The organism is Chryseobacterium sp. StRB126, assembly GCF_000829375.1.
Taxonomy (GTDB): domain Bacteria; phylum Bacteroidota; class Bacteroidia; order Flavobacteriales; family Weeksellaceae; genus Chryseobacterium.
Genome location: NZ_AP014624.1, coordinates 1900434 through 2015776, shown reverse-complemented (window position 1 = coordinate 2015776; position 115343 = coordinate 1900434). Strand labels below are relative to the sequence as shown.

Sequence of the window (115343 nt, the reverse complement as noted above, 5' to 3'; positions counted from 1 at the left end):
ATGGAAAAGATCATTCAGCCAGCTATTGATCTTGCAGAACAAGGGTTTGCCATCACTGAACAGGAAGCTGAGATGCTTAACAATAATACTGAACATTTTAAGAAACACAATAAATCAGCAATCGTTTTTGTAAAGGATACTCCATGGAAAGCAGGCGACCTTTTAGTACAGAAAGACCTGGCAGAAACTTTAAAACTGATCCAAAAACTGGGTGCAAAAGGGTTCTACGAAGGTAAAACAGCGGATCTTCTGATCGCTGAAATGAAAAGAGGAAACGGAATCATTACTTTGGAAGACCTTAAAAACTATAAGGTTGCAGAAAGAAAAGCTCTGGAATTTGAATACAAGGGAAACAACGTCGTTTCAATGCCTTTACCTTCAAGCGGCGGGTTGCTTCTTGCTCAAATGTTGAGAATGGCTAGCTTTGAAAACCTTGAAAAGTACCAACAGAATTCAACACAAGCTGTTCAGATCATGACTGAAGCAGAAAGAAGAGCTTTTGCAGACAGAGCTGAATATATGGGAGATCCGGATTTTATTCAGGATAAAACCACTTATCTGATTTCTGACGAATACTTAAAAGGAAGATGGAAAAGTTTCAGCTTTGATAAGGCAACTCCAAGTGCAGAAGTCGGAAAAATCATAGAACAGCCTAAAGAATCAACTCAAACCACTCATATTTCTGTGCTTGATAAGGATGGAAATGCTGCATCTGTAACCACTACCCTGAATGGATATTATGGAAGTAAAGTACTCGTTTCCGGAGCAGGTTTCTTTTTAAACAATGAAATGGATGATTTCTCAATTAAGCCGGGAGTTCCGAACATGTTTGGAGCAGTAGGCGGAGAAGCAAACTCTATTCAACCCAATAAAAGAATGCTTTCTTCCATGACCCCTACCATTCTGCTTAAAAACGGCAAACCTTATATGGTAGTGGGGACTCCGGGAGGAACTACTATTCCGACTTCTGTATATCAATCTATTGTCAACGTGGTTGATTTTAAACAAAACGCAAATATTGCGGTAAATGCTCCTAAATTCCACCATCAATGGCTTCCGGAAACAATAAAAGTGGAAAACAACTTCCCGGAAAGTACTATTGCTGAACTGAAAAAGAAAAATTACACTTTTGAAAAGGTAAAACAGATCGGAAAAACAGAAGTGATTGTTCTTGATGAAAACGGAAACATCCACGCCGTTGCAGACGGGCGTGGTGATGACTCCGTAGCAGTAGAATAAATATTTCTTTATAAATAATATAGCTTCGGCTTCATTCTATAGGCAATTTGCCTGCAAAGAATGAAGCCGAAGTCTTTTCCCTCTACAAATCCAGAAGAAAAGATTAATTTTCATGACTTTTGTCAGTTTTTCAAAGGAAATTTATTAATTTCCGCCCTTAAAAAAACAAAACGACTGTTCATTGAAAGCAAAAAAAATATACAATCAGCTTTATTTTCAGGTTATCATCGCAATTAGCGCAGGTATTTTACTTGGAAATTTTTATCCTGAACTGGGAGAAAAAATGAAACCTTTAGGGGATGGATTTATCAAATTGGTAAAAATGATTATTGCCCCGGTCATCTTCATTACACTTACCTTGGGAATTGCTCATATGACCGACCTCAAAAAAGTAGGAAGGATTGCCATAAAAGCCATGATCTATTTCTTTACCTTCTCTACCCTAGCCCTTATCATTGGTCTCGTGGTTGGAAATCTTTTACAGCCCGGTCACGGGTTAAATATTGATCCGGCAACCCTTTCGGGAAATGTATCTGAATATCAGGAGAAAGCCCATGAATCAACCCTAACGGGATTCATTATGAATATTATTCCTGAAACGCTTTTTAGCCCTTTGGTAGGCGATAATATCCTTCAGGTTCTTCTTGTTGCTATTTTAATGGGTGTCGCATTGGTTTTAACAAAGGAAAAAAGCCAAAAAGTAACTGATTTTCTTCAGGATATGTCTGCTCCTATATTCAAAATTGTTCATATTCTGATGAAACTAGCGCCCATCGGTGCTTTTGGAGCTATGGCATTTACCATAGGAAAATATGGGCTTCATTCGGTTTTGAATCTTATCTTTTTGGTAGCTACATTCTATATCACATCTATCCTTTTTGTTGTTTTAGTCTTAGGAGCTGTGGCATGGTATAACGGATTCAACATTTTTAAGCTGTTATTTTACCTTAAAGAAGAGCTTCTTTTGGTGTTAGGAACAAGTTCATCAGAATCTGCCCTTCCGGGAATCATGGAAAAAATGGAAAAAGCAGGCTGCTCCCGAACGATTGTAGGTCTTGTGGTTCCTACAGGTTATTCTTTCAATCTTGATGGAACCAATATTTATATGACACTTGCCTCTTTGTTTATAGCCCAGGCACTCAACATCCACCTTCCCATTGAGAAACAACTGATGCTTCTTCTGGTTGCCATGTTAAGTTCAAAAGGTGCAGCAGGTGTTACCGGTGCAGGTTTTGTAACATTGGCAGCAACATTAGCGGTTGTCCCGGAAATTCCAATAGCCGGAATGACACTTATCTTAGGGATTGATAAATTTATGAGTGAATGTCGTGCCCTAACGAATGTTATCGGAAATTCAGTAGCAACTGTAGTGGTGGCAAATTGGGAAAATCAGCTGGATAAAAAACAGTTACAGTATTGTCTGGATAATCCCCACGAAATTGAAAAGCACCTAGAGGGTTGATCTTTATGAAAAGGATATATAGAATTCAGATTTTATTTGCTTTACTTACATTAGTTCCTTCTTTTGGAAAATCTCAGATTAATGATGGTAATATTCGATTAAAAGTTTTGCAAAAAAAATTAATTGGGAAAGAATTAGTTTTTGGAAAATGGAATGAAAAAGGAGGAATGGAAACCCGCTTAACCTATTTGGGAGCTGTAAAAACAAATCAAGGGAAAATCTTTAAAATCATGAATTCTGTATGGGTTTGGGGCTTATCTCAAAGAGCGACAAACAGAATTTTAATTTTTAATGAAAAGAATCAGTATGTCGGAAATTATTATTTGACTTTAACCACCTATTTACCCACCAAATTAAAAAATGGAGTTCTGATCTTTCAAAATACAGATGTCAGTTGCAATAAAAATACAATTACAAGAGTTAACCTAAAAAATGGGTTACCTCAAGAATTCTTTAGAAAGTGTAAAAATGATTTTGGTGATATTTACGGCTTTGATGGAACAAACTAAATAACACTTTACACTAAAATATTCAAGCTTGCAGGCTGTACTTTCACATGAACCGGTGATTCTATCTTATTGAACTCGCCATCAAGGTGCCAGTTTTTGGTATTTACTTTAAATGAAATCTCTGAAACAGGAAGATAAGTCACATATTCATCATCCTTTAACCTTTTGGTGAACATTCTGAAAGCAAACAACGCAGAATAAGTCAGAGGGAATTTTTTAACCAACACCATATCTACCAATCCATCGCTTTTGCTTGCTTTGGGTGCTATATAGGCATTATTTCCAAACTGTCGGGTATTGGCAACATTAAGCATCAGGTATCTGCCATTGTACTGCTTATATTCTTCATCAAAAAAGGTAACCTTAATCGGCCTATAGTTAAAGAATGTTTTTAGTGAAACTTTAATATAATTTTTGAAGCCACGACTGGTTTTTTCGAATTCTTTTACTACTTTCCCATCAAATCCTGTTCCTGAAACGTTGATGGAAAGTCTGTCGTTTACCGTAAAAGTATCAATCTTCCTGAATTGTTTAGCTTTTATTTTCTCTAAAAGTTCATCCAGATTCTTACTGAAACGGGTTTCATTGGAAAATCCATTTCCTGATCCTGCCGGAAAGATAGCCAGTATTTTATCTGTAGAGATCAGATTTTTGGCTACGGTAGAAATTGTTCCGTCACCTCCAATGGCTACAAAAATATCTACTTCATCAAAATGGGTTCTGATAAATTCGTCTGTTCCCGGAATCGATTCAGAAACATAATATAAAGGATTACCGACCTTATTTTTAAGCTCATTCAAAAACGGCTGATAATTCTTTTTGGCCGAAAAAGGATTGATGATAAAAGCTACTTTTTCCATTACCGCAAAAATAGAAAATGCTTCCTGAACCCGGAAGCATTAAGTTATTTAATTTTCATTCTTTCTTTAAATTCTGCATTTAATGTACCCTTTAGCTCTTCCCATGAAATAGGAATCGTGATATCTCCTGCTGCAAATGCAGCAATTTCATATGGACTGTAGTGAAAATACAGGTTTTTATCATCAAAATAGAAGTTGTTTGAAGCCGGAATTTTTTCTACCAATAGCATTTCTGAGTTTTTTACATTTCCATCTCCGTCCATCGTTCCGCTGTTGATATTATTGATGTTTTTCATCAGCATCTCTTCAAGTTTACTTTTTGGGGTGGAAGTAATATCTTTTAATTCTAACTTTTTATTGTTCTTAAGATCAAAGATCCTTTCCGAAAACCCATAATTATCATGTGCACCGCCTTCATAACCACTTCCTGTATACTGAATATGCATATAACCGTTACTATTGGATACTAGGTTCATATGTGAACTTGAATACCAATCCTGCGCAAAAGTGATGTCTGAAGCCCAATCCTTACTGTCTTTTTTTACAGAGTTGAAATAATTATTTTTTTCAGTCTCCAGATAAGTTTGCAGGCCAGTCTTGGAAAAATCTTTTATTTTATCATTTTGGAAGTAGATGCTGTCTAACAGCTTTTTATCTTTTATAGTAGGAAACACCAACAGTTTGGAGGTATAAGTAAGTTTTAAGGAATCCGTAATTTTTGTGGAATCTTTTATTATTACTGAATCTATTACAAATTCTTCAGACTTTTTATTTTCCGTTTTCTCTGTTGATGTTTCTGCTGTTTCATTTTTCTTACAGGCAGTAAACACAAAGAATGAAGAAAGTGCAAGAACGGCAATCGTATTTTTCATAATTTTAATTTTTATTATTTAATACAAAAACCATTCAAAAGATGAATGGTTTTTAAAAAATTATTCAAAAAAAATAAATAGACGCTATAAACTGCCTCCAATTACTTCTTTACCAAGCTGATCACCTGATTTTCATGTTTGGAAGCCACTCCCCAAATTTGTTTGAATGCAGGGTAATATTCTTTGGGATAATCGGCGCTGGAAATCTTTGTGGTAGAAGTTACTTCCAGCTTATTTCCTTTTTGCTCAATCATATAACTGTATTCTATCTGTTTATCGTCAGTCACAATTCTTTTATTCTTAGGTAATTCTTCAATGGTATATCCTTCAGGGATTTCAAGTGTCACCTTTTTAACTTTTGTAGTGGGTGCTCCAAAATCAATAGGATATTTTCTAGACTCCGTTTGATCGAATTCATTAGATGTTTTGCTTAAAAATAACATTGGATTGATGATTATTTTTTTTCCTACTCTGTCTATTAAATTGGATGAAGAAAATTTCATTGTACTTTCAAATGCTCCATTATCCAATACTTTTGAATCAATTCCTGTAAAATCTATAGAATAATTTTCTTTATACTGCTTTTTATATTTTTCAGGATTTTCATCATAGCTATCTTTTACATACATGGCAAAGGTTCCTGTATCTCTGTCTGTATAAGAGCCGGAAATACTCCCATCATCATTAATCTTTGCATCTACAGTAAGTAAAGTACTACTTGGCTTTATATTTTTCATTTGAATCTGTTCAGCTTTATTTTTTGCTAATAGAATTCCATATTGATTCCAGTCTCTTAAAGGAAGTTCATCCATAGCAGATTGCTTGGAAGTAGCATCATAAATGTGATATACCCCGCCTAAGCTTATTGATGCTAGTATAAAATTCATATTAGAAACATTAGGTGATGTCAAATTTATCATCCCATTCTCTACTGTAGATATAAGCAATGGATCTGCTTTAATACCAGCTTCACGAAGAAGCATCACAAGAAAAAGATTAATTTCAGCAGCATTACCTGTCTTAGTATCCAGCATCTTTCTGATTCCACCATCAGTATAAATACCTTTATCTTTGTTCCAAGTAAATGTTTTTTGGACATAAGAAAATATGGCATTGGCCTTTTCAAGATCAGTTTCCATTTCCAAAATACCAGCAGGCATATTATCCCTAACCAATCTTGTTTTGTTCAATTCTTCACCAAAATCCTCATTTTCATAAAGTCTTTTGCCAATTTGGTTCCATGAAGATGAATAAAGTTTAAGTTCTCTAAAGTTAGTAGAGTTAAGCTCTGCACTTATTTTCGTCCTATAATTCCTATCATTTCTCACAAATTTTTCTGTTTTGAAACCTTCTATATTTTCATAACCGAATCTATATGTTTTGTATTGAGATCCATAAATATTTCGTTCCTCTATCATTCTATGTTTAGGTGCAAGAACTCCAGTGTAGTTAATATTATATGAGATATTAAGTGGAGAATCTAAAACATACTCTGTGTAAAGAGAGGGTGTATCTGTTTCTATTAAAAACTCTGGAATTATGTACAGGAATGGGGATGTAACTTCATATTGATACTCCAGTACTGAGCCATTCTTCACATTGGAAAATGCAAATTTAGTCACATTTACATATTTACTTTCCTTACTTTTATACTGTGAGCTTTTCTCTACTTTTGTAGGGACTACATTGCCACCTTCGAGATTATAGGTAAAAGCTTTGAACTTACCCAATGTCTCCTTATCTGCACCCGATTGATAAAGAGGAACTTCTAGATTCAACCAGTCTTCAGCCTTATCTTTATCATAAACCTTCACTCTGTAAAAATACTTCTTGTTCAAATATCCTGTAGCTCCATCAACCTTGTAATGGACAGACTTATATAAAATCTCCGCCGGCGCATTTTCATCTAATAATGATTTCGGTTTGGAAAGATCCGCATCAGAAAATTTAGGAGGATTTAAAAACTCATGCTTCTGGGCTTTAATCATCATTACATTTGCTGAACATACTAGCAATAATATTATTTTTTTCATCTTTATATTTTTGTGATTAAAATTTTTGAGTTATCCATGTTGAGTATTTTTTTTCTGAAACCTACATAATCATTATATTTCTCCTTTGGATAGGTTCCTTTATTGATCTGAAGTTTTCTTGTCACTTTTATTTCTTCTTCATTTTTAACAAAACTCAAATTGTAATTCCCAAATTCTGAGCTAATACTAGTATCATTAGGTATCTCATCGGTCTTGTACCCTTTAGGAATAGTAAAACTGATCTCGTATTCATCTTCAAAAGACTGTCTGGTCTCAAAAGGAAGCTCACGGTTTTCATCTATTTTGTAAACACTATCTGAAAAAATAGGGACAGCTCTGAATATGAGACTACTTCCCGCATTTTTACAATAATTATTGGTTTTAAAATCTAGATCAAAGGTAATGACAGCATTGTCTTTGTTATTAACAAAGTTTTTCATTTCAACTTTCTCAAAGTTTAAGACATCAAATCTTTTTTTCAATGCTTCGCTTTGTTCTTTTGGATTAAGATTTACAAACCGAAGGTTATCATCATACTGATTTCCTGTGTAAAAAAAACTTCCTTTCCCTGCAATACTGTTATCCTCCTCTATCTTTATTTTCAGTTTTTGTTTTTCCTTATTTTGATCTGCTGAATATACCGGAGTATTAATCAATTCTATTCCATTTTTCTTTATGGAAAGGACATTTCTATCTGTAGTACTGGATCCTAAATGATTAAATGCTGTTTGTTGTGAAGTATTTTCAAGCCAAATATTTCCATTTTCTGTAGGGACCATTAGAATAGCATGGTTTCCACCCATTTTAGGAAAGTCTGGATCAAAAGAAACCTGAGAAAGCCCCGAATTGATAACACAATAATAAGAAGGGATTCCAGCTTCATTTAATAAGGTTTTCATATAATTGGTGAGACCTTTACAGTCTCCATATCCTTTTTTATACACTTCATCAGGCATCATGGGAAGCCAGCCTCCAATTCCTAGCCCTACATATATATATCGGGTTTTGGTTTGCATATACTGATAGATTTTCTTTACTTTTTCTTCTACAGAGCCCTGAAGTTGCAAAGCTGCAACCTCAGCCTTGATTTCAGGAGTAGATACGGCCACAGGTTCGACTAAATTGTTATAATACCAGATGCCAAAATCCCCCCAATTATTTAAAGTTCCTTGTTTTCCAGCCAAATTGAACTTAGTAAGAGCAAAACTTACTTTAGGTAATATTTTAATAGGTTCCGGAATCATTGAAATATCATCTATTGCCGGAACATTTTTATAAGAATATGTTTTTTCGCTTCCATTTCCGCCTTCAATTACTGAAGCGTAGTTATATTTTGATGGATAAACTTTGGTTCTAAGGTCAATTCCTGAAGTATTGACAATTTTCATCTGTGCATCTTCCAGAGATGTATTGGTAGAATAAAATGGAACAAAATCAGGAATAAAAATGGTATTCTTATCCTGAGACTGATATGAAAAATCAATAGTATAAGGATATTGAACAGGAGTATATGAAAATATCATTATCCTGTTATCAGAATAAAAAATACCCTGTCTATTATTAGCAAAATCACTAAAATCAGATTTAGAATAACTCTTTATTTTCTTTCCGGATTCATCATAGATGGTAACTTTTATATCCGAAATATTTCTTGCTTTATCATAAGGAATATAAGCGATAGCTTTTTCATTACCGTCTTTATTTAAAACTGTTGTTACCGTATTGTATTGGTATTTTATATCATCAATTTTATTGATCTGAACTATTGTAAGATCTTTTCTGATTACAACATTAGCATTTTTCTTTAAGTTTTCTGGAATTGAAGATGCCGGATAGATTTGGGCGAAATACATTGAAGCTGTAGACAAAGCTCCAAGAAATAATATTTTCATCATGGTCATTATAATTGGACAAAAATAATAAAATCTTAATAATTGTTAAAAAAATAATATTAAAAAATTAACCACACAAAGAAACAAACAAATAATATGTTAATTACCAATATGTTATAAAATTTAATTTTCTCAACTTAATGAAATAAAGAAGAGGCTGTCTCAAAAGACAGTCTCTTTTTTATTGCAATTTTTTGTGAGGGACTTAGTTTTGTATTTTAATTATTTAGGATTTAGTTTTTTGATGAGTTGTGGATGTATTTTTTTTTAAAAAAGAGCAGATTTTTACCCTGCAAGCGCTAATTTTCTTAGATTGTGAGCAATAGCAACCAGGCCGATTTCTATTTCGACTTTATTTTGTCCTCTAAGCATAAATCTTTTAAATCCTTTGTTATGTTTGATCTGAGCAAAAACAGGTTCTACATCGTGGCATCTTTGTTTTCTAAGCTTTACTCCACGTTTGGTATTAAGAAGCTTATGAGCCTTATGCCGGAGCTTTGAAAGTTTTGGATTAGAAGGTGAAGAAGTTATGGTTTTAGTTTTCTGGTCTTTATCAAAGTAATTATACTTGATATAGGCTTTGACTTTTCTCTTTTGAAGAAAAATATAATTCTCTTCTGATCCATATCCTGCATCAGTCACTATCTCCTTGGGAGTTTTACGATAAAGATGTTCAAAATTATCAATATGAGGGAGCAGTGTTTTAGTGTCCCCAGGATTAGGATGCAGCGTATAGTTAAGGATAAACTGATTCTCGGTACTGAGCTGAAGATTGTAAGCGGCTTTAAGCTGTCCGTTACCCATATGATCCTCTTTCATACGCATGAAAGAAGCATCAGAATCTGTTTTTGAATAGCTGTTCCTGCCCCGGAGAATTTCCTGCTGTTTCTCATATTTTTCAAGGTTATCCGGCCAGTTTTTTTTTGCATAATTAATCTTCTGACGGACTTTAGGACAGATTTTCTTCTTTCTCAAAGTAGAGTCTATCGTTTCTATAGCAGATTTTATTTTTTCTTTATCCATAGACTTAAAGGTTACCTCAGAAGTATCTTTCATTTCTTCCCCAGCTATTTCCTGAGTGTAATTCCACAAATCTTCAAGCTGGGACTCTATACGTTCTTTATTCTTTTTGATCGCCTTTCCCCATACAAATGTATAACGATTGGCATTGGCTTCTATTTTGGTACCATCGGTAAAAATAGTCTGAAGGCTTACCAGCCCTTCTTTCTCTAAATACACTACAATTTGTGCGAAGATCTCTTTGAGTTCTCCTTTTAATCTTTCACTTCTAAAACGGTTCAAAGTATTATGATCAGGACGATTCATGGCACTGAGCCACATAAAATGAACATTTTCTTTGAGAGCCTGTTCCAGCTTTCTGCTAGAATAAATATTACACAAATAGCCATACACCAATACTTTCAAAAGCATTTTCGGGTGATACACCGATGTGCCCCCTGGTTTATAATTACGGATTAAATTACTGATATCCAGACCGTCTATAACTTCTGAAACAATTCGTACAGGATGATTAGCTTCTATTAACTCCGATAAATTCGGAGGAAATAGAAAATTTTGCTTGGGATTGTAATCTTTAAAGACTACCTTTGAATTACTTAACACACAGCAAATTAATCAATTTGCAAATATTAGGAAAGCAAAAGCTTTCCTTTTTTTATGCTTGCAAAAAAAGACTGCCTCACTTTTGAGACAGCCTCCTCAACTAATACTTAAAAAAGCACTATCCTAAATCTACCTTAATATAAGGCTGTAAATAATCAAAAGTTAGCTTTATATAAACAGAAATGACGTTTTGAATGTATATTATATTCCTCTTTGATCATTTAAGACTAATTTTTAAATATGATTGGTAAACTTCATATTGTCTGCATTTCCAAATTTAGGATAAATAGCAATCAATATAATTCAATATTTGTAGAATTAATATTACAAAAGATTACAAATAATACTATATAGTAATATCTATCAAATAATAAAGACTTCATTTCTGAAGTCTCTATTTTTCTTTTGTTATTTAATTAATCATTCGGTATTCTTTTACTCTCGTAAGTATCACTTCCAAGCCCAAGCACTGGAATAAAAATAAATCCTAAGAAAAATAGCAAAATTGTATAGAGTGGTGTTTCTTTTCCAAAACCTTTAGCCAATCTGTCGTTGACTACCCATGCAGCATAAAGATTTACAAATGGAATTAAGAATAAGATGATCCACCATATTGGTTTTTTAACAATATCCAGCATAACAATAGCATTGTAGATAGGGACGAAAGCTGCCCATGCATCTTCTCTGCCTGCCTTTTTAAAGATTTTGAACATACAATACCCATAAAACAGATATACCAGTAAGCTCATGAACATCGTTCCAATCCCTAATCCTGCAGCGGCTGCGCCAGAAACTGCATCTACCCCATTATAAGGGTCTGTTTGTAAAAGAGTTAACATATTATTATTTTTTTTGGTTTGCTCAAATATAAAAAAAGCTTCTAAATAATTAGAAGCTTTTCTTTGATATTTTAAAAACGTTTATGCATCAATTTTTGCATATTTCGCATTTTTCTCGATAAATTCTCTTCTTGGCGGAACTTCATCTCCCATCAACATTGAGAAAACACTGTCTGCCTCTACTGCATTATCAATAGTCACCTGCTTCAGAATTCTGTGTTCTGGGTTAAGAGTTGTTTCCCAAAGCTGCTCTGGGTTCATTTCCCCAAGACCTTTGTAACGTTGTACTTCAACTCCTTTTCCGTCCGGAGACATTTCCAGAGTAAACTCTTCGCGCTCTTTCTCGTTATAAGCATATATCTTTTTGTTCCCTCTCTTCAATAAATATAAAGGTGGTTGAGCAATATAAATATATCCGTTCTCAATAAGTTCCTTCATATATCTGAAGAAGAAAGTAAGAATCAATGTAGAGATGTGAGATCCATCAATATCGGCATCGGTCATGATAACGATCTTATGGTATCTCAATTTAGCCATGTTCAATGCTTTGCTATCTTCTTCTGTTCCTACAGAAACTCCAAGAGCAGTATAAATATTCCTGATCTCTTCATTATCATATACTTTATGAAGCATAGATTTCTCTACGTTCAAAATTTTACCTCTTAATGGAAGAATAGCTTGGAAGTGTCTGTCACGTCCCTGTTTAGCTGTTCCACCTGCGGAATCTCCCTCTACAAGGAATATTTCTGATTCTGCCGGATCTTTAGATGAACAATCAGATAATTTTCCGGGAAGTCCAGAACCTCCCATCGGAGATTTTCGCTGAACCATTTCACGGGCTTTCTTAGCAGCCTGTCTTGCTTTTGCAGCTAGAACAACTTTTTGAACAATAATCTTAGCTTCATTAGGATTCTCTTCCAAAAAGTTAGTAAGCATCTCCCCTACAATTTTATCTACAGCACCAGAAACTTCAGAATTTCCTAATTTCGTTTTAGTCTGTCCTTCAAACTGAGGTTCCATTACTTTTACAGAAATTACAGCGGTTAATCCTTCACGGAAGTCATCTCCTGTAATTTCTACTTTTTCTTTTGCCGGAAGCCCCAATTCGTCTGCATATTTCTTTAAAGTTCTTGTTAAAGCTCTTCTAAAACCAGCCAAGTGAGTTCCTCCTTCATGAGTGTTGATGTTATTTACATAAGAGTGAAGATTCTCATTGAAAGAAGTGTTGTAACGCATTGCTACTTCTACAGGGATATTATCTCTTTCTCCTTCCATGAAAATCACATGCTCCATAATAGATTCACGATTTCCATCGATATAAGCAACAAACTCTTTTAACCCTCCTTCAGAATGAAAAATTTCTGATTTAAAAGACCCATCTTCTCCCTTCTCTCTTTCGTCTGTAAGGGTAATGGTAATTCCTTTATTAAGGTAAGAAAGCTCTCTTAAACGGGTTGCCAACGTATCATAATTGTAAACTAATTCTGTAAAAATAGTATCATCCGGCTGGAAGAACTGTTTTGTACCTCTCTTATCACTGTTTCCAATCTCTTCTACTCCTGTCTGAGCTTTTCCTTTTGAATATATTTGCTGGTAGACGTTCCCGTCTCTGTAAACAGTAGTGATCATTTCGTTGGAAAGTGCATTCACACACGATACCCCTACTCCGTGAAGCCCTCCTGAAACCTTGTAAGAATCTTTATCAAACTTACCACCGGCTCCAATTTTCGTCATTACAACTTCAAGAGCAGATTTTTGTTCTTTTTCGTGGAAGTCAACCGGAATACCTCTACCGTTATCGCTAACCTCGATTCCGTTTCCTTCTTTAATGGCAACGAATATCGTGTCACAGAATCCTGCCAATGCTTCGTCGATAGAGTTATCTACTACTTCATAAACCAAATGGTGAAGACCTCTTAATCCTACATCACCAATGTACATTGAAGGACGCATACGTACGTGCTCCATTCCTTCCAATGCCTGAATACTACTAGCTGTATATTGTTTTTGACTCATATTAAATATTAAAAATCTTGCTATATGCAAAGACTTACAAATATCGTGATTTTTTTCGAGTTATGAAAGTTAAAAAGTGTCAAAAAAATGTAGAGTTTTCTTAGGGAAAACATAAGAAATAACTAACCAATAAAACATTCAAAGTTAAAATGTATTTGTTATATCTCTACTGTTTTAAATCATACTCAACATCAATAATTTATGCGTAAATTTATTTACTGAAAAGTTGATATTATGGATGATTTTATAGCTGCCCGCGCCCAGATGGCGCTTTCTCTGGGCTTCCATATCATATTCTCCTGTGTGGGAATGGTGATGCCTTTTCTAATGGCTTTTGCCCATTGGAAGTATCTAAAAACAAATAACGAAGTATATAAAGGACTTACAAAGGCCTGGAGTAAAGGGGTTGCTATCTTATTTGCTACCGGAGCTGTTTCAGGAACTATGCTTTCCTTTGAACTGGGGCTTCTATGGCCCGGGTTTATGAAACATGCAGGCCCTATCTTTGGGATGCCATTCTCATTAGAGGGGACGGCTTTCTTTATTGAAGCTATCGCCATCGGATTCTTTTTATATGGATGGGATAAATTCAATAAATGGTTTCACTGGTTCTGTGGTTTTCTTGTAGGGGTAAGTGGACTGGCTTCTGGTATTCTGGTGGTAGCTGCCAATGCGTGGATGAACTCTCCTACCGGTTTCGATTATATCAACGGGCAATACCTTAATATAGATCCTATTAAAGCCATGTTCAATGATGCATGGTTTCCACAGGCACTTCACATGACCGTTGCAGCTTTTTGTGCTACAGGATTTGCAGTTGCCGGAGTACACGCCTTTCTAATTATGCGAAAAAAGAATGTAGAGTTTCATACCAAAGCATTCAGAATTGCAGTAGGTTTTGCCTTAATTGGAGCATTTGGAGCCCCTTTGAGTGGTGATGTGGCTGCAAAATCTGTGGCAGAGAGACAGCCTATTAAACTGGCAGCTATGGAAGCTCATTTTGAAACCGAAAAAGGAGCTGCTTTTGTGATTGGTGGAATTCCCGATGAAGAAAAAGAGGAAATAAAATATGCTATTAAAATTCCAAAGGTATTAAGCTTTTTGGTAAGCAACGATTTCAATGCTGAAGTAAAAGGACTTAAGGATTTCCCGAGAGATGAATGGCCTCCGATTGCAGTTGTTCATTATACTTTTCAGATCATGATCTTCTTTGGAGTGGTGATGATAGGTATAGGAGCTATTTATTTGTATGCTTTCTTTTTCAAAAAAGAATGGCTTACAAAAAACTGGTTATTAAAAACATTCCTTATTGCTACTCCTTTTGGATATATTGCTCTGGAAGCAGGATGGACTGTTACTGAAGTAGGAAGACAACCATGGATCATTTACGGAGTCATGAGAACGATTGATGCCGTAACCCCAATGCCGGGAATACAGTATTCATTCTACTTCTTCACTGCGATCTTTATCTCATTATCATTAATTCTGGTATTCCTTTTAAGAAGACAGGTACAGATGGTACCAAAACTTTATGACCCAACAGACCCACAGTTTAACGATAAAAACAAAAAATCATGATCTACATTGTTATAGGTTTTCTCTGGCTTTCCATCTGTCTTTATATTATTCTGGGAGGTGCTGACTTTGGAGCGGGTATCGTAGAAATGTTCACCAATAAAAAAGCCCGTCATAAAACACATGAGATTATGTATGAATCTATTGCTCCCGTTTGGGAAGCCAATCACATGTGGCTGATTATTGCGATTGTGATCCTGTTTGTAGGATTTCCTGAGATTTATACCACCATGTCTACTTATCTTCACATTCCTTTAGTTTTGATGCTTGTAGGGATTATTGCAAGAGGTACAGCGTTTACATTCAGACATTATGACGCGGTAAAGGACAATTGGCAGGTTTTATATACACAGATATTTTATTACGCAAGTCTTTTAACTCCTTTTTTCCTTGGATTAATAGCAGCGGCAACAGTATCATATTCTATCAATCCTGATGCTACCACCTTCCTTGATCTGTATATTTTCAGCTGGCTAAATTGGTTTGGAGTTTCTGTAGGGTTATTTACAGTAGCGCTTTGTGCTTATCTGGCTTCTATTTTTTCACTAAGAGAAACCCGTGGTAAGGACGAGTTACTATTAATGATTAGAAAATCAAAGCAGACGATGATCTTTGTGGTGATTACCGGTATTCTTGTATTTGCTACAGCTTACCTTTCAGATATTCCACTTTTGATGTGGGTATTTTCAAAGCCATTAGGAATTATGGCCATTGCTTTTGCTACGGTTGCTTTACTGCTTATTTTAAGAGCTTTAAATAATCAGAAATTACTTCCGGTACGGGCTCTTGCAGGCTTTCAAATGGTAATGATCCTCGTGGCAGCTACTTACCAACATAATCCGGATATTATTTTATTAGGTAATGGACAGCATCTTTCATTGTTAGAGCATATGGCACCGCCTAAAACAATTGCAGCTTTAGGCTGGGCTTTAATGCTGGGATCATTATTTATTCTTCCTTTTTTATTTTACCTGATGGCTTCTTTCAGTAAGCTGAGAAAATAATAATACATGCAAAATTATAAGGATAAAACAGAGCTTATTGAAGAGATAAGAAAAAGGTATCTCCTCTATGATCAGGAATTTGATGATATTAAAGAAAAGGAAAAAAATCTTTTAAAATCAGGGATTGATAAAACTCCATCCCAAAATATATCGTATCAGATTGGCTGGACTCACCTTCTTCTTCAATGGGAAGCTGATGAAAAGAAAGGAATTGAGGTAAAAACACCTACTCCAGACTACAAATGGAATAATCTAAAGGGATTATATCAGTCTTTCTATAATGAATATGCTTCTTATAGTTTAGCAGAACAAAGAGTGCTCTTACAAAAACAGGTTGATGAAATTATAGAATGGATTGAAAAGCTTGATGACAAAATCCTGTTTGAAGCTGAACAAAGAAAATGGGCAACAACACCCGCCAAATGGCCCGTTTGGAAATGGATACACATCAATACGGTTGCTCCTTTTAAAAATTTTAGAACGCAGCTCCGAAAATGGAAAAAATAAAAAGAGGCTGTCTCAAAAGTAAGGCAGCCTCTCTACTATTTTTATTTCTTTATCAATTTCGTGTGATAACTGTTTCTATCTGTTTTTGTTTTTAAAAAATAAGCTCCCGTATTGAGGTCCGAAATATCTATTTTTACTGAAGAAATTTTCTTTAATAATTTACCACTAATATCAAATAACTCCGCATATTCAAGTTTCTCATTAGAATCTAATCTAATATTAAATACGTCTTTAACTGGATTTGGATGAACCAAATAGCTATTTTCCTTTCTGAATTCATGGGTTGATAAAGCACCTAATTGCCTTACATATTGGGTAGTTCCCGTAACGTAGTTCATAGCCCCCTGACGTAAAGTATTAAAACATAAATATTTGTTATCATCCAAAATACTCATACTTACAATAGATGGCGCAGATTGTCTGTAAAAAAGACTATTTCCATTGTTAAAACTGTTATCCAAAATTCCGTTTGGTGTAAATCTTAAGATATAAGCAGTTTTTTGATAATCAATTCCAGCCTCACTCCCTCCAAACACATAAATATTATTATTAGAATCCATTTGTATTCCAACCGTTGTTGAGTTAGCAGGAGGATAATATACGTTAGGATTTGCCGGAAAGCTATACGTAGCTACACCAGCAGTTCCAAATGAAGTATCCAGAAAACCATTAGCAGTATATTTTTTAATCTCTACAGGAAAATGATATGAATATAAGAACATCTCACCTGTATGCCTGTTTGTTTTTATAATTCCAGGTATATTAGCTATACCACTAGTACCAAACGTCATATCTTGTATACCAGTTAAATCATATTTTTTATATTCATCATTTACTCCTGAAGTTTTAACAATTATACCGGAATCAGTTAGGTAATATACATACACCGGAATAGTAGAAAAATTACTATCTAACTGGCCGTTCAAAGTTAATTTCTTTAGCATTCCATTTATCTGTATCATTAGAGTTGAATCGCCATTGAGAGATAAGCGACCTATATTTTCTGTGAATGTAACATATCCCCCAACTCCAAAAGAAGTATCTAAGTTACCATTCACATCATACTTAGCAATAACATTTTTATTGTATAAAAAGATTGCCTGATCATTTGTAAGTATTGATCCTTCCGGATATTTGGTTGTGGAATTCCAAACAAGAGGTAATACTGAAGTAGAAATACCGTTATTTCCAAAACTTGTATCATTATATCCCGTTGGCAATATTTTTCTTAAATAGAAACCCGCTCCATATTTACTGGTTGCATAAAAATACACATATCCTTGTGAAGTAGAACTGCTTTGTATAGCATAGTAGGTAAGATTTTCATCTAAAACTTTTTTATAGTTTGGATCCTGAATCACCCCATAATCTGATTGTGCATGAACACCTATAAAAAATAGCGTAAAAAAAGTAATTATTAGTTTCATAGTATATTTTTAACAAAAATATAAATATATTTCAAAAAAAGACTACTCAAAAGAGCAGTCTTCCATATTTATATTATGATAAATCTTAAGCTAGTTTCATCAAGAGCAGTCTTCCATATTTATATTATGATAAATCTTAAGCTAGTTTCATCAAAAGATTCTCATCAATCTTCTCTACTTTCACAATATTGTTCTTTGTTAAAGTTTTAGAAGCTTTATCCCATTTCTTACCAGATAACTTACTTTTTTCCTTTACTTCAGCTAAAGACATAGCCTCTTCCTGAGCATTAAGGATTTCAAGGATTACTTTTTCATCTTCACCTAATTCAATTTGAGGAACCGCTTTTTCAGGTCTCATTTGAGGGAAGAATAATACTTCCTGGATAGAAGCATTGTTCGTTAAGAACATAATTAATCTGTCCATACCAATTCCTAATCCTGATGTTGGTGGCATACCGTATTCAAGCGCTCTTAAGAAGTCCTGATCGATAAACATTGCTTCGTCATCTCCTCTTTCAGATAAAGCCATCTGAGCTTCAAAACGCTCTCTCTGATCGATTGGATCATTAAGCTCCGAATAAGCATTTGCGATTTCTTTACCACAAACCATTAATTCAAAACGCTCAGTTAAACCTTCTTTGCTTCTGTGTTTCTTAGTTAATGGAGACATTTCAACAGGATAATCTGTAATGAAAGTCGGTTGGATGAAGTTTCCTTCACACTTCTCACCGAAGATCTCATCAATTAATTTTCCTTTACCCATAGTCTCGTTCACTTCAATTCCGATAGATTTAGCGAAATCGAATAATTCCTTCTCAGTTTTTCCAGTGATATCGAAACCTGTAAATTTCTGGATAGCTTCCGTCATAGAAACTCTTGGATAAGGCGCTTTGAAATCTACTTCATGCTCTCCGAAAGTAGCTGTTGTAGTTCCGTTTACCTGAATCGCACAGAATTCCAGTAGTTTTTCTGTGAAATCCATCATCCAGTTGTAGTCTTTATAAGCTACATAGATCTCCATTGCAGTAAATTCCGGGTTGTGAGTTCTGTCCATCCCTTCATTTCTGAAATTTTTAGAGAACTCATATACTCCGTCAAAACCACCTACGATCAATCTTTTCAGATATAATTCGTTAGCAATTCTTAAATATAACGGAATATCTAAAGCATTGTGGTGCGTAATGAAAGGTTTAGCTGCTGCTCCGCCAGGAATTGACTGTAGGATTGGAGTTTCCACTTCAAAATATCCTGCATCGTTAAAGAAAGTTCTCATCGCGTTGAACAGTTTTGTTCTCTTCACGAAAATTTCTTTTACCTGTGGGTTTACCGTTAAATCTACATAACGCTGTCTGTATCTTAATTCAGGATCTGTAAATCCGTCGTGTACCACACCGTTTTCATCTGTTTTAGCTTGCGGAAGAGGACGTAAAGCCTTAGTAAGAAGTGTAAAGTTCTTTACTAAAACCGTCATTTCTCCTACCTGAGTGGTAAACAATTCCCCTTCAATACCGATAATATCACCAATATCTAAAAGGTGCTTGTACACTTCATTATATAATTCTTTGTCTTCTCCCGGACAGATCTCGTCTCTGTTGAAGTAAACCTGGATTTTTCCTTTAGAATCCTGCAATTCTGCAAAAGAAGCCTTTCCTTGAATTCTGCGGGACATTAATCTACCAGCGATCTTCACCTGTTTACTTTCAGAAAAGTCCTGTTTTATAGATTCTGTAGTATCTGTAATGGTATACTCATCCGCAGGGAACGCATTAATCCCCATTTCAGTAAGCTTATTCAGCTTTTCTCTTCTAATGATTTCTTGTTCTGATAATTGCATTTCTTATTTTTCTAAAAGCGTACAAATTTAGGCATTTTTGAGTTGACCATCAATTGATTTTTTCAGAAATTTTAAAATGAAGAGTATGAACAGAGAAAACTTGGGATATAGAAGCTAAAATAAAGAGAATAGACCAAGAGATATGACGTGGTAGAGTAGAATTTAAAACCAAAAATTAAAGCAACACTGTAAAAATCTATATTTTTACAAATATGGAGTTGAAAGGCTTTTATCATTTCCCTCTTCTGGAGGGGTAACCAAAATTCAAAGAATTTTTGACGGGGTGGTTTATTCAAACATTTATAAACTCAACCAAATCCTAAATCACAACTTTTAATTTTCTTTATTTCTCGCTAAACCATCTTTCCCGTTTCTGTTTAGGAACAAATGTCCAGACTAATATTCTGCTTACTTTCTGCCCTTGTGCTATATCAATTGTTTTGAAATCTATCGCTTTTACTTTCTTTAAAAGTGTGGTCAGTTTATACAGATTGTCTTTTTTAGAAACCAGACAGGTAAACCAAAGAATCTGAGATGAATATTGCACACTTTCATGAATCATATTGGTAATGAATGCCAGTTCACCGCCTTCACACCATAATTCTGACTGTTGTCCACCAAAATTAAGTAATGATTTCTGAGATTTTGATCTGTTCAGGTTTTTTGTTTTCCTGATATTTCCTTTTATCATCGACTCTTGTGAGTCATGAAAAGGTGGATTACACATAGAAAATGTAAACCTATCCTCAAGAGCTATAATCCCTTTGAATATCTGATTTGAATCAGGTTGATGCTGTAATTGAATGGCTAATGATAAGTCCGGATTTTGGTCCAGAATATGCTTGGCATTTTTTAAAGAATCTTCATTAATGTCCGTCCCAAGCATCTTCCAACCATAGGATTTATGGGCAATCAAAGGGTAAACAAGATTAGCGCCTACTCCAACATCCAGTCCTTTTATAAAATTCCCTGTGGGAATTTCACCTTTCTCTTCTGCCAGCAGATCAGCAATATAATGCACATAATCTGCACGTCCCGGAATGGGTGGACACAAATTGGAATCAGGAATATCCCAATTCATAACATTATAAAAATGTAGAATTAAAGCCTTGTTGAGTAGTTTTACAGCCTTAGGAATGCTGAAATTAATAGTTGTTGTCCCATGAACATTCACAAAGACATACTGCTTCAGTTCTGGCACACAAGAAATAAGCAGATCAAAATCATAGGGATTACGATGCAGATTTCTTGTGTGCAGACTGGATTTTTCTGTGGACATCTTTTATTTTTTCTGGCTTAGAATATACTCCACCATTTTTTTAGCATCTTCTTTAGATACCTGTGGATGAGCAGCCATAGGGACTCCGCCCCAAACTCCACTACCGCCTTCTATGATCTTGGAAGCCAGCAATTCAATATCCTTATCAGAATATTTAGCTGCTATTTCCTGATAAGAAGGTCCTATCATTCTCTCATTAACAGAGTGACACCCCGAACAGTCTAAGGTTTCCATGATCTGATCACCGGAAAGATTGGACTGAGCTGGAGCGGACACCGATGCAGCATCAGAAGACGCTACTTCTGTTGTATTTTCTTTTTTAGAACAGGAAAAGATCACAAGACCTAAAGTTCCTGCCAAAAATAAATTTTTCATTATTTCTTAGCTGTAGAATCTGTTTTAGCAGCTTCAGGAGCAGGAGTTGCAGCAGCCGGGGCAGCAGGCTTAGCTGTAGAATCTACCACTGTAGTTGCTTCTGGCTCTTCAAGCATAGTGTTACTGTCCTGTAATGAGTGATCTGCTTTTTTAGAGCAACTTGCTAATAATAAACCTCCAATAAATGCGATAGCTAATACTTTTTTCATTTTTTTCTAATTTGAAAGCAAAAATATAAAAAATAAACGTTTCAGCTTATGACAAATGTTTTCTTTGAAGAATATTTTTACAGTTCGGATGTTCCATCTTTTTAATAAAAATAATTCAATAAACAGGGAAAATTTAAATTAGGTTACTATTTTTGTATAATCAATTACATTAAAATACAAACTATTAATCTAAAATATATGACTCAAAGAAATTTATTCAGAACAGCTATTTTGTCATCTCTCCTTTTCTTCCCTCTATCCTGCCATGACTCAGATAATGAACAACCCAAATCAGAATATTCAGACAAAATAGAATCTGTAACATTATTGAAAACCACAAAATCATGGGACGGAACACTGTATGCAAGCTATCCGACCGGACAACCGGAAATCTCAGTTCTTAAAATCTCTGTGCCGCCAAACAAAGCACTGGACTGGCATAAACATCCTGTTATCAATGCTGCTTATGTGGAAAAAGGAGAAATCCAGATAGAAAGAAAAGAAGATGGTAAAACCCAATGGGTAAAAAAAGGAGAGGTACTTCCTGAAATGGTTAATATTGCTCACAGAGGCAAAACCGGAGATAAAGGAGCTACTTTAATTGTCTTTTACAGCGGAGCCACTGACATTCCTCTGTCTGAACCCGTGCATTAAAAGATACAACACAGGGTTTTGCAACGGTATTGAACCAAAGTTTTGCTCAGCCCTGATGTGTAATTCTCACAAAAACCTTTATATGACTACTTATTCGGAATAAGTAAATAAACATTGCACCTTTCCTATTTTTTTGATAAGTTTAAACTAGTTTTATATCAAAGAAATCAATGTAAAATTTAGGATATGGTTTTAATCTCGAAAATACTGTTTTTTGCCAGCCATCATGGTTTTTATACTGTGATTCTTCTTTTCCTGATTTTGGGATCATTATCTTATCTCACTAAAAAAATCTGGTTTTTGGTTCTTGCTCTTCCTCTCTCCATTTTAAACGGGTTTTGCGGGCAGTTTCTGAATGCATGGTTTCTTAATAAATATGGTGTAGAAAGCACGGCAATCATCACTTCTGATGTAGAAACCAATTCTACATTGAATGAAATGTACATACACGATTATGAAGCAGTGGTTAAAAAACAAGATGGAAAATACATTTCAACCTTCTTTTCTACGACCTCAGCATCAATTTATCCTATTGAAAATGCCATCAGAATTCCACGAATAGAAATTCCTTTCCCGGTAAAATACATTCCGGGATATGAAAAAAACATTGTGATTCTTTACAATGAATCAGAAGAAGGAAAAGCAGTAATTAAATACTCTAAATTAGCTCCGGTAAACTCCGCAAGAATCAAATATGAAGCAGACAGAACCAATAAAGTTTTTATTGCAGAATACATCAAAGCTCTGGAAGAGTATACGGCATCTTATGACGAAGAAAGTTATAAAATAAAGCTTGAAGAACTCAAAGAAGAACTTAAACAATTGAAATAAAACAGTTTCAATAGTAAGTTTTTTATTTTTTTTGAATTTTTTATTTTTTGTATTAAAAAAATTTCTACATTTGTCACATGTTTACAATGAGCAACAATATTTGGTGGTGGCTTTCAAACTCTTCGTCGGGTCTGAAGGTATTGTCATGTTGCTAACCCAGCATCAGATTTAAACAAAACAATATACAAGGCTTTGACGGATTCCGTTAAAGCCTTTTTTTTATTCCTAAAATCTAAAAAATAAAACAGCAGATGCTTACACAGAAAATCAAAATAAAAACCGTTTCGAAAAAAACTCTTGGAGATCTTCATACTCCAATGAATATTTATCTTAAAATCAGAGATAAGTTCAGGGATACTATTCTTTTGGAAAGCTCTGATTCAAAAAGTATTGATAACAATTTCTCCTTTATAGCCATTAATGCTGTCGCTGGAATTGAAGTAAAAAACTTAAATGAATTTGAGATTAAATTCCCTGATTCCGCTCCTGCAAAGCAATTCATTATGGAACGCAATATCACAGACATATTTGAAGATTTCCGTACTGTTTTTGACTGTGAAAAAACCAATGATCCTATTGAACAGACTGCCCAAAGCCTTTTTGGATATACAAGCTTTGAAGCGGTCCAGTTTTTTGAAAACATCAATTTAAAAGCCCAAAGCCCGGAAGTAGAAATTCCGATCCTCAGATACAGATTGTATCAATATGTAATTGCCATTAACCACTTCAATGATGAAATGCATATTATTGAAAACCAAATGGAAGGGGTAAAATCTGAAATTCATCTTTTGGAAAACCTCATTAAAAACCAAAATACTCCGGTATATCCATTTGAAAAAAATGGCCAGGAGACTTCCAATCTTACTGATGAAGATTATATCGAACTGGTAAAAACAGCACAGAGACATTGTATGAGAGGTGATGTATTCCAATTGGTACTGAGCAGAAGATTTGAACAGAAGTTCAAAGGAGATGAGTTTAATGTGTACCGTGCTTTGAGAAATATTAACCCTTCTCCATACCTGTTTTATTTTGATTATGGAAACTACAAACTGTTTGGATCAAGCCCTGAAAGCCAGTTAATCATCAAAGATAACAAAGCGATCATCCACCCTATTGCAGGAACTTCTAAAAGAACAGGGAATCTTGAAGCTGACCTTAAGGCAATTGAAGTATTAAAAAATGATCCTAAAGAAAATGCAGAGCATACCATGCTGGTAGACCTTGCCCGTAATGATCTTGGGAAATTAGGTAAAAATGTAACGGTTACCAAACTAAAAGAAATTCAGCTTTTCTCTCATGTAATTCATATGGTAAGCGAGGTAACGGCTGATCTTCCGGAACAGATCAATCCTCTAGACATGATCTCTGCTACTTTCCCTCAGGGAACTTTAAGCGGAGCCCCTAAACATAAAGCCCTTCAACTTATCAATCAATATGAAAAAGATTCCCGTGGATATTATGGAGGATGTATTGGTATAGTAGGTTTAAACGGAACCTGTAATCAGGCCATTATGATCAGAACCTTTTTAAGCAAAAACAATACATTGTATTATCAGGCAGGAGCTGGCCTTGTTGCAAAATCTGTCCCTGAAAATGAGCTACAGGAAGTGAATAACAAATTAAATGCTCTGAAAAAAGCAGTGGAGAAAGCAGAAAAAATAGTAGAAAATTAAAAACTTCATCCATTCTTCACCCATTAACCCTACAACAAAAAAGAAATGAACAACAATATAAACGCTCAACAATCACCGGTAAAAGTTCTCGTTTTTGATAACTATGACAGCTTCACTTACAACCTTGTACAGATCATCGAAAGAATTCTGAATCAGAAAGTGGATGTGGTAAGAAACGATCAGATTACCTTGGAAGAAGTTGGACAATACGATAAGATCATCCTTTCTCCAGGTCCGGGAATTCCGGAAGAAGCTGGAATTTTATTAGAGTTGATTAAAGAATATGCGCCTACTAAAAGTATTTTGGGAGTTTGTTTAGGACAGCAAGCTATTGCAGAAGCTTTTGGCGGAAGCCTCATCAATCTTTCTGAAATCTTCCATGGAGTGGCTACTACTACAGAATTGGTAAAGGAAGATACTAAACTTTTCAAAGATTTAGCATCAGGACTTGAAGTAGGAAGATACCACAGCTGGGCTGTTAATCCTGACAATTTCCCTGACGAGTTAGAGGTTACAGCAGTTGATAAAGATGGGATGATTATGGCCCTTCAGCACAAAATCTATGATGTTCACGGAGTACAGTTTCATCCTGAAAGTATTTTAACTCCTGATGGAGAAGTCATTATCCGAAACTTTTTAAATCAATAAAAATCAATTTAAAAACAGGTGATTATCATTTAATGAAGTAAGCCCAATATGAAAATGAAAACAACAACACAACATCCCACAACTATAAAAACTCCTCAAATGAAAGAAATTTTGCAATATATGTTCAATCACAATACTTTGTCAAAGTCTGAGGCAAAGGCTATGATGATTGAAATTGCACAGAATAAGTTTAATGCAGCAGAAGTAACAGCTTTCATCAGTGTTTTCCTAATGCGAAATATCACCTTGAAAGAGCTGGAAGGTTTTAGAGAAGCACTCTTGCAGATGGCTGTTCCTGTAAATATGAATGCCAGTGATGCTATTGATATTGTAGGAACAGGAGGTGACGGAAAAAACACAATCAATATATCAACATTGGCCAGCTTTGTGGTGGCCGGAGCCGGGCAGAAGGTAACAAAACATGGAAATTATGGGGCTTCAACCACTACAGGTTCATCCAATGTATTGGAAGAATTGGGGTATCAGTTCAAGAACAATTCAGAACAACTGAATGAAGATCTTGAAAGAGCTAATATTTGCTTTTTACACGCCCCTTATTTCCACCCTGCTCTTCAATCTGTTGGTTTATTGAGAAAATCGCTGGGATTAAGAACCTTCTTTAATCTTCTTGGACCTTTGGTTAATCCTGCAAAACCTCAATATTCCATGATTGGAGTATATAATTTAGAAATTGCAAGAATCTATCAATATCTTTTGCAGAAAGAGGAACAGGAGTTTATTTTAGTACACGGATTGGATGGTTATGATGAGATCAGTCTCACCCATGACAGCAAAATTATTACTAAAAAAGGAGAGGAAATTTATTCTGCAGAAGATTTAGGCTTCAACCCTGTAACCTTAGAAGACATTAAAGCAGGAAATACAACCAAAGAAACTGCAAAAATCTTTATGAATATTCTGGAAGGAAAAGGAACCGAACAGCAAAACTCAGTAGTATTGGCCAATGCATCTGTAGCCCTTTACCATACTCACAAATTCGGAACATATGATGATTGCTTATTATTGGCGCAGGAAAGCTTAGAAAGCGGGAAAGCATTAAAAACATTTGACCTTTTAATTAATTAAGAATTGAAAGTTATCTCACAAAATTCTAATTGCTAATCTTAACGCATGACCATACTAGATAAAATTATTGAAAGAAAAAAAGAAGAAGTTGCCCTTTCAAAAGCATCCATTTCCATCGATCAGTTAAAAAGCTCAGACTTTTTCGAAAGAAAAAGTTCTTCATTGAAAGAGTCTATTAAAAACAAAAGTGGAATTATTGCTGAGTTTAAAAGGCAATCTCCATCTAAGGGAATCATTAATAATAGTGTTCAGCCTTTGAATGTTACTTCTGCTTATGAAAGTTTTGGAGCCAGTGGAATTTCCATTCTTACAGATAAAGATTTTTTCGGCGGAAGTTTCGAGGATATTCTGAATGTAAGAAAACACATCAACATTCCTATTCTGCGAAAAGACTTTATGATTGATGAATATCAGTTTTATGAAGCGAAAAGCATGGGAGCCGATGTTATCCTACTGATTGCTTCGTGTCTTTCACCCCATCAGGTTCAGGAGTTTACAGAACTGGCTCACGAACTGGATCTGGAAGTTTTATTGGAAATTCATACCGAAGAAGAACTAAAGCATTTTAATTCTAATATTGACTTGGTGGGAATTAATAACAGAAACCTGAAGGATTTTAAGGTTGATTTACAGCATTCCGTACAGTTGAAAGATCAGTTGCCAAAAGATACTCTATCTGTTGCAGAAAGCGGGATTTATAGTCTTGAAGATTTTAAATTTTTAAAGGAAAAAGGATTTGATGGCTTCCTGATGGGAGAATATTTCATGAGGAATACAGATCCTGCAAAAGCATTTAAAGAGTTTTCTTTGTTAATTTGAAAAGAAATATTTCTCAATATTATTAAAAATCTATATTGTTACTTCTCAATCAACTCCTATGAATCAGCAAGCAACCACTAATATCTCATCTGTGCTCAAAGTCTGTGGCCTGACAAAGCCAGATCAGATTCAGGAATTAATCGCCATGAATATAGATTTTTTAGGATTCATTTTCTATAAAAAATCACCGAGATATGTTCTGAACCATTTGGATCTGAAAGATATTGCACAGATTAATCATCAGGGAAAAGTTGGGGTTTTTGTCAATGAAAAAATTGAAACCATTGTTGAAATTGCTGAAGAAGCAAAACTTAACCTGATCCAGCTACATGGCGATGAAGATGATAATCTAATTATTGAATTAAAGAAACAACTAAGCCCTGATATCAAAATAATCAAGGTGATAAGAATCGGAAATATCCACTCTGAGAATCAAAGGAAAATAACACAGACTTTCAGCAACAACCTTGAAGTTCAGAACCTACAACCCATTTCCTACTACCTGTTTGATACAGACAGCAAGGCATTTGGAGGAACAGGTCAGCAGTTTGAATGGAATCTATTAAATGAGTTTGAAATCCCGTTACCCTATTTTTTAAGTGGCGGCATTTCAGAAGAAAACATCAAAAATATTGAAGGATTGAAGCAGAAACCTTTCGCCTTTGATATTAATTCAAAATTTGAAACAGCTCCGGGTGATAAAAATATAGATAAAATTAAAAAATTTAAAATTCATATTCCAATGAGTCCCAACGGGACGATTTAACCCAGAATTGGAAGAAGCATTCCAATTAATATTAATAACAAACACAATTATGACAACATATTAATATCAACCACCAAAAAAAACACACAAATGCCACAATCATTAGTCAAAAATTACGTCCATATTGTATTCAGTACAAAATACAGGAACGATTTTATAGATGAAAACATAGAAAAAGAATTGTATGCCTACATCGCCATATTATGTAAAGATTTTGAAAGTTATGCATTACAGATTGGAGGAACAGATAATCATATCCATATTCTTTGTAGATTGTCCAGGAAGATTGCATTAATGAAGTTGGTTCAGGAGATAAAGGCGCATTCTTCAAAATGGATCAAAACAAAAGGCAAGAAATACAAGAATTTCTTTTGGCAGGATGGTTACGGTGCATTTTCGGTGGGTGAAAAAAATGTTCCTATTGTGGCAAAATATATTAAAAATCAACGCCGACATCATCAAAAACAGGATTTTAAAAATGAATTTATTGAAATACTGGAAAAACATAAAATGGAATATGATGAAAATTTTTTGTGGGATTAGATACAATGATTATAGCTAAGGATTTCATCCTTTGCTATGGTTAAATCGTCCCGTTGGGACTCTTTATTAATTTGATTATTATTAAAAACTCATGAAATACCAGATTAAACAAATTAATGAATTAACAGACAACGATATTGAACATATCCTAAAACTCTGGGATGTTTCTGTATGGAACACCATGAAACCGTCTTATTTCCGCACCTTTTTTAAAGATTCGGAGTTTCATTTTCTGTTGGATTCGCAATCAGAGATTCTGGCAGTGCTCCGTCTCAATTTTGATTTTGTACTGGAGATTTCCGGAAATCAATATGCCTTTGCAGAAACTGTAGGACTGGTTGCTGCTCATAAGAAAAAAGGATATGGAGCAATATTAGTGCAGAAGTTTAAAGAAAATGTGACCCAAAGAAATTTGGAAACGATTGGTTTCTGCCACGCCGATCTTCGTCCGTTTTATGAAAAGTGCAATATTGAAATTCTGTATAACAAAGCAAAGGCTATTAAGGAACATACAGATTCTGAATGGATCAATTCGGAAGATGATGATATTTTAATTTTTAATATTTCCCAAAAAGAAAAAGAAGAGCTCAGTAGATTGAGTACACAACATAACGCTTATTTAATTACTAAAGAATAAAGAAATGAATTATAAAAACCCTGATGAACACGGATATTATGGAGAATTTGGAGGAGCTTTTATCCCAGAAATGCTTTATCCGAATGTAGAAGAACTGCAAAAGAACTATCTTGAAATCATTGAATCCGAAGACTTTCAGAATGAATATCAGGATCTGCTTACAAATTATGTAGGCAGAGCAACACCCCTATATTTTGCTAAAAATTTAAGTAAAAAATACAATACCCGGATCTACTTAAAACGAGAAGATCTTAACCATACCGGGGCTCATAAAATCAATAATGCATTAGGGCAGGTTCTTTTGGCAAAACGTCTTGGAAAAACAAGAATTATTGCAGAAACCGGAGCAGGACAGCATGGTGTAGCAACTGCAACCGCATGTGCATTGCTTGGTCTTGAATGTATTGTTTATATGGGTGAAATTGATATTCAGAGGCAAGCCCCGAATGTGGCCCGAATGAAAATGTTAGGTGCAGAAGTTATCGCTGCCACTTCAGGATCAAAAACCCTGAAGGATGCTGTAAATGAAGCCTTAAGAGATTGGATCAACAACCCTGTCACTACTCATTATGTGATTGGTAGTGTGGTTGGGCCCCACCCTTTCCCAGATCTTGTGGCAAGATTTCAAAGTATCATTTCAAAAGAAATCAAGGAACAGCTTAAAGAGAAAATCGGAAGAGAAAATCCTGATTATGTGATTGCCTGTGTAGGGGGCGGAAGTAATGCTGCCGGAACATTTTACCATTTTGTAGACGAAAAAGAAGTAAAAATCATTGCTGCTGAAGCCGGAGGCCTTGGAGTTGACTCAGGGAAATCTGCTGCTACCACATTCTTAGGAACCCTTGGAGTACTTCATGGAAGCAAAAGCCTTGTCATGCAAACTGAAGATGGGCAGGTTATTGAACCTCATTCCATCTCTGCAGGCCTTGATTATCCAGGAATAGGACCTTTCCATGCCAACTTATTTAAAGAAAAAAGAGCTGATTTTTTCAGCATCAATGATGATGAAGCTCTGAAATGTGCTTTTGAACTAACCCAACTTGAAGGAATTATCCCTGCTTTAGAAAGTTCTCACGCTCTTGCTGTTTTAGACAAGAAGAAATTCAAAGAAGATGATATCGTTGTCATCTGCCTGAGTGGCCGTGGAGATAAGGATATGGAAACATATCTTAAAAATTTATAACCGATCTAATTTATTATTCTATTTGTACAACATTGTACATTATATATTATACTATAAAGAAATGAAGAAACTAAATATATACTTCACCGCAGGGATTCCGCAACTGGAAGATACTGCAGATATTATACAACTGATTCAGGATTCCGGAGCAGACATGATTGAAATTGGAATGCCTTATTCTGATCCCGTAGCAGACGGACCTGTGATTCAAAAAGCCCATGAACTGGCCCTTCAAAATGGAATGACTATCGAAAAACTTTTTTCCCAGTTAAAAACCATAAAAAATGAAATAAAAGTCCCAGTAATTTTAATGGGATACATCAATCCCGTATTGAGCTTTGGTTTTGAAAAATTCTGTAAAGAATGTTCGGAAAGTGGAGTTTCAGGGCTTATTCTTCCCGATCTTCCACCCATCGAATTTGAGAAAAATTATCAGCACATTCTGAAAAAGTACAACCTTAATTTCACATTTCTGGTGACTCCGGAAACATCAGATGAAAGAATACAGTATTTAGATTCATTAAGTTCAGGATTCCTGTATGCAGTAAGCTCATCTTCCACTACCGGAAACGAAAATACTGTTTTAAAGAATGAAAACTACCTGACGCGATTAGCTGATCTTCCTCTTAAAAATCCTGTAATGATCGGTTTCGGAATAAAATCAAAGGCAGATTTTGAAAATGTAACGGAGAAAGCAGATGGAGGAATTATCGGAACAGCCTTTGTGAATGTTTTGCTTCAGGATAAAGATTGGAAGAAAAATGCCATAGATTTTATCCATTCCATAAAAGCTTAAAATTCACTAAATTTGTATATCAAAAATTGAAATGAATACAAATCAAAATAAAGCAGTAGAATTTGAAGATTTAGGAGTTAAAGAATATCAGCCCGCTTGGGATTATCAGGAAAAACTGATGAAAGATATTATTGAAACTAAAATAAAGAACCGTGACCTGCCCGCAGAACAGCATATCACTACTCCGAACCACCTTCTTTTTGTAGAGCATCCTCATGTATATACCTTAGGAAAAAGTGGACACGAAGAAAATATGCTGGCCGGAATTGATAAACTGAAGGAAATAGAAGCTACGTACGTAAAAACCAACCGTGGCGGAGACATCACCTATCATGGTTATGGCCAGATTGTAGGGTATCCAGTTCTGGATCTTGAAAATTTCTTTACAGATATTCATTTATATATGAGAAATCTTGAAGAAGTTATCATCAGAACTATTGGTGAATATGGGCTTAAAGGCGAACGCTCCCAGGGAGAAACCGGTGTATGGCTGGATGTTGGGAAACCTTATGCCAGAAAGATCTGTGCAATGGGAGTAAAAGCTTCCCGATGGGTAACGTTACATGGTTTTGCACTGAATGTGAATACAGACATGCGTTACTTTGAATACATTGTGCCGTGTGGAATTAAGGATAAGCAGGTTACTTCTTTAAAAAGAGAACTTGAAAGAGAGTTAACACCGGAAGAAATGGAAGATATAAAAGCAAAAATCAGAAAGCATTTCGCAGATGTATTCCAGGCAGAATTGATTTACAAATAAAATTAAATTTTAAATATCATAATCCCTATGCAGTCGATGCATAGGGATTTTTTTGTGAATCATTCTTTAATATTAATTATTTTTTGAAAATATTACTTGCATATATTTGAATTTTTCATAATTTTATTATCACTAAATAGTGAATAAATGAAATGCTATTTAGAAAAATCTTAACCACCAAAATATGAGAACTATGAAAAAAATTTTGCTATCGTTGATGGTATTTGTATCAGTACTTTCCATCAACTCCTGTTCAGATTCCAATGCGAATCAGGAAACTGTAAATCCGCAATCTAAAGAAATTGCAATGAAAGAGTTCGGAAGAACTGTTCCTGTAGGACTCGATAAAGAAGACGGAAAATATAAAGTTTCCTTTATCCTTTCAGCACAGCCTTATGAAATTAAAGACACTAAGGAAAACGAAGCTTATATTTCCATGATTAGCGAGGCTGTAAAAAATGAATCTCCGGTTCATATCTTCCTTAAAGCCAATTCCAATGAAATTGCAAAAGTAGAAAGCCCTACATTGGAAGATATCCGCTTCTTTAAATCGGCTTTAACTAAAGAGGTAAAAGCAGAAGGCAGCGCAGACAGAAAATTAGCCAGTGTTATTCCTGACTTGGCGACTTTAAACAGTTTATTTACTCAGATCAAAAATCAATCTTGCGGCACTTCTACTGCTTCTTCTCCTTGTATCACTTTCAGATATCCTGTAGACGGATGTTATGCAAGAGCTCACAAGATGAGACAAATCCTAAACAATGCCGGATATGAGTGCGAAAAACAATTCGTATATGGTAATTTAAGAGCTTCTACAGGTACTTGCTGCGTATCATGGGTATATCACGTTGCTGTATTGGTAAGCTTTAAAAATGCATCTGGAGTGGTGGAAAAAAGAATTATTGACCCTTCTCTAAACTCAACAGGCCCTATCACTGATACTGCATGGAGAACGGCATGTACCAACTCTACTTGTGGCTCTACTTCTGTTTCTTCTTATGCTAACACGGCAGGGAACGTTTATTACAGAAGTCCATCAGGATCTTTATTGTATGATAACAATCTGGTTAATACCAATTGCACATTAACAGCATTCTCAGCTCTTTCAGGCTGTTCTGCTCCGGTACCTAGTACTGCACATTGCGGATTCTAACTAACTTTTTTATAGAGCTCCTGCATTTATTTCTATATTGCAGGAGCTTTTTACTCAATAACTTATTATTATGAAAGTCTGGACTTATTTATTATTACTGTTTACCATGATTACATCCTGTTCTTCTAACTCTGAATCCCAGAAATTAACCTGGTATAATAATGCTACGATCAACAATATCCTTGAAGATCCGGATAAACCGGAAGAAGTTGTGCGTGTAGCCATAGGAATAAGTGCTCAGGTCTTTTATCTGTCAAAAAAATCTTCTGATTATAAAGCATTAATGGAAAAGGTTAATTTGAGTTTTAAAAATGGTAAAACCTATAATATTGGTATTGAAAGTAAAACCAATATCATCAAACAAATCAATGAGGTGAAGTAAGCTTTGCATGGTCTCAATCTATGATCTTATTACCGAAATTCCTGCATCTACTTTGATTTCCGCACCATGAATATAAGAAGCCTCTTCTGATGCAAGGAACAGAACTACACTGGCAATTTCCTCAGGATTGCCCTGTCTTTTAAAAGGGATGCTAGGAATAATATCCTGAACCGCAGTTTCAATTTGCTCAGGTCCCAAACCCGTATTATGAAAAATATTGGTTTTGATATGACCCGGGCTCACTCCATTCACCCGAATTCCGCGTTCTGTAAATTCTATCGCAAAGGTTTTAATGAAAGACTGCACTGCTGATTTCGCTGCAGAATATACTGAAAAACTGTTCATGGCAATCTCTGTAGCAACAGAAGTATTAAAAATAACTGAACTTCCTGTTTTCATCAATGGTAACAACTGTTGAACAGTGAAAAAAGGTCCTTTTACCAATACATTAAAGAGTTCATCAAAAAGACTTTCATCCACCCTTTCAACAGGAGCAAATTTTCCATAGCCAGCATTGGCAAAAATAACATCAATGTGTTCTGCATATTTTCTCACCTCTTGCTGTAAATTCAGTAAATCCTTCATATTCCCTGCATCAGAAATAATTCCAAAAGCATGTTCTCCTAGTTTATCCAAAGCTTTATTAACCGTCTCTTCGCTTCGTCCGGTGATAATAACACTTCCACCCTCTTCTATAAATTTTTGAGCAGTAGCCAAGCCCATTCCGTTTGTTCCGCCTGTAATAATTGCTGTTTTGTTTTTAAATCTCTGCATTGTTTTTGGTTTAAAATTCTATTGCAAAGATTGAAATACCTCTCATGGGAAAAAATCCGAATCATGCTGAAAAAACAAAATATACTTAACCTGATTCCGGAATAAGAAAATTAAGAATAATAGGCTGGAAGTTACTATCAGAGCTACCATTTCTGACGTTGTCGTAAAATTTGATGAGGCAGTCTTTAAAAGAATAATAAATTACAGGATTGTAAGTGGTTTTTTCAACCTTAACTCACTTCCCTCTCCAGGCTTCCTTACTTACTAAAAACAGAAATGTCTTATCCAGAACTCAGGTTATTTATACCATTTTTTATAAAATAAATAATAGTTATCAATAAAATCTTTCAAAATTAAATTGCACACAATTTAATTGCTTGTATATTTGCATAGTTAAATGATCACAAAATAAATAATCATTAAATAGTTTAATTTAAAAATAAAAGAAAATGTCATTAATAGAAGACCTTAATTGGAGACACGCTGTAAAAGCTTATGACCCATCTAAAAAAGTATCAGCTGAAGATTTAAATACCATTCTGGAAGCAGCAAGACTGGCTCCTACTTCATCAGGTTTACAGCCTTTCCGTATTATTGTAGTAGAGAATCAGGAATTAAAAGATAAAATGGTTGCCGGAGCTTTAAACCCGGAAGTAATGAGAGATTCTTCTCACGTTTTGGTATTTGCTGCCTGGGACAGCTATTCTAATGAAAAAATTGACAAAGTATATGATCATCATACTGATGTAAGAAATCTTCCAAAAGGCCGTTTTGGAAGTTATACAGATAAAATCAAAGAAATGTATGGAGCGCAAACTCCTGAACAACACTTTGCACACACTGCCCGCCAGACTTATATTGCTTTAGGAATTGCTCTTGCCCAGGCTGCAGAACTTAAAATTGACAGCACTCCGGCAGAAGGGTTCAGCAATGAAGTGGTAGATGAAATACTGGGATTAAAAGAATTAGGCTTAAAAAGTGTAAGTCTCTTATACCTTGGATACCGCGACGAAGCCAATGACTGGTTGTCTTCTATGAAAAAAGTCCGTATTCCAATGGATGAGTTTATCATTAAAAAGTAATACCTTCACGAATCTTTCGTACTCAATCTTATGGAACATTCAAATACCCCAAAATTAGAAAATCAGATCTGTTTCCCATTATACGTAATTGCCAAGGAAATCACCGGATTATACCGTCCTTTTCTTGATGAGCTGGATATCACTTATCCGCAATACCTTGTGATGATGATATTATGGAATGGAGACGGACTTACCGTAACGCATATCGGAGAAAAACTGTTTCTGGATAGTGGGACACTAACTCCTCTTCTCAAAAGACTGGAGACAAAAGGATTTATCATAAGAAAACGTAAAAAAGAGGACGAGAGAGTTGTTGAAGTATTTCTAGCTGAAGCTGGAAAACAGCTTCAGAAAAAGGCCTGTGAAATTCCGGGTAAGATCCAGGAAAAGATCGGGATAAAACCTGAAGAACTGTTAGAGCTCAAAGAAACAGTTTTAAAAATACTAAACAAAATAGAGAAATAATGAAAACATTATATACAACAAAAGTCACTGCTACTGGTGGAAGAAATGGTCATGTAAAAAGTGAAAACGGAGTATTGGATCTTGAAGTAAAAATGCCCAAAGCATTAGGTGGAGCTAACGATGACTTCACCAACCCTGAAATGCTTTTTGCAGCAGGATATTCAGCATGCTTCGACAGTGCTTTGAACAGAGTGATCAGCCTAGGTAAAGTAAAAACCGGTGAAACTACGGTTACAGCTCAGGTAAGCATAGGACAAATTGAAAACGGAGGTTTTGGATTGGCAGTGGAATTAGACGTTAATATTCCTGGAGTTTCTATTGAAGAAGCGCAGTCTTTAACGGAAAAAGCACATCAGATTTGTCCTTATTCTAATGCAACGAGAAACAATATTGAGGTTAAGCTTTCTGTAACCAACAACGATTAATCCAATTTTTTATAATTATATTTGAAATGAGCTGTTTTTGAGATAAAAACAGCTCATTTTTTATTTTAACCACAGATTTTCTCAGATGAACACGGATGATTGTGAATATTCTCAATGCAAAATTTTATTTTCGTAATGCTTTATTTTTAAGTAGGCAAAGAGTGAATCGATGTATCGATTCAATGAAGCATACTGTCTAGCTGGCGCCTCATTACTCATTACTTATCTTTTATTCAGATCACTTTTCTGGTAGGCATCTACCTTTTTGTAAGAATCGTTTTTCTCTTTTTCTTTTTTATCGGAGATTAAAATTCCGAAAAGGTGATCTATTTCGTGCTGGAAAATCACAGCGGTGAAGCCTTCTACTATTTCTGAATATTTTTGCCCTTTCAAATCCAAATATTCCAGTTGAATGACTTTGCTTCTGTAAAACTGATCTCTGAAATCAGGAATTGATAAGTCACCTTCAGGTCCCAGATTCTGCAAATCAGACCTCCATACAATCACCGGATTGATAAAGTATTCTAAAGGAGTTCCTTCTTTGTCAAAGCGTTGTACCCAGATCACTTTTCGGTTAATTCCTACCTGTGGAGCTGCAATACCTACTCCGCCATCAGTTGAAAGAAGAGATTCCTTCATTCTCTTCACAAGAACAGCAGTATTAGAGTCAGTTGGATTAATCTCTGAAGAAATACTCAGCAAAGTTTTATGTTGATGAGCATCGGTAGTCTGATAGATTGGTAACGCCGAATCTGCATTCCCCTGATTGATAATAGACAGTTCATCAGAAGTTAGTTTCTGGGCATCAAGCAGCCCTGCAAAAAGTATAAATAGAATGGATATTTTTTTCATACAAACCGGATGTAGTACAAAGGTAGAGATTGTTGTGTTAAAATCGGTAATGATGTTGGAGTTTTAAGATGGAAAGCTGGAAGAGGGAGGCTGGAGGTTGCTGTTAGTAGTTAAATCTCTATTTGTGTTTTTATTATTAGGTTTTGGCTAAAGCCATTGGAATATTTATAAAAAGAAAGAGGCTGTCTCAAAAGTGTCATTCTGAATGAAATGAAATGTAATGTAATGAAGAATCTCAAACAACTGACCAACAATGAGATTCTTCCTTCGTCAGAATGACAAAAGCCAAATTATTTGACTTTTGAGACAGCCCCCTATTGAATTTGATATTGTTATTTTGATTAATCCTGTAAATAAAATTATTACTTTTTACAATTAAAAATCTGCAAAATCTGTGTGATCTGCGAGAGACTGAATTAAAAAGTCTTCGTCATATCACCGGGAATAACCAGATTGAACTCCGTTGGGATATACTCTTTTGAAGGAACTTTCAGTTCAGGATCTTCTGATTCAAAAACAGAAATTACGGCCATTTTTAAATTTGGATTTTTCTGTTTGATATACCAATAAGTTCCGCCAAATTCTTTGCTGTGATAATTACCGTTATAATGAATAAAGGTTTTCCCTGCCTGAATATTTTTCAGGATAGATTCAGCCATGGTTGCATCCTTTGTTGCTTGTGCAGAAATAAAATTCATTACTTTGGTTCCTTCTGCATGATCGCCCATCATGGCTTTCATTTCAGGATATCCCGGTGTGTCTAAAGTTACTTTGATCGGTAATTGAGCAATGTATGTTTTTTCTTTATCGCTTAGCTTATTCAAAGATTCAATTCCTTCTTTTGCTGTTTGTGAGGCATATCTTCTCGGAATATTCGTTGCGATAAAGTTCAGTTTGTTTTTTTTAGCAAAATCTACCAGGGGTTTGTAGTCTGTGGCATAGTTATTCCATAACCGGACAGAGTCTTTCAATGTTTTTGCATCAAATTTCCCATTCAAATACTGATTCAGCTGAGCCTGATTGTCTCTTTCAAACATTTCGGCACCCAGAATAAGCTGTCCGTTTTTCTTTTCATACAAAGCTTCTGTTATTTTAAGCTGAAGCCAGTGATTGATGGAGCTGTTATGATTTTCGCCAAAGAAAACTACATCATAATCTGCCAATTCCTTAACCAATTTATCTGTTTTTACCTCTTTACCCTTTTGATCATAAAACTGATATGCTTTAAAGTTCTGTGCATTAAGGGAACAGAAACCTGCCAGGAAAATCGCTATCAAAATATTCTTCATTGTCTATCTTTTCTATTTTAATTTAACCATAAATTACGTAATATTTTGGTACTTTTTACAATGCTTTCCAAAAGCTAAAAGAAAAAGACCGCTTTGAATATTACAAACAAAACGGCCCCCTTAAAATCATCTAATTATTTATTGTTCAAGAGTTGCTACAAGATCTTTCCATTCCTGAAGTTCAGGAATTCCTGGTTTTCTTTTTCCAAAGAACTGAACGATGAAGTCTCCTTCTTTATTGAATACTTCGATAGCCGTAACCTCTCCGTCTTCAGTTGGTTTTTTCACAATCCATGCTTCTGCAATTTTCGTTACATCTAAGTGCAGGTTGAAATCAGGATCCATTACATTGAACCATTGCTGATGCCAAAGGGTTTTCTTTACATTTCCGGTATGAATCTGAATAATACCTCTGTTTCCTACGAAAACCATTATGGGCGTACCCTTTTCAGAAGCTTCTTCAAGAATGTTGACTACTTTTGAGTTATCAATCTTTTGAGTAAATCCTTCCGGAGCCAGTCTTAGAGCCTGTGTTCTGCTTACCCCAAATTTTCTCGTCATCATGAAGAAATCATGTGTATCTTTTAGTTCTGTCCATGCTTTTTTGAATCCTTCAACATCTATTTCGGCATCTGGCTTCTCTGCTTGTTTTGGAGCGACTGCTTCAAAGGTGAAAGTCTGGTTTTGTCCTTCCGCTTTAAATTTTTCAACAATAGCATCGAAAGCAGCCTCATCACTGTTTTTAGTTAAGTAGATTTTATGCAGTGCCAATCCGTCTTTTCCAAAGAACTGAATGCTTTTCTTATCTCCCTCTACTACTGCAAATGCGAACTTCCAATGGTTAAGGAATATTCTAAGATCAATGTCTTCACCTACGAAAAGCTGAGCGTGAGGACTGCTGAAATCTCCGTTTTGGTAAATTCCTTTTCTTTCATGAACACACTCATCATTACGGGTAAGTGCCATTACTTTTCCTAATTTCTCTGCTTCTGTAAGAATTCCCGGAAAGTCAGGGTTTAAAACTGTAACTCCTTCTCCGATGCTTGTTACCAATAGCTCGGCTTCGCTTACTCCAAACTGTGTTGCAGCATTTCTTATTCTTACATGTGGATTTTCAGCTTTCAGAGCTTCCCATTTTTCCTTTAAATCATTCACTAATATGCTCATTGTTTTATTTTTTTATAGTTAAAATTGTATAGGTTCTTTGTATTGTTTCGTTTCCTGTTTTGCTTTTTATTTCTTCTTCTTTTTCAGAAGTTTTCATTCTCTTAAAATGACTTTTAGATACGAGCTCTTCCATCTCATCATTATTATAGAGGGTAAAATCATAAGCTGTAAACGGGAGTTTTTCCATAAAATCTCTTTGTCCGAAAGTGAGAACAAACGTTCCGTCATCTTTCAAAACTCTATACACCTCATTTAAAAATTCTACAGGTTCTTCCCAGAAATAGACAGTATTCACTGTAAATATTTTATCAAAAGTCTGATCATGAAAAGGAAGCTTTTTCCCCTCATAAAGTACAAACTCAGCTTTATTTTCGAATTCTTTATTCAGTTTTTTAGCTTCGTTATGCATGGTTTCAGAAATATCGATCCCTTTGTATTTCAACCCTGTAGCCAGGCTCAAAATATTTTTTACGTGGTCTCCATTTCCATGTCCTATCTCAAGGATATTCTCATCGTCTTCTATCAAAAGAGTTCTGATACTTTCTAACGTCATACCGATGTTAGTGGCATTCATCATTTCACCAATCTCTACACCTTTTTCTCCCTGAGGATTGGCTAGATTCTGTGCGAGGATTTTTAATTCTTCTTTTTCCATGGTTATCCAAAAATGATCATTGGGTTATTGGTAATAGGATGTTCACAAATAGTACAGGGGAAATTGTAAGCCTTACTTATATTTTCGGAAGTAAAAACTTCATCCGGAGTTCCATAAGCAGATACTTTTCCGGATTTCATGAGCAAAATCTTATCTGCAAACTGAGCGGCAAGATTCAAATCATGTAAAACAACGATCGCACTATTGGCTTTTTGGGTAAAGTTTTTTATAATTTCCAGTGCTTTGTACTGATGCTTTATATCCAGATTATTCAAAGGCTCATCCATAAAAACCATCTTGTGAGCAATTCCATTCTGAAGTTGTGCCATCACTCTAGAAAGGTGAACACGTTGTTTCTCTCCGCCGGATAAAGTATTGTAATCCCTGTCTTTCATATGAAAAACATCTGTTTCATACATCATATTGTTCATGGCTTCCAGATCTTCCTTTCCGGGCTGGGCATCAAAATAAGGATACCTTCCCATCATCACAACATCTTTTACCTGCAGAGGAATTTCATTGGAATTGTGCTGCGAGAACTTAGCCCTGTGCTGAGACAACTCTTTTATCTCCCAGTCAGCAATGGATCTATCTTTAAATAAAATTTTAGATTTCCCTTGCTTTACTTCATTGGCCAATACGCTGAGAAGGCTTGATTTACCTGCTCCGTTCGGGCCAACAATTGCTAAAAACTCTCCGTAATCCAAAGAGACATCAACACTGTCAAGAATTTTAAAATCCCTGTGAAGATAATTGATCTGATGTGCTTTTATCATTTAGAGTGATTTTTTAAATTTAATTAAAATAGCTATAAAAATCGGCCCGCCGATCAAGGAGGTTAAAATACCGATCGGTAATTCTGATGGAGCCACAATGCTTCTGCTGATGGTATCTGCAATTAAAAGCAGAATACTTCCCAACACCGCTGACAACGGTAGAATGAAGACATAATTCGATTTGAATAAAAGTCTTAAAATATAAGGTACAATAAGACCTACAAAACCGATTGTCCCTGAAAAAGCCACAGACGTCCCTATCATCAGTGATGTAATAATCACAATCTGCTTTTTCAGTTTTTCTACATGAATTCCTAAATGCTGGGCATCTTTTTCTCCTAACATCATTGCATTCAATGCTTTCCCCTTCGGAAGTAAAATAGTGTAGGAAATAACGATGACTACTGCCAGAACAATATTCTTAGTCCATGTTGCTGCCGCAAGGCTCCCCATATTCCAGAATGAAAGGTCTCTCAACTGTTCATCCTTTGAAATATAGATTAGAAATCCTGTAATAGAAAAGCCTATGGATGTAATTGCTACTCCACTCAACAGCATCATTACGACATTTGTTTTTCCCGCGCTTGTAGAGATTCTGTACACCAGCATCATAGCCAGTAAAGCTCCTATAAAAGCGGAAATACCTACTAGTGAAAACTGAACTACTTCAGGAAGATATTGTTTAAAATGCCCGCCCAGCACAATGGCAAATGCAGCTAATAATGTAGCTCCTGACGTTAAACCTATTGCCTCTCCTGTTGCCAATGGATTTTTGAACAGCCCTTGCAATGTGGTCCCGGATACAGCCAACATACTTCCTATTAAAATGGCCATTCCTATTCTGGAAGTTCTTACATCCCAAATCACATATTTATCACTCGGGGATAAACCAGGATCTCCTTGGATATACTGTCCCAGAACCGTAAACGGCGACACTCCGTTAAAATCATAAATGCCAATATTAAGAGCTGCAATTGCCAGAACAACCAGCAATGCACTACTTATAGTAAGATAAAGGTATAATTTACTTTGCGTTTTCAATTAAAAGTTTGTTTAATCCAACTGCTGCTTCTCCTAGTCTTGGGCCAAAACCTGACACTAACCCTCCATCCATTGCGATGATTTTCTTATTTTTTCCGGCGTTAGTCTGGGAAACTCCCGGCATCTTCAATGCTCCTTCGTTTCCTCCTGCTCCCTGTAATCCTGTTTCAAAGAAGAACAATACATCAGGATTAGCTTTTACAACTGCTTCCGGCGTTAATGGTTTGAAATCTTCAAAGTCATTTACTGCATTTTCTGCACCTGCAAGATTAATTAAAGAGGCCATTGGGGTATTTTTACCTGCTACCATCAGCATATTTCCTCTTGCATAAATGAATAATACTTTTGTTTTTTTAGTAAGAGGCTGAACCTGCTTCAGATCGGCATCTATTTTATCATTTAGTTTCTGATAATCCGTATTCCCTACCGCTTTGGCCACCTCTTCAATCAGTTTTTTAGTTCCTTCAACGGTATATTCCTGTTTGAAAACTTCAGTTTTGATCCCTGATGTCTTGATTTTTCCTAATAATTCCGGATTGATATCTTTATCTGAAGCCAGAATTAAAGTAGGGCCTACGGCCATAATCGGTTCAATAGTCATTGATCTTACATGTCCAAGATCCTTAGCTGTAGCTTTTAAACTTGCCGGATAAGTACTGGTAACATCTGTTCCTACGATTTCTTTTTCATGACCTAAAGCAGTTACAATCTCTGTAATTCCGCCGCTTAGGGTTACGATTTTATTATTGCTTTTCGGAGCTTCAGATGTAGCTTCCGTTGCATTTTCTTTTTTAGCACCTTCTTCTTTTTTGCATGAATACAACGCTACAAGAACTGAAGCTGCAAGGATAAATTTCTTCATGATATACTATTATTTGATTTATTATAAGGCTTTGTACAGAAACGTTGGATGCCCTCTTTCTCCTTTTTCATTAACAATTTTCACGAATCTTATTTTATAATAAGCCCCTGCTCCATCTTTAATGATATAGAAGATATCTCCTTTTACTTTAGACCCTTCCGGCCCCACTTCTCTCCAGTTTCCTCCAATTATTCTTTGGTCATTGTATACAAATTTGGAATCATCTACGTTCTCCTTTTTAAATTTATTGAAGGTTTCCACCATTGCTCCTGATGCCACTTTCACTTCATATGCTCCTACATTTCCTACATTATTGGTGGTTACAAAATCTGCATTAATATAGCTTCCTACACTTGGAATGATATTGGTAAATACAGTGAAACAGATGTCCCATTTATTTTTTTTCGGCTGAATAAATACTTCCTGATTCTTTTTTAAGTTAAAGAAGGTAAAGTTGTAAGCTTTATTTTTCTTCACTTCTACTTCTTTAATAGCTGCACCGGCAGCATTCAGTTGCCCATATCTTACTTTATAGCCATCCCCCTGTCTTACTATTTGTACTTTCATCCAGCCTCTGTCATCTCCACCTGTGATGGTTGAACCTGTTGCTATTGTTCCTGTATAAAGTTCTTTACCAAGGTTAATAAGATAAACTGCATTTTCAGATGCCGTAGCTTTTATTTCTTCTATGGCTGTAGTGCCAGTAGGAAAATTTCCTTTTACATCATCAATATATTGTACATTATCAGGGTTAAAGTTAGCAACCTGCACCTCGTCCTTTAAACTGGCAATATCAGATTCTTTTACCTTTTCAATATCAGTGATATTCGGAATTTTACCTGCAGCCATCATAATAGACGTGTTCAAAATCACTTTAAATTCATTTCCTGAATAAAAGGCAAGGTCCCAGTCTGTTCTGTTAGTAGTAGTCTGTTTTGGCTGTCCATTCTGCTCATTCACATCACTTAAGTCTATCCACACCTGATTAGGCTGTGCTGATCCATTCACAAACGGATTTACAGATATCCCTTCTGAAGGGACAACCGATACCGGATCTTCATTAGCATTAATACAGGATTGGGCAAGAAATGATGTTCCTATTAATAGATAAAATAATATCTTTTTCATTGTTAGAATTTTAAAAATTATAGCTTAATCGGGTAAAGAAGCTTCTGCCATAGAACAAATTAATTTTTGGTTCTGTAGTACTATGAGCATTTCCTGTAAGGGTAGTATCTCTTACAGAGGTTACATCAAAAATATTTTTCACTCCGAGGCCTACCTCCAGATGTTGATTAAAGAAAGGTTGCGTAACAATGAAGTTCATCATATGAAAACCCCCTCTTTCTCCAAGTTCGTAGGTTGGATTTTTAAGATCAGGAGACAAGGTAAACTGTTGTGTTTTCCCTGTGTATTTATAGAATAATGATAAGGTGGTGTTTACATTCGGAATGGTATAGTTCACCATGGCACTAGCCTCCAATGTATAAAAGAAGTCGTTGGGTGAAGTGATGAATCCATCTGTCAGCTGTTTTGAAGTTCCATAATAAGCAACATTCGCTGCAAGAGAAAGCTGCTCTTTCTGAGCTTTAAAATTAGCTTCGAACAAATAAGATTTATATTTATTCAGATTAAGATACTGATATTTTAAAGGTTGTCTGCTTACGGTTACAGATTCTATTCTGTCTTTTACATGAAGATAAGTGGCGCTTGCCCCTAATCCGATATTCCATCCAGAAGCGGTTGTAAGTGTTTTTTCTCCATTTAATGAAGCTGTCATCCCTGTTTCAGGAGTAAGGTTTTCATTCCCTCTGATATCATGGTTACTGTCTACCATATAAGTATAGAGTTCATCAAAGTTTGGGAAACGGTTGGCACTTCCTACTACTAATCTGAAATTATCATTATCAGTAACTTTTGCTCTTGCTGTTAAGGAATAGTTATGTTGTACATCAAATTTATCACTTAACGCCAAACGATATCCGGGACGTAGTGACAACCAATTTGTAGCATTCCATTCAACAGACATAAAATTGGCATAATTGAATATTTTTCTTTTCACATTATCCGTTCCCTTGAAGCTACCTGCGATATTTCCTGCAAAACCTGAGGTATGATCCAATTCATAGCCTAATTGGAAATCAATTTTTTTATTATCTAAAAAGTTACTGAAAACTCCTCTTGAATAAATAATGTCTGCTTTATTATAAGATTGATAGTCGTCTTTATCACCAATTACTTTTCTGTTTGGAATATCATATTTAAAATCTCTGTACTTTCTATCCTGAGTCTGATAAGAGAAATCTCCGGTATAGTTTACCGTTCCTAATTTAGCCTGTACATTAAGCTGATGTAAGTATCTGGTTGTATAGTAGTCTCTGTCATTGGAAGAGTAAGTTCTGTTCTTTACATCATAAAAATACTCGTTGACAATTGGATTATAATAATTCAGTTTTTCACTGACAAAACCGAATTTATAAAATATTGAAGTTTTATTCTTATTATATCTTATAACTCCATCAACATTAAGAACATCCTTAGGCTGCCATAGATATCCTCTTTTCCCATCCTGTTCAAAATACTTATATCCTTCTTGCGTTCCTTTGAATCCCTGAAAATCGTTGTGGTTAATATTAGCTCCTACATACCAGTTTTCATTAATATTATAACCAATATTTAAAGTCTGGATATGTCTACCCTCCCCTTTTTTCTTAATATCATATTCTTTCCCTACCGTTTCTTCCTGCACAGAAGCATTTAACGTTAGTTTTTTCTTGCTGTTTTTCTTGGTAATAATATTAATAACCCCTGCCACAGCATTGCTTCCGTAGTCAACTCCCATGGAGCCTCTTACCACTTCTATTCTTTCTACATTGTTGATGTTAAGCTTAGTAAGGTCTATATTATTTCCCAATCCTATATCTCCCACTACAGGAATATTATCAATTAGGACTTTAGTATATTCCCCTCCAAGTCCCATTAAGCTTGCTGTAGAATTGCCGGAATTACGATCCGAAGTAATCAATATATTAAGGCTTTGATTCAGAACATCTGCAACATTGGTTGCTGCCATATTCTTAATCTGTGCTGCATTGATCACTTCAACTTTATAGATAGATTTATTGACAGACTGTTGAGTATATTGTCCTGTAACAACAACCTCTTCTATCTTTTTCTGTTTAAGAGAATCCTGTTCCTGTGCATTAATCCAGCAGATCGCGGATAATGATAATATTGAAAGCACCTTCTTCTTCATAGGGGGCAAAAAATTTTCAACAAATATAAAGCTTTATTTAGAACAATTAAAAATAAATATATATTTTTGTGTAATAATTCTAAATAATGATAATTTATGAAATTAAGACTACTCTTTGCCACGTTACTGTTTACAGCAGTAACAGCAAATGCACAATCAGCAACTATTAATGAAGATTTTCAGACATTTACAGCAGGAAATACTGCCCCCTGGCCTCAAAACAACTGGTCAAATATCCAAAATACAACATCCGGTCCTTGGGTTTATGTTGCTGGAACAACGAATAAACTTATACAATACTATAGTTTTTCAGCTGCTAATACAGCCGGTTACCTGATTACTCCACAAATTGTTGCACCAGATGGAAACAAAACCTTAACTTTTAAAGCTGCCTTAACGACAGGATCTACCTCAGGAGCAACCGGAACAATAGAAATAGGTTTAGTAGATAATACTACTGATATGAGTACATTTACTTCTATTGGTAATATTATTAATCTGACTGCTGGTAATGTACAGTATTCATTATCTGTACCAGCTTCTTCCAAACAATATATTGCATTTAAAATCATTGGAAGCAATATGCACACTGCCATTCAGATTGATGATGTCGTATATAATAGCACTTCATCTTTAGGGGTAAAAGAAAATACAGCATCAAAAGAAGAGGTGAAGTTCGCCATGAACACAGACAATACAGCTCTTGTATTTATCACGAAAAAACAGCTTAAAAATGTACAGATTTATTCTGCTTCAGGACAGAAAGTAGCAGAAGGGAAGCCAAACGGAGAATCGTTTACTATCAATCATTTACAGAAAGGAGTATATTACGCTTCCATTGAAACAGCAGATGGTAAAACCTTTCAATCAAAATTCATTAAAAAATAAGATTTATTAGACTCTTATCTGCCTAGATAAAGCCGAGAGGAACCTTCCTTTCGGTTTTTTTGTTTCTAATAAAGATTAAAACACGATAAAAATCATATTTTTATTTAGAATGATTAAAAATAAATATATACTTTTGTTGAAACATTCTAAATAATAATTTTAAAAATAAATTATGAGAACAAAACTATTATTGGCTTCGGTGCTTGCCTTTACTGTTCAACAGACCATCTTGGCACAGACAGATGCGTTAGGATATACCCAAGCAAATATGACATTGGGAAGTGGATACCAGAATCGTTCATTCTTTAATTTTACTGATGGAAACATGGTATCTCAACCGGCAAATGCGTGGGATGTAGCATTCTATAGAGTTTCTCCTTACACAACAGGAACAAGAATTAATGACGCTAAGAACATTGAAGTATATACTGCTGCTACCAGTTTAGCTGAATGGGATAATATCGATATAAACAACGAAGCTTCTTGGGGAGAACCCCTTTATAACCCTGATCAAACTACAGATTGGAGTCAGGGAGCTTTTGAACAGGGACCTATTACAGCTCCTAACCCTAATATTCCTTCTACAGGATGGGGAGTTTATAATACAGTGAGCCATCATGTTCAAGGGAAAGCAATTTTTGTTTTAAAATATGCTTCAGGAATTTATATTAAGTTTGCTATTGAAGATGCATTTGCTGGATACACATTCAAATACTCTAAATGGAATGGTACAGCATGGAGTCCTACGGAAACAAAGACTATAGCTAACGGAACAGATGATGCTTTCTTTAATTATTTTTCATTTGATACCGGAGCAAAAGTTCCTAATATGGAACCTTCAAGAAACGCATGGGACTTAGTGTTTACAAAATATTTTACCTTCTATAATGGTGTTCAGATGTATCCTGTTGCAGGGGCTATTCAAAGTCCTAGCCTTAAAATAGCAATGGTAAGCCCTGAAACTCAGGAGATAGCTAATGGAAATATCCCTGCAGCCAATAGTTTTTCATCTAATATCACATCCATTGGCCATTCATGGAAAAGCATTACGACATTAAAGAATAATGTTGTTTATTATGTGAAAAAAGATAGCGATTATTACAGAATGTATTTTACTCAAAGTGACGGTTCCAGTACAGGAAACATGTTTTTCAAGTATAAAAAAATTACAGGATCGCTGGGAATTACAGAAGTAAGTAAAAAAGCTTCTTTCGGAATCTACCCAAACCCTACAACCGCAGATAAAAAAGTAACTGTACTATTTGATGTTAAAGAAAAAGCAAGCAATAAAGGGAGTGTAGAAGTATATGACCTTACCGGAAAAAAGGTACATGCTTCTGAATTAACCAATCAAACAGGATTTTACAAACAGGATCTGAACCTTTCTCATCTTACTTCAGGCAATTATATGGTGAAAATCACTTATGGTGGTAATTCAGAGACCAAAAAACTTATCGTGAAATAATATTTTACTCACAATACTTTCTATTTTTTCTAATAAAAAGGCGGCCTTCAGAATACTGAAGCCGCCTTTTATTTGTTTTAGTATATTTTAAATCCTTTGTAAACCTCCGTTCCACTTTCCATAATTTTGGAAGCATCTTTACGGAAGTCCAGCAGATGATCCTGTCCGTTGTGTCTATTATGATGGTCAACACTTTCCCAAAGCTCAATCAGGAAGAATGTTCCTTTGTTGTCTTTATCTTCAATAAGGTCATACTGAAGGCATCCTTCTTCTTTTCTTGTTTCTTTCACCAGGTTTTGAAAAAGCTCTACGGCTTCCATCAGATAATTTTCATTAAACTTAAAAAGTGCAATGATATGTAAATTCATATTCTAATATTTATTGATGTAAAAGTAAAATATTTTCAAAATCAAATTTATTTTTGACCCTTTTATTTTTACACTTTCAAACATATTTTTAACTGAATACTGATTTATAAATAGTTATAGAACTCATCACAATAACTAAAGTTCCAATGACTACAAACATCTTCTTCACCGGAAGCTTTGCGGTAAGCATAGCCGAGAAAGGCGCAGTAATAATTCCGCCAATTAAAAGCCCCAGAATGATATTCCAGTGTTGAATTCCCAGTGTAAAGAAAAACGTGACAGCAGCTGTGATGGTCAGGATAAACTTAGCAACAGTAGAACTTCCTACCGCAAATCTTGGGGTAAAAGCATTTTTAATCAGAGTTCCGGTTACCAAAGGGCCCCATCCGCCACCGGCAAAAGAGTCTATAAATCCTCCGATTACGCCAAGCCTTGTAAGGTTGGTCTTTCTTTTCAGTGCTTTATTCTGTTTATCTTTAAAAGCATTAGAGAGAATCTGAAATCCAAGATATAGGGTGTAAAAAGCAATCACTGTTTTGGTGATCTTCGCGTAATATTCTCCAAGATAAGTAAGACTAATCGCCCCGATAACTGCTCCAATGACTGCCGGAACAACTAATTTCTTCACCAGACTCTTACTTACATTCTTAAGCTTAATATGGCTTATACTTCCTGCAGCCGTGGTAAAACTTTCTGCGGAGTGAATACTGGCGCTTACAATATGAGGAGGAATATTCAGGAGCAACAATGTGGTGGTACAGATTACTCCATAACCCATTCCCATGGATCCGGCTACAATTTCTGCAAAAACACCCACCAGAAGCATCCAATAAAAAATATAATGGTCCTTCGCCAGAATCTGTTGCAGCTCATCAAAGTACCCCAGTTCATAGAGGGAAAAAATGGCTACAGATACCAGAGCAATTGTGACAAACAATACATTGAGCCTTATCTGAATTTTTCTTGTAATCACCATAGCTCTAAAATTGTAAGTTTATTTTTCTTCACATTCAAAGCATCATTCAACATCTCTCCTTCCCAATTTGGATTCATAATATCTGCCTCTTCTTTTGGAATCATAATTTATTCTTTTGAAGTCATGCAAATATCCAATAAAAATATTATCCTACAAAATAAGTAGACTAATATTTCAAAAAAAAGGATCAGGTCAGTCGACCAGATCCATTAAAGTTTTCTTCTCAAGAATATTCAGTGAAGCATCACGAACCTCTATCAATACATCATGCAATCCACAGTGATCTTCGTTGCAGTCTTCACATTTTTCATAAAAGTTAAGACTCACACACGGAAGCATGGCAATAGGGCCATTCACAAGACGAATAATTTTAGCTAACTTCACATTTTCAGGGTTTTCCTTCAGGAAGTATCCTCCTCCTTTTCCTTTTTTACTGTCAAGGATCTCTGCTTTTTTCAATTCAAGCAGGATATTTTCTAAAAACTTTAAGGGTATCTTTTTGTGTTCCGCAATTTCGGAAATAAGAACCGGCCCTTCATTTCTTTTTTCTACAAGATATGAAAGTGCCTTAAACGCATATTGAGATTTTTTTGATAGCATTACAGCAAAAATAAGAAAATTGTTTAATATGTTTAAGTTAAAAGACAAAATTGCAAAAGAGCTCATTAATGGCTTTGATTTATAGCTTATTCTTCCTTCATAGTTTTGCCTTTTTCCTATTTAATCGCTATGTTTGCGCTATGTTCAGTAAACAAGAAGCACAACAACTCAAAAAGGAATTTTGGACAGCTTTTGGGAAATCCTTTCCAAGAAAATGGATCCTGTATGACACAAAGATCAAGGATATGGCATTTAAATTCTCTGCAGACAACAAAAAAGTAGAGGTTTCTCTTGATATCGAAATGAAAGATGATATTTTTCGTAATGCTTATTATGAAAAAATATGGTCTTTGGAAGATATTTTAAAAGATTTTATCGGAGATTTTCAGAAAGACGAGTATTTTACACTGGAAAACGGAAAGGTCATCAGTCGGATTTGGGTGGAAAAACACGGGGTTTCAATTTTCAATAAAAATACCTGGCAGGAAATTTTTGAATTCTTCGTTGAAAAGATGGATGGATTTGAAAGATTTTATTACGAATATGAGGATTTTATAAAGGACATCTGAAATAATTACGAAATAAATACCGTTTTACACTTTAGGTTAAGATAAAAAAGAAAACTATCTTTGCTCTATACCACTTAAACTAATAGATGAAACTAAACATGATTAACAATGAGAAAAGTGTACAAAAACATTTTTGGAGAAGTCATCTCCAAAAGCAAAGCTACAAAGCTAGATGAATATCATCTGTATTATTACGAAAGTGATTCTGATATACTGAAAGAGATTGAATTCATCAACGAAGAAAGTATATACAACATCAACTACTTCTTACACGAAGGAGACCATGAGGACGAAGTTCTGGAATACCTGAAAGAAAAATCTGATTTTTTTGACATCGAAAAAAAGGAAATTGCCGAAGGGTTCATTGTTACTACCAATAAACTGTATTCACTGTCTGTAGATGATCTTCCTTTGATATCCAAAACTGTTTTTAAAACAGATGATCCTGAAAATTTTATATGTTCACAGGTTATTGACAATGAAACTCAGGAGCCACAGCTTGAAAGAACTGTAAAATGCTGGTATACCCTGGATAAAAACGGAGAAAAGTATGCCGCTATAGAATGCAGCTATGAAGAAGACGGAACACTTGAATTGGCTGTTGATAAAACTTCAGATCCTGATAATGAACAAAACTGGACTCATTATGATTATGAAACTTTTCATGAGCTTCAGGAAAAATGTCCGGCAGATATCAGCTATTACAAAACGGCAGCATTGCTTCCGAAAGAGGCTTATCAGAGCTAAAATATTTCAAAAATAGACCAAACAAACACAACTTATTTTATTATATGGAAGACAATCCTATTTTTTGGGCAGACGGAAATGACCCGCAAATGATAGAGGCATACAAAAAAGCACAGGAAACTTTTAAATATTTTTGGCGTGAACAATCCTGGGAATACAGAAGGATTATTCCGGGACTTAATGTTTCATGTGTAAAAGCAATGTTTTCGGAAGAAACAGAAACAGGAGAACCCAATGTTGAGCACATGTGGATTAATGATATTGGTTTTGATGGTGACCGTATAACCGGATATCTGATTAACGAGCCCAATACACTAAAGAATGTTCAGGTTGGAGATTTTATTGATATTCCCCTTACTGAAATCAGCGACTGGCTTTTCGCTATCACTCCCAATGTACAGAAGCCTAAGGGCCTTTCTAAACTATTCTCTTCATCAGCCGATCCGCTTCCTAAGTCTTATGGTGGATTCACTATTCAAAAAATGCGTTCAGATATGTCTGCTTCGGAAAGAAAAGATCATGACAATGCCTGGCAGCTGGATTTTGGGGATTTCAATGATATTCTGGTTGTTAATCAACAGAAGGAAGAACCAGAAAACCTTATTGAGCATCCGATGAGCAGAAATATGAAAGATGATTTTACTAAATTCTTACAGGAATATCCGGATGAAATCAAACAAATTGATGACAACGGGCAAACCCTTCTTCATAGAGAAACCATTGCCGGAAATTTAACTACCGTAAAGGCAGCATTGGAAGCTGGCGCAGATAAAAATATCCAATCTAAAGCTGGAAAAACAGCACTGGATTATGCAAAACAACTGAATTGGACACATCTTATTCCGGTATTGGAAAATCATTAACCACCCGAGAAATAAAAACTTAGAAGAATAAAAAAATAAAAAGAGAAGCTGTAGAGTTTCTCTTTTTTATCTCCTTTTCTTTATAAAAACAAAAAAATCAATGATTGGATTGGATAATATTGTCTACCAACCCATTTTCAATTGGATTTCCGCCACCGTTGTTATAAAAATCCAAAGGAATTATTCCCAATCGCTTTTTCCCTGAATATTGTGTATACTGCTTGAGCCAAGGATTCATTGCCGGATCTACTCCTGAACCACCCCAAGCATACTGATAAGGAGTATGGTGGCCCACTCCATAAGCAATACTATTAAAGCTTACATACAGAACAGCATCATTATCAGCATTTTTCTGCATGGCGCGTTCAAGATTTTCCTGAACATATTTTACTTTTTTGTGGGTATCATAGCTTTTGTAGTTGTCTTCAATATAGAATTTTTGTCCAACAATATTCACTGTTTCAAAAGTTGTATTATCCTGCCATGTTCCAAACCTCACTCCTACTTTGTTTTTATCAATTCCTGAATTTCCCACATTCAGATCAAATCTATATAAAAAGAGTATTTTTCCTTTTGCTTCATATAAGTTAGGGATAGTATTTCCCTGAAAATAAAGCGTATTGTATTTTTTAAGGTATTTGATGAAGTTCTCAGAGATATCCTGTCCGCTTTTTTCATTGTTTACAGACATTAAAACAGTTTCCGACGGGTGATCTCTTAAAAACGTCTGGCAGGCATCCAGTACATTACCGAAAGTTACGTCACAGGAAATAATTCCGTGGTAAAGGTCTAACGGGTCCGAGGAATTGGATGAATTCACGAGTCTGATATCCAGAAAACGAACCCCGTTTTCCAACTGTTGCTTAATGTCATAATTCTGGCATCGTGCCCCAAATGATGCTGAAGAAATTTTATAGGTTCCTGAATCGTGTGTTCCCGGAATACTTAAGGCTTTCAGAGATATATTTTGTTCTAGTTTACTCATCCACTCCGAACCATTTAATTTGAGATAAAACTGGTTGACACCGGATACTGAAACATTACAGTTAAAATATGTATTCGAGTCTGTTTTTAAAATATAAGTTCCCGATATCTTTTTAATATTTCCGCTACCGATCCACCAGTTATTCTCCGACTTTGAATTGTGCCCCTGCCCGATCTGGATATCACGCAGCTCGCAACGTCTGTTCTGATAATCGAAAGATAAGGTACAGGTAAAAGCAAAGTTAAGCTTACCTGGCAAGGCATCATTGGAGCTGCATCCTATGGCATCACCGCCAGATATTTTACTTTTGAACCATTGAGCAACGGTATCTGTGCCGTGTCTTCCGGCCTGAACATCAATTTCCCAAGTATTCCCGGATTTCTGAATAATATCCGGTGTATTTTCCCAGGGCTGCCCTGATGAGACGCTATGATCTGTAATGACCATTCTTAAATTACTCACTCCCTCCATCATTTGGAGAAGAAATCTGTTGTGTTGTTTTGTAGGCATGATATGGTGATTTAGCAATATTTTTTAGCAAAAGCTTATAAGTTTTTCTATGCTGCCAGACAAAATTAGATAGAATAAAAGCGCCGTCATAGCGTACAAATACGTGTTTTAATTCTGAGTATTTTCACGTAAGCATAACTCGGTCCCCCATCATCCTACATGCTTATTTATAAACAATTAAACACTGTTAATTTCTCACACCTAATTAGAATTAATTGAATAATATTTGATATTTTTAGTCTCTATCAACATCCATTATAAAAACTTTAAAAATACCCGCTAAAGCGTTTTCCTAATTAATTTAATATTATGAAATATTCTCTCTATCTATCAGTAATTTTCCTTTTTACATTAATGTCCTGTAAAAAGAACTATATTATGTATTATAACAAAATAAATGAAATAGATAGCATTTACAGAATGGCTAATAAACCTGATTTGGCCATCCAGCAATACCGGGATCTTTTTAAAGAATTTGAACCTAAAAACCAGGAAAGAATTGAAGAATATGTTACTTATATTATGCTTTCGGACCAATATAAAAAGGATTTTGGAGGAAAGAAGAGCTTATATAAATTAATTCCTTTGATAGCTCCTTATGATAAGGAATATAAAAAATACTTACCCTTATTTAAAAAATACGACATTGACAGTACAGAAGTAAAAGAAAAAATAGCAGACTGGAAAAAAGGATTGAACCAACAGTTAATAGATTCCTTTCATATTGCCTTTAAAAGAGATCAACTAGGAAGACCGTTTGATACAGCAATTGTTAAAAGAAATGTAGAAAAAAATGCAGCCCTGTTCAAATGGACATTTGAAAAATTTGGTTTCCCTTCCCAACAGAAAATAGGCAGTTTTCCTATGCTTACATTGCTAAGCCATATGGCCGATTCCAAAAGCTCTTATCCTTATTTTGAAAAGAAAGTGCTTGAATATGTGAAATCAGGGGATTGCCCCCCATTATATTACTCTATGATGGTTGATGCTGGCGGACATTCTTTAGGTAAAAGCACCTATTATGGAATGGGGCGTACCTTTCTCAAAGAAATAGATTCTGCAGCCATAAACAAACACCGGAAAAGTATAGGACTGCCATCATTAAGGCATGCTGAAAAACTTAAAAAAGACTACTTTTTAAGCTTAAAGAAAGAATAATCATACTACTAATTTCTCAGATAAGAAAGGAAATGATACCTTTTATGGAATATATTGGAGAAATATCAACTCTAATTAAATAAGATGGGCCTTCCCAAAAAAACGTTTAAAAACATCATAATCGATGATATTGAATATAGCTGTCTTGCTTCAGGAAATGATGATATTATCAATCTAATTATTACTTTAAAAGAAAAAACTATTTGCTCATTTCGATTATCTAACCATAACAGAGAATGAAAACATACGTATGGAAATCACACCGGCAGTTGTAAGAAAAGTTATTGAATACGGAATTTTGAATGGATGGAACGGAAATAAAAAAGGAAAAAATATAGATCTTGGAATTATGAATTATAAACTACAATAGCCATTAAATAAAAAAGAGAAGCAAAATGCTTCTCTTTTTTATTACCCAAATTTCTTCTTTCTCAGCCAGAAGAACAATCCTCCGACAAGACCAATAATAGCCAATGGAAGCAATAAATTCAGCCATTGCCAATTGGTTTTCTCTTCTTCAATTCTTCGTCTGTCCAGAAGTCTCTCATCAATGTTTCTGTTTCTCAATTCCATCAGATTACTATCATCCAACAGATAATCTAAGGCGTTTCTCAGGAACTGCTCGTTTCCGAACTGTTCATTCGTCAGCATATCTACTCCTAATGGAAGTGGTTTTCCTTTGATGACTTTATTTCTCCCAATATCACCATCTGCAATTACGATCATTTTATTTTCAGGACTTACAGCTTTAAAGCCAGGATAAGATTTTCTTTCAATCCTTGAAGCATATGCAGAGTTAAATTTTCCTTCTACTGCTACTGCAAAAATTTTCGGAGTGCTTGGTTTTTCCATTTGTCCAAGGCTGTCTACTGTAGCAATTTCTTTCAGATCAACATAGTTCGGTACCTGTTTCAACAGTGTTCTTTCGCTGGATTCAAAAAGAACTTTTGTTTTAATATTCTTTCTTCCCCCCAATGTATCAATCGAAGTTGGGAACTCGAATTTTACAGGGTTGATATTTCTGGTGATCGGATTATTGTTTTCTGCAATTCCAAGAGGATAATAGGGCCATGGTAAACTTGTATACTGCGGATTTCCACTTACTTCCCCTGTTACCAGTCTTAATAAAGCAAATTTCTTTACATCTTTTACCAGCGCATTATTGATTCTTAATCCATAATTGAAGAAGAAATCGGTCATGTTGATATCCACTGGGAAAGGCATTACCTTTTTAGATCTTGTCAAGGTATCCATTTCTGCATTTACAGCATCAATCATCCAAAGCGTTTTCCCGCCATTCATGATATATTGGTCAAGAATGACCTTTTCATTGTCTGTAAAAGCTTTTCTTGGTTTTGCAATTACCAGAGCACTCATTTGCTTTAATAATGGGATATCCGCTATGCTAAGCTCAGTCTGATTTTTAGGAATAATAGGCCCTGCATCATAATTTTCCATTGCAAGCTGCATGAATCCCTGGAATTCATCCGGACTTAATTCATCCTGATTAACCAGAACCCCTACTTTCTTCCTTTTATTGGCCGCAATATTCTTAATGTTTGAAACCAGATTATATTCAAGACCTTCAATAGAACGGGTTAGCTGTTGATCTGCATCAATCCCTGCCTGCTGTACAACCAACGGAATAGAAACTCCGTCTTTGTCATATTTTATAACAGCATATGGAAAAAGCGTGATTTGTGAAATTTTTCCATCTTTTACATCCGGAAGAATTGAGGGTTGCATTCCCATTGCCATCAAAGTATCCTGAGACATCTTTGTTTTAATAGGATCGATGAACTTGAAATCAATCTTTGGATTAATCTTTCTGAACTCCTCCAACATGAATTTCGTTTCTCCCTGAAGCTGTTTAAAGCTTGCCGGAAAATCACCTTCAAGATAAACCTCTACTGTTAAAGGTTTTTTAACGGATTCCAATACTTTAATGGTGCTTTCAGAAAGGGTATATCTTTTTTCTTTTGTTAAGTCGAGTCTTATTCCTGAATAGGTAAGAATAATAACCAGAGGGATAATTGCAAATAAGAAAATTCCCAACGGAGATTTAGCATTGATCTTCTTCATAATCTACTTCTTTTTGTTAATAAAATGATTAGACAATACTAATGACCCACTGATGACCAGAATAAAATAGGCAACATCTTTCAGATCTATAAGTCCTCTTGTAAACCCAAGGAAATGCTGGTAAAAACCAATATTCTGAAGGATAAAATCTGCTCCCCCAAGAAGTTTATAGCTTGCCAGCTGCTCGATTCCAAAATACATAATAAAGCACATGAAAACACCTAACAGATAGGCCATGATTTGATTCTGTGATAATGAAGAGGCTAAAATCCCGATTCCTGAGAAGGCTGCAATTAGAATAATCAGTCCGATATAACTTCCAAAGGTCATCCCAAGATCAATATTCCCTTCCGGAACTCCCAGTACATAAACAGTATAAAGGTAAATTAATGAGGGAATCAGACACAGGACTCCAACAATCCATACAGATAGGAATTTTCCTGCGATAAGTTCTGAAACCTTCAATGGCTGTGAAAATAACCAGTTCAGTGTTCCTGTTTGTTGCTCTTCAGCAAAAGTTTTCATGGAAAGTGCCGGAATAATGAACATTAAAAGCCATGGAACCAACACAAAATAGCTCTGCAGCGAGGCTGCCCCGATCTCAAAAATATTGGAATCGTTGTCGAAAAAGAACAGGAAAAGAGTCCCTATCAAACTGAAGGCGGCAATAATTACCCATGCACTCCAGTTTCCAAAGTAACTCCAAAGTTCTTTCTTTAAAATTGCAATCATAGTTTTTTAGTAAAATGTAAAAAGCAAAGAGATGTAATGTACACTTACTCTTTTACTTCAACAATTATTTCTTTTTTTTATTCTTATTAACGAGTTTTACAGTCATCATAATCAGAAATACAAGAACGAAAAATCCTGCAATTAATTGCCACCAATATTCAATTACCATCGATTTCAGGATTACAGTGAAGACCACCAGGAATAAAATGAATGTAGCAATTTCATTAGCCTGTCTCAGTTTGATGTTGGCTGTTTCCAGAGTATTCCCGTTTAATTCTTTTAGTTTCAGTACTTTTTTCCAACACCAGTAATGATAGATGGCAAGTCCGATCAGGAAGGTGAGTTTTAAATGGAACCAGCCCATTTTCATCAGTCCCGGATTTAAAAAGATCATCACCAGTCCGCATACTGCCATGATGACTCCGGCAGGAACGGTGATAATATTCCACAGCCTTCTGGCCATAAATGTATACTGCTCCCTCAGAATTTTCTTTTTTTCTTCAGGAAATTCATCGGTATCCTTATAGTAAACAAAGATTCTCACGAGATAAAAAATTCCCGCAAAATAACTTACCATAAAAATGATGTGCAGCGCTTTGATGATTGTATAAAGCATTCAGAAAAAATTAACAGCAAAGATAAGCTTATTATATAATTTTTAAAAATAATTTTCTTTTGACTGGGAAAAGCTAATATTCCAATCAAAAGTCATTCAATAGTACAGCTATAAAAAAATACTTCGGCTCGGGGCGGCAAAGCCGCCCGAGCCGAAGATTATATTTCATTGATCTTATTCAACTCAAAAATTAAGAGATCACTCCCAATTCTTTTCCTACTTTTTCAAAAGCAGCAATAGCTTTATCTAAATGTTCTTTTGTATGAGCAGCAGATAACTGAACTCTGATTCTTGCTTTTCCTTTCGGTACTACCGGATAGAAGAATCCGATTACGTAGATTCCTTCATCCATTAGCTTTTCAGCCATTTTCTGAGAAAGAGGTGCATCATATAGCATTACCGGAACAATGGCAGCATCACCATCAGGAATATCAAAACCTTTCGCTTTCATTTCTGTTCTGAAATAGTCTGCATTTTCCATTACTTTATCACGAAGTGTAGTATCATTAGAAATCATGTCCAACACCTTCAAAGCAGCACCTACAATTCCTGGCGCTAATGAATTGGAGAATAAGTAAGGACGAGAACGTTGTCTCAACATATCGATGATCTCTTTTTTACCGGAAGTAAATCCTCCTAAAGCACCTCCTAAAGCTTTTCCTAACGTAGAAGTAATAATATCTACTCTATCCATTACTTCATTAGCCTCATGAGTTCCCCTTCCTGTTTTTCCGATAAACCCGGTTGCGTGAGAATCGTCAACCATTACCAGCGCATCATATTTATCGGCAAGGTCACAAACACCTTTCAGGTCTGCAACAATACCATCCATAGAGAAAACTCCATCAGTTACAATAATTTTGAAACGGTGATTTTTTTCTGAAGCAGCAATCAACTGTGCTTCAAGATCAGCCATATTGTTATTTTTATAACGGTATCTTGCCGCTTTACAAAGACGCACTCCATCAATGATAGAAGCATGGTTCAATTCATCTGAAATAATAGCATCTTCTTCAGTAAATAAAGGTTCAAAAACACCCCCATTTGCATCAAAAGCTGCTGCATAAAGGATAGTATCCTCCAGTCCTAAGAAATCAGCGATTTTTTTTTCTAATTCTTTGTGGATATCCTGTGTTCCGCAGATGAAACGTACAGATGACATTCCATACCCGTGAGACTGGATCATATCCTGAGAAGCCTTCATAACCTCTGGATTGTTAGATAATCCAAGATAATTATTGGCACAAAAGTTCAAAAGCTTCTTTCCGTTCGCTTCAATTTCTGCACTTTGCTGTGAAGTGATGATTCTCTCTCTTTTGTAAAGTCCGTCGTTCTCAATATTTTGAAGTTCGTTCTGTAAATGTTGAAGGTATTTTTCAGAAATCATTTTTAGTAATTTTTTAGATGTGCTAATTTACTAAAAAGGCAGTAAAATAAAACCTTTTATAGGCTTAATTCTAAAATTTGATCTTAAGTTTATTTTTTAACATTATTAGTCTACTAAATTAGTAGGATAATATTTATATTTGTTTAAATTTTCTGAATATGCAATTGATTCCGGTAAAGAAAACAAAGAAACTCGTTTCAAGAAACTTTATAACTAACCATATGAAACCTCAAATCCCTGTCATTATAGAAGACTTTGTAGATCCTGAAAGCCCAGCTTTCCAAAAATGGAATTATGAATATTTCAAGGAAATAGCAGGAGAACAACAAGTAGATATATATGGCAGCGAAATGGATTCTATGGACAGGGTGGCCAGCCAGCCCATTGCACAGACTACTTTCTCCAACTATCTTGATCTTATAAGTTCCACTCCTACTGAGCATCGGCTGTTCTTATTTAATCTGTTGAGTATAAAGCCTGAACTTAAAAATGACATTATTTACAATGATGTTACCAATGGTAAAATATTAAAATGGCTGCCTTTTATGTTCTTCGGTGGTGAGGGTTCTGCAACCCGAAATCATATTGATATTGACATGTCTCATGTTTTCATCACCCAATTTGAAGGAATTAAGCGAATCTGGTTATTTCCTTGGGAACAATCTGATCTGATGTACAAATTACCCTATAATTTTCATAGCTTACCTAATCTAAAGACGCCGGATTACAGACAATACCCAGGCTTACTTTATTTAAATGGCTATGAAGCCGTCCTTCACCCTGGTGAAACGCTTTATATACCCTCCGGATGGTGGCATTACATCCAATATGAAACCGGCGGATATTCTGTATCTGTCAGGGCGTTGCCATCAAGTTTTCTTGAAAAATGGCGTGGTTTTAAGAACCTGGTTATTACAAGAAATTTTGATAATATCATGCGGAATATATTTAAAGAAAAATGGTTCAGATACAAAGCAAAAGCAGCTAAAAGAAGAGGTACAGTAGCTTTTAAGAAGCAAAAAAGCTTTCAGATTTGAAAGCTTTTTATATTTTGTTTGTCCCGCCTAATGTTTAATAAATTTAATATGTCTTTCATTCACTGTAATAATATAGGCTCCGGGAACCAGTTCTCCAATCTGTATCGCTTTTCCTGGTTTGAATATTGATTTTATTATCAGCTTGCCATCAATCCCATGAATAGAATATGCTGTTTCTTTTTCAATACCTTTAAGATAAAGTTCATTTTTGGCTGGATTAGGATATAAACCAAAATCATCCTTTTCTACAGAAGATACACTTAAAGTATTATCCTGAACCACGGTAGAATTCTTTTCCACCATCTGGTATTCGTAATTAAACTGAACACTCGCTATTGGAAATGATATATTTTCAATAAAATACTGGTTATTGAAAGTATTATCAAACACTAAATAAGCAATTTCTCCGCTAGTTCCAGTTACTTTTACTGGTAAAGGCATTTCGAAAAAGCTTACTGTAGGACTGCTTTGGATCTGGGAAACTTTAAATGCCAACTGGCTCCCTGTTTGTTTCCATTTGATTGTATAAGTTGGGTATCCTTCACCATAAATCCAATCATTAAAAAATTCTGTGAAATCTTTTCCTGTTGATTGAAGTAAAGAAGCTTTAAAATCTGCTGTAGTCACATAATTGTAAGCCAGCGCCGGTCTTTCATGATAATCTTTTAGTGCTTGATAAAAGGTATTGTCACCTAAGATCCACTTTAGCATTCTTAAAGCATAGCCTCCTTTAGTATACGTTAGTCTGCTGTCAAAAATTCGGTTTATATTATTAAGCTGCGCATCCGGAACATAGACTGCGCCTCCTGCATTATTGGTAATATAATCAATCCGGCCTTTCAGATAATTCATAAACTCATCATGGGTCATAATCAGTTTTTCATTGGCAACATACTCTCCAAAATGGGCAAAGCCTTCATTCAGCCATATATCATTCCATTTTCCACAGGTTACTTTATCGCCAAACCATTGGTGGGCAAGCTCGTGGGCAATAAGATATTTAGGCCAGCCAATCATAGAGGACATTGTCTGATGCTCCATCCCGCCGCCATTAATATATTCCATATGTCCGTATTTCTCATTGCGGAAAGGATAAGGGCCAAAATAGGTTTCAAAAACATCCATGATCTGTTTGGTCCATTCAATATTGGACATCAATTCCGGATTTCCGGCTGTTGCAGGATAAATATAATTAACAAAGGGAAAAGGTGGATTTCCAATAGTTGTGTTCTGCTTAGCAAAATTTGTAATAGACAAAGCAATAAGATAGGCTGCCGTAGGATACATTGTTCTCCAGAAGGTTAGCTTCTTCCCGGTAGCTGGTGTAATAATTTCCGACATCAGTTTTCCATTGGACGCTACACTATATTGAGAAGGAGTAGTAATTTTAAAATCAAATCTATCAATCTTATCATTTAAACTTTGCTTGGTAGGAAACCAATCCTGAGCACCGTAAGGTTCATTTAAAGTAGAAAAAACAGGTATTGGATTGGATGCCTGATTTCCAACCATAACAGTGTTATTTGCCGGAGCTCCTGAATAATGAATCGTTAATGAATCCAAAACATTAGCCGGTAGAGAAGCCGGAAAATCTATTTTGATCTCCTGGGAAGAAAGCTGCTGAAACGGAATATTGTTTCCATGGTATTGCACCTGGGAAACTGCCAGAATATTGGTAAAATCAAAATAAATGCTTCCCATACTCTGATTGGGTTTGAAATGCGAAGTCACAGATCCGGAAATATAGTAAACAGCAGGATCAATATTTAAATCCATCCTCTGATATTGCAGATCATAATTCAGGGTATTGAGGTTTACGTTGCCAGCACCCATTTTTTGGGTGAAAGATTTCATTTCCTTTTCAGCCAATCCTTTCATTTCAGCATGTTGATGCTCTTTTTGGCCATAAAACTGTTGAACCATCAAAAAGCTCAACATCAGAAGATATAATTTTCTCATACTCAGAAATATTGTAGATTCCAAATATAAAAAAAACCTCTTAATCATTGATTAAAAGGTTTTTATAATATATAAAATAAACTGCTTCTAAAGATCCAGGGCCGGCTCAAGAATCTTTTCCATTCTTTTTTTCACCATATCTACTGATCCTGAATAGTTATTCACCATCAGAGAGAAAACTAAGGTTTTACCGGAATTTGTTTTCAGATAACCGGCCAATGTTTTCACTTTATTTAAAGTTCCTGTTTTCGCAAAAACTTGTCCGTTTCCTGTTCCAAGGAACATTCTTTTCAATGTTCCGGACTGCCCGCCAATGGGTAAAGATGTTAAATAAGATCTGTAATATTTTTCATCCATTAAAGAAGTTAAAAACTTCACCTGAGAAATTGGAGTCACATTATTGCTTCTTGAAAGTCCGCTTCCATCCATATAAGTAAGACCCAACATATCAAAACCGGCATCCTTTAAGTGATCTGTTACTACTACTCTTCCAGATTCTGAAGTCTGATCTCCCAGTTTCTGGAATCCAACTGTTCTTAATAAAGCTTCTGCTAAAGAATTATCACTATGCTGATTGGTATAATACACAATATCACCCAATGTTGGAGATTTGTAAGCAGAGATCGTTTTTCTGTTCTCCGGAGCTGGATCCGTCATTTTTGCGAATACTTTTCCGGTAACAGGAATTCCGCTTTTTACCAGGGTAGTTCTGAAAGAATTTGCCAGGTAAGCGGGTGCATCCGGAAGTTTTGTTGTTAAGACCCCATCACCGTCATACTTTTCAGCATATACCATCTGATGAGCATAGGGTGAAACGTAGAAAAATTTCTTTTCTGTAGAGAAACCGGATTTCTTTACGATCAGTTTTTCATTAGCCGGATTAATTGCGCGTGTAGTTCCTGCAGGCAGATAGTAATTATTGTTTTCCAACCATACAACATTTTCCGGAAGCATTGCAATATTGCCTTTGAAAAGCGCTGTCTGAATGATAATATCACCATTTACCTTTCTGATTCCCTCACGTGAAAGTCCACCTATGAAATCTGAAATAATGTCTCTGTAAGATCCTGCTCCTGCTTTATTTGTTCCCAGGGATGGATCTCCACTTCCTACTACATAAAGGTTTCCGTTTAATGTTCCGTTTTCATCTATTGTTCCTGCATACTCTAACTGAGTAAGCCAACGGTAGTTCTCCCCTAGCAGATTTAATGCTGTTTCTGTAGTCAGCAATTTTGTAGTAGAAGCCGGAACCAGCGGAGAGCTCTCATTATAAGAAGAGATCACCTTCTTTGTTTTCGGATCATACACCACGAATCCCCAGTTTGCATTTTTCAGCACAGGATCCGCCATCATTGTATTTACATTAATGTCTACAAGTTCTTTAGCCGACAATACGCTTCTCTCTACCATCGAACTTACGGGCGACGGAAGGTTTAAGCTGTTTTTCTGATTGTCGTAATTCTGAGAGTAAAGAACAGTAGAAACGGTAGATTGAGCCAGGAAAAGACCGGAAGCCAACACCGCTGCACTTGAAATATATTTTCTGAATTTTACCATCTATCCTTTTTTTGTTCTATAGTTTGAGCCTGTAGAAAATGATAAGTTAAATCATTCAATAAAAAAGCCAAACACTTAATCAACGATCAAAAGTAGAAATTATTGTTATATAACGGACCACAGACGTCTTATAAAAGACTGTAAAGTTTGTTAAAAATTGTTAAAAATCAACAATAACATCCTTTTTAATGCTTTGATAAGCAGTAATTTCATCAAATTCTTTCAAACTTATCAATACCATGCTTTTAAACTTCTCATAGTTTTTCCCACGTGGTAATTTCAGTAAAATCTGAAACTGATATAAGTTATTCAACCTGGCAATCTGAGCTCTTTCCGGACCTAAAATACATTCTTCAGGAAGATATTTTCTCAGGATTGAACCTAAAAACTGAGAGGCCCGGTCTACCTTATCATCTCTTCTGTGTTTCAGTTCAATCATAATCAGCTTGGTAAATGGCGGATAGTGGAATTTCTGCCGTTCAGTAAGGATATATTTATAGATCTTCGCAGGATTGTTCATTTTAATCAACTGGAAAACAGAATGATCAGGATTATAGGTCTGGATCAGGATTTTACCCTTTCCAGAAACTCTTCCCGCTCTTCCGGCAACCTGTGTAATCAACTGATAGGCTCGTTCTTCGGCTCTAAAATCCTGCACATATAATAAGGAATCAGCTTTGGGAATGGCTACCAATTCTATATGGTCAAAATCAAGCCCTTTGGAAATCATCTGAGTTCCAACCACAATATCGGTTTCCCCATCTTCAATCTTTTCATACAGCTTTTCGTAGGCGAATTTCTTGCGCATAGAATCTACATCCATTCTGTCCACCTCATTTTCCGGAAACAGCTTAGAAACTTCCTCATGAATCTGCTCTACTCCTACTCCTCTTTCATTCAGGTTTTCTGAATTACATTTCGGGCAGGTTCTCGGTTTTGAAGCTCTTTGTCCACAGTAGTGGCATTTCATTTCATTAGCAGCTTTGTGATACGTCATTACCACATCACAATTGGAACAGTAATTTACATAACCACAGGTTTCACACTCTATAACATTGGCATAACCACGTCTGTTATGAAGAACGATAGCCTGATTCTTTTCATCAATGGTATGCTTGATCGCATCAATAAGTCTTGAGGAAAAATTTCCGGATACATTTTTAGATTCCTGAGCTTCTTTGAAATTAATGAGCTCATATTCAGGAAGATTTACATTTCCAAATCTTTCATTTAGGAAAATGTATTTCATTTTATCTTTTCTGGCTCTGTAATAACTTTCAACAGAAGGGGTTGCAGAGCCTAGTATGACTCCTGCACTATATAACCCGCCCAAAATGAGAGCTGCATCTTTAGCATTAAAATAAGGTGAAACTTCTCTTGGTTTATAGGCAGAATCGTGCTCTTCATCTACAACAAGCAATCCCAGATTCTGATACGGCAGAAATAAGGCGTTTCTCGTGCCTACAAGGATACGGATATCATTTTGTTTAATTCTCCTCCATACTTCTACCCGTTCAAAATCAGTCAGTTTCTGATGATAAAACCCTAATTGTCTGCCATATTTCTTTTCCAGTCTTTGGGTAATCTGCTTCGTCAGTGAAATTTCAGGAAGCAAAAACAGAACATTCTTCCCTTCTCTAATGCATTCTTCGATCTTTTCTAAATAGATATGGGTTTTCCCAGACGATGTTACTCCGTGAAGCAGAACATTTTTTCCTTCTTCAAAGGCTTCATCTATCTCAGATTTTGCAGTTTTTTGTTCTTCAGAAAGTTCTTCGACCTCTTCAATTTCTCCTTCATAACTTTCAATCCTGTCTTTCTGCATATAATATTCCTCAACAAGGCCTTTGTCTGCCAGTGCTTTGAAATGAGAACTTCCAAAATAACCGTCTTCAAACAGCTCTGCTTTTTTTATATTAAGATCAGGTTTTTCAGTCTGCTTCTCCAGAATAAGAAGAAACAGATCTTTTTGCTTAGGGGCTTTATTTAATTTTAAAAGAATTTCTGTAAGGTTCTGATTGTTTAAAACATCACCATTAATTCTTACATAGGCCACTTCTTTAGCCTTATATTTCTCTGCAATTTTCTCATCAATCTCAATATACTGAAGATCAATCAGCGAATTGATGGTTTTGATAATTTCCTTCTTTGGAATAAAGGCTTCAATGTCTGTTAAATTAACAAGTTGCCTCACTTCCAATGCCTGAATAAGATACATTTCGTTGACATCCAGATTTTCAAAGTCAACAACTACACCAGGTTTTAATTTTAAATACGTTTCACTCTCCAGTTTTAAGGAAGATGGAAAAGCCAGTCTGTAGATTTCTCCGAGATTACACAGATAATAATCGGAAAGCCAGTTCCAGAAACGGATCTGTTCTTCAGGAAGTATTGGCTTTTCATCCAAAATACTGATAATATCCTTCGCCACAAAGTTATCCGGAGCATTATCATGAAGTTCAAAAATGATTCCTGTATAGATCTTTTTCCCGCCAAATGGTACCAGAACCCGCATTCCCAATTGAATTTGAGGCATCAGTTCTTCCGGAACCTTATAGGTAAAGGATCCTTTTAAATTTAGTGGTAAAACAATTTGAGCGTACTGCAAGGGAAATATTTAAGGTGTAAAATTAAATGTTTCTTGAGAGAACTGCAAAATAATATCTCATTTCATTCTTATTCTTACTCAACCTTGGATTGTTTTATATTTTTTCTTTAATTAGTGAAAAAAATAATTTCATGAAAAAACTAATATTACTATCATCCTTTTTATTTATGATTACATCATGTCATAATGAAGGACCAGAAGATGTTTCTTTAGAAAATCATTCCAATATAACATTATCAAAAATTGCAAAAAAAGCAACTTCAAATAATACAATCATAACTTTAAATATGGATCCTATAACTCCTGTTTGTTATAATTCTTTACTGGATAACAGGAATGTCCAATTACACATTTCTCAGCCTGCTCCATATGATATTCAATTTAAGTTGACTTTGCAACAGAAAAACCAAAATGGCAATTATTTATCCGTACCTAATCCCTGGGCAATTGTTATCATTCCTAAAGGAGAAACATGGGCTACATTAGATACTGCTTGCCAGCTGGAAAGTTTTGTTCCTTGCGGAAAATTTACTGAGATAAAAACAGGAAATTTTAGACTAACGATTACCAGTGCAACATATTTCTTAGCCTCGGGAGAAACATTTAATTACGAATTCAACAATGGAGTGAATACTTATGATTTTGCTCATAAAGTCTCATGTGTAGGTGGAGGTTGGAATCCTGACGACCCTAAATAAAATAAACATACAGAGGTGAACATTTTTGTTCACCTTTATTTATCAAAAAAGAAGCTGGGTTATTTCATACCAAAAAGCAGAGGTGAAAAATCCTACAATAATACTGACTCCTATAATCAGGTTGGTGAGTTTTGTATTCAGCCTGAACTGCTCAGCAATAATACTGGATGTTACCAAGGTAGGCATTGCTGCTTCAAAAACGGTAATTTTTGCAACATCTCCTTTTATTCCCAACAATAGAGCCATTCCCAAAACGATAGCCGGAGCCAGAATCAGTTTATACAACATAGAAGCTGACATTTGAGGAATCAGTTTTTTCCAACCGTTGAACTTCAATTGTAAACCTACCGAAAATAAAGCTAATGGGCTTACCGTAGCGGCTAATTTATCAAAAAGAGGTTCTGCAAAAGTTAAATCTATGAATTGAGACAGCACCAGGGCAGAAATACAACCAATTAATGGGGGAAATGTAATTAATCTCTTAAAAATAAATGCTGCACTCGCTTTTCCAGATTTGCTTCCTCCTTTCACTGCTGCAATAATTCCTAATGTTGAAAGAGCAAAAAACATGGTTTGGTCACATATAATCGCAATACTCAGAAGACCTTCACCATAGAAAGCACTAATCAAAGGAAATCCGATGAAAGAGGTATTACTGTAACCGCTTGCCAATTCAAGAGTACTTCTTGAACGCCTTGAATAACCCCGACTTCTACTGTAAAACATTACATAAAAGAAGCAGAATACAGAGATTAAAAAAGTGGCTGCAATCGGAAAAAGCATTTCCGTTGTCCATTGTACTTTAGGCAGATATTTAAATGAAACTGCCGGTAGAGCAAGATAAAGAATCCAGGTATTGATCCCCTTGTGGGCATCCGGGTGGATAGATTTTGTTGCTTTGAATACCATTCCTGCAATAATACATACTGCAATCAGAACAAAATTTACCATAACTATAAAGAAATATAATGCAAATTTACGGCTGATTTTTGAGTTGGGAATGGAAAAATAATCATTTTTTAGGTCTTACTTAGGATTTATCTGTTGTACAAACCTATAAGACATGATGATTTTCTCTCGCAGATTATTGGGGATTAAGCAGATCTATAAAATTCAGCATTGGCAAAATATCAAGCATTATTTTTAATTGATTAAAGTATCAAACAAACTTATCATTTCCACTTTATCCAAAGATCTGGAAAGTGTAATTCTTTTTGAAGTTCCCGGTAAAAGATCAAAGAAATTATCACTGAAATGGGCATCTCCGATAAGATATACGTCTTTTGCCAAAACATCTGTTGAGACTTCAATTTCTGTTGGTGATATTTTTTTAATGGTAATATTGGGTCTTGAAAGTTTTAAATCCTTAGGTTTTGCCAGAAAGAAATGCTTCTCAACTTTCTCTTCTTCAGTGTCTGAGCTTATTTTTAAAACCGCTTTAGAAAAATCAAATTTTGCCCAATCGGTTTTGTTGATGGTAAAAATTTTCTCACTCACATCAGCCTTTAGCTCTTTGATGGCATTGGATTTCCATAGCTGCTTTCCTTCAAAATCTATGAGTTCAAATTTCACATCAGCTTTTATTTCTTTCAACAAATCGCTAATCAGATAGATCTCATAAGTTTTATTGGTTTCTGCAACTGAAATTAACATCGGCTCAAAACTTCTTTTTGCCTGATAATGAAATGCCTTCCAGTTTCCTAAATAATCAATTGACGACCATGAAACCACCGGCCAGCAATCATTAAGCTGCCAATACAATGTTCCCATATTATAAGGTTTTGCACGGCGATGGGCTTCTATTGCAATCTGCATCCCTCTAGCTTGTAACAATTGTGAAACATAATTATATTTCACAAAACCTGTCGGGATTTTATAGTCCCGTTCCATATATTTATTGATGATTTCCCAGCCTCTGGCATGTTTTTCATGAGCTTTAATGGTTGGATTTTGTAAATCCAGATCAGAAACTCCTGAGAACATTGATTTTGTTGCCGCTAAAGTTGGCATTCCCTGAAATCCATATTCAGACATAAACCGGCCTGTTTTTTCATTATAAATTTCAAAAGGTTGTTCTCCCCACCAAACTCCCCAATAGTGAGAGTCTCCTTCTGTTAAGCTTTCTTTATGTCCCCATCCTATTGACGGAGAACTTGGCCAGTACAGATTTTTATCCGGTGTAAGGTTTTGTTTCAATGTATTAGGAATAACTTCATGAAACAGCTTTCTATAATCTTTCCAAACCTGCAATGAATCTGCTTTTGAATATTTAAATTGCTTCTGATATCCCCAATTGACAATGGCTTCATCAATTTCATTATTCCCGCACCATAATGCAATGGATGGATGATTCTGAAGCCTGTTGACCTGATCTTTTACTTCTTCTTTCACATTATCCAGAAAATCATTATCTGCAGGATAAAAACTTCCAGCGAACATAAAATCCTGCCAAACCAGGATTCCGTTTTCATCACAGGCTCTATAGAATTCTTCATCTTCATAGATTCCTCCCCCCCAAATCCTGATCATGTTCATATTAGCTTCCTTGGCAGCTTTAATCAGTTTCTGATATTTTTCTTTTGTGATTCTTGGAGAGAAGCTGTCTGCAGGTATCCAATTTGTTCCTTTAATGTACAAAGGATTTCCATTAACTTTAAAATAAAAAGATTTCCCTTTTTCATCTTTCTCCTGAATAAGTTCAATATCTCTCAGTCCATAAGTCACGTTGAGATCACGAATAATTCTTCCCCCTTTTTTATACAGGGCAATCTTTGTTGTATATACATCCGGTTTTCCTCTTCCGTTAGGCTGCCATCTCTTCGGATCCTTAATTTTATAAGGTAGAATAATGGTATTTAAACCTTTATTGAGATGGAATTTATGCATTCCTCTGTTTAAGTTGAACCAGGTAAAATATTCTCCTTCTTCTTCAGCAAAAATGTGCATATTAAATGACACCTCAGCCTGCGTATCGGAGAGAGACTTTTGCTGAACCTGAATATTTTTAATCTTTGCATTTCTCCAGAACTCCAGCTTTACCTCTTTCCAGATTCCAGCCGTTACCAATCTGGGTCCCCAATCCCAGCCAAACTGATATTGGGCTTTTCTCACAAAACTTCGTGGTGATTCAGGCATCGTAAATGGGACTTTTTTTGCCAGTTCTTTTCCTTCATTAACGGCAGATTTAAATTTGATCTGTAGCAGGTTTGTCCCCTGTTTCAAATATTCTTTCACCGGAATTTCCCACTTCCTGAACATATTATCTGTCTTTCTCAGGAGTTTTCCGTTAAGATAAATCTCTGTAAATGTATCCAGTCCGTTAAAAACAAGATCAATATTATCATAATCAAACTCCTTGAATGAAATCTCAAAGTTAGTCTGATAATCCCAATCTTCATTTTCTATCCATTGAACTTTTTTCTCATTTTCATCCTTGAAAGGGTCCGGAATAATTTTATTGGCCATAAGATCCAGATGAACTGTTCCCGGGATCTTTGCGGGAAGCCAGTTTTTATCTTTTGAATTTTTGAATTTCCAGTTTTCAGAAGAGAGACTTCTCTCAGAATATTGTGCGAAAAGAATATTCTGAATCAGAAGAAAGGCAAAAAGTAAAGGTTTATGCATCAATAATTTTGTTTACAATTCTGTGAATTCCGTATTTAATGAGTTCACTATTAAAATTAATAAGAAGCCCAAGCTTCATGTTGGTCTGCTTTAAATAAGTCAATACCTGAGCATGGAAAATAGAATGTAATTCTAATACAGATTTAACTTCTATAATCACTTTATCTTCTACAATAAGATCAATTTTATATGCATTGTCTATTGCAATCTCTTTGTATTGTAATGGTAAAACGACTTGTTGTTTTACATTAAGATTCATTGTTCTTAATTCGTAGGCTAAAGCTGTTTCATAGGCACTTTCTAATAATCCAACGCCTAAGTTTTTATGAACTTCTATAGCCGCTCCTATTATTTTATAAGATAATTCATTTTCTGTCATTTGTGTGTGTGTTTATTTTTTTAAACGCAAAGTTTTTATTTTGAGTACGCTTTAATTTTAAGGAGACTAAGAAAGAATCGATTTGCAATCGATTATGGTGAAGCGGACGTTATCTACCTGCTTATTCAGTGGCTTTTCCGCCTTACTTTACTTCCTTAAAATATAAAAGCATATTATATAAAACTTTGCGTTTAAATTAATAATTATTTACTTTTTCAAAGACAATAAACTTCTACAGATATACCTATTATTCTGTAAAGCAAATCGCTTTTTGGTCATTTGCCTATGTTTATTTTTTTAAACGCAAAGTTTTTATTTACAGTACGTATTATTTTAAGGAGGCTAAGAAAGAATCGATTTGCAATCGATTATGATGAAGCGAATGTTATCCATCTGCTTATTCAGCGGCTTTGCCGCCTTACTTTGCTTCCTTAAAATATAAAAGCATATTATATAAAACTTTGCGTTTAAATTAAATAATTATTTACTTTTTCAAAGACAATAAACTTCTACAGATATACCTATTATTCTGTAAAGCAAATCGCTTTTTGGTCATTTTGCCTATGTTTATTTTTTTTAAACGCAAAGTTTTTATTTACAGTACGTATTATTTTAAGGGAGCTAAGAAAGAATCGATTTGCAATCGATTATGATGAAGCGAATGTTATCCATCTGCTTATTCAGCGGCTTTGCCGCCTTACTTTGCTTCCTTAAAATATAAAAGTATATTACATAAAACTTTGCGTTTAAATTAAAAATTAATGAGTAAAAGTTTATCCTCAATAAATGAAAATCATTTACACTATATCATTGAAAAGCTAATAGGAGTTTTGTCATTCCGAGGAACGGGGAATCTCTGGCTTCATTCAGAATGACAAATGAAGTATATAATAATTATTTGTTCTTCAAAGCTACCACCTCATCAGGGTTTGCAAATGAACCACCATCTGTAATCGCTGAAGAATGAAAGTAACCGGCTTTTGTTGCTTCTCTGATATCTTCAATATTTGAGGAACGAAGACCTCCACCTACAAGAATTTCAATTCTTCCATTGGAAAGGGCTACTAATTTTTTCAGGTTTTCTTTTCCTTCTGATACATTCGGCTTCTGGCCTGATGTGAGAATAGTTGTAAAACCGCAATCAATTACTTTTTCTAAAGATTCTTCCAGCCCTTTTGCTCTGTCAAAAGCACGGTGGAATGTACATGGAAGTGGTGAAGCCAATTCAAGCAATGCTTTATTTTGCTTCACATTCACCTCATCGTTTTCATCCAGAATACCGAATACAAAACCATCAACATTCAATGATTTCAAAGCGGTTATATCTTTCTTCATCTGCTCAAATTCAGCATCCGAATAAGTAAAATCACCACCTCTCGGGCGGATCATGACAAAGATTGGGATGTTTATCTTTTCTCTTAAGCCTTTTGTAGATTCAAAATCGGGAGTTGTTCCCCCTTCGCTTAATCCTGTACATAATTCTATTCTGTCAGCTCCATTTTCAAAAGCAATCATTGCTGATTCAGGATTAAAGCATGCTATTTCTATTTTTGACATTATTTTTCTATCTTTTAATTAAATTCAGGAACATCCTGCAATACATCAGCAATCAAAAAAGACCCGTTTTCTTTTATTACTTTTATTTTTATCGGATATACTGCTTTCGGTTCTTTGTCGGTAAGGACCACATCAAATAGGTAGCTGTTCTCATTTTCAGATAGCAACTGGCATTTTGTCACCTCTATTGTAGACCAGTCCTGCCCTGCAATTAAAAAACCAACGCCAATACCGGCTTTTTTAATATCGAACTTTCCTTTCCATTTATCTTTGAATTCCTGTTCTGTAAGACTTCCGTCCACATCCATATCAACATTCATGGCATCTCCTTTATAATCATAATAATCCTTAGTGGTTATTTTCTGCATATTCTTGTCCAGATTAGCCAAATCTGACTTAAAGTAATCTGTAATACTTTTTTCTAACCATTTTTTCGCTTCTTCCGATTCATTTACCTGAGGCTTCGTGTGCAACACCACCTTTTCCTTCACTTCTGGTTCCGGTTGCGTAACTGTTGCTGCTTTTTCTTCTTTACATCCTATTACTAACAACAGGGAAGCGATAATCGTTCTTTTCATATTCTATCTGTCTGTGAATTATTTGTCTTAATTTGTTGGTTTACGCAAAGGCGCAGGAAAATCAAAGATTTTCTTGTTTTTTAGGTACAAATGAATTTATTAGTGCATTCGTGGCGATAAAACTTGTATTATTTTACTGCAAATTCAGGGGTTTCAAGGCGGTTCCCTTTCTGATCGTATACAGCAAAGTTAAATCCGTCCTGAATACAGTAAGCTCCATATTCTCCTTTTTTGTTGATGGCTATAAAGCCTACCTGAATATCTTTAAGGTTTTTATTTCTTCTCTGATTGATTTTTACAATTCTTTCTACAGCTTCTTTACAGGCTTGTTGTGGAGTTCTTCCCTGTCTCATTAATTCTACCACAAGATGGGTTCCTACGGTTCTTATCACTTCTTCACCGTGTCCAGTTGCTGTAGCTGCTCCTACTTCATTATCTACAAACAAACCGGCTCCAATAATAGGGGAATCTCCTACTCTCCCATGCATCTTGAAAGCCATTCCACTGGTGGTACAGGCTCCGGAAAGATTTCCATTGGCATCAAGGGCGATCATTCCTATGGTATCGTGATTTTCAATATTGGCAATGGGTTTATATTTGCTTGTTTTCAGCCATTCTTTCCATTCTTTTTCGGATTCTTCGGTGAGAAGATTTTCTTTTTTGAAGCCTTGTGAAAGCGCAAACTGTAATGCTCCGTCTCCTACCAACATGACGTGAGGTGTTTTTTCCATCACAGCTCTGGCTACGGAGATAGGATTTTTAATATTTTCAAGACACGCCACTGAACCTATATTATAATTATCATCCATAATACAGGCATCTAATGTTACCCTTCCATCTCTGTCAGGACGTCCACCATAACCGACACTTCTTTCTTTGGGATCCAGCTCTACCAGACGAACTCCTTTTTCAACAGCATCCAGCGCTTTTCCTCCTTTTCCAAGGATAGTCCAGGCCTCTTCATTGGCTTTGATCCCGAAATTCCAGGTTGAAAGAACGATGGGTTTATTGATAACTGTATTGTTTTCAGGTAATTCTTTCGCCATCAGATCCAATGGATTTACAGCCAATGCCGCAGTTGCGATTCCCAGTTTTTTGATAAAATTTCTTCGGTTATTGTTCATTGTATATCAAAATTATAGTAATAACAAATCTAAAAAAAACTTCTTTGAAATCCTTATTATCGTGCAACGAATATCTATATCTGATTTTTGATTATCTTTACTCCCGTAATGGACCTATTCAAGACTTTCAAGCATATTGTTTTCTTCCAGGATTTATCTGATGAAGAAATTAATGTTTTGATCAGTCTCAGTACTCCCAGACTTCTTCAAAAAAAAGAAACTCTGACAGAACCGGGACAGTCTTTTAATCAATTATTTATCCTTTCCAACGGATTACTGAGGTTTTTCTTTGATGATGAAAACGGTAATGAAACCAATCTTTTTTTACCTTCAGAAAAAGAAGCAGCCATTATGGAAAGCCCGGAATCATTTTCAGGAGAAAGTGAAAGAAAATATACGATTGAGGCTGTTATAGAATCTCAGATCTTTTTATTTAACAAAGCTGAATTTGAAGAAGCGGCATTTCAACACAGGGGAATTTACAATGCTTATATAAAATCTTTAAAACAGATCATTAATACACTAAAGGTACGCACGGAACAGCTTTGCTCTACTTCTCCACATTCACGATATGAAGAGTTTCTGGAAACCCGTCCTTTCACTTCTCAAAATGCCAATAGGAAATATATTGCCAATTTTCTGGGTATTACCCCCAATTCACTTTCAAGGATGACTGCGAGGGTTCATAAAAAAAGGAACGAAAGAAAAAAATAACTTAGGAATACTTTTTCTCACTTTATTCGATCTATTTTTGCTTCATCAAAATACTGTTAAACAATTTATTAAAAGCAAAAATGAGAAAAATATCATTCACAAAAATATATCATATTGAATCATCTTTAATCTTCATGAAGATGTAAGCTAACTGACTGGCATCTACAGTTCAGTTACCTCCTTGTTTTACCTTTAAATATTACCTTATATCAATATATTATGCAAAGAATATCCTTATTTCTCTGCCTGTTACTCTCATGCAATTTTGTTCAGGCATCTACAGGAATAGAAGACAATATAGCTGACGGTGCATCCTGGCTCATTTTACTTGTTTTACCTTTGGCCGGGATCTACCTTTTCTGGAAAGTTCACATTTATCCGGAGAAAGTAGCCGAAAAAAAGAATCACCCTCAGCTCAACGCCATAAAAAGTATGTGCCTCCTCTCTCTTATTTTTGGAGGCCTTTTATGGCCGGTTGCTTTAATCTGGGCGAACTATGATTATGGCAATCAAAATCAACCCCAAAATAATCCTGATACTTCTAACAAAGAACAGGAGGAAGAACTTAACACAATTGAAAATTAACCAAGATGTTAGAATTACTCGTTGCCATATATGCCGGAATCTGCTGGCTGCTTATCAAAAAATTTAAACTGATCCCGTGGACATTTACCACACAGGTTGTGGTATACTCTCTTCCTATTTTTGGATCTATAGCTCTAATACTAAGCCTTAATTACTATTGTCCCATCACTTCTGACGTGAAAGTCGGAAACAGAAGTGTGGATATCACTACACAGGTTTTGGGAAAAGTGAAAAAGGTGTATGTAAAGACGAATCAGGAGGTTAAAAAAGGAGACACCTTATTTGTTCTGGACAGAGAACCTTATGTACAGGAAATTAAATCTCTGGAAGCAAAACTCAGCAATATGAAAGCTACCGTAAGCTCTTACAATACGGATATTGCTTCATCCAGAAAAAACATTGCAGGTTTACAATCACAATTGGATTTAGCCAACAAGAGAGTGAATCAATATAAAGAATTAGTGGAAGCCGGTGCTGCCAACAAATTTGATCTGGAACAGGCGATGACGAATGTTCAGGATTTACAATCCCGTATCAGTGCAGCACAGGCTCAGCAACAATCTCTTGAAACAAAGTCTAATGCTTCTTATAATGGAGAAAACTCTTCTGTATCGGAAATTCAGGCGAAACTGGATCAGGCTAAATGGAACTTGTCTCAAACTGTTGTTTTAGCCCCTACCGATGGGATTATTCCTAATGTTCAGCTTAATGAAGGGGCTATTATGGCTCCGTTTAAATCGGCTTTTGTTCTGATTCAGAAGCAACAGTCTGTCATTGGGTTCTTTGCCCAAAACGAACTTGAGGCAGTAAAGAATGGTGATGAAGTAGAACTGGCTCTTAAAACAGAACCTGGAAAGGTTGTTAAGGCTAAACTTGAATATGTTATTGACGCTACCAGCCAGGGTATTATGAACAATGCCGGAGGAATGCTTGGTGGAAATGGATCTACAGCTGGGCTTCCTGATACTGCAAGACAGTTACCGGAAACGGATGGAAAGATGATTGCCAAGTTTGTTCTGGAAGATCATCAAAAACAACTGACAGTTGGGGCAAGAGGAACGGCGGTTATTTATTCAGATCATATTAAACCTTTACATCTTATCCGTAAAGTAATGGTACGTATCAGCAGTAAAATTAACTTCATTATTCCTAAACTTCATTAATATGTACAAAAGATTCATCATGGCAGGAATCCTTGCTGTAAGCCTAAGCTCATGCATAGGCTACAAGGAACCTACCCAAGAAAACATAAACCAGTTGAAGGAAAACAGTGAAATAGCTTCTCATATTATCATTCCGGATGACTGGATTTTCGACCGAAATGCCAATTCAAAATCTCTTTCTTATGATTGGATTACAGATCTTAAGACGCCTCAGCTGGAAGCGCTTATCAATGAAGGAATGCAGTATAATGCCGATATTGTTATTGCCAAGGAAAAACTTAATCAGATTGAACTGGCGATGGAAATTGCAGGAACTAATCTTTACCCAAGTGTGAGTGCGGTTGCCAATACATCCAATAATCTGGTGAGTGAAAGCCAAATCAGCCGCCTTGCACTGAAAGCCAGCTGGGAAATTGATTTATGGGGTAAAAATAAATCTGCACAAATGGCCAGTACCAGCGATTATTTTTCGGCCAAGCATAAAAATACTCTGTTACATCAGTCTATTGCTGCGATGATTGCAAAGGCGTATTATCTTAATATTACCGGAAACATTCAGGAGAACATGATTGAGGGTTATATTCAGAAAACAAAAGAACTGGAAAAACTATATGTGGTTCAGAAAAAAGTAGGAACTGCAAATGCTCTTGATTTATCTAATATTTCTGCAGAAATTATTTCTTTGGAAGGATATCTGGAAAAGATCAGGAACGCCAATACACAGTCCAGAAGATCTCTTGAGCTTCTTACCGGAAAATATCCTGAAGGGAAATTAACCACACAGAGTTCTTTTAATCCTGTACAAAATAACATTCCTTCTTCTTTTCCATTGGAGCTTTTAGAAAGCAGATCTGATATACAGGCTTATCATTTTCAGATAGAAAAGGCTTTTTATGAGGTTCAGCAGGCTAATGCAGCAAGACTTCCTTCTCTTACGATCAGTTCTTCACTGGGAACAGCAGGCAGTAATGTGGAATCTATTAATTCATTATTTACGAATCCTTTACTGAGAGTAGGTGGTGGTTTGGTTTCTCCTGTTTTCAATAGCGGAAAGCTTAAAAAGAATGTGGAAATAAAAAATTATCAACAAAAACAGGTTGTTGAGGAATATTCAAAAGCAGTTCTGAATGCATTGAATGAAGTGGAATCATCATTAGCCAACCTTAATTCTATTGAAAAGCAGAGCGGTTTTAACCGTAAAGCCATCAATGAACTGAAAAACAATATCAGCCTCACTGAAAAACAAATTAAAGTAGGAACCAATAACAGTTTCATGTTGATCAGGAAGCAACGGGATCTTCTCAAGAATGAGATGAACCTCATCAACCTGGAACTTCAGGATAAGATGGAACGCATCAATCTTTATATGGCTCTGGGTGCCCAAAACTTCATTTTTTCATAATTTTGTACGGAAAGACAACGAATGAATATTCGCTGTCTTTTTTTGTTTTTGAATATTTAACGCTTAAGTTGTTTTTAAGCAAAGATTTTATGGGTAAACAGTGCACTTAAGTTTCTGAAAATCTACGATTTTCATTACTGAATCTAAGTATTAATGAGGTAGTTTATCTCTGAAATAACCATAGACCCAGGTTCCGGCAATGGCACTTAAAAGGGTAGCAGATACTGCCAAAGCTCCTGTTCCGATTTGGGCAAAAAGTGGTCCCGGGCAGGCTCCGGTAATCGCCCAGCCAAAACCGAAAATCAATCCACCATAAATCTGACCTTTATTGAACTTTTTAGGGGTTAATGTAATAGGTTCTCCGTGGATTGTTTTGATATTGAATTTCTTAATCAGCCCTACTGAAATCATTCCTACCAAAACGGCACTTCCGATAATTCCATACATGTGAAACGATTGCAGCCGGAACATTTCCTGAATCCTGAACCAACTGATCACCTCAGCTTTTACGAAGATTATTCCAAATATGATTCCCGATACCAGATATTTTAAATTGTAATACCATGGATGATTTAGTGTACTTTCATTAACACAAACAGCATCTTGATGGCGGATATTTTGTTCCTGTTCTTTTAACATTGATTTGATTCTTAAAAAATTAAACTTATAGGGAAAGGATCATCGGCAGAATAAGGTTAGCCATTAGGAATCCCCCTATCATAAAGCAAATAGTAGCCACCAAAGAAGGCCATTGCAGATTGGAAAGTCCCATGATCGCATGCCCACTGGTGCATCCGCCTGCATATCGGGTTCCAAAACCTACCAAGAACCCGCCTACTACCATCATGATGAATCCTCTTACCGTTAATAGGCTTTCAAAATTCATGAGCTGAATCGGAACAAGATTGGTATAATCTGTAATTCCGTAGCCGGCCAACTCGGTTTTCAGATCAGGATTAACCGTAATTTCTGAGGGATTCAGTAGAAAATTGGCAGCTATCATTCCTCCGAAGAAAATTCCCAATACAAAAAACAGGTTCCATGCTTCCTTTTTCCAGTCATATTTAAAAAAGTTGACATTTGCCGGTATACAGGCTGCACAGACATGCCTTAGCGAGGAGCTGATTCCAAAGGATTTGTTTCCCATTATCAATAAAGCAGGGACAGTTAAGCCAATTAAAGGTCCCGCTATATACCATGGCCATGGTTCTTTTATAATCTCCAACATATCTATTATATTATTATTTTAAAACTTTAGTTTGACAGACAAAATCGCTTTTAGAAACTCCTGTAGAGGCAATGGCATTAAAACCGCCTTCAATTTCTGTAAAGTTTCTGTATCCTCTTGCCTGAAGAATACTCGCTGCCATCATACTTCTGTATCCGCCGGCACAATGAAGATAGAAATGTTCTTCCGGCTGGATCTCATCAATCCATTCATTAATATAAGCCAAGGGCTTACTGTAGGCATCATTCACATGTTCAGCAGCATATTCACTTTCTTTCCTTACATCAATAATCTTCACATCCTTCCCGTCTATCTCTTTTTCAAACTGTTCAGCAGAAATGCGGTTCACAGAATCCGTTTCTTTTACACTGTTCTTCCATGCTTCCATTCCTCCTTCTAAAAACCCCAGGATGTGATCAAATCCTACTCTGCTTAACCTGGTTACCGCTTCCTCTTCGTCTCCGGGTTTGGTCACCAGCAAAATAGGTTGATTTACATCTCCAATCAATGCCCCTACCCATGGTGCAAAATCACCATCCAGCCCTATATTGACCGATTGAGGGATAAAATCTCCGGCAAATTCACTGTTGTTTCTCACATCCAAAATCAATGCTCCGGAAGCTTCAGCTATTTCTTCAAACTGTTCAGGTTTAAGAGCATGTAGTCCTTTTGACAATACTTCATCAAAGCTGTGATATCCTTTTTTATTCATCATCACATTCATTCCAAAATAGGCAGGTGGTGGTAAAAGTCCGTCTGTTACAGCATTAATAAAGCTTTCTTTATTGTTCTGATTAAGTGCATAATTTGTTTTCTTCTGGTTACCTAATGTATCAATCGTTTCCTTCTGCATATTTTTACCACATGCAGAGCCTGCTCCGTGGGCAGGATATACCGTAATATCGTCATTTAAAGGTAATATTTTATGGTATAAACTATCATACAGCAATCCCGCGAGTTCTTCCTGCGTCATATCTGTTGCTTTTTGGGCAAGATCCGGACGGCCTACATCTCCTAGAAATAAAGTATCTCCGCTGAAAAGTGCTTTTTCATTTCCCTCTTCATCAATCAGCAGATAACAACTGCTTTCCAATGTATGTCCGGGTGTATGAAGTACTTTTATTTTGATATCACCAATTTCAAATATCTGACCGTCTTCAGCAATGACAGCCTCAAATTCAGGCTTTGCAGTTGGTCCATACACGATGGGAGCATCCGTTTTTTTACTTAAATCAAGATGACCGCTGACGAAATCTGCATGAAAATGGGTTTCAAAAATGTATTTTAACCGTACATCATCCTTTTTCAATCTTTCCACATAAGGTTGGGTTTCCCGTAAAGGATCAATAATGGCGGCTTCTCCGGCTGAAGTAATATAATATGCTCCCTGAGCCAAACATCCAGTATAAACCTGTTCTATTTTCATCTTATTTTATTTTTGAGTTTGTTTTCTTATACAAAGTTCCCTTTTTCTGTTTTCTCCTACAGTTACTTTTGTTACATAGCAGGATTTTGAAACCAATATTTAGTTTTTTATAACCACAAAAGAGTTTTTATAATACTTTAGTTCACTTAAGAAAGTTTAGAAACTGGTGCAGAAGAAGTTCACAGAAGATGAAAATCTCAGATTTTCATAAAACTTAAGTGCTCTTTTCAACAGTATGAATCATAACTTATGTTTTACTTAAGTGTTATGAAACTTTTGTGACTTTTGTGGTTCAATTATATTATAGCATACTTATTTATAGAAAGATTTCCCTGGTAATAATGTAAATGCCCATCACCAGAATAAACCATCCGAATGCCGGTTTCAGTTTTTTACCATCAATCTTTTTTGAAATCTTTGATCCTATGATAATCCCAAAGACGGCAATAGCTGTAACAGAAAGCAATAAATCCCATTCTACTTTTACATGGCTGATGGATGAAGAAAAACCAATCAGAGAGTTTAAAGAAATAATAACCAATGAAGTTCCTATCGCAGTTTTAACCGGAACCTTTAAAAGGTTCACCAATGCCGGGATAATCATAAAGCCTCCACCAGCACCCACCAAGCCGGTTAAAACACCTACTATTGCTCCTTCTCCCACAGCCAGCACAACTTTATTTCGATTAAAATCACTTCCACCTCTATCTCCGGAAACCTGATTCTTAATCATTTTATAGGAAGCAAGAATCATCAAAACGGCAAAAATCAACAGCAGAAAAATCTTTTTGGTTACTATAAAGCTTTTTATCCTGAGAAGGTCTTCCGGAATGAGAGGTAACAGATACATTCTGGTTAGAAAAATTGAAATAACAGAGGGTACTCCAAATATCAGAGCCATTTTAAAATCAACCAGTCCTTTTTTAAAATAGGTTATTGAGCCCACAGCACTACTTATTCCCACAATAAAAAGGGAATATTCTGTAGCCAGCAGGGTATCAATTCCAAAAAGATATACCAATACGGGAACAGTCAGAATACTTCCGCCGCCACCGATTAAACCTAAAGAAACACCGATTAAAACGGATGCCGCATATCCTATAATTTCCATTTGTTCAACTATTATGATGCAAAAATGGATTTGTTTAAGGAGAACTACAGCTACTTTTGTTACATAAAGAATTTTCTAACCACAAAAATCTTTTAACACTTTAGTTCACTTAAGAAAGTTCACAAATTGATGCATAAAAGTTCACAAAAGATGAAAATCATAGATTTTCATAAAACTTAAGGGCTCTTTTCAACAGTATGAATCATAACTTATATTTTTTATGAAGCTTTTGTGGTTTGGATTAACCACCCCGTCAAAAATTCTTTGAATTTTTGCCCCCCCTTCCAATGGAGGAGAATGTGAGCGTTTATTATTAGCTGGAAGCGAGAAAAGGAATTGTAGTTAGTTGGTAGGTTTCAAAAGAGTGATTTTGTTTCTACCCAGTTTTAGTCTGCCATCTTCTTCAAGCTGTTTCAGTAATCTTGACACCACCACTCTGGCAGTTCCCAATTCGTTGGCGAGTTGCTCATGGGTAGTATTTATCGTATTGGAATGGGTAAGTTCCGCTTTTTTGTGGAGAAGATTCAGAAGTCTTTCGTCTACTTTTTTGAAGGCAATGGCATTGATAATATCGAGTAATTCCTCAAAACGTTTGTGATAAAGTCTGAAAATATAATCCAACCATTCCGGATGTTCCTTAATGAATAAAGAGACCTTATCTATCGGAAGGAACAGAATTTCAGCGTCTTCTTCTATTTCTGCTTTTACAATGCTTTTTTCATTGTGCATCCCCCCCAGAAAAGACATAATGCAGCTCTCCCCTGCTTTAATATAATACAACAGGATCTCTCTTCCATCTTCTTCGGTTCGGATCACCTTCATCATCCCTTTCATGACGATGGGAATAGAACGTATAGATGCATTTTCATCTAAAATAATATCTCCTTCATGGTATTTTTTGGTGATTCCGTACTGATAGAGTTTTTCAACCAGATCCGGTGAAGAAGAAAATTCTGAAGAAAGTATGGTATCCTGCATGGTCTTGAATTAAATAGGGCTAATTTACGCCAATTTCATCAACAAACAGCCATGCTTTTGAATCAGCACCGGGGTTTCCGGATGGGATAATTCCTGCATTCTCAATCATAATCTTCAAATATCTTGCATTTTGCTTATCCAATTTCAACTGTATTTTTCCTTTGGCATTTTGAATGTCTTCCTTTCCTATTTCCATGATGATTTTAAAATCTTTGTTATCATCTGAAACAAAAATTTTAGCAGATTTTGCAAGATGGATCCAGCTTCCTTTATTTTCCAATGTATTAAAATAGATTTCTGAAAAATCGGTTTTCTGACCAAAATCTATTGTTGCAACTACATCTTTTCCCTGAAAGCCTAACCATGTTTTGCCAAGCTGCTTTACATTTCCGATAATTCCATCAACCAAAGTAAAAGCCCCGCCGAATGAATAATTTTCACTAGGTTGTTGTTCAAGGGTAATCTTTTTTCCAGTTGATTTAGACACTGTAAACTGTTGTGAAGAAATAGCACTTTTCAGTCGCCCATCTTCAAAATAAGCGGATTTAACCGTTAAAGAGTTCGGGATAGAAACGGAAGTTTGGTAGGTCTTGGAGTTTATCGTTGGAACTGTTCCGTCCAGGGTATATCTGATTCCGTTTGGGTTTTGTGAGGTAGAAAGCTCGTAGGCAATTCCGTTATTTGAAGGAATTACTTTTCCTGAGATGTTATAGATGCTTTTCGCGTAGTTAACATTCATTTTGTCCAGTATTTTGAAATGACTGATCACTCTGTCTTCAAAATCTTTATAATTTTTAGGATCTGAAGTTCCCCATCCGACTTCGGAAAGAGCCATCAGTCTTGGAAAAATCATATACTGCACCTGTTTGAAATCCAGAATATATTCAGTCCATAGATTAGCCTGAACTCCAAGAATATATTGAGCCTGTTCAGCATTTAATTCTGCAGGAATCGGACTGTAAGAATATACTTTATCCAGTGGGGTAAATCCGCCGAAAGCATTAGGTTCAGACTGAGGATCTCCCTGATAGTGGTCAAAATAGCAGTATGCTCCTGGTGTCATTACGGCAAAATGTTTTGCTTTTGCAGCTTCAATTCCTCCGTTCACTCCTGTCCAGCTCATTACCGCGGCATTAGGAGCCAACCCACCTTCCAGGATTTCGTCCCAACCAATGATTTTTCGTCCTTTACTGTTGATATATTTTTCAATCCTTTTAATGAAATAGCTTTGCAGCCCATGTTCATCCTTCAGATTATTTTTTCTGATTAATTCCTGACAATGGGCACATTCTTTCCATCGTGTTTTTGGACACTCATCGCCTCCGATATGAATATACTGAGACGGAAACAATTTCATAACCTCATCCAAAACATTCTCCAGAAATGTAAAAGTTTCATCTTTAGGGCAGAAAACATCATCAAAAACACCCCATTTGGTGGCAGATTCAAAAGGTCCTTGGGTGCAGGCCAATTCCGGATAAGCGGATAATGCAGCAAGGGCGTGACCAGGCATTTCAATTTCCGGAACCACTGTTATATGTCTTTCATTAGCATATTTCACAACGTCTTTGATCTGTTCCTGAGTATAGAAATAGGGACCGTAAGGTTTTCCATCGAAGGTATTATCCACGTAAGCTCCTATCATTGATTCTTTACGTTTCGAGCCTATTTGCGTAAGCTTCGGGTATTTTTTGATTTCAATTCTCCATCCCTGGTCATCGGTTAAATGCCAATGAAAAGTATTCAGTTTGTACATCGCCAGATAGTCAATGTATTGTTTTACTTCATCTACAGTGAAAAAGTGACGACAAACATCCAAATGCATTCCTCTCCATGCAAATTTTGGCTGATCTTCGATCTTCATTGCCGGAATTTTCTTTTCCTCTTTATACTGCTCAATAATCTGAATTAAAGTTTGGAGAGCCAGAAAATATCCTTGTTTAGTATAAGACTTAATATGAATTTGCTTTGGCGAAATTTCTATTAAATAGTATTCCTTCTTCTGTTCAGCATCTGTCCCTGAAGCAGGAGGAATGATAGAGTTTGTTAAATGAATCTCACCTCCTTTCTGGGTATACTGAAATTTTAACTGAGAGCCTATTCTTTTTTTGAAATATTCTGTCTCCTCTTTTGGCAGATCACCACTTAATACGAAAATTTCAGGGATTACAAATTCACCCTCCAAGAGTTGAACTTTTTGAGGATAAGGGATTAGGTTTAATTTGTTTTGAGCTAACATTAGGTTTGAAAGTAATACAAGTAAGATGAAAAAGTTTCGTACCATGGGATGGGGTTAAAGTTTTAGCTAATATACTTATTTTTCAAAACTTTAAAATGGTTCATATTCTATATTTTAATCCTAAAAATCTATACTAAAAAATACAATTCCTTTTCCTGAAAGGCTTTAATAACTCAATTAATCTGCAAGTTTTTTTACCTTTAAAATGATCTAAAAACCAATCCTTTACATCAAAAACACTCTCTTTTTAAAATTCCAAAAAAAATAATGGTTTATTTTTTGATAAGCTTACGTCACTTAAAAGATTAAACATCTAAATTTGTAAAAAAAATACAATGAGAAAAAGCATTTTTATAGCAGCCGGATTATTCCTTTCAATTTCTACACAGGCACAACTTCTTGATATTTTAAAATCAACGGTTAAAGACAAAACAGGAATTGATCTTAACAATCCACAGGCCACTAAAGGTTCCACAGCCGCAACAACAAACACGACTACGACTACAACAACTCCCACTTCTAATTCAACAAAAACATCTCCTCTTAATGTTGGAAATCTTACCTCAACTCAGATTTCTTCAGGATTAAAAGAAGCTTTAAGCGTTGGAGTAACGGATGGAGTGAAGAAACTGGCTTTAACAGACGGTTTTTTAAAAAATGAAGCTGTAAAAATCTTAATGCCTGAAAAATTAAGAAAGGTTGATATGACTTTACGTTCTGTAGGATTGGGCAGTCTGGCTGATGAAGGGGTAAAATTATTAAACAGAGCTGCAGAAGATGCAGTAACAGAAGCAGCCCCTATTTTTACCAATGCAATCACTTCTATGACCATCACAGATGCTAAAAATATCTTATTAGGCAGCAATAATGCCGCAACAAGTTATTTACAAAGCAAAACTCAGAGCCAATTATTTACAGCTTTCCAGCCCAAAGTAAAGGCTTCTTTAGGAAAAGTGGGAGCTGATGCGGTTTGGAAAAACCTGATTTCAAAATATAACACTTTTACAGGACAATCTGTAACTACTGATCTTAATGAATATGTGACTACAGAAACCATCAATGGAGTATTCAAAATGGTAGCTGATAAAGAAAGCGGAATCAGAAATACCCCAGCGATGAGAACAACCAGCATTTTGCAGAAGGTTTTCGGAGCTCAGGATGCTAATAGATAAAATTAAATTTTAAATACAATAAAAAAAGGTTGTTTCACAAATGAAGCAACCTTTTTTTTATTTATACCTTAATGTCTTTTGTCTTGAAATCAAAGATTCGACATAGTCAAACAAAAGAAACAAAAATTCAAGACTTGGATTCCTTTGCTAAAAATAAGTTCTGTTCTATCAAAATAAAAAAACCTTGCGGCTGGCAAGGTTTGTATTGTATTTAGAATTGCATTTCAGGAATTTCACCTTCAATGATAAGGTCTGCTTCTGTTGCTTTGATAATGTCTTCTACTGAAACTCCCGGTGCTCTTTCCAGAAGTTTGAACCCTTTCGGAGTGACTTCCAGTACTGCTAATTCAGTAACCACTTTTTTCACACAGTTTACCCCCGTTAATGGCAGTGTACATTTTTTAAGGATCTTGCTTTCTCCTGCTTTGTTTACGTGCATCATTGCAACGATAATATTTTCTGCAGAGGCTACTAAATCCATAGCTCCCCCCATTCCTTTTACCATTTTTCCCGGAATCTTCCAGTTGGCAATATCTCCGTTCTCTGAAACCTCCATTGCTCCAAGAATGGTAAGATCTACTTTCTGTCCGCGGATCATCCCAAAACTAAAAGCAGAATCGAAGAACGAACCTCCTTCTAAAATAGTAATGGTTTGTTTTCCGGCATTGATGATATCTGCATCTTCTTCTCCTTCGAAAGGGAAAGGTCCCATTCCTAAAACTCCATTTTCACTCTGGAATTCTACGGAAATACCTTCCGGAACATAGTTGGCAACCAAAGTAGGAATTCCGATTCCCAGGTTTACATAATAACGATCTCTCAGTTCTTTTGAAATTCTTTTGGCAATTTGTTCTTTTGTAAGCATAATTAAAACTTAGACTGCAATTTAATTATTTTCAACCGAATACAAAAGGGGTTTTGAAGCTGGAGGTTGGAAGAAGGAAGCCGGGAGTAAGTTTTAGTCGAAAAACTACGATACTACTCTATAATAACTTATATACTTTACAACTCCTTTCTTTTGGCATCCAGCTTTAAACCTTCCTCAACAACAGATCATTGTCATTAATAATTAACATCGTTAGTAAAAATAATATCATTAATTTTGCATCATTATTTACTAGAATGAAGATACTTTTAAAATACCTTAAACCTTATCAGTGGTTGATTATCATCTCTTTGCTATTGGCCACCATTAACCAGGTTTTCTCTTTATTTGCTCCTGCAATTACAGGGAATATTTTGGACCAATTGGTCACCCATCCTAATTTCTTTGACAAGGAAAAACTTTTACCCAGAAATATAGATGAATATCTTTATGGAACTTCGGTATACCATGGAGCTTTCTATTTCTTGGGTTTACTTATAGGAACTGCAATGGTGAGTAGAATTGCCAAAGCTTTTCAGGATTATGTAGTGAGTGTTATTACTCAAAAATTTGGGGCGAAAATCTTTACAGATGGTCTAAAACATTCAATGGCATTGCCTTATCAGGAATTTGAGGACCAGAGAAGTGGGGAAACATTATCTATTTTAACCAAAGTAAGAGAGGATTCCGTTAAGTTTATTACCAATTTCATTAATATTTTCTTTGGGATCCTGGTAAGCATTATTTTCGTTTCGGTGTACGCTATCCGTCTACATTGGTCGATTATGCCAGTATATATTTGTGGAATTTTTCTGATTGCTTTTATCACTAATTTATTGAGTAAAAGAATTAAAGTCATTCAGAAGAATATTGTTTCTGAAACAACGGCATTAGCCGGAAGTACTACGGAAAGCCTTAGAAATATAGAGATTGTAAAGAGCTTAGGTTTAACCAACCAGGAAGTTAACCGACTGAATAACAACACCTATAAAATTCTGGGACTTGAACTAAGAAAGGTAAAAAGCATTCGTTCTTTAAGTTTTATTCAGGGAACGATGGTTAATTTTCTTCAACAGATGATTACCCTGACGCTTTTGTATCTGATCTTTAAAAATATTGTTACTCCGGGACAATATCTTTCTCTGATGTTTTATGGGTTCTTTATTTTTGGGCCTATGCAAGAGATTGGAAACATTATTATTTCTTACCGGGAAGCAGAAGCATCCCTTCAGAACTTCGACCGTTTAATGAAAAAAGACGTGGAGGAAAAGCCACTTCATCCAAAACAAATTGGTGCCATTGAAGAATTGGAATTCAAAAATGTTTCTTTCAAACATCAGTCGGCTCAGTATAAAGCATTGAATGCTATTTCTTTTGATGTGAAAAATGGGGAAACCATTGCATTTGTAGGGCCAAGCGGATCCGGAAAAAGTACATTGGTGAAATTGTTGGTTGGGCTTTACAGACCTCAGGAAGGGAATATCTTTTACAATGGTATTAACGGAAAAGAATTTGATTTTGATGAACTGAGGAATCAGATTGGATTTGTGACGCAGGATACTCAGCTTTTTGCAGGAACCATCAAGGAAAATCTTCTTTTTGTGAATCCTAAGGCTACTGAACAGGAACTTGCCGTTGCATTGCAGAAATCAAGCTGTACCGGATTACTGGAAAGAGCTGAAAAAGGAATAGAAACCGTTATTGGTGAAGGTGGATTAAAGCTGAGTGGTGGCGAAAAGCAAAGAATTGCCATTGCAAGAGCTCTTTTAAGAAAACCTCACCTATTGATTTTTGATGAAGCTACTTCGGCTTTGGACAGTATTACTGAGGAAGAAATTACCTCTACTATTAAGGAAATTTCAGAGGAAAGAGAACAAGTTACCGTTCTGATTGCCCACCGATTAAGCACCATCATGCATGCAGACAAAATCTATGTACTGGAACGTGGTCAAATTGTAGAAACAGGTTCTCACGATCATCTGATTGCCGAAAAAGGGCTTTATTACGCCATGTGGAGACAGCAGATTGGAGAAAGGAAAACAACCATTCCACAATCGTAGAAATAAATGAGTAAAGATGGCGACAAAGTCGCTGATTAAACTGTATCATATTTCGCCATGAATGCACGAATTCTTTTTTATTCGTGCATTCGTGGCGATTAAAAATCTGCGGAATCTACGGGAAACTTTTATCTTGAGATTCTTCATTCCGCATTTGAACTACGTTCGCAGACCTTCAGTCTGTATTCAGAATGACAGCAAAACAAATGAGCAATAAAAAAGGGTAAGCCCAACTCAATAAAGAAAGCACTGAAAATATATTCAGCGCTTTGTTATTATCAATCGTATTCTTCAGAAATTTATTCTTTAGTTCTAACGGTTCTTTGTTCGATTCTTTTTTCAAATTTTTCACCCTGAAAAATTCTCTGAATCATAATTCCGGGAATATGAATCTCGTTTGGATCTAATTCTCCCGGTTCTACTAATTCTTCTACCTCAGCAATGGTAATTTTTCCTGCACCAGCCATCGGGTGATTAAAGTTTCTGGCAGATCCTTTGAAAATAAGATTTCCGGCATGATCTCCTTTCCAGGCTTTTACAATAGAATAATCAGCGTCAAAAGCATGTTCTAAAATATGAGGTTTTCCTTTGAACTCTTTTACTTCTTTTCCTTCCGCCACTTCGGTTCCATAGCCTGCAGGAGTGTAGAAAGCTGGAATACCCGCCTGAGCTGCTCTGCATTTTTCGGCTAATGTTCCCTGCGGAGTAAGTTCTACTTCCAGTTCTCCTGAAAGCATTTGTCTTTCAAATTCAGCATTTTCTCCCACATAAGAAGAGATCATTTTCTTGATTTGTCTTTTATGAAGCAATAGTCCCAGTCCAAAGTCATCTACTCCGGCATTGTTTGAGATGCATGTCAAATCTTTCACATCGCTTTCCACCAGGGCATTGATTGAATTTTCAGGGATTCCGCAAAGTCCAAATCCGCCCAGCATCAGCGTCATTCCATCTTTAATTCCTTCGATGGCTTCCTTTGCATTTTTTACTCTTTTATCTATCATGAAATATTAGATTTTTCTGTTGGCTAAATTTAATAAAAATTTATCGTATCTGCGATCATTAGAAAAAGATCCTGATCTTTACCCCATCCCGAATATTTATTTTCACATTAAAAATATCACAATCAGATTTTTACAGCTAAAAGTGAATAAACTGGTTCATTTTTTCTATAAATCTCGTAAAATTGATTTATATTTGAGGGTTTAAATTCAAAAAAACATCATATTTTTTAATCCTCGGATACAAACACAATATTAGTATAGAAATTATTTCCGGCAGTGTAGTCACTGTCTCTTCAATGCTTTTACCTCTTATTTTCGATCATATTTGGTATTCAAAAGCAAATCATCACAAACTTAAAATCAGAACTTAATATAAAACATGAAAAAACTATTTACGTCAGCGTTACTTGCATTAGTACTCAGCATCAACGTATATGCACAGGAGAAAACTTATTTTGATGAAAACTGGGAAAAGACCACCCAAGAAAACATGGAATATTACCGTGAAACGTCTCCCAAAGGTAAACTTACTTTAATTAAAGACTTTTATAAGAACGGAACACTTCAAATGGAAGGTCTAGCTTCTGATACCACTCCAAGTAACGAAGTTTTTGACGGTAAAGTAACCTGGTACACGCCTGAAGGAAAAGTAATGAGCGTTGTGACCTATTCTAACGGTAAACAAGTTGGAGTGTCCCAATCTTATGACGCTAAAGGCAGGCTGTTGGAGGATATGATTTACAAGACTGATGGTACCTTTTCAGGAAAAATGATCAGCTATAAGGATCCGGAAAATGAGTATTATTATAACACCCTTACTCTATATGAGAATTCCGCTCCTACCCAAACCATTATTTATGATGAGGATATCAAAGGGATCAGAAGTGAAACCATTACCAGTAAAGACGGCAATTATGTGAATAAATATTATGGTGAAAAGGGGAAGTATATTGGCAGTCTCAGCTCTGAATCCAACAACGATGGAACACTGGTAGACTATTACTATAATCCGATGAGGATTTCCAAAATTGAAAAATACAAAAGCGACGGTACTATCAAAGAAGGTATTATCTATGCTAAAAGCGGAAAGGTTCTTCAGGAGCAGAAAAGAGGTAAAAAAGAGGGTTCCAAAACCACGTATGATGAATCCGGAAAAATCATAGCAAATCTGACGTATCAATATGATAAGGAAAATGATACCTATACCCCTATGGATGGTGAAGATTATCAATTCAGTTATGATTACAGCTATATTTCTACCATAGATGTTTATAAAGGAGGTTCACAGGTTCTTAATAAGGAATTTGATGAAGAAGGAAAACTTACTACAGAAAAGACACTAAAAGATGGTTCTACTCAGGAAATTAAATACTATGCTCCGGACGGCAAACTAAGATCTACTTTAACATATAAGGAAGATATGCCTTACAATGGTACTGCTTACGAAGGTCTTACTGAAATGCAGTATAAGGATGGTGTTCTGGTGAATACAAGAAACTACACTGAAGAAAAGAAGCTAAAGTTTGAGAAGAAGTTAAATGCCAAGCAAAACGCTTACGATGCAACAGTCTATGACAATAAAGGTACTATTTTGTTCACCTATAATCAACCTGTAAATGAGGATGAGGAGGATTACAGTTTTACAGGTCAGATTGTACAGTATGTAAAAGGTAAAGCAGCTAACAAAGCTTCTGTAAAAGGAGGTATTCTTCAAAGCGGAAAAATCAGAATAAAAGATTATAGTGGGGCAAAAGAACTTGAGCGCAGTGGAAAGTGGATTCTATTAAAAATTTATAATGTAGACGGAAAACTTCTTCAGGATTCTAAAATTCTGGCTGATACTGGTGACGATTATTTATCTAGCGATAGCCAGACTATCATTCAGGAAAATCAATTGTACAGTAATTTTGAATAATGATAAAATCATTTGAATATATAAAGCAGCTTCATTTTTGGAACTGCTTTTTTTAGGTTTAAAAACAGGCTTTTAATTTTTATTTCCCGCAGATCACACAGATTTCGCAGATGTTTGCGGGAATTTGAGCCATTAAGCTTTTTAAGAGGTGAAGAAAAGTTAAGGAAAACAGATGAAGCTATTTAGTTGCATATTACATTCACCTTGGATAATGTTGAACTTACCTTAAAATCTTAATGGTTTAAAATTCTCCTGTTTTTAAAACGCAAAGTTTGATGATTAATACTGAAATATTTTAAGGGAACTAAGAGGAATCAATTAGCATTGATTTGATGAAGCTAGCGGTTTATCTACTATGATTTTTATTTCCCGCGGATTACACAAGTTCAGCAGATGTTTGTGGAAAATTTGAACCGTTAAGTTTTTTTAAGAGGTGAAGAAAAGTTAAGGAAAACAGATGAAGCTATTTAGTTACATCTTACATTCACCTTGGACAATGTTGAACTTACCTTAAAATCTTAATGGTTTAAAATTCTCCTGTTTTTAAAACGCAAAGTTTGATGATTAATACTGAAATATTTTAAGGGAACTAAGAGGAATCAATTAGCATTGATTTGATGAAGCGAACGTTTTATCTAAAATAATTTTACTCTTGCAGATTGAGCTGATTTTGCAAATGTTTGTGGAGAATCTGCGGGAAAAAACATCAACTGAGCATAAACAAACAGGCTGTCATTTCTGACAGCCTGTTGCTTTTATTATATTGTTATCTTAATTATTGAATAATCAATTTTAAAGTAAATAGTTTTCTTGCGTGAACTTTTACAAAATACACTCCTTTCGGAAGGTTTTCATTCACTAAAGAGAAACGCTGGTTATGAATATTCTTTGATTCATACAGTAATTCTCCTGCTGCTGATACCAATTCAATTTTTTCGATTGGATAATCACTTTTAATAAAAGTGGGTTCACCGGGTTTTGTAGGGTTTGGATACAGAATTACATTTTTCTCTGTACTTTTTGCCTCCTCTACTCCCAAAGATCCCGAGTTTACCTGAAATTGTACTCTATTTGAAACTTCAGTATAAGAATCGTTGGTAAACATCACCATATAATAATTTCCTGGTGCGGTTGGTACGCCGTTTACACTTCCTGTAATCGTTTTGTTACCCTGCGTCACTCCATCAAAATAAGTATAAGAAACAAAGTTATCATCCGGTGTCTGGATATTCTGAGGATAAATTCCTAACCAGTCTTTAATGATTCCCGGAGAATCCGTCCATGAAGCGGTGATATTTTCGCCTAATGAAAATACAGGTTTGTTAATCCATAATTCAGTAACGATATCTCCTACTTTAAAGAAGACCTTTTCTCCGATTCCGTTATATCCGTCTTCCAGTAAGTACTGAGCATAATAATATCCTTTTGGAAGCCCTGTGAAATTAAGCGTTCCGGATGCAGTGGTTACATAACTCCATTTTATGGAAGCTGTTGTTCCCGGAGTCTGTCCCATTTTATAAATTCCGATCCAGTCTTTCTGTAAACTTGGAGCATTCGTAAAATTGATGGTTACGGTTCCGCCTACCGGATAAGTATCTGCTGTAGCCTGCAATTGCACCTTCGGGCCTACATAGAAACTTTTTCTTGAAGTAATATCTGTATATCCGTTGTTCGCAAAAAATCCGGCAAAATATTGGCCTTTATTAGGCAACCCTGTATTGAAAGTAGCCGTTCCTGCTGTTTGTCCGTTGGTATAAACATACGTCTGTGCCGTTGTTCCCCCTCCCGGGGTCTGTCCTTTTTTATAGATTCCTACCCAATCCTGCTGGTTTCCGGGACCGCCAGTGAACGTAGCAACAATAGGTTCGTTTTGAGCGTATTCCGTTTTATCTAAAGTAAATGTAGGATTCGAAACCACACTTCCGGTAATCTCAAACTGCTTTACATCACTCCAGTCGCTCCACTCAAGGTTTCTATCTCTGTAACGGGTTTTTACATAATAAGTTCCGTTTGGAACTGAGTTCGATACTAAAGTTACTTTTGTAATATCTACCCCTTCATTTAAGTTCTTAGTTTTATCAGGATTTCCATTTCCGTCTTTTCCGAACCAGTTTTCAAAATCACGATAGAATTCCTTTTCAATCACAGAAAAGTCTGCTGCTTTACTAATTAAGAACTGAGTTGTGTTTAGAAGCTCTCCGTTAGATGATGAGAAAGCACTTCCATTCAAGGTTAAAGGCAAAGTAACTGGACCTGAAAATGTATTTATAACCGATGGTTTTGCCGGTTTCGGCTGATTTTTATACCTATGGAATGAATCCACCAGTTCATTATTTTTCTTGGTATATTTTCCACCAATCGAATAACATTCTATATCTACTTTTCCAGTTGGAATATCTACTTCAACGATCTGATACGTCCAATCCGTTAATGTTTTCTGAACATCGTCAAAATCCTGTTCATTAGACATTCCCCAATACTGATCCCAAGCCGTTCCTCCTGAAATAATCTGATAATTAGGTGTATTTTTCAACTGTCCTCTGTGGTACAGGTGATGATGCGCTCCAACGTGCATTAAATATTTATCGGAAGTAACCAAGAGTGGAACGGCATTGTTTCTTACCCAGGTTGAAATATCTCCTACATACTGCTCTGCCTGATAAGGTCTGTGGCTTAATGAGATGATCCAGTCTACTGTAGGATCGTTATTCGCTTCATTTAAAATCTGTTGAAGCCATGTTTGCTGTGCAGATCCTGTATGTTCGGAACTTAAGCTGATAAACAATACATTCCCTGCCTGCTGAGCATAATAATTCTCGTTTCCTGAAGTAATGCCTTTATATCTGATCTCATCAATATAGAAATGGGCATAATAAGAATTCATTCCGAGAGTTCCATACGTCTCATGGTTTCCTACAGTCGTCTGGATTGGTAAATAAGGTGATAATTTGATATTCTTTTTAAAGTGAACATTCTCATAATGATCCAGTGTTCCTACATCCACCTGGTCTCCTACCATAAAAGTAAGAGCAATATTATCGGATGGATCTGTATTGGCTCCGAATTTCTCTTTTAATTTTTTAAAAGCATTTAAAGTAAGACTGTCATATCTAGGCTCTGCTTTGATCTGGTTATCTCCCATAATCAGGAAACGAATCTTCCCATTGGCTGTTACAGGTTGTCCCGGTAGAGGAAGGGTTCTGAAATTGTATACCGCAGATTCGCTAGTCCCGGTTTTAATCTTATAATAGTACTTGGTATTCGGCTGCAGGTTGGCAATCTTCGCCGTGTGATAATAGTAATTATTGTTGTAGCCTGTATCTGAAAAGATATTGGTAGTACCGGTTACCGTTACATTCAGATTAGTTGGGGAATCCCCGTAGATCACGGTTGTTTCGTTATCTGAAGCGGTCTTCCAATTGACGATCATGGAATTCGGAGTCGGGTTTTGAAGATAGGGGAACAAAACCTGTCCGAATGCCATCTGAGCCGCGAAACAAAAAAAGAAGAAATAATGTTTCATAATCGCTTAATTTTAAAATGACATATAGAGTTTTAATGTGTAAATCAATAGTTTAAAAAAATCAGCACTCTGATTTTCACTTCGGGCAAAAGTAGATGTCCTATATAAACTCTGCCTGATGGAATCTTAAAGAATCTGTTAATTTTTTAATGAAACAGGAATGAAAAAATTATTGTTTTTAGCACATTAAATATTTGGTATATTCAAAAACTATTTTGTATATTTGCAGCCTGTTATTCAACCTCTGACGATAAGCGTGTAAGTTGCTTAGCTTTAACATTTTATTTTATTAATAATGGATTTATTAAAGTACGTACAAGACAAGTACATTGCGAAAAAAGAATTCCCTGAATTCAAAGCAGGTGATACAATTACTGTGTATTACGAAATTAAAGAAGGACAAAAGACTAGAACTCAGTTCTTCAAAGGAACAGTTATCCAATTAAGAGGTACTGGTTCTACAAAAACTTTCACAATCAGAAAAATGTCTGGTGATGTAGGTGTAGAAAGAGTATTCCCTATCAACATGCCTGCACTTCAAAAAATTGAGGTTGACAGAAGAGGTAGAGTTAGAAGAGCTAGAATCTATTACTTCAGAGATCTTAGAGGTAAAAAAGCGAGAATTAAAGACGCTGCTTACAAGAAGAAATAATTCAGACAACAATAAATGCAAAAGGAAGAGGCTGTCTCAAAAGTGAGGCAGTCTTTTTTGTGTGGATAAAAAAAGGAAAGCTTTTGCTTTCCTAATATTTGCAAATTGATTAATTTGCTGTGTGTTAAGTAATTCAAAGGTAGTCTTTAAAGATTACAATCCCAAGCAAAATTTTCTATTTCCTCCGAATTTATCGGAGTTAATAGAAGCTAATCATCCTGTACGAATTGTTTCAGAAGTTATAGACGGTCTGGATATCAGTAATTTAATCCGTAATTATAAACCAGGGGGCACATCGGTGTATCACCCGAAAATGCTTTTGAAAGTATTGGTGTATGGCTATTTGTGTAATATTTATTCTAGCAGAAAGCTGGAACAGGCTCTCAAAGAAAATGTTCATTTTATGTGGCTCAGTGCCATGAATCGTCCTGATCATAATACTTTGAACCGTTTTAGAAGTGAAAGATTAAAAGGAGAACTCAAAGAGATCTTCGCACAAATTGTAGTGTATTTAGAGAAAGAAGGGCTGGTAAGCCTTCAGACTATTTTTACCGATGGTACCAAAATAGAAGCCAATGCCAATCGTTATACATTTGTATGGGGAAAGGCGATCAAAAAGAATAAAGAACGTATAGAGTCCCAGCTTGAAGATTTGTGGAATTACACTCAGGAAATAGCTGGGGAAGAAATGAAAGATACTTCTGAGGTAACCTTTAAGTCTATGGATAAAGAAAAAATAAAATCTGCTATAGAAACGATAGACTCTACTTTGAGAAAGAAGAAAATCTGTCCTAAAGTCCGTCAGAAGATTAATTATGCAAAAAAAAACTGGCCGGATAACCTTGAAAAATATGAGAAACAGCAGGAAATTCTCCGGGGCAGGAACAGCTATTCAAAAACAGATTCTGATGCTTCTTTCATGCGTATGAAAGAGGATCATATGGGTAACGGACAGCTTAAAGCCGCTTACAATCTTCAGCTCAGTACCGAGAATCAGTTTATCCTTAACTATACGCTGCATCCTAATCCTGGGGACACTAAAACACTGCTCCCTCATATTGATAATTTTGAACATCTTTATCGTAAAACTCCCAAGGAGATAGTGACTGATGCAGGATATGGATCAGAAGAGAATTATATTTTTCTTCAAAAGAGAAAAGTCAAAGCCTATATCAAGTATAATTACTTTGATAAAGACCAGAAAACTAAAACCATAACTTCTTCACCTTCTAATCCAAAACTTTCAAAGCTCCGGCATAAGGCTCATAAGCTTCTTAATACCAAACGTGGAGTAAAGCTTAGAAAACAAAGATGCCACGATGTAGAACCTGTTTTTGCTCAGATCAAACATAACAAAGGATTTAAAAGATTTATGCTTAGAGGACAAAATAAAGTCGAAATAGAAATCGGCCTGGTTGCTATTGCTCACAATCTAAGAAAATTAGCGCTTGCAGGGTAAAATCTGCTCTTTTTTAAAAAAAATACATCCACAACTCATCAAAAAACTAAATCCTAAATAATTAAAATACAAAACTAAGTCCCTCACAAAAAATTGCAATAAAAAAGAGACTGTCTTTTGAGACAGCCTCTTCTTTTTTTTATGGGTAATTTTCTTACTTATACTTTTGCCTTGAAGCAAAAGTATACAAAAGTTCAAGACTGGAATTATCCACTAAAAATTGAAATGTACTCCTAAAATTTCCAAACTCGCATGCATCATCCGGTCCTGCTTCGATTCAAAATAAGAGCCATGCTCAGACAGTGGAAATTTTTTAACGGATTACATTCAAATTTTCTTAACGCTCCTAATTCCTAGGTCAATTCAACCAATAGTTTACATCTACCAGTAAAGACATGAGCAATGAGTTATGAATAATAGTATTGCTGTGCTGATTCAATATTGGTTATACAATACAACAACAAACTTTTTTAATATCATAACTTTTGTTTCTCCTGCAAGTTTTGTCGTTTTGAAAGGATTTTGGCTTTAATATGTTTTTATCCCAATATACTTTTATCTTGAAATTGAAGATTCGACGTAGTCAAACAAAAGTATACAAAAGTTCAAGACTGGAATTATCCGCTAAAAATTGAAATGTACTCCTAAAATTTCCAAACTCGCATGCATCATCCGGTCCTGCTTCGATTCAAAATAAGAGCCATGCTCAGACAGTGGAAATTCAGTTTACATCCACCATTAATATCTGTGAGAGTCTATCTGTGGTTAATGATATGAATAATGAGTAATATTTAGTATTCTTAAAGACCTCTGATAGCCTTTGCAAAAAGATCTTAATATCATCCTATCCTTTTTTGTAAGGGGTTCCTTTTCCGGTTTCCAGGAAGAATTTCAAGCTGCCAAGGAATTGTTCCCAACCATTGGAGCAGATATCATAACATTCAATATCCGGACTTAAGCCGAGGTGAGTAACTTTTATCCTAGTATTTTCTCTATTTTGTTCTATTTCCCAAACGATCGTTGTTCCGATCCATTCTGTCTGATTCTTTAATTCCGGAAGGGCAATTAATGAGTCTTCAACATCCCAGATCATTTTCGTATCAGGAATTGCTTCTTCCACCCGCATTGTTTTATAAATATCAGCACCGAATCTTATTGTGAAAACATCTCCTGTTCTTTCAGAAGCCCCTTCAAACATTTCAGTCCACCAAAGCTGAATTTGACGAGCTAAAGCATCATAAGCTTTGCTAGCAGCCACTTTTACTTCTATTGTCTTCGTATAATTATTCATGGTATCTATTTTAGTTTGGCTATACAATGTTATGGAAAATATTTTCCAATAGGCTTTTCATAAGGCAAGAAACATACTGATAAACAACAGTTTGAAATTAGACTGTTTTTATTTGAACCATAAAGAGATAATAAGGTTTTAAGAATATTAAGAAGGCATCGCAGCTTATAAAAATCTTTCGTTTTTCCTTAATTTCTCTTATTTTCTTAAAGCTTCTTAATTATTCAAATGAGCACATTGTATAAACCTCCCCGCCAAAAAATTCTCTGAATTTTTGACACCTCTACAGAGGAAAGGAGTATTTAGCCCTTCAACTGGGATATTTAAGCTAAATAAGCCGAGTTCGGGATCATAAAATTAAGGATAATAGACTGGAAGCTGGAAGAGTGAGGCCGGAAGTTACTATGGGAGCTACAATTCCTGACGTTGCCATAAAATTTGATGAAGCAGTCTTTAAAGGAATAATACATTACAGGGTTTTAAGTGTTTTTTTAACCTCAGCTCACTTCCCACTCCAGGCTTCCTTACTTACTAAAAACAAAAATGTCTTATCCCGAACTCAGGGTAAATAAGATATTCTACTCGTTTTTCATGAGATATTGTAAGGGTGTGGAACCAGTGTGTTTTTTAAAAAATTCAATAAAAGCACTGTCTGAGGAGAAATCTAAAATATGAGACACCTCCCCTATTGAATTTCCATCCACTAAAAGTTCTATGGATCGCTGAAGACGCCATTGCTGCCTCCATTCCTGATAAGAAAGATGGGTTTCCTTTTTAAAAATTCGGGTGATCGTCTTTTCAACCGCTCCGGTTTCTTCTGCCAGTTTTTTCAGCATGGGTGGCATAGAATTCCGTATTGTCCACTCTTCTACCATTCTCTTAAAACGTCTATCAATAGGCATTTTAAGCTCTAATTTTTCTTCAGGAGCCTTTCCTATTTCATCCCAGAATACATTTAAAAGATTCTTCTGAGTAGTATTCGGAGAAGCCCATTCCCAGAAGCAGATTCTTTCAATAATTTCTTTTAACAAAGCATTTACATGCAGAACTTTAAGACTGGAACTCATATATTTTTCAGCATATTTACTATCGAAATAAACAGATCTGTAGGCTACAACATTTCGGAAATTCACCCGGTGAGTTTCATTGGCTGGAATCCACAACATTCTGAATGGCGGCAATACAAACTGCCGATCGGATGTTGTTACTGTCATACAGCCTGAAGGGGCATACAGCAGCTGTGTCTTTGTTTTATGATGATGAAATCCGGAATCGTGCATGACCATATCGGAAGCGATTCCAATGACTTTTTCTTTCAATGCATCTGCATCAAATTCCTCATTCTGCTTCAATACGGCCATGTCCTATTTCTGATATTTTTTGTTTTTATATCATTATAAATATACAGTGAATTTTTCAAAACTTTGCAGAAAAAAATGAAAAAGACAAATCCACTTTGGCTATTGACGCTTCTGGTTATGCTTCCTCAGTTTGTGGAAACCATTTACAGTCCGGCTTTGCCAATGGTTCAGCAAACATTTGGAGTAAATGAAGAATCTACCACCTTAACAATAAGTCTGTATTTTATTGCGTTTGCTCTGGGAGTGGCATTTTGGGGTGTACAATGCGACCGGATCGGTAGAAAAAAAACGTTGGAATATGGGCTGATTACTTATGGAATTGGGACCTTTGCCGCCATTTTTGCTCCTAACTTTATGGTTTTACTTGCTGCAAGAATTATTTCTGCATTTGGAATTTCTGTGGGTTCTATTGTTACCCAAACGATTCTGCGTGACACCTATGATAAAGACCATATCAGTAAAGTATTTTCGTGGATCGGGATTGGTTTATCCATCAGTCCAATTATCGGCATGACCACGGGTTCGGTTCTTGCTTCTTCAGCAGGTCATCAAGGGGTTTTTATCACTTTGTATTTGGTAGCAGTTGTATTTTATATTCTTTCCCGAAGGAATGTTTCTGAAACTCATTATTCCGGAAAAGAGATCCATTTTCATACCCTATTCAGCTTATTGAAACGAATGCTCAGAGACCGGGAAATCATTAGCTGCTGTTTATTGGTGATGAGTTTTAATGTTTTATTGTTTTCCTATTATTCACTGGCTCCTTTTATTTTCAAAGGACAGCAGTATCCATCCTATATTTTCGGATACAGCAGTATTATATTGGCTGCCGGAACTTTTGCGGGGGCAAAACTGAACAGGTTTCTGCTTTTAAGAAATATTACTCCTAAAGTTTTAGTAACCGCAAGTGTGATGGGTTCATTTACAGCGTCTGTGTTTGTATGGATCTTAACCGGTTACGGAATTTATTTTCTGATTCCTTACTTTTTTATTGTGATGGCCTTCAGTATGGCTATTCCGAATATTCTGAGCACCGCATTAATTCATTATAAAAACGAAACCGGAAGTGCTGGGGCTTTACTCGGGCTCATTTATTATGTATTGATAGGAAGCGGTTTGGTAAGTATAGGTTTTATTCAGAATCTGGGAGTTTCATGTGTTATTTTTTCTGGTATTGGAGTCATTACTTTACTGATATTCAAATCAAAAGAAAAGACCATTTAAGCTATAAATGGTCTTTTTCAATAATATATTAGGGAAAATAATTAAAGAGCTATTCTTCTTTAAGATCCTTAAATTTTTCTTTGTAAAAGCTTTTATCATTCGTTGAAGGCTGCACTTTTAATTCTTTAAAATGAACCTGCGAATTTAGGTTTCTTAATTTAGTCAGATTTAAAAACTCACTGTAGAATATTTTATCAAGAAAATAAGGCAGTTCGTTTTTATACACAGCTATCACTACCATACTTTTATTTAATTTTTCATACTTCAAACCTAATATTAATTCTTTTGATTCCCATTCATAGGTTACAACATTTGGATCATCATCTTTCAATTCAATCTGATGATAATTCTTATCTGTTGAAATGTGTCTAACAATATCCTGATATGCCTTATCGCTATTATTTTTAACACTAGTTTCTACTAAATATCCTTTGAATCCAATGATTTTTTCTTTATTACAATAGACATCCATATAATCAAATTTATAATCTTTGAAAGGCTGCCATTTTTCCTGAATCTGAGCTCCCTGCAATACAATTCTACTATGAATCTCATCTGTAAAATTATGATACCTCAACGGATATGTTTTATTGGTAAAAACACTTTTAGGCTCCTGCAGAATATTCAAATCTGTTTGTTCAGATTTTGACTGGCAGGAAATCATCATCAGATTGAGAAAAAGAATGATGAGTGTATATTTGATTTTCATATGATGATATAATTTCTGGATTTCGGTACCCTCTTAAATTCTCTAAAGAATAACTTCCAAAGGAGCATCTTTACTTTTTCTGTATAATAATATATATTCTAAAAACGCATCGTCTTTGTTTTCACTATCAATATAAATCCCCGGAGCTTCATTTTTCTTTTGTAGACCAGCCAATTTACCGTTTCCATAAAACACAAGTTTATAATTTTCTAATGGAAAAAGTTTTACTTTTTGGTTTTGAATTTCATCAACATAAGATTTCTCAACCTGAGATTTCTGATCCTGCGTATAATACATTGAAGTAAAGATATTTTCCTGTCTCCATTTTGCCAATGTTTTATATTTGGATAAATCTGCCTTTTTAAATGCTTCTGTATAGTCTTTATATACTTTTTCTATTTCTTTTCTTACTGCTTCCGGGTCTTCTTTGGTAAGATCAACTCCTTTTCTCCAATCAATCAGTTGATAAGGAATATTGGCTTCAAAGGAGTTTTCGATGCCAAAACTTCCTGCATTTTCAGATTCAAAAGGGAAAGTTTGATAAGAAAACACAGGCTTTTTCTGCTGTGTCTCTCCTTTCGGATATTCATTAATTGTTAAGGAAGCATAGGTATTAGTAGAAAATGGCTTTCTATCTACAGAAACCATTTTAAATGAGACTTTTTGACTGCCGCTTTTGGGAATAAAATTATTGATAGGCATCCGGAGAACCGTGGCACCCATATTATAATTAAAATAAACAGGAACATCATTTACATAGACTTCCAAATAGCATCCTTGGGCTTCAATCTCAAGTTCGTATATAGGCTGATTGCTCTTGATTTCACTTTTTATTTCCTGGGAATTATACTTACCTGAGCATCCAACATTTCCGATTATCATCAGAAATAATATTATAAAAATCTGTTTACTCATTATTGGACTGTTTTATCTGATTTATTCCTGGTTAAAATACGATAAAATCAATTATCCTCTCATCATCCCATGTTTTCTGAGAATATTGGCTAGCAAAAGATTTTCTCTGCTATACATCACCTTCATTTTAGAAAAAATATTTGTTCCATTATCCGTTCTCCAGAATAAACTGTCTTTCAGATTGAGAGGCTCGGCTTCCGGCAGACTTTCTTTTATGAGTACCAGCAACGGTTCAATCTCATTATCATAGTATGTTCTCTTAATCTGATAGGGATTATTGTTGTTATTCATGATGGCACAGATGATTTTATTCCACCAGCCTTTCTTTTGCTCATATTGTACAGGCTGTGAAAAGAACATATACAATGAATATTTCCTGGAAGGAAACTGACTAGAAATTACGATATCATCAATGGAATTAAAGGCTATTTTTTCTTTAAGGAATCGATTTTCAAGGATTAAAAAATGATCTTCTGAATAGAATTTATAGAACATAAGCCTACTGTTAAATAATAACTATAAATTAAAAATTTTCTTCATGAACTTTTTCATTGCAACAAATATTGGTTTCCCCAAATAACAACCTACAGATAAGATTAACACTGACATTCCCAGAATTAAAAAAGGCCAGAAAAAGAGATTCAGGAAACCTCCCCGAGTTGCTTTTAAAGGTTTTTCAGGGTTGTAATACATGGTTACCTCATCATCATTTTCCTGACTGCTGCTGCTATAATCTGAATGATACTCTCTTACAATTCCTTTACTGTCCTCAAATTGTATAAGTGGTGAATACATTTTTGTAGAATTTCCTTTGCTATTGGTGGAATAACTTCCTTCATAGCCTATAATCTTTCCTGTCGTTTTGTTTCCAAAGACCACTAAACTAAAGTTCTTCCCTAGTTTCTGGATACTGTAAATAACTCCTCCAGTACCCAAGGTAAGAAGGATAAAAATAAAAGAGATGAAAAATGTATTAATAAAAAAGTTTGACGTTTTAGTGTTGTTCATACTCTGAAGTAACTTATTGTTGTTTTTCACCCATCATCAGCCTGATACTATATTTAAGCAGATATAACCCCAGCCCCAGAGGAATCAAGGACAGACACAGTACAACAAACGGTGAAAACCATAAATGCCAAAGTCCACCCCGAATGGCTTTTGAAGGAGCAGCTTTATCATAATAAATTGTTACTTCATTTGACCATTCCTTACTATTACTGCTATAATCAGCATTTAGTGTATAAGACCTGTTAGCAGTATCATAATAGCTAATGATCGGAGAATAGAACCTGGTATATTTATTCTTCTCTTGCTTTCTGCTTTCTGTATAGCTTGTAATATGTCCTTCCGTTTTTACACCATTCAATACCAGGCCGGTATGCTTATAAAATTTAGCTATGCTGTAATATACTCCCTTTCCGCCGAAGCCAAGAAATAAGAGCATCAATACAAGAGAGAAAAGACTTACCCAAAAGCTGTTGTTTTTCATGGTTTAATACATTTTAATTTCATCAGAAATCAATGGACTTACTTTTTCTTATTTTATCTTTGATCTTTATCATTATACTTAATATAACTGGAAATGTAAATGTAACTATCCAAATAATGGTATTTACAGGTAAAATTTTTATTTTATAATTTAGATAAAAGAATACAAAACAATAGATAATGCAAAAAATGGAAAAAAGTCTTTTTACTTGACTTTCAGAATAACGACCGTAATGATCTCCGATGTTTTCGTAAAACAAAATATTGTCTTTATCTTCTTTCGATGGTACTAGAAGCAATAATAAAAAAAAGTTTTGAACTAAGTAAATACTACTCATCCCAAAAAGAAAACCTTGAATAGCAATTTTAAATGTATCAGAAAAACCATTATGATCATCAAAACTAACATAATTCATTAAATCTATAAAATTATCTACACCTATTACAAATACTATTATTGTACTCCAAACACTTAATATTAAACGGTTTAACTTAGAAAGTTTCACTAAAAGCAATCCATTAATGACGGAAATTAATGAAAATAATAAAGTAACTATTGTTATTATTGATGAATACCAAGTTTCAAAATTCAGCAATTGCTTACTTAATAACCAATATATAAAAGAAACCGAAAGCAGTAAGGTTACTCCTTCGGTTAGTCTGGGGATTATTCTTTTTTTATGGGAAGCAATTAAAATTATTAAATAGGAAAAACATAAAACATATGGTAATCGTTTAATTTTTTCTTCAAAATGATAAACACCTTTTCCTTCATTAGGAAAGAAGACAATTAAGCTAATAAAATAAGCACATAATAAAACATACAAGATTGATTTGCTTTCTTTCGAAATTCTATAACTTTCAAATAAAATTCCACAAAAAATAATAGCCAAATAAGTAGGTAAAATTTCTATCTTATGAGTATATGCAATAATAGCAATGATGATTGTAGCAATTAAACATATAATTCCTATTATTTTGATTCCGATATTTAAAAGCTGTTTCAAAATTATTTTATTTACCTAATAATTTCTAGTTTGTTGCTTCCTTTTGGCTTATGCAGGTAGAAAGTATAAGCAATAGGAAAATTACTCTTTTCTCCTTTTGCTACTAATGGTGAATATCCAAATGAACGAGGGTCTTTACTTACCAAAGTCACCACTCTTCCATTTCCATAGAATTTTAGTTCAGCAGTGTTTTCATTGATAGGAAATAAAAACTTTTGTTTAGCAATAGGTTTATTTGCCAATTCTTCCATTGCATCTTTTATAAATGCCTTACTTTCCCATGAATCAGCTGATGCTTCTTCAAAAATAGAATGAGCAAGCAAATTCATGTAAGCATTTTTATCTTGATTTTCTATGACTTGTTGAAAATTCTTATAAAAATCAAATACTTCTTTTTTCAAAGCTTCATTATTTACCAAAGCTTGGCTTTCGCTCCACCCTTTTATTTCCCAGGTTAATTCTTGTTTTGATGCCTCGAAAGGAATTTTAAATTCCGCAAAGGGAACATCTTTTTCAAGTTTAGGAGTTTGATAAACCAGAACTTCTTCCCAATCTCTTGCTTTTCCTTCCTTCGAAAATTCCCATTCCTGACTTCCCATTTTAATTTTATCCAATTTTAATTTAACAAAAGAAGTTGAATCCAAAGTTTCGTTAAATTTTGTATCGTCTGTTTTTTTGGGATACATACGTATCGTAATTTCCTGTTTCCCTGGTTTCAACATATATTGGTTAATATAAGCTGTGGTAGAACGCTCTCCTAACCCATAAAAAGTAATTAATGGTACATCGTTGATTAGAATCTCATAAGAACAATTATTATGTTCGTATTTTAAACGGTAACTATGTCCAAACTCTTTTTGTATAATTTCTTTTTCCATTTGACTAATGTCTAATTTTTGGCTTTTTTTATCTTGTGCACATGATTGTAGAGTGAACCCAACAAGACTTGTTAATAGTAAAATTTTATAAATTGATTTATTTTTCATGATTTTTATTGTATTAAATAGTGCTTTTCTGAAGCTATATACCCCTTTCCTACCGTCCATGGTTCAGGTTCATAACTGTCTTCCCATTCAAAAATTTTCATTCCAAAGAATAAAAATTCAGCCTTACCTTCAGCTTTTAAATAAAAGGTTACTCCTTCATAATCAAGATCTGTTTCATAAAACATTCCTTCTGTATCTGTTGCCAAGTGTGCCCCAGGAATAATCTTCGTTTTTACTCCCAGTTTGAATGAGCCGGATGCATTAAACTCTGTAATAATCTGGTATTTACTCAGTCTTACATCTATAGAACCTTCTAAAATAGCCTCAATCTCTCCTGTCAGACTCGCCATTTTTTCTTTCTTGGCTGAGTGATGGTTACTGAAAGAACTACCTGTAAGAGTATTATATCGCATATTACCTTCAATATTTAATGTTCCATTAATTACTAATGTAACATTAATTTTATTATTCTTTCCAGCCAAATACATTCCCACTTGTACTACTTTTATAATAATATAGGCAATGGGGTGTCTTCTGGCAAGCATCTCAAGAAAATCAAGTGTAAGTCCATACCCAACAATAGGGTTAGCTTTAAGCTGTAGGTTGTACTCTAAGGCTTTCCTGCCATTGTACTCTGATGCATCTTTTTTATAAGCATCTCCATAATACCAAGATACAGCCAATCCGATAGAAGGGTAAATCATCTTACTTTCTACTGTCTTAGCAGTAAAAATATCATAAATTCCTCCTACGATTTCTTTTGCATCTCTTGTACCTGCAACTTTTTTTAATTCTTTATCTAATAGTTTTCTTTTTTCACTATCTTCTTCATTAGATTCACCTTCGGTAATAGCACTAATCATTTTAGTGATATCCGTCAGCTTTTTAAAGAAACCATAGATAGGAGTAAAGAAGCCTTCTATTACATCTTTTTTTTGCTTTTTACCTGCTTCATCTTTCCATTCTGCAATAAGGCTTACTTCTACTTTTTTTAGAAGTTCTAACAATCTTTTAATCCCTCCTTCTCTCTGGACAGGCTGCCTTGTGGTTTCTCTGGTGATAGAAACACCTGCGGCCATAGCACTTCTGCTTGTTGTTGTAGTTCCTCTTGGAGTGGTTGTCTGTGTAGTTTCAGAAGCAACTATCAAAAATGCACCTACCTGATAGTTATGTACATCTTCAAACTTTTGCCAATCTTCTTCTTTAAAATTAAATTTGAATAATAATGTCCATTTAATATCCGGTAAAACATTGATTTTGGCAATTTGATTAGAATATCTGCATGTACTTATTGGTAAGTAATATAATTGTTTCTGCTTTTCATAATCTAATAAAAAGTAATTAAAAACCCATGCTTCTTCGAATAACTTCCCTACTACATTTGGATTTATTTCTTTATTAAAATTTGTTAGATGCTTAATATAATGATAACCAACATTTAGCTTTATTTCATCTTCTCCAACAAAGGTATAGTCATCATTCTCTTTAAAATTTAATACCTCACGGACTACCTTTATTTTTGAGTTGTCCGGATTCTGTATTACATCATAATCTGTCTTATTATCCTTAGTTACCGGAATTTTTGAACTTTCTAGCTGTTCTTTATGTGTTGTATCAACTTCTTTTTGATATTCTCCATTAGTAAGTTTTAATGCCGAATAAACGAGCCGCTCGATTTGGAAAACATTTTTCTTATCGTCATGTTTCTGTCCTTTAGCTAATAGTACCCCTTTACATAGTACCTGCTTATTATTTAGACCACCCAACTTTATAGAAATTGATTTTTTTTGCCCGCCTGTTGTTACATCAAATATCTTTTGAGTATTATCTATTACTCTATCATTTTCATTAAAAATGACAAGAGGCTGTCTTTTTTTATTTGCAAAACTATCATTTACCTTTTGTTTCTTTGTTTCGTCTTTCCCTGCCTTAGCTAACTTTTCATCCAACTCTTTTTTATCGCTAGGATCAAATTCTTCTGTAATGGTAATTGAGCTATACCCACAAGGATCGAACTCTTTTTTTGCGTAAGGAATATCCCCAATATATTGGATCTGATTATTCTTTTCAATCTCTAATTGTTTATATATCATTTCCATTGTATCCCATCTAACCTCAATATGGGGCTGCATAGGCAATTCTACCCAGTCTTCCTGATCTCCATCAAATTTATACCATTTTGTAAAATCCTTATTCGTATTATAACTTTTAGGATGAAACATATTTTTTATATTTTCAGTAAAATCGTAAGGATTTTTGGGATCTGAATTAAGTTTAAGAGACAAATTCATAGCAGTTGCCATAATCTTGACAAAATACTTTTGAGGTTGATGATCTTCTTGATGTACTCCTTCAACTTCCCTCCAGGCAGGATCTACAAGTAGTTTTATCTGCTGATAATTATTATAATTACCCTCCACCCCATCAATCTTACTGTTGAATTCTCCTACCATAATTTCTTCACCGGCAGCATTCACAAAAAAAACAGTACCAATAATATTGCAAATATTTTTATCTACAGGTGCTTTTCCATTTTTTCTGAAGTCAGGAAGAAGATGAGTGCTAATATTGATATTAGCTTTCATTCCATATAGATGGAGTTTATTATCATATCCAACAGGAATATCGGCTTCCTGGGCTGTAGGAGGATCAATATAAACATATCTTACATAAGGTTCTGTAAGATAAACTAGTTTTATAACCTGTCCCTTATATCTGAATTCAGGATACTGAGTATAAGGAATAATAAGATAAACATTTCCTTCTGTAAGAGATGCCCCGGGTGTATAAGGTGAGGACAAACCTGATACTTTAATATTTACTTTACCTCCAGCAAACTGTCCCCAAGTATGCTTCTTTATCTTTTCAAAAAAAACAGAATCTCCCCAGGATTCTCTTTTTGTTTCTTTCCTATGGTCTGATAATAATTCTTGCCACACTACTTCTTCAATCACAATCCATTTTGTCTTCTGTATTGTTGATTTAGGATCCACTGTACCTGTATCAAGACATGTTTCATCAACAAACACAGTTACTCCTGCGCTAAGGCTGGTAACTTCTACATAATGATAATTATTTCTTTCTACTGCTACGTAAGACTTCGATGCTTCTGTCTTTACACTTATTATTCCTCTCGATCCCATTATTTCTCAGACTTATTTTCAGGTTTCTTTTCATAGTTCTTCATATCCATCACAGGATTCACATGCGACTGCAATTCACTATCTGCGTTCTGAAGGTTCTTTTTGGTGGGTTCTCCCATTTGTCCGGATTTCATGATGGAAATACAGTCTGTGCCTCCGATGGGACAGGTTGCTTTGCTGTCTTGCAACAGAATATAGCCTCCGGGCGGATCGTAGAGTTCTTTTTCGTAATAGCCACTCCATTGGGTTACTACAGCAGAACATGGGGTATTATTTTTTTTGGCGCATGAACCGAAAGTGTTCTTCTCAAAGGTAGCTCCGATATCTTTATGGGTAGCCGCAAGTTTACTGCTACCAGCATTGTCATTCACATAATATTTGGTCTGCGTAAGTACTTTCAGTTTATCCGGAGCAGAGCCAAATTTACACAGGCAGACAGCTCCCTGTACTACTTTTTCTTTTAGTGACATTTGGTGTGTTTTTGTAAAAATAAGTCTTTTTCCTGAACCGATAAGTTTTACCAGTCATTTTCTATTCTTTCGAAATTATCAAATCCCCATTTATTAGGCAGAACTTTTACAAGGCCCCCTGTAATAAAAGGACTGCTTTCATCCAATACTTTGTCTTTATACTCTTCTGAACCTAATTGATATTGGGTATAATGAATCTTTTTCACGAATACTTTTTCTCCCGACCAATCTTTTGAGAAGACTTCAAAATAAGCTCTTGTGTGCATTGGAAAATGATGATACAGATCATGATCGAAAATCACTTTAAGCGACATATAAAGAGTGCCATCGTCATGATGACCCTCAGGATAAAAATACCGCGGGGCCAATAGTTCTTCGCTTTCAAATTCTATGACAAAGGAATGGTAATCTGTAGGAAATTTATCGATAGTCTGCACCCCCGAAAATTTCAATGGTCCACGATAAGGAATTACTGAAAGATAAAGATCTCTTTCAACCTTTCTGACATCTCCATAATGAATGAATTTGGGATGAAAAAACAGGTTCCAGAACCAGTCATTGTGCAGACTTTGTTCAATAACAGCTTTGTTTTGAAGCTTATTTTCAAAGTTATCAAAAAAAACATCCAGCTCTTTACTGCTGTATTTATCGGCTATTTTTGATTTTTGAATCTTCCATCTTTCAACCATCTTATCGTGATTGATGATCTCACCGGTACCTGTTCCCTTTTCATTCAGATCTACTTCAACCGGATAAATGGTAGCAGACAATGCTGATGAAATGATTTCACTGATCTTATCCGGCTCATGCTGGTTATAAAAAATATCTTCCTTATGAATGCTTAATGATCCCTTGCCATACTCAACATTCAGATTGGCGGCTATGGTATAATCTATTCTTTTGGATGGTTTTTCCTCATTACCGGAATAGTATTTCACAGATACTCCATACCTTCTCCCCTGAAGTCCGGAAGGTTTTATTTTGATCGTATTTAGCCTATGTAGAATTTGTTTTTTAGATAATCTGATCTCCAACATTATTAACTCAGCGTGTCTTTAGTGTTTCCCCAAAGTTAACAAATTTCTGTTTATCACCTATTTTGGATAAATAGAAAGTCATACAATCATTTTAACTCATTGCTACAGACAGGTTGCATAAAAATAATTTTGATGAAAATTTGCTCGGATTATTTAAATTATATACAGTTTTACACCATTGAAATTCTAATGAAGGAAGAACCTAAGCAACATATGAGATTCTTCCTTCGTCAGAATGACACAGTTATAACAGAATTAGTGTAAAACTATATAGTTATCTAATAAAATCATATAAAGCTTCAAAAAACTTAGGATAGACTTCAATATGCGGAAGATGGCCTACATTTTCCAACTCCACCAGTTTAGATCCTGCAATTTCATGCTGCGTTTTCTTTCCTAGCTCCTGATACTGTCCCATTTTAGGCTGAAGTTCCTTGGGAGCTCTATCCTTCCCTATTGCAGTTCGGTCTCTGGTTCCAATAATCAATAAAGTAGGGACTTTTATATTTTTGAATTCATAACAAACAGGCTGGTTATAAATCATATCGGAAGTCAGTGCGGCATCCCATGCTACTTTCGGATAATCTTTATGAAGAGTCCAGCCGGCAATAAGGTCCAGCCATGGCTGGTATTCCGCCTTCCATTTGTTGTCATAATAGAATTTCAGCTGATAATTTTTATAGGTTTCTGCGGTATTCTTAAGCTCCGATTGATAGGCTTGATCTATATTCTGATAAGCTGCAAACGTTTTATAATCTTCAAGTCCGATAGGATTTTCAAGGATCAGTTTCTGAACTTTTTCAGGATAAAGCAAGGTAAACCTTGTAGCCACCATTCCGCCCATTGAATGTCCCAGAACAATGGTTTTATCAATCCCTAATTCATCGAGAATAGCTTTTGTATTTTCGGCCAGTTGTGAAAAAGAAAACTGATAACTGTGAGGTTTTGATGATTTTCCAAACCCAATCTGATCCGGAATAATCACCCTGAATCCCTTTCCTGAAAGATCTTTGGCCGTTCTTTCCCAATAAGCACCATTAAAATTTTTCCCATGGAGAAGCAGAATGGTTTTCCCATTGGCTTTTTGAGGCTGCACATCCATATAAGCCATTTTCAGATCGTTATCCTGGGATTTTAAATTCTTAAAATGTACTTCGTAAGGATATTGATACTCAGACAACATAGCATCAAAAGGTTTTGTCTGTGAAAACAGAACTCCTGATCCGATTACTAATAGTATTGCAGTGGCTATATTTCTGAAATATTTCATGGTACTTTACTTTAAGGTTTTAAAATTAAAAAAACCGCTCCAAAAGGAACGGTTTTCAACTGTTATTTTTAGTTAAATATTATTTTTTTTAAGATATTTTTGCCATAGAAACTTCTTTTTCTGTTTTGGATGGAAGGTTCATTAAAACAATAGCGAAAAGAATCAAAGCAATTCCTACCCACTGGATTAAAAACACTTCTTCACCCAATAAAACGAAGGCCATGGTTACAGAAATCGGAAGCTCAAGTGAAGAAACAATACTACCCAGCCCTAATCCTGCATTCGGGAAACCGATATTAAACAGAATGGGTGGAATAATCGTTCCAAACAAAGCTAAAACAAAACCATATGTCAAGAATATTGAATAATTGAAAGAGTGAATATGCTCTGTATTTTCTGTGAAATTTAAATAGAAAGCTTTTAATCCGTCAAAATACATAGGCCCTATCTGTGCAAAGAACAGGAATGCAAAAACAATAACGGAACCACCTGCAAGCATAATAATACTCTTTCTGAAAACAGGCAGATGAGTAGCCAGTGTGTTCGACGTAAACATCGTTAATGTATACGAAGCCGCCGCCATCAACCCCCAGAAGACTCCATGCCAATCCAATTCGATCTCCATGTTAATAAGGTTGGTAGCCAAAACAGTTCCCAGCAATACGATAATTACAGCAACAATTTTCCTTGCATTTGGCAATTTTTTGGTGATAATACTTTCCACCACCACACTGAACCATACCGACTGCATTAGCAATACAATAGCAATGGAAACATTGATATACTGAACTGCGATATAATAAAACAAACTTGTTCCTCCCAATGATGTTCCGGCAAGCATCAGCATTCTGACCTCTTTGGAGCTTGGCATTGATAATTTCTTTTTTGAGGTTAGGGTTTGGATCAAATTCAGGATCAAAAGTCCTGCTAAACCTAGTACAAATTGGGATGTAGTTACTTCAGACGTTGTAAAACCATCATGATAGGCCATTTTCACAAAAGTGGCCAACATTCCGTATATACTAGCACCAATTCCTACAAATAAAACACCTTTTAGTATATTTTTCTTCTTCATAATTTTTTTAACAGCCTGCAAAGGTACAACATATAAATTAAATTATTTTGAAGTATAGACATGATAGATAAATGAGATCGCCGCAAGCTTTGCTTGCGGCGATCTCCCAAATTGATTATATAGTCAGTTATTTCTTTACAATCACTTTAGAGTTGGCTTCAAAACCAAGTCCTTTCACTTTCACGATATAAGTACCGTTTATCAGACGACTTGTAGAAATTGCCTTTTTATTTTCAGGCGAAATCTTATCTTCTGAAGACACCAGTTTACCGGACATATCATAAAGTTCTACACTTACCTTTCCAAGAGTTTTGCTTGGGAAATTAATATAGAACTCATCTTTTGCAGGGTTCGGGTATACAGAAATTTTCTGGTCATTAACTGAGATTACTTCATTTGTACCTAACGAAGCACAATCTGCTGGTATATCAAAGTTTTCTACCTGATCATTGATATCTGTTTTCAGTCCTGCGGAAGCATTTACTCCCAATCCTCTTTTAGCAAAGGTTTTCCAGATCATACATCTATCCACCCCTTCTGTTGCTGCCAATTCTGCTGCTAATATTGCATCTCTTCCTTCAATAAAACTTGGGTCACAAGTTTGCAGTTTAAGACCATTAACAATCAATTGTAATACTCTTGAACTTCCGTTGGTAGCATTAGCTGTTACATCA

Annotated in this window: 104 protein-coding genes (2 of these 104 cut by a window edge); 41 read left to right on the top strand and 63 right to left on the bottom strand. The window is 35.3% G+C overall.

Annotated features, from left to right (window positions below):
* From ggt to CHSO_RS09015, 3 genes are all read left to right on the top strand, one after another.
* Window positions 1-1239, top strand: the 3' portion of a protein-coding gene (ggt, locus tag CHSO_RS09025; RefSeq protein ID WP_045495154.1) for a gamma-glutamyltransferase. The gene continues 450 nt to the left of window position 1, outside the view; the window shows 1239 of its 1689 coding nt (coding positions 451-1689); its start codon lies off the left edge, out of view; it ends in the stop codon at window positions 1237-1239.
* A gap of 181 nt (window positions 1240-1420) precedes the next feature.
* A complete protein-coding gene (locus CHSO_RS09020) occupies window positions 1421-2701 on the top strand; it encodes a dicarboxylate/amino acid:cation symporter (protein ID WP_045495152.1) in 1281 nt (426 codons plus the stop codon).
* Window positions 2702-2808: 107 nt separating this feature from the next.
* Window positions 2809-3210: a hypothetical protein gene (locus CHSO_RS09015; protein ID WP_144428884.1), complete on the top strand. Its 402-nt coding sequence runs from the start codon at window positions 2809-2811 to the stop codon at window positions 3208-3210.
* A gap of 8 nt (window positions 3211-3218) precedes the next feature.
* On the opposite strand, the gene CHSO_RS09010 is transcribed toward CHSO_RS09015, so the two are convergent.
* The 7 genes from CHSO_RS09010 to gyrB all read right to left on the bottom strand — a co-directional run bounded on the left by CHSO_RS09010 (window position 3219) and on the right by gyrB (window position 13345).
* A complete protein-coding gene (locus CHSO_RS09010) occupies window positions 3219-4070 on the bottom strand; it encodes a diacylglycerol/lipid kinase family protein (RefSeq protein WP_045495148.1) in 852 nt (283 codons plus the stop codon).
* A gap of 44 nt (window positions 4071-4114) precedes the next feature.
* Window positions 4115-4942 (bottom strand): RsiV family protein, encoded by an 828-nt coding sequence (locus CHSO_RS09005; protein ID WP_045495146.1) that lies wholly within the window; start codon window positions 4940-4942, stop codon window positions 4115-4117.
* Between the two features lie 101 nt (window positions 4943-5043).
* On the bottom strand, window positions 5044-6975 hold the full coding sequence (locus tag CHSO_RS09000) for a transglutaminase-like domain-containing protein (protein WP_045495144.1): 1932 nt from the start codon (window positions 6973-6975) through the stop codon (window positions 5044-5046).
* A gap of 2 nt (window positions 6976-6977) precedes the next feature.
* Complete coding sequence (locus tag CHSO_RS08995; protein WP_045502197.1) at window positions 6978-8870, bottom strand: DUF3857 domain-containing protein; 1893 nt, start codon at window positions 8868-8870, stop codon at window positions 6978-6980.
* A gap of 282 nt (window positions 8871-9152) precedes the next feature.
* Entirely contained in the window at window positions 9153-10490 is a 1338-nt protein-coding gene (locus tag CHSO_RS08990; RefSeq protein ID WP_045494754.1) for an IS1182 family transposase, read from the bottom strand.
* Window positions 10491-10906: 416 nt separating this feature from the next.
* Complete coding sequence (locus CHSO_RS08985) at window positions 10907-11329, bottom strand: DUF5684 domain-containing protein (RefSeq protein WP_045495141.1); 423 nt, start codon at window positions 11327-11329, stop codon at window positions 10907-10909.
* An 81-nt stretch (window positions 11330-11410) separates the two neighbouring features.
* Window positions 11411-13345, bottom strand: coding sequence for a DNA topoisomerase (ATP-hydrolyzing) subunit B (gyrB, locus tag CHSO_RS08980; protein WP_045495139.1), 1935 nt, complete (start codon window positions 13343-13345; stop codon window positions 11411-11413).
* A 234-nt stretch (window positions 13346-13579) separates the two neighbouring features.
* Between gyrB and CHSO_RS08975 the strand changes: the two genes are divergently transcribed.
* Genes CHSO_RS08975 through CHSO_RS08965 form a run of 3 tightly spaced genes read left to right on the top strand, consistent with a single transcriptional unit; the run spans window position 13580 to window position 16431 of the window.
* A complete protein-coding gene (locus CHSO_RS08975; RefSeq protein ID WP_045495137.1) occupies window positions 13580-14923 on the top strand; it encodes a cytochrome ubiquinol oxidase subunit I in 1344 nt (447 codons plus the stop codon).
* On the top strand, window positions 14920-15924 hold the full coding sequence (locus tag CHSO_RS08970; RefSeq protein ID WP_045495134.1) for a cytochrome d ubiquinol oxidase subunit II: 1005 nt from the start codon (window positions 14920-14922) through the stop codon (window positions 15922-15924). Before CHSO_RS08975 ends, CHSO_RS08970 begins: the two co-directional genes overlap by 4 nt.
* 6 nt (window positions 15925-15930) lie before the next feature.
* Entirely contained in the window at window positions 15931-16431 is a 501-nt protein-coding gene (locus tag CHSO_RS08965; RefSeq protein ID WP_045495132.1) for a ClbS/DfsB family four-helix bundle protein, read from the top strand.
* A gap of 41 nt (window positions 16432-16472) precedes the next feature.
* Here CHSO_RS08965 and CHSO_RS08960 read toward each other — a convergent pair whose 3' ends face one another.
* From CHSO_RS08960 to CHSO_RS08940, 5 genes are all read right to left on the bottom strand, one after another.
* On the bottom strand, window positions 16473-17858 hold the full coding sequence (locus tag CHSO_RS08960; RefSeq protein WP_045495130.1) for a T9SS type A sorting domain-containing protein: 1386 nt from the start codon (window positions 17856-17858) through the stop codon (window positions 16473-16475).
* Between the two features lie 136 nt (window positions 17859-17994).
* Window positions 17995-19692: a lysine--tRNA ligase gene (gene lysS, locus CHSO_RS08955; RefSeq protein ID WP_045495128.1), complete on the bottom strand. Its 1698-nt coding sequence runs from the start codon at window positions 19690-19692 to the stop codon at window positions 17995-17997.
* Between the two features lie 343 nt (window positions 19693-20035).
* Window positions 20036-20971 carry a 23S rRNA (adenine(1618)-N(6))-methyltransferase RlmF gene (gene rlmF / locus CHSO_RS08950; RefSeq protein WP_045495126.1) on the bottom strand — a complete coding sequence of 312 codons (936 nt, stop codon included), beginning with the start codon at window positions 20969-20971 and terminating at the stop codon, window positions 20036-20038.
* 3 nt (window positions 20972-20974) lie between these two features.
* Window positions 20975-21346, bottom strand: a complete 372-nt coding sequence (locus CHSO_RS08945) for a c-type cytochrome (protein ID WP_045495124.1) — start codon at window positions 21344-21346, stop codon at window positions 20975-20977.
* Complete coding sequence (locus tag CHSO_RS08940; RefSeq protein WP_045495122.1) at window positions 21346-21555, bottom strand: hypothetical protein; 210 nt, start codon at window positions 21553-21555, stop codon at window positions 21346-21348. The genes CHSO_RS08945 and CHSO_RS08940 overlap by 1 nt, the downstream gene beginning before the upstream one ends.
* Before the next feature lie 198 nt (window positions 21556-21753).
* Between CHSO_RS08940 and CHSO_RS08935 the strand changes: the two genes are divergently transcribed.
* The 14 genes from CHSO_RS08935 to CHSO_RS08870 all read left to right on the top strand — a co-directional run bounded on the left by CHSO_RS08935 (window position 21754) and on the right by CHSO_RS08870 (window position 33489).
* The gene (locus CHSO_RS08935) at window positions 21754-22209 is read left to right on the top strand and encodes a cupin domain-containing protein (RefSeq protein ID WP_045495120.1); all 456 of its coding nucleotides are present in this window, start codon (window positions 21754-21756) and stop codon (window positions 22207-22209) included.
* A 186-nt stretch (window positions 22210-22395) separates the two neighbouring features.
* Window positions 22396-23040, top strand: a complete 645-nt coding sequence (locus tag CHSO_RS08930) for a hypothetical protein (RefSeq protein ID WP_045495117.1) — start codon at window positions 22396-22398, stop codon at window positions 23038-23040.
* A 251-nt stretch (window positions 23041-23291) separates the two neighbouring features.
* On the top strand, window positions 23292-24716 hold the full coding sequence (locus CHSO_RS08925; protein WP_045495114.1) for an anthranilate synthase component I family protein: 1425 nt from the start codon (window positions 23292-23294) through the stop codon (window positions 24714-24716).
* Between the two features lie 45 nt (window positions 24717-24761).
* Window positions 24762-25364 (top strand): anthranilate synthase component II, encoded by a 603-nt coding sequence (locus CHSO_RS08920; protein ID WP_045495111.1) that lies wholly within the window; start codon window positions 24762-24764, stop codon window positions 25362-25364.
* A 99-nt stretch (window positions 25365-25463) separates the two neighbouring features.
* Window positions 25464-26450 (top strand): anthranilate phosphoribosyltransferase, encoded by a 987-nt coding sequence (gene trpD / locus CHSO_RS08915; RefSeq protein WP_045502194.1) that lies wholly within the window; start codon window positions 25464-25466, stop codon window positions 26448-26450.
* Between the two features lie 45 nt (window positions 26451-26495).
* Entirely contained in the window at window positions 26496-27269 is a 774-nt protein-coding gene (gene trpC / locus CHSO_RS08910) for an indole-3-glycerol phosphate synthase TrpC (protein WP_045495108.1), read from the top strand.
* A gap of 58 nt (window positions 27270-27327) precedes the next feature.
* Entirely contained in the window at window positions 27328-28035 is a 708-nt protein-coding gene (locus tag CHSO_RS08905) for a phosphoribosylanthranilate isomerase (RefSeq protein ID WP_045495105.1), read from the top strand.
* 90 nt (window positions 28036-28125) lie between these two features.
* Window positions 28126-28578: an IS200/IS605 family transposase gene (gene tnpA, locus CHSO_RS08900; RefSeq protein ID WP_045495102.1), complete on the top strand. Its 453-nt coding sequence runs from the start codon at window positions 28126-28128 to the stop codon at window positions 28576-28578.
* Between the two features lie 91 nt (window positions 28579-28669).
* Window positions 28670-29215: a GNAT family N-acetyltransferase gene (locus tag CHSO_RS08895; protein WP_045495099.1), complete on the top strand. Its 546-nt coding sequence runs from the start codon at window positions 28670-28672 to the stop codon at window positions 29213-29215.
* Between the two features lie 4 nt (window positions 29216-29219).
* On the top strand, window positions 29220-30398 hold the full coding sequence (gene trpB / locus CHSO_RS08890) for a tryptophan synthase subunit beta (RefSeq protein WP_045495096.1): 1179 nt from the start codon (window positions 29220-29222) through the stop codon (window positions 30396-30398).
* 61 nt (window positions 30399-30459) lie between these two features.
* Complete coding sequence (gene trpA, locus CHSO_RS08885) at window positions 30460-31194, top strand: tryptophan synthase subunit alpha (protein WP_045495093.1); 735 nt, start codon at window positions 30460-30462, stop codon at window positions 31192-31194.
* A 31-nt stretch (window positions 31195-31225) separates the two neighbouring features.
* Complete coding sequence (gene lipB / locus CHSO_RS08880) at window positions 31226-31954, top strand: lipoyl(octanoyl) transferase LipB (RefSeq protein ID WP_045495090.1); 729 nt, start codon at window positions 31226-31228, stop codon at window positions 31952-31954.
* Window positions 31955-32147: 193 nt separating this feature from the next.
* Window positions 32148-33107 carry a protein-glutamine glutaminase gene (locus CHSO_RS08875; RefSeq protein WP_144428883.1) on the top strand — a complete coding sequence of 320 codons (960 nt, stop codon included), beginning with the start codon at window positions 32148-32150 and terminating at the stop codon, window positions 33105-33107.
* 70 nt (window positions 33108-33177) lie between these two features.
* On the top strand, window positions 33178-33489 hold the full coding sequence (locus CHSO_RS08870) for a hypothetical protein (RefSeq protein WP_045495084.1): 312 nt from the start codon (window positions 33178-33180) through the stop codon (window positions 33487-33489).
* Between the two features lie 18 nt (window positions 33490-33507).
* Here the strand turns inward: CHSO_RS08870 and CHSO_RS08865 are convergent, their stop codons facing one another.
* The gene (locus CHSO_RS08865) at window positions 33508-34263 is read right to left on the bottom strand and encodes an SDR family oxidoreductase (protein WP_045495081.1); all 756 of its coding nucleotides are present in this window, start codon (window positions 34261-34263) and stop codon (window positions 33508-33510) included.
* A 449-nt stretch (window positions 34264-34712) separates the two neighbouring features.
* Here CHSO_RS08865 and CHSO_RS08860 point away from each other — a divergent pair, with 449 nt between their 5' ends.
* Genes CHSO_RS08860 through CHSO_RS08850 form a run of 3 tightly spaced genes read left to right on the top strand, consistent with a single transcriptional unit; the run spans window position 34713 to window position 36235 of the window.
* Window positions 34713-35345, top strand: a complete 633-nt coding sequence (locus CHSO_RS08860) for an NAD(P)H-dependent oxidoreductase (protein ID WP_045495078.1) — start codon at window positions 34713-34715, stop codon at window positions 35343-35345.
* A gap of 30 nt (window positions 35346-35375) precedes the next feature.
* Window positions 35376-35810 carry a MarR family winged helix-turn-helix transcriptional regulator gene (locus CHSO_RS08855; protein ID WP_045495074.1) on the top strand — a complete coding sequence of 145 codons (435 nt, stop codon included), beginning with the start codon at window positions 35376-35378 and terminating at the stop codon, window positions 35808-35810.
* The gene (locus CHSO_RS08850) at window positions 35810-36235 is read left to right on the top strand and encodes an organic hydroperoxide resistance protein (protein ID WP_045495071.1); all 426 of its coding nucleotides are present in this window, start codon (window positions 35810-35812) and stop codon (window positions 36233-36235) included. The genes CHSO_RS08855 and CHSO_RS08850 overlap by 1 nt, the downstream gene beginning before the upstream one ends.
* Before the next feature lie 222 nt (window positions 36236-36457).
* Here CHSO_RS08850 and CHSO_RS08845 read toward each other — a convergent pair whose 3' ends face one another.
* The 9 genes from CHSO_RS08845 to CHSO_RS08805 all read right to left on the bottom strand — a co-directional run bounded on the left by CHSO_RS08845 (window position 36458) and on the right by CHSO_RS08805 (window position 46133).
* Window positions 36458-37087: a peptide deformylase gene (locus CHSO_RS08845; protein WP_045495068.1), complete on the bottom strand. Its 630-nt coding sequence runs from the start codon at window positions 37085-37087 to the stop codon at window positions 36458-36460.
* A gap of 416 nt (window positions 37088-37503) precedes the next feature.
* Window positions 37504-38376, bottom strand: a complete 873-nt coding sequence (locus tag CHSO_RS08840) for a ChaN family lipoprotein (protein ID WP_045495065.1) — start codon at window positions 38374-38376, stop codon at window positions 37504-37506.
* Between the two features lie 138 nt (window positions 38377-38514).
* Window positions 38515-39543 (bottom strand): hemin-degrading factor, encoded by a 1029-nt coding sequence (locus CHSO_RS08835; RefSeq protein WP_045495062.1) that lies wholly within the window; start codon window positions 39541-39543, stop codon window positions 38515-38517.
* 4 nt (window positions 39544-39547) lie between these two features.
* A complete protein-coding gene (locus CHSO_RS08830) occupies window positions 39548-40198 on the bottom strand; it encodes a class I SAM-dependent methyltransferase (RefSeq protein ID WP_045495058.1) in 651 nt (216 codons plus the stop codon).
* Between the two features lie 2 nt (window positions 40199-40200).
* Window positions 40201-40974 (bottom strand): heme ABC transporter ATP-binding protein, encoded by a 774-nt coding sequence (locus tag CHSO_RS08825; RefSeq protein WP_045495055.1) that lies wholly within the window; start codon window positions 40972-40974, stop codon window positions 40201-40203.
* Complete coding sequence (locus CHSO_RS08820) at window positions 40975-42015, bottom strand: FecCD family ABC transporter permease (protein ID WP_045495052.1); 1041 nt, start codon at window positions 42013-42015, stop codon at window positions 40975-40977.
* Window positions 41999-42877 carry a hemin ABC transporter substrate-binding protein gene (locus CHSO_RS08815; RefSeq protein WP_045495049.1) on the bottom strand — a complete coding sequence of 293 codons (879 nt, stop codon included), beginning with the start codon at window positions 42875-42877 and terminating at the stop codon, window positions 41999-42001. The genes CHSO_RS08820 and CHSO_RS08815 overlap by 17 nt, the downstream gene beginning before the upstream one ends.
* Before the next feature lie 21 nt (window positions 42878-42898).
* The gene (locus CHSO_RS08810) at window positions 42899-44005 is read right to left on the bottom strand and encodes an HmuY family protein (RefSeq protein WP_045495046.1); all 1107 of its coding nucleotides are present in this window, start codon (window positions 44003-44005) and stop codon (window positions 42899-42901) included.
* Window positions 44006-44015: 10 nt separating this feature from the next.
* Window positions 44016-46133, bottom strand: coding sequence for a TonB-dependent receptor plug domain-containing protein (locus CHSO_RS08805; protein WP_045495043.1), 2118 nt, complete (start codon window positions 46131-46133; stop codon window positions 44016-44018).
* A 96-nt stretch (window positions 46134-46229) separates the two neighbouring features.
* On the opposite strand from CHSO_RS08805, the gene CHSO_RS08800 reads away from it, so the two are divergent.
* Together CHSO_RS08800 and CHSO_RS08795 are read left to right on the top strand one after the other, a co-directional pair.
* Window positions 46230-47021, top strand: a complete 792-nt coding sequence (locus CHSO_RS08800) for a T9SS type A sorting domain-containing protein (protein ID WP_045495040.1) — start codon at window positions 46230-46232, stop codon at window positions 47019-47021.
* Between the two features lie 172 nt (window positions 47022-47193).
* Window positions 47194-48486, top strand: coding sequence for a T9SS type A sorting domain-containing protein (locus tag CHSO_RS08795; RefSeq protein ID WP_045495037.1), 1293 nt, complete (start codon window positions 47194-47196; stop codon window positions 48484-48486).
* 77 nt (window positions 48487-48563) lie between these two features.
* Here CHSO_RS08795 and CHSO_RS08790 read toward each other — a convergent pair whose 3' ends face one another.
* The 3 genes from CHSO_RS08790 to CHSO_RS08780 all read right to left on the bottom strand — a co-directional run bounded on the left by CHSO_RS08790 (window position 48564) and on the right by CHSO_RS08780 (window position 50430).
* Window positions 48564-48854, bottom strand: coding sequence for a putative quinol monooxygenase (locus tag CHSO_RS08790; protein WP_045495034.1), 291 nt, complete (start codon window positions 48852-48854; stop codon window positions 48564-48566).
* A gap of 88 nt (window positions 48855-48942) precedes the next feature.
* Complete coding sequence (locus CHSO_RS08785) at window positions 48943-49830, bottom strand: sulfite exporter TauE/SafE family protein (RefSeq protein ID WP_045495031.1); 888 nt, start codon at window positions 49828-49830, stop codon at window positions 48943-48945.
* Window positions 49831-50022: 192 nt separating this feature from the next.
* On the bottom strand, window positions 50023-50430 hold the full coding sequence (locus CHSO_RS08780) for an RrF2 family transcriptional regulator (protein WP_045502189.1): 408 nt from the start codon (window positions 50428-50430) through the stop codon (window positions 50023-50025).
* Between the two features lie 140 nt (window positions 50431-50570).
* On the opposite strand from CHSO_RS08780, the gene CHSO_RS08775 reads away from it, so the two are divergent.
* The 3 genes from CHSO_RS08775 to CHSO_RS08765 all read left to right on the top strand — a co-directional run bounded on the left by CHSO_RS08775 (window position 50571) and on the right by CHSO_RS08765 (window position 52609).
* A complete protein-coding gene (locus CHSO_RS08775; RefSeq protein WP_045495028.1) occupies window positions 50571-50999 on the top strand; it encodes a DUF4268 domain-containing protein in 429 nt (142 codons plus the stop codon).
* Window positions 51000-51107: 108 nt separating this feature from the next.
* Window positions 51108-51746 (top strand): hypothetical protein, encoded by a 639-nt coding sequence (locus tag CHSO_RS08770; RefSeq protein WP_045495025.1) that lies wholly within the window; start codon window positions 51108-51110, stop codon window positions 51744-51746.
* 44 nt (window positions 51747-51790) lie between these two features.
* Window positions 51791-52609, top strand: a complete 819-nt coding sequence (locus tag CHSO_RS08765; RefSeq protein WP_045495022.1) for a DUF2314 domain-containing protein — start codon at window positions 51791-51793, stop codon at window positions 52607-52609.
* A gap of 97 nt (window positions 52610-52706) precedes the next feature.
* Here CHSO_RS08765 and CHSO_RS24970 read toward each other — a convergent pair whose 3' ends face one another.
* The gene (locus CHSO_RS24970; RefSeq protein ID WP_052480543.1) at window positions 52707-54104 is read right to left on the bottom strand and encodes a phosphatidylinositol-specific phospholipase C; all 1398 of its coding nucleotides are present in this window, start codon (window positions 54102-54104) and stop codon (window positions 52707-52709) included.
* A 378-nt stretch (window positions 54105-54482) separates the two neighbouring features.
* On the opposite strand from CHSO_RS24970, the gene CHSO_RS08755 reads away from it, so the two are divergent.
* Window positions 54483-55262 carry a hypothetical protein gene (locus tag CHSO_RS08755; protein ID WP_232509170.1) on the top strand — a complete coding sequence of 260 codons (780 nt, stop codon included), beginning with the start codon at window positions 54483-54485 and terminating at the stop codon, window positions 55260-55262.
* Window positions 55263-55673: 411 nt separating this feature from the next.
* Here CHSO_RS08755 and gldG read toward each other — a convergent pair whose 3' ends face one another.
* The 4 genes from gldG to kbl all read right to left on the bottom strand — a co-directional run bounded on the left by gldG (window position 55674) and on the right by kbl (window position 60079).
* Entirely contained in the window at window positions 55674-57344 is a 1671-nt protein-coding gene (gene gldG, locus CHSO_RS08750; protein ID WP_045495015.1) for a gliding motility-associated ABC transporter substrate-binding protein GldG, read from the bottom strand.
* Window positions 57345-57347: 3 nt separating this feature from the next.
* Window positions 57348-58076, bottom strand: coding sequence for an ABC transporter permease subunit (locus CHSO_RS08745; RefSeq protein ID WP_045495013.1), 729 nt, complete (start codon window positions 58074-58076; stop codon window positions 57348-57350).
* Window positions 58077-58140: 64 nt separating this feature from the next.
* Window positions 58141-58692, bottom strand: a complete 552-nt coding sequence (locus tag CHSO_RS08740; RefSeq protein WP_045495010.1) for a CopD family protein — start codon at window positions 58690-58692, stop codon at window positions 58141-58143.
* Between the two features lie 190 nt (window positions 58693-58882).
* Window positions 58883-60079 carry a glycine C-acetyltransferase gene (kbl, locus tag CHSO_RS08735; protein ID WP_045495006.1) on the bottom strand — a complete coding sequence of 399 codons (1197 nt, stop codon included), beginning with the start codon at window positions 60077-60079 and terminating at the stop codon, window positions 58883-58885.
* A gap of 158 nt (window positions 60080-60237) precedes the next feature.
* Here kbl and CHSO_RS08730 point away from each other — a divergent pair, with 158 nt between their 5' ends.
* Window positions 60238-61116, top strand: coding sequence for a cupin-like domain-containing protein (locus CHSO_RS08730; RefSeq protein ID WP_045495003.1), 879 nt, complete (start codon window positions 60238-60240; stop codon window positions 61114-61116).
* A gap of 27 nt (window positions 61117-61143) precedes the next feature.
* On the opposite strand, the gene CHSO_RS08725 is transcribed toward CHSO_RS08730, so the two are convergent.
* From CHSO_RS08725 to priA, 3 genes are all read right to left on the bottom strand, one after another.
* Window positions 61144-63075: a M1 family metallopeptidase gene (locus tag CHSO_RS08725; protein ID WP_045495001.1), complete on the bottom strand. Its 1932-nt coding sequence runs from the start codon at window positions 63073-63075 to the stop codon at window positions 61144-61146.
* Window positions 63076-63162: 87 nt separating this feature from the next.
* Window positions 63163-64632 (bottom strand): D-alanyl-D-alanine carboxypeptidase/D-alanyl-D-alanine-endopeptidase, encoded by a 1470-nt coding sequence (dacB, locus tag CHSO_RS08720; RefSeq protein ID WP_045494999.1) that lies wholly within the window; start codon window positions 64630-64632, stop codon window positions 63163-63165.
* A gap of 160 nt (window positions 64633-64792) precedes the next feature.
* Complete coding sequence (priA, locus tag CHSO_RS08715) at window positions 64793-67240, bottom strand: primosomal protein N' (protein ID WP_045494996.1); 2448 nt, start codon at window positions 67238-67240, stop codon at window positions 64793-64795.
* A gap of 131 nt (window positions 67241-67371) precedes the next feature.
* On the opposite strand from priA, the gene CHSO_RS08710 reads away from it, so the two are divergent.
* Window positions 67372-67938 (top strand): hypothetical protein, encoded by a 567-nt coding sequence (locus tag CHSO_RS08710; RefSeq protein WP_144428882.1) that lies wholly within the window; start codon window positions 67372-67374, stop codon window positions 67936-67938.
* A gap of 42 nt (window positions 67939-67980) precedes the next feature.
* Here the strand turns inward: CHSO_RS08710 and CHSO_RS08705 are convergent, their stop codons facing one another.
* The 6 genes from CHSO_RS08705 to CHSO_RS08680 all read right to left on the bottom strand — a co-directional run bounded on the left by CHSO_RS08705 (window position 67981) and on the right by CHSO_RS08680 (window position 75200).
* Window positions 67981-68889, bottom strand: coding sequence for an AEC family transporter (locus CHSO_RS08705; protein ID WP_045494990.1), 909 nt, complete (start codon window positions 68887-68889; stop codon window positions 67981-67983).
* Window positions 68890-69081: 192 nt separating this feature from the next.
* Window positions 69082-71562, bottom strand: a complete 2481-nt coding sequence (locus tag CHSO_RS08700) for a beta-mannosidase (RefSeq protein WP_045494987.1) — start codon at window positions 71560-71562, stop codon at window positions 69082-69084.
* The gene (locus CHSO_RS08695; RefSeq protein ID WP_045494984.1) at window positions 71555-71941 is read right to left on the bottom strand and encodes a GxxExxY protein; all 387 of its coding nucleotides are present in this window, start codon (window positions 71939-71941) and stop codon (window positions 71555-71557) included. The genes CHSO_RS08700 and CHSO_RS08695 overlap by 8 nt, the downstream gene beginning before the upstream one ends.
* A gap of 894 nt (window positions 71942-72835) precedes the next feature.
* On the bottom strand, window positions 72836-73498 hold the full coding sequence (locus CHSO_RS08690) for a copper homeostasis protein CutC (protein WP_045494981.1): 663 nt from the start codon (window positions 73496-73498) through the stop codon (window positions 72836-72838).
* A gap of 14 nt (window positions 73499-73512) precedes the next feature.
* Window positions 73513-74076 (bottom strand): hypothetical protein, encoded by a 564-nt coding sequence (locus CHSO_RS08685; RefSeq protein ID WP_045494980.1) that lies wholly within the window; start codon window positions 74074-74076, stop codon window positions 73513-73515.
* A 128-nt stretch (window positions 74077-74204) separates the two neighbouring features.
* Window positions 74205-75200 (bottom strand): isoaspartyl peptidase/L-asparaginase family protein, encoded by a 996-nt coding sequence (locus CHSO_RS08680; RefSeq protein ID WP_045494979.1) that lies wholly within the window; start codon window positions 75198-75200, stop codon window positions 74205-74207.
* A gap of 108 nt (window positions 75201-75308) precedes the next feature.
* Here CHSO_RS08680 and CHSO_RS08675 point away from each other — a divergent pair, with 108 nt between their 5' ends.
* From CHSO_RS08675 to CHSO_RS08660, 4 genes are all read left to right on the top strand, one after another.
* Window positions 75309-75914 (top strand): Crp/Fnr family transcriptional regulator, encoded by a 606-nt coding sequence (locus CHSO_RS08675; protein ID WP_052480542.1) that lies wholly within the window; start codon window positions 75309-75311, stop codon window positions 75912-75914.
* A 219-nt stretch (window positions 75915-76133) separates the two neighbouring features.
* Complete coding sequence (locus CHSO_RS08670) at window positions 76134-76499, top strand: DUF3302 domain-containing protein (protein WP_084220953.1); 366 nt, start codon at window positions 76134-76136, stop codon at window positions 76497-76499.
* 5 nt (window positions 76500-76504) lie between these two features.
* Window positions 76505-77662 (top strand): HlyD family secretion protein, encoded by a 1158-nt coding sequence (locus tag CHSO_RS08665; protein ID WP_045494977.1) that lies wholly within the window; start codon window positions 76505-76507, stop codon window positions 77660-77662.
* A 1-nt stretch (window position 77663) separates the two neighbouring features.
* Window positions 77664-79064: an efflux transporter outer membrane subunit gene (locus CHSO_RS08660; protein ID WP_045494964.1), complete on the top strand. Its 1401-nt coding sequence runs from the start codon at window positions 77664-77666 to the stop codon at window positions 79062-79064.
* 150 nt (window positions 79065-79214) lie between these two features.
* Here the strand turns inward: CHSO_RS08660 and CHSO_RS08655 are convergent, their stop codons facing one another.
* From CHSO_RS08655 to CHSO_RS08630, 6 genes are all read right to left on the bottom strand, one after another.
* On the bottom strand, window positions 79215-79703 hold the full coding sequence (locus CHSO_RS08655) for a DUF6691 family protein (protein WP_045494963.1): 489 nt from the start codon (window positions 79701-79703) through the stop codon (window positions 79215-79217).
* Window positions 79704-79728: 25 nt separating this feature from the next.
* Window positions 79729-80292 (bottom strand): YeeE/YedE family protein, encoded by a 564-nt coding sequence (locus CHSO_RS08650; RefSeq protein ID WP_045494960.1) that lies wholly within the window; start codon window positions 80290-80292, stop codon window positions 79729-79731.
* Window positions 80293-80305: 13 nt separating this feature from the next.
* Window positions 80306-81718, bottom strand: a complete 1413-nt coding sequence (locus tag CHSO_RS08645) for an MBL fold metallo-hydrolase (protein WP_045494957.1) — start codon at window positions 81716-81718, stop codon at window positions 80306-80308.
* Between the two features lie 316 nt (window positions 81719-82034).
* Entirely contained in the window at window positions 82035-82829 is a 795-nt protein-coding gene (locus CHSO_RS08640; RefSeq protein ID WP_045494954.1) for a sulfite exporter TauE/SafE family protein, read from the bottom strand.
* Between the two features lie 342 nt (window positions 82830-83171).
* Entirely contained in the window at window positions 83172-83807 is a 636-nt protein-coding gene (locus tag CHSO_RS08635) for a Crp/Fnr family transcriptional regulator (protein WP_045494951.1), read from the bottom strand.
* Between the two features lie 19 nt (window positions 83808-83826).
* Entirely contained in the window at window positions 83827-86091 is a 2265-nt protein-coding gene (locus tag CHSO_RS08630) for a family 20 glycosylhydrolase (RefSeq protein WP_045494948.1), read from the bottom strand.
* Between the two features lie 290 nt (window positions 86092-86381).
* On the opposite strand from CHSO_RS08630, the gene CHSO_RS08625 reads away from it, so the two are divergent.
* On the top strand, window positions 86382-87218 hold the full coding sequence (locus CHSO_RS08625) for a DUF4197 domain-containing protein (RefSeq protein ID WP_045494945.1): 837 nt from the start codon (window positions 86382-86384) through the stop codon (window positions 87216-87218).
* Window positions 87219-87429: 211 nt separating this feature from the next.
* Here CHSO_RS08625 and CHSO_RS08620 read toward each other — a convergent pair whose 3' ends face one another.
* Window positions 87430-88083, bottom strand: a complete 654-nt coding sequence (locus CHSO_RS08620) for a CoA transferase subunit B (RefSeq protein WP_045494942.1) — start codon at window positions 88081-88083, stop codon at window positions 87430-87432.
* 257 nt (window positions 88084-88340) lie between these two features.
* Between CHSO_RS08620 and CHSO_RS08615 the strand changes: the two genes are divergently transcribed.
* Window positions 88341-90143, top strand: coding sequence for an ABC transporter ATP-binding protein (locus tag CHSO_RS08615; RefSeq protein ID WP_045494939.1), 1803 nt, complete (start codon window positions 88341-88343; stop codon window positions 90141-90143).
* Window positions 90144-90442: 299 nt separating this feature from the next.
* On the opposite strand, the gene CHSO_RS08610 is transcribed toward CHSO_RS08615, so the two are convergent.
* Complete coding sequence (locus CHSO_RS08610; RefSeq protein WP_045494936.1) at window positions 90443-91144, bottom strand: CoA transferase subunit A; 702 nt, start codon at window positions 91142-91144, stop codon at window positions 90443-90445.
* A gap of 379 nt (window positions 91145-91523) precedes the next feature.
* Between CHSO_RS08610 and CHSO_RS08605 the strand changes: the two genes are divergently transcribed.
* Window positions 91524-93059: a hypothetical protein gene (locus CHSO_RS08605; RefSeq protein ID WP_052480541.1), complete on the top strand. Its 1536-nt coding sequence runs from the start codon at window positions 91524-91526 to the stop codon at window positions 93057-93059.
* Between the two features lie 775 nt (window positions 93060-93834).
* On the opposite strand, the gene CHSO_RS08600 is transcribed toward CHSO_RS08605, so the two are convergent.
* Window positions 93835-96582: a fibronectin type III domain-containing protein gene (locus tag CHSO_RS08600; RefSeq protein ID WP_045494934.1), complete on the bottom strand. Its 2748-nt coding sequence runs from the start codon at window positions 96580-96582 to the stop codon at window positions 93835-93837.
* 295 nt (window positions 96583-96877) lie between these two features.
* Between CHSO_RS08600 and rplS the strand changes: the two genes are divergently transcribed.
* On the top strand, window positions 96878-97234 hold the full coding sequence (rplS, locus tag CHSO_RS08595; RefSeq protein ID WP_002980648.1) for a 50S ribosomal protein L19: 357 nt from the start codon (window positions 96878-96880) through the stop codon (window positions 97232-97234).
* A gap of 121 nt (window positions 97235-97355) precedes the next feature.
* Complete coding sequence (locus CHSO_RS08590) at window positions 97356-98693, top strand: IS1182 family transposase (protein ID WP_045494754.1); 1338 nt, start codon at window positions 97356-97358, stop codon at window positions 98691-98693.
* An 844-nt stretch (window positions 98694-99537) separates the two neighbouring features.
* Here the strand turns inward: CHSO_RS08590 and CHSO_RS08585 are convergent.
* Together CHSO_RS08585 and CHSO_RS08580 are read right to left on the bottom strand one after the other, a co-directional pair.
* Window positions 99538-99984, bottom strand: a complete 447-nt coding sequence (locus CHSO_RS08585; RefSeq protein WP_052480540.1) for an SRPBCC family protein — start codon at window positions 99982-99984, stop codon at window positions 99538-99540.
* Between the two features lie 578 nt (window positions 99985-100562).
* Window positions 100563-101345, bottom strand: a complete 783-nt coding sequence (locus tag CHSO_RS08580) for an AraC family transcriptional regulator (protein ID WP_045494931.1) — start codon at window positions 101343-101345, stop codon at window positions 100563-100565.
* Window positions 101346-101420: 75 nt separating this feature from the next.
* Here CHSO_RS08580 and CHSO_RS08575 point away from each other — a divergent pair, with 75 nt between their 5' ends.
* Entirely contained in the window at window positions 101421-102569 is a 1149-nt protein-coding gene (locus CHSO_RS08575; protein ID WP_045494928.1) for an MFS transporter, read from the top strand.
* Window positions 102570-102618: 49 nt separating this feature from the next.
* Here CHSO_RS08575 and CHSO_RS08570 read toward each other — a convergent pair whose 3' ends face one another.
* The 13 genes from CHSO_RS08570 to CHSO_RS08505 all read right to left on the bottom strand — a co-directional run.
* Entirely contained in the window at window positions 102619-103278 is a 660-nt protein-coding gene (locus CHSO_RS08570) for a hypothetical protein (protein WP_045494926.1), read from the bottom strand.
* A 42-nt stretch (window positions 103279-103320) separates the two neighbouring features.
* On the bottom strand, window positions 103321-104193 hold the full coding sequence (locus CHSO_RS08565; RefSeq protein ID WP_045494924.1) for a hypothetical protein: 873 nt from the start codon (window positions 104191-104193) through the stop codon (window positions 103321-103323).
* Window positions 104194-104244: 51 nt separating this feature from the next.
* Window positions 104245-104688 (bottom strand): hypothetical protein, encoded by a 444-nt coding sequence (locus CHSO_RS08560; RefSeq protein ID WP_045494922.1) that lies wholly within the window; start codon window positions 104686-104688, stop codon window positions 104245-104247.
* Between the two features lie 21 nt (window positions 104689-104709).
* Window positions 104710-105201, bottom strand: coding sequence for a DUF3592 domain-containing protein (locus CHSO_RS08555; protein WP_144428881.1), 492 nt, complete (start codon window positions 105199-105201; stop codon window positions 104710-104712).
* A 13-nt stretch (window positions 105202-105214) separates the two neighbouring features.
* Complete coding sequence (locus CHSO_RS08550) at window positions 105215-105682, bottom strand: DUF3592 domain-containing protein (RefSeq protein ID WP_045494920.1); 468 nt, start codon at window positions 105680-105682, stop codon at window positions 105215-105217.
* A 22-nt stretch (window positions 105683-105704) separates the two neighbouring features.
* Window positions 105705-106688: a hypothetical protein gene (locus CHSO_RS25585; RefSeq protein ID WP_144428880.1), complete on the bottom strand. Its 984-nt coding sequence runs from the start codon at window positions 106686-106688 to the stop codon at window positions 105705-105707.
* Between the two features lie 11 nt (window positions 106689-106699).
* Complete coding sequence (locus CHSO_RS08535) at window positions 106700-107674, bottom strand: hypothetical protein (RefSeq protein WP_144428879.1); 975 nt, start codon at window positions 107672-107674, stop codon at window positions 106700-106702.
* A gap of 5 nt (window positions 107675-107679) precedes the next feature.
* Window positions 107680-110817 carry a hypothetical protein gene (locus CHSO_RS08530; protein WP_045494912.1) on the bottom strand — a complete coding sequence of 1046 codons (3138 nt, stop codon included), beginning with the start codon at window positions 110815-110817 and terminating at the stop codon, window positions 107680-107682.
* The gene (locus tag CHSO_RS08525) at window positions 110817-111287 is read right to left on the bottom strand and encodes a DUF4280 domain-containing protein (RefSeq protein ID WP_045494910.1); all 471 of its coding nucleotides are present in this window, start codon (window positions 111285-111287) and stop codon (window positions 110817-110819) included. Before CHSO_RS08525 ends, CHSO_RS08530 begins: the two co-directional genes overlap by 1 nt.
* A 47-nt stretch (window positions 111288-111334) precedes the next feature.
* Window positions 111335-112324: a hypothetical protein gene (locus CHSO_RS08520; protein ID WP_045494908.1), complete on the bottom strand. Its 990-nt coding sequence runs from the start codon at window positions 112322-112324 to the stop codon at window positions 111335-111337.
* A gap of 274 nt (window positions 112325-112598) precedes the next feature.
* The gene (locus CHSO_RS08515; protein WP_045494905.1) at window positions 112599-113594 is read right to left on the bottom strand and encodes an alpha/beta fold hydrolase; all 996 of its coding nucleotides are present in this window, start codon (window positions 113592-113594) and stop codon (window positions 112599-112601) included.
* A gap of 88 nt (window positions 113595-113682) precedes the next feature.
* Window positions 113683-114669 carry an EamA family transporter gene (locus tag CHSO_RS08510; protein ID WP_045494903.1) on the bottom strand — a complete coding sequence of 329 codons (987 nt, stop codon included), beginning with the start codon at window positions 114667-114669 and terminating at the stop codon, window positions 113683-113685.
* Between the two features lie 127 nt (window positions 114670-114796).
* A protein-coding gene (locus CHSO_RS08505; RefSeq protein ID WP_232509168.1) for a T9SS-dependent M36 family metallopeptidase crosses the window boundary here: on the bottom strand, window positions 114797-115343 show its final stretch. The gene runs 2090 nt beyond the window's last position; 547 of the gene's 2637 nt are visible here — the last part of the coding sequence; the start codon falls outside the window, past its right edge; the stop codon is at window positions 114797-114799.

What these genes read in the sequence shown, in the direction of transcription:
- CHSO_RS08810 (WP_045495046.1), bottom strand. Translation starts at nt 44,005, where the DNA reads ATGAAAAAGATATTATTTTATCTATTAATAGGAACATCATTTCTTGCC.
- CHSO_RS08635 (WP_045494951.1), bottom strand. Translation starts at nt 83,807, where the DNA reads ATGCAGGATACCATACTTTCTTCAGAATTTTCTTCTTCACCGGATCTG.
- CHSO_RS08790 (WP_045495034.1), bottom strand. Translation starts at nt 48,854, where the DNA reads ATGAATTTACATATCATTGCACTTTTTAAGTTTAATGAAAATTATCTG.
- CHSO_RS08600 (WP_045494934.1), bottom strand. Translation starts at nt 96,582, where the DNA reads ATGAAACATTATTTCTTCTTTTTTTGTTTCGCGGCTCAGATGGCATTC.
- CHSO_RS09010 (WP_045495148.1), bottom strand. Translation starts at nt 4,070, where the DNA reads ATGGAAAAAGTAGCTTTTATCATCAATCCTTTTTCGGCCAAAAAGAAT.
- gyrB (WP_045495139.1), bottom strand. Translation starts at nt 13,345, where the DNA reads ATGAGTCAAAAACAATATACAGCTAGTAGTATTCAGGCATTGGAAGGA.
- CHSO_RS08850 (WP_045495071.1), top strand. Translation starts at nt 35,810, where the DNA reads ATGAAAACATTATATACAACAAAAGTCACTGCTACTGGTGGAAGAAAT.
- CHSO_RS08675 (WP_052480542.1), top strand. Translation starts at nt 75,309, where the DNA reads ATGGACCTATTCAAGACTTTCAAGCATATTGTTTTCTTCCAGGATTTA.
- CHSO_RS08655 (WP_045494963.1), bottom strand. Translation starts at nt 79,703, where the DNA reads ATGTTAAAAGAACAGGAACAAAATATCCGCCATCAAGATGCTGTTTGT.
- CHSO_RS08685 (WP_045494980.1), bottom strand. Translation starts at nt 74,076, where the DNA reads ATGAAAAGAACGATTATCGCTTCCCTGTTGTTAGTAATAGGATGTAAA.
- CHSO_RS08530 (WP_045494912.1), bottom strand. Translation starts at nt 110,817, where the DNA reads ATGGGATCGAGAGGAATAATAAGTGTAAAGACAGAAGCATCGAAGTCT.
- CHSO_RS08515 (WP_045494905.1), bottom strand. Translation starts at nt 113,594, where the DNA reads ATGAAATATTTCAGAAATATAGCCACTGCAATACTATTAGTAATCGGA.
- CHSO_RS08765 (WP_045495022.1), top strand. Translation starts at nt 51,791, where the DNA reads ATGGAAGACAATCCTATTTTTTGGGCAGACGGAAATGACCCGCAAATG.
- CHSO_RS08730 (WP_045495003.1), top strand. Translation starts at nt 60,238, where the DNA reads ATGCAATTGATTCCGGTAAAGAAAACAAAGAAACTCGTTTCAAGAAAC.
- CHSO_RS08755 (WP_232509170.1), top strand. Translation starts at nt 54,483, where the DNA reads ATGTATTATAACAAAATAAATGAAATAGATAGCATTTACAGAATGGCT.
- CHSO_RS08710 (WP_144428882.1), top strand. Translation starts at nt 67,372, where the DNA reads ATGAAAAAACTAATATTACTATCATCCTTTTTATTTATGATTACATCA.
- CHSO_RS08935 (WP_045495120.1), top strand. Translation starts at nt 21,754, where the DNA reads ATGACTCAAAGAAATTTATTCAGAACAGCTATTTTGTCATCTCTCCTT.
- CHSO_RS08845 (WP_045495068.1), bottom strand. Translation starts at nt 37,087, where the DNA reads ATGAAAAAAATATCCATTCTATTTATACTTTTTGCAGGGCTGCTTGAT.
- CHSO_RS08510 (WP_045494903.1), bottom strand. Translation starts at nt 114,669, where the DNA reads ATGAAGAAGAAAAATATACTAAAAGGTGTTTTATTTGTAGGAATTGGT.
- CHSO_RS08785 (WP_045495031.1), bottom strand. Translation starts at nt 49,830, where the DNA reads ATGGTGATTACAAGAAAAATTCAGATAAGGCTCAATGTATTGTTTGTC.
- CHSO_RS08695 (WP_045494984.1), bottom strand. Translation starts at nt 71,941, where the DNA reads ATGACAGAAAATGAATTATCTTATAAAATAATAGGAGCGGCTATAGAA.
- CHSO_RS24970 (WP_052480543.1), bottom strand. Translation starts at nt 54,104, where the DNA reads ATGCCTACAAAACAACACAACAGATTTCTTCTCCAAATGATGGAGGGA.
- CHSO_RS08690 (WP_045494981.1), bottom strand. Translation starts at nt 73,498, where the DNA reads ATGTCAAAAATAGAAATAGCATGCTTTAATCCTGAATCAGCAATGATT.
- CHSO_RS08670 (WP_084220953.1), top strand. Translation starts at nt 76,134, where the DNA reads ATGCAAAGAATATCCTTATTTCTCTGCCTGTTACTCTCATGCAATTTT.
- CHSO_RS08795 (WP_045495037.1), top strand. Translation starts at nt 47,194, where the DNA reads ATGAGAACAAAACTATTATTGGCTTCGGTGCTTGCCTTTACTGTTCAA.
- CHSO_RS08965 (WP_045495132.1), top strand. Translation starts at nt 15,931, where the DNA reads ATGCAAAATTATAAGGATAAAACAGAGCTTATTGAAGAGATAAGAAAA.
- CHSO_RS08520 (WP_045494908.1), bottom strand. Translation starts at nt 112,324, where the DNA reads ATGTTGGAGATCAGATTATCTAAAAAACAAATTCTACATAGGCTAAAT.
- CHSO_RS08940 (WP_045495122.1), bottom strand. Translation starts at nt 21,555, where the DNA reads ATGAAAAAAGTATTAGCTATCGCATTTATTGGAGGTTTATTATTAGCA.
- CHSO_RS08605 (WP_052480541.1), top strand. Translation starts at nt 91,524, where the DNA reads ATGAAAAAACTATTTACGTCAGCGTTACTTGCATTAGTACTCAGCATC.
- CHSO_RS08870 (WP_045495084.1), top strand. Translation starts at nt 33,178, where the DNA reads ATGAAAGTCTGGACTTATTTATTATTACTGTTTACCATGATTACATCC.
- CHSO_RS08665 (WP_045494977.1), top strand. Translation starts at nt 76,505, where the DNA reads ATGTTAGAATTACTCGTTGCCATATATGCCGGAATCTGCTGGCTGCTT.
- CHSO_RS08615 (WP_045494939.1), top strand. Translation starts at nt 88,341, where the DNA reads ATGAAGATACTTTTAAAATACCTTAAACCTTATCAGTGGTTGATTATC.
- CHSO_RS08570 (WP_045494926.1), bottom strand. Translation starts at nt 103,278, where the DNA reads ATGAAAATCAAATATACACTCATCATTCTTTTTCTCAATCTGATGATG.
- CHSO_RS08610 (WP_045494936.1), bottom strand. Translation starts at nt 91,144, where the DNA reads ATGATAGATAAAAGAGTAAAAAATGCAAAGGAAGCCATCGAAGGAATT.
- lipB (WP_045495090.1), top strand. Translation starts at nt 31,226, where the DNA reads ATGAATACAAATCAAAATAAAGCAGTAGAATTTGAAGATTTAGGAGTT.
- CHSO_RS08745 (WP_045495013.1), bottom strand. Translation starts at nt 58,076, where the DNA reads ATGATTGCAATTTTAAAGAAAGAACTTTGGAGTTACTTTGGAAACTGG.
- CHSO_RS08855 (WP_045495074.1), top strand. Translation starts at nt 35,376, where the DNA reads ATGGAACATTCAAATACCCCAAAATTAGAAAATCAGATCTGTTTCCCA.
- gldG (WP_045495015.1), bottom strand. Translation starts at nt 57,344, where the DNA reads ATGAAGAAGATCAATGCTAAATCTCCGTTGGGAATTTTCTTATTTGCA.
- CHSO_RS08565 (WP_045494924.1), bottom strand. Translation starts at nt 104,193, where the DNA reads ATGAGTAAACAGATTTTTATAATATTATTTCTGATGATAATCGGAAAT.
- CHSO_RS08865 (WP_045495081.1), bottom strand. Translation starts at nt 34,263, where the DNA reads ATGCAGAGATTTAAAAACAAAACAGCAATTATTACAGGCGGAACAAAC.
- CHSO_RS08960 (WP_045495130.1), bottom strand. Translation starts at nt 17,858, where the DNA reads ATGAAACTAATAATTACTTTTTTTACGCTATTTTTTATAGGTGTTCAT.
- kbl (WP_045495006.1), bottom strand. Translation starts at nt 60,079, where the DNA reads ATGATTTCTGAAAAATACCTTCAACATTTACAGAACGAACTTCAAAAT.
- CHSO_RS08970 (WP_045495134.1), top strand. Translation starts at nt 14,920, where the DNA reads ATGATCTACATTGTTATAGGTTTTCTCTGGCTTTCCATCTGTCTTTAT.
- CHSO_RS08775 (WP_045495028.1), top strand. Translation starts at nt 50,571, where the DNA reads ATGTTCAGTAAACAAGAAGCACAACAACTCAAAAAGGAATTTTGGACA.
- CHSO_RS08895 (WP_045495099.1), top strand. Translation starts at nt 28,670, where the DNA reads ATGAAATACCAGATTAAACAAATTAATGAATTAACAGACAACGATATT.
- CHSO_RS08705 (WP_045494990.1), bottom strand. Translation starts at nt 68,889, where the DNA reads ATGGTAAATTTTGTTCTGATTGCAGTATGTATTATTGCAGGAATGGTA.
- CHSO_RS08560 (WP_045494922.1), bottom strand. Translation starts at nt 104,688, where the DNA reads ATGTTCTATAAATTCTATTCAGAAGATCATTTTTTAATCCTTGAAAAT.
- CHSO_RS08575 (WP_045494928.1), top strand. Translation starts at nt 101,421, where the DNA reads ATGAAAAAGACAAATCCACTTTGGCTATTGACGCTTCTGGTTATGCTT.
- CHSO_RS08905 (WP_045495105.1), top strand. Translation starts at nt 27,328, where the DNA reads ATGAATCAGCAAGCAACCACTAATATCTCATCTGTGCTCAAAGTCTGT.
- trpA (WP_045495093.1), top strand. Translation starts at nt 30,460, where the DNA reads ATGAAGAAACTAAATATATACTTCACCGCAGGGATTCCGCAACTGGAA.
- CHSO_RS08740 (WP_045495010.1), bottom strand. Translation starts at nt 58,692, where the DNA reads ATGCTTTATACAATCATCAAAGCGCTGCACATCATTTTTATGGTAAGT.
- CHSO_RS08550 (WP_045494920.1), bottom strand. Translation starts at nt 105,682, where the DNA reads ATGAAAAACAACAGCTTTTGGGTAAGTCTTTTCTCTCTTGTATTGATG.
- CHSO_RS09000 (WP_045495144.1), bottom strand. Translation starts at nt 6,975, where the DNA reads ATGAAAAAAATAATATTATTGCTAGTATGTTCAGCAAATGTAATGATG.
- CHSO_RS08625 (WP_045494945.1), top strand. Translation starts at nt 86,382, where the DNA reads ATGAGAAAAAGCATTTTTATAGCAGCCGGATTATTCCTTTCAATTTCT.
- CHSO_RS08580 (WP_045494931.1), bottom strand. Translation starts at nt 101,345, where the DNA reads ATGGCCGTATTGAAGCAGAATGAGGAATTTGATGCAGATGCATTGAAA.
- CHSO_RS08825 (WP_045495055.1), bottom strand. Translation starts at nt 40,974, where the DNA reads ATGATAAAAGCACATCAGATCAATTATCTTCACAGGGATTTTAAAATT.
- CHSO_RS08700 (WP_045494987.1), bottom strand. Translation starts at nt 71,562, where the DNA reads ATGCATAAACCTTTACTTTTTGCCTTTCTTCTGATTCAGAATATTCTT.
- CHSO_RS08830 (WP_045495058.1), bottom strand. Translation starts at nt 40,198, where the DNA reads ATGGAAAAAGAAGAATTAAAAATCCTCGCACAGAATCTAGCCAATCCT.
- CHSO_RS08660 (WP_045494964.1), top strand. Translation starts at nt 77,664, where the DNA reads ATGTACAAAAGATTCATCATGGCAGGAATCCTTGCTGTAAGCCTAAGC.
- CHSO_RS08815 (WP_045495049.1), bottom strand. Translation starts at nt 42,877, where the DNA reads ATGAAGAAATTTATCCTTGCAGCTTCAGTTCTTGTAGCGTTGTATTCA.
- tnpA (WP_045495102.1), top strand. Translation starts at nt 28,126, where the DNA reads ATGCCACAATCATTAGTCAAAAATTACGTCCATATTGTATTCAGTACA.
- CHSO_RS08875 (WP_144428883.1), top strand. Translation starts at nt 32,148, where the DNA reads ATGAAAAAAATTTTGCTATCGTTGATGGTATTTGTATCAGTACTTTCC.
- CHSO_RS08930 (WP_045495117.1), top strand. Translation starts at nt 22,396, where the DNA reads ATGGTTTTAATCTCGAAAATACTGTTTTTTGCCAGCCATCATGGTTTT.
- CHSO_RS08945 (WP_045495124.1), bottom strand. Translation starts at nt 21,346, where the DNA reads ATGAAAAATTTATTTTTGGCAGGAACTTTAGGTCTTGTGATCTTTTCC.
- CHSO_RS08525 (WP_045494910.1), bottom strand. Translation starts at nt 111,287, where the DNA reads ATGTCACTAAAAGAAAAAGTAGTACAGGGAGCTGTCTGCCTGTGTAAA.
- CHSO_RS08680 (WP_045494979.1), bottom strand. Translation starts at nt 75,200, where the DNA reads ATGAACAATAACCGAAGAAATTTTATCAAAAAACTGGGAATCGCAACT.
- CHSO_RS08985 (WP_045495141.1), bottom strand. Translation starts at nt 11,329, where the DNA reads ATGTTAACTCTTTTACAAACAGACCCTTATAATGGGGTAGATGCAGTT.
- CHSO_RS08640 (WP_045494954.1), bottom strand. Translation starts at nt 82,829, where the DNA reads ATGGAAATTATAGGATATGCGGCATCCGTTTTAATCGGTGTTTCTTTA.
- CHSO_RS08780 (WP_045502189.1), bottom strand. Translation starts at nt 50,430, where the DNA reads ATGCTATCAAAAAAATCTCAATATGCGTTTAAGGCACTTTCATATCTT.
- trpB (WP_045495096.1), top strand. Translation starts at nt 29,220, where the DNA reads ATGAATTATAAAAACCCTGATGAACACGGATATTATGGAGAATTTGGA.
- trpC (WP_045495108.1), top strand. Translation starts at nt 26,496, where the DNA reads ATGACCATACTAGATAAAATTATTGAAAGAAAAAAAGAAGAAGTTGCC.
- CHSO_RS08585 (WP_052480540.1), bottom strand. Translation starts at nt 99,984, where the DNA reads ATGAATAATTATACGAAGACAATAGAAGTAAAAGTGGCTGCTAGCAAA.
- dacB (WP_045494999.1), bottom strand. Translation starts at nt 64,632, where the DNA reads ATGGTAAAATTCAGAAAATATATTTCAAGTGCAGCGGTGTTGGCTTCC.
- CHSO_RS08725 (WP_045495001.1), bottom strand. Translation starts at nt 63,075, where the DNA reads ATGAGAAAATTATATCTTCTGATGTTGAGCTTTTTGATGGTTCAACAG.
- CHSO_RS08860 (WP_045495078.1), top strand. Translation starts at nt 34,713, where the DNA reads ATGTCATTAATAGAAGACCTTAATTGGAGACACGCTGTAAAAGCTTAT.
- trpD (WP_045502194.1), top strand. Translation starts at nt 25,464, where the DNA reads ATGAAAGAAATTTTGCAATATATGTTCAATCACAATACTTTGTCAAAG.
- CHSO_RS08925 (WP_045495114.1), top strand. Translation starts at nt 23,292, where the DNA reads ATGCTTACACAGAAAATCAAAATAAAAACCGTTTCGAAAAAAACTCTT.
- CHSO_RS08555 (WP_144428881.1), bottom strand. Translation starts at nt 105,201, where the DNA reads ATGAACAACACTAAAACGTCAAACTTTTTTATTAATACATTTTTCATC.
- CHSO_RS08630 (WP_045494948.1), bottom strand. Translation starts at nt 86,091, where the DNA reads ATGGTACGAAACTTTTTCATCTTACTTGTATTACTTTCAAACCTAATG.
- CHSO_RS08645 (WP_045494957.1), bottom strand. Translation starts at nt 81,718, where the DNA reads ATGAAAATAGAACAGGTTTATACTGGATGTTTGGCTCAGGGAGCATAT.
- CHSO_RS08995 (WP_045502197.1), bottom strand. Translation starts at nt 8,870, where the DNA reads ATGATGAAAATATTATTTCTTGGAGCTTTGTCTACAGCTTCAATGTAT.
- CHSO_RS08620 (WP_045494942.1), bottom strand. Translation starts at nt 88,083, where the DNA reads ATGCTTACAAAAGAACAAATTGCCAAAAGAATTTCAAAAGAACTGAGA.
- CHSO_RS08800 (WP_045495040.1), top strand. Translation starts at nt 46,230, where the DNA reads ATGAAATTAAGACTACTCTTTGCCACGTTACTGTTTACAGCAGTAACA.
- CHSO_RS08805 (WP_045495043.1), bottom strand. Translation starts at nt 46,133, where the DNA reads ATGAAGAAGAAGGTGCTTTCAATATTATCATTATCCGCGATCTGCTGG.
- rplS (WP_002980648.1), top strand. Translation starts at nt 96,878, where the DNA reads ATGGATTTATTAAAGTACGTACAAGACAAGTACATTGCGAAAAAAGAA.
- CHSO_RS09005 (WP_045495146.1), bottom strand. Translation starts at nt 4,942, where the DNA reads ATGAAAAATACGATTGCCGTTCTTGCACTTTCTTCATTCTTTGTGTTT.
- CHSO_RS08535 (WP_144428879.1), bottom strand. Translation starts at nt 107,674, where the DNA reads ATGAAAAATAAATCAATTTATAAAATTTTACTATTAACAAGTCTTGTT.
- CHSO_RS08840 (WP_045495065.1), bottom strand. Translation starts at nt 38,376, where the DNA reads ATGAAGAATATTTTGATAGCGATTTTCCTGGCAGGTTTCTGTTCCCTT.
- CHSO_RS08920 (WP_045495111.1), top strand. Translation starts at nt 24,762, where the DNA reads ATGAACAACAATATAAACGCTCAACAATCACCGGTAAAAGTTCTCGTT.
- CHSO_RS08770 (WP_045495025.1), top strand. Translation starts at nt 51,108, where the DNA reads ATGAGAAAAGTGTACAAAAACATTTTTGGAGAAGTCATCTCCAAAAGC.
- lysS (WP_045495128.1), bottom strand. Translation starts at nt 19,692, where the DNA reads ATGCAATTATCAGAACAAGAAATCATTAGAAGAGAAAAGCTGAATAAG.
- CHSO_RS08975 (WP_045495137.1), top strand. Translation starts at nt 13,580, where the DNA reads ATGGATGATTTTATAGCTGCCCGCGCCCAGATGGCGCTTTCTCTGGGC.
- rlmF (WP_045495126.1), bottom strand. Translation starts at nt 20,971, where the DNA reads ATGTCCACAGAAAAATCCAGTCTGCACACAAGAAATCTGCATCGTAAT.
- CHSO_RS08835 (WP_045495062.1), bottom strand. Translation starts at nt 39,543, where the DNA reads ATGAGCATATTAGTGAATGATTTAAAGGAAAAATGGGAAGCTCTGAAA.
- CHSO_RS08650 (WP_045494960.1), bottom strand. Translation starts at nt 80,292, where the DNA reads ATGTTGGAGATTATAAAAGAACCATGGCCATGGTATATAGCGGGACCT.